This window comes from Bacillus sp. SYZHCR11, assembly GCF_057196865.1.
In genome coordinates this window covers 973,037-1,083,754 of sequence record NZ_JBXUND010000001.1, presented here as the reverse complement: position 1 = coordinate 1,083,754, position 110,718 = coordinate 973,037, and the positions used below count along the sequence as shown (strand labels likewise).

The 110,718-nt window shown below is 47.0% G+C and carries 124 protein-coding genes, 1 pseudogene, 6 riboswitches and 1 other annotated feature (2 of these 132 only partly in view); of the genes and pseudogenes, 92 read left to right on the top strand and 33 right to left on the bottom strand.

Features of this window, described 5'->3' with window-relative positions:
• The 3 genes from AC2CGA_RS04800 to AC2CGA_RS04790 form a co-directional block, all read left to right on the top strand.
• Positions 1 to 858, top strand: the 3' portion of a protein-coding gene (locus AC2CGA_RS04800; protein WP_087920760.1) for a Rap family tetratricopeptide repeat protein. Its footprint begins 279 nt before the window's first position; the window shows 858 of its 1,137 coding nt (coding positions 280-1,137); the start codon falls outside the window, past its left edge; its stop codon occupies positions 856 to 858.
• Positions 848 to 982, top strand: a complete 135-nt coding sequence (locus AC2CGA_RS04795; protein ID WP_003154881.1) for a PhrA family phosphatase inhibitor — start codon at positions 848 to 850, stop codon at positions 980 to 982. The genes AC2CGA_RS04800 and AC2CGA_RS04795 overlap by 11 nt, the downstream gene beginning before the upstream one ends.
• A 142-nt stretch (positions 983 to 1,124) precedes the next feature.
• Positions 1,125 to 2,078, top strand: coding sequence for an N-acetylmuramoyl-L-alanine amidase (locus AC2CGA_RS04790; protein ID WP_003154880.1), 954 nt, complete (start codon positions 1,125 to 1,127; stop codon positions 2,076 to 2,078).
• A 37-nt stretch (positions 2,079 to 2,115) separates the two neighbouring features.
• On the opposite strand, the gene AC2CGA_RS04785 is transcribed toward AC2CGA_RS04790, so the two are convergent.
• On the bottom strand, positions 2,116 to 2,493 hold the full coding sequence (locus tag AC2CGA_RS04785) for a PH domain-containing protein (protein ID WP_003154878.1): 378 nt from the start codon (positions 2,491 to 2,493) through the stop codon (positions 2,116 to 2,118).
• 109 nt (positions 2,494 to 2,602) lie between these two features.
• Here AC2CGA_RS04785 and AC2CGA_RS04780 point away from each other — a divergent pair, with 109 nt between their 5' ends.
• Positions 2,603 to 3,208 (top strand): poly-gamma-glutamate hydrolase family protein, encoded by a 606-nt coding sequence (locus tag AC2CGA_RS04780; protein ID WP_003154876.1) that lies wholly within the window; start codon positions 2,603 to 2,605, stop codon positions 3,206 to 3,208.
• Complete coding sequence (locus AC2CGA_RS04775; RefSeq protein WP_200958686.1) at positions 3,198 to 3,347, top strand: hypothetical protein; 150 nt, start codon at positions 3,198 to 3,200, stop codon at positions 3,345 to 3,347. The genes AC2CGA_RS04780 and AC2CGA_RS04775 overlap by 11 nt, the downstream gene beginning before the upstream one ends.
• 15 nt (positions 3,348 to 3,362) lie before the next feature.
• Here AC2CGA_RS04775 and AC2CGA_RS04770 read toward each other — a convergent pair whose 3' ends face one another.
• Both AC2CGA_RS04770 and xre read right to left on the bottom strand, forming a co-directional pair.
• A complete protein-coding gene (locus AC2CGA_RS04770; RefSeq protein WP_003154873.1) occupies positions 3,363 to 3,953 on the bottom strand; it encodes an ImmA/IrrE family metallo-endopeptidase in 591 nt (196 codons plus the stop codon).
• A gap of 148 nt (positions 3,954 to 4,101) precedes the next feature.
• On the bottom strand, positions 4,102 to 4,440 hold the full coding sequence (gene xre / locus AC2CGA_RS04765) for an HTH-type transcriptional regulator Xre (RefSeq protein ID WP_003154871.1): 339 nt from the start codon (positions 4,438 to 4,440) through the stop codon (positions 4,102 to 4,104).
• Between the two features lie 191 nt (positions 4,441 to 4,631).
• On the opposite strand from xre, the gene AC2CGA_RS04760 reads away from it, so the two are divergent.
• The 36 genes from AC2CGA_RS04760 (at position 4,632) to AC2CGA_RS04585 (ending at position 31,461) form a co-directional block, all read left to right on the top strand.
• On the top strand, positions 4,632 to 4,811 hold the full coding sequence (locus AC2CGA_RS04760; RefSeq protein ID WP_003154869.1) for a hypothetical protein: 180 nt from the start codon (positions 4,632 to 4,634) through the stop codon (positions 4,809 to 4,811).
• On the top strand, positions 4,801 to 5,628 hold the full coding sequence (locus AC2CGA_RS04755) for a FaeA/PapI family transcriptional regulator (protein ID WP_003154867.1): 828 nt from the start codon (positions 4,801 to 4,803) through the stop codon (positions 5,626 to 5,628). The genes AC2CGA_RS04760 and AC2CGA_RS04755 overlap by 11 nt, the downstream gene beginning before the upstream one ends.
• Positions 5,528 to 6,328 (top strand): ATP-binding protein, encoded by an 801-nt coding sequence (locus tag AC2CGA_RS04750; RefSeq protein WP_201488878.1) that lies wholly within the window; start codon positions 5,528 to 5,530, stop codon positions 6,326 to 6,328. The genes AC2CGA_RS04755 and AC2CGA_RS04750 overlap by 101 nt, the downstream gene beginning before the upstream one ends.
• Entirely contained in the window at positions 6,328 to 6,495 is a 168-nt protein-coding gene (locus tag AC2CGA_RS04745; RefSeq protein WP_003154863.1) for a hypothetical protein, read from the top strand. The genes AC2CGA_RS04750 and AC2CGA_RS04745 overlap by 1 nt, the downstream gene beginning before the upstream one ends.
• 97 nt (positions 6,496 to 6,592) lie before the next feature.
• Entirely contained in the window at positions 6,593 to 6,934 is a 342-nt protein-coding gene (locus tag AC2CGA_RS04740; protein ID WP_046559510.1) for a hypothetical protein, read from the top strand.
• Positions 6,924 to 7,127, top strand: coding sequence for an XtrA/YqaO family protein (locus AC2CGA_RS04735; RefSeq protein ID WP_003154859.1), 204 nt, complete (start codon positions 6,924 to 6,926; stop codon positions 7,125 to 7,127). Before AC2CGA_RS04740 ends, AC2CGA_RS04735 begins: the two co-directional genes overlap by 11 nt.
• Before the next feature lie 112 nt (positions 7,128 to 7,239).
• The gene (locus AC2CGA_RS04730) at positions 7,240 to 7,752 is read left to right on the top strand and encodes a sigma-70 family RNA polymerase sigma factor (RefSeq protein ID WP_044053122.1); all 513 of its coding nucleotides are present in this window, start codon (positions 7,240 to 7,242) and stop codon (positions 7,750 to 7,752) included.
• 112 nt (positions 7,753 to 7,864) lie between these two features.
• Positions 7,865 to 8,662 (top strand): terminase small subunit, encoded by a 798-nt coding sequence (locus tag AC2CGA_RS04725; RefSeq protein WP_003154855.1) that lies wholly within the window; start codon positions 7,865 to 7,867, stop codon positions 8,660 to 8,662.
• Complete coding sequence (locus AC2CGA_RS04720; protein ID WP_046559511.1) at positions 8,659 to 9,957, top strand: PBSX family phage terminase large subunit; 1,299 nt, start codon at positions 8,659 to 8,661, stop codon at positions 9,955 to 9,957. Before AC2CGA_RS04725 ends, AC2CGA_RS04720 begins: the two co-directional genes overlap by 4 nt.
• Before the next feature lie 48 nt (positions 9,958 to 10,005).
• Positions 10,006 to 11,385 (top strand): phage portal protein, encoded by a 1,380-nt coding sequence (locus AC2CGA_RS04715; protein WP_182275224.1) that lies wholly within the window; start codon positions 10,006 to 10,008, stop codon positions 11,383 to 11,385.
• A 31-nt stretch (positions 11,386 to 11,416) separates the two neighbouring features.
• Positions 11,417 to 12,265, top strand: a complete 849-nt coding sequence (locus tag AC2CGA_RS04710; RefSeq protein ID WP_014304846.1) for an XkdF-like putative serine protease domain-containing protein — start codon at positions 11,417 to 11,419, stop codon at positions 12,263 to 12,265.
• A gap of 26 nt (positions 12,266 to 12,291) precedes the next feature.
• Complete coding sequence (locus tag AC2CGA_RS04705) at positions 12,292 to 13,227, top strand: phage major capsid protein (protein ID WP_007407274.1); 936 nt, start codon at positions 12,292 to 12,294, stop codon at positions 13,225 to 13,227.
• Positions 13,228 to 13,243: 16 nt separating this feature from the next.
• On the top strand, positions 13,244 to 13,627 hold the full coding sequence (gene yqbG, locus AC2CGA_RS04700; protein WP_182274942.1) for a protein YqbG: 384 nt from the start codon (positions 13,244 to 13,246) through the stop codon (positions 13,625 to 13,627).
• Positions 13,624 to 13,980: a DUF3599 family protein gene (locus tag AC2CGA_RS04695; RefSeq protein WP_003154844.1), complete on the top strand. Its 357-nt coding sequence runs from the start codon at positions 13,624 to 13,626 to the stop codon at positions 13,978 to 13,980. The genes yqbG and AC2CGA_RS04695 overlap by 4 nt, the downstream gene beginning before the upstream one ends.
• A complete protein-coding gene (locus AC2CGA_RS04690) occupies positions 13,977 to 14,480 on the top strand; it encodes an HK97 gp10 family phage protein (RefSeq protein ID WP_043867016.1) in 504 nt (167 codons plus the stop codon). The genes AC2CGA_RS04695 and AC2CGA_RS04690 overlap by 4 nt, the downstream gene beginning before the upstream one ends.
• A complete protein-coding gene (locus AC2CGA_RS04685; RefSeq protein WP_014304848.1) occupies positions 14,477 to 14,923 on the top strand; it encodes a hypothetical protein in 447 nt (148 codons plus the stop codon). Before AC2CGA_RS04690 ends, AC2CGA_RS04685 begins: the two co-directional genes overlap by 4 nt.
• Entirely contained in the window at positions 14,920 to 15,129 is a 210-nt protein-coding gene (locus AC2CGA_RS04680) for a YqzN/YkzM domain-containing protein (protein ID WP_107994435.1), read from the top strand. The genes AC2CGA_RS04685 and AC2CGA_RS04680 overlap by 4 nt, the downstream gene beginning before the upstream one ends.
• Positions 15,129 to 16,526 carry a phage tail sheath family protein gene (locus AC2CGA_RS04675; protein ID WP_003154838.1) on the top strand — a complete coding sequence of 466 codons (1,398 nt, stop codon included), beginning with the start codon at positions 15,129 to 15,131 and terminating at the stop codon, positions 16,524 to 16,526. Before AC2CGA_RS04680 ends, AC2CGA_RS04675 begins: the two co-directional genes overlap by 1 nt.
• Position 16,527: 1 nt before the next feature.
• Positions 16,528 to 16,971 carry a phage tail tube protein gene (locus tag AC2CGA_RS04670; protein WP_003154837.1) on the top strand — a complete coding sequence of 148 codons (444 nt, stop codon included), beginning with the start codon at positions 16,528 to 16,530 and terminating at the stop codon, positions 16,969 to 16,971.
• A 75-nt stretch (positions 16,972 to 17,046) separates the two neighbouring features.
• Positions 17,047 to 17,493 (top strand): phage tail assembly chaperone, encoded by a 447-nt coding sequence (locus AC2CGA_RS04665; RefSeq protein WP_003154836.1) that lies wholly within the window; start codon positions 17,047 to 17,049, stop codon positions 17,491 to 17,493.
• Between the two features lie 41 nt (positions 17,494 to 17,534).
• A complete protein-coding gene (locus tag AC2CGA_RS04660; protein WP_015239684.1) occupies positions 17,535 to 17,687 on the top strand; it encodes a hypothetical protein in 153 nt (50 codons plus the stop codon).
• Entirely contained in the window at positions 17,675 to 22,639 is a 4,965-nt protein-coding gene (locus AC2CGA_RS04655) for a transglycosylase SLT domain-containing protein (protein WP_484480139.1), read from the top strand. Before AC2CGA_RS04660 ends, AC2CGA_RS04655 begins: the two co-directional genes overlap by 13 nt.
• Positions 22,632 to 23,291: a LysM peptidoglycan-binding domain-containing protein gene (locus AC2CGA_RS04650; RefSeq protein WP_230639815.1), complete on the top strand. Its 660-nt coding sequence runs from the start codon at positions 22,632 to 22,634 to the stop codon at positions 23,289 to 23,291. The genes AC2CGA_RS04655 and AC2CGA_RS04650 overlap by 8 nt, the downstream gene beginning before the upstream one ends.
• Positions 23,292 to 23,304: 13 nt before the next feature.
• Positions 23,305 to 24,282, top strand: coding sequence for an XkdQ/YqbQ family protein (locus AC2CGA_RS04645; protein ID WP_349686148.1), 978 nt, complete (start codon positions 23,305 to 23,307; stop codon positions 24,280 to 24,282).
• Positions 24,282 to 24,548: a DUF2577 family protein gene (locus tag AC2CGA_RS04640; protein ID WP_007610818.1), complete on the top strand. Its 267-nt coding sequence runs from the start codon at positions 24,282 to 24,284 to the stop codon at positions 24,546 to 24,548. Before AC2CGA_RS04645 ends, AC2CGA_RS04640 begins: the two co-directional genes overlap by 1 nt.
• 103 nt (positions 24,549 to 24,651) lie before the next feature.
• Complete coding sequence (locus AC2CGA_RS04635) at positions 24,652 to 25,077, top strand: DUF2634 domain-containing protein (protein ID WP_003154825.1); 426 nt, start codon at positions 24,652 to 24,654, stop codon at positions 25,075 to 25,077.
• Complete coding sequence (locus AC2CGA_RS04630) at positions 25,070 to 26,116, top strand: baseplate J/gp47 family protein (protein ID WP_003154824.1); 1,047 nt, start codon at positions 25,070 to 25,072, stop codon at positions 26,114 to 26,116. Before AC2CGA_RS04635 ends, AC2CGA_RS04630 begins: the two co-directional genes overlap by 8 nt.
• A complete protein-coding gene (locus AC2CGA_RS04625; protein WP_349686149.1) occupies positions 26,100 to 26,678 on the top strand; it encodes a YmfQ family protein in 579 nt (192 codons plus the stop codon). The genes AC2CGA_RS04630 and AC2CGA_RS04625 overlap by 17 nt, the downstream gene beginning before the upstream one ends.
• Positions 26,675 to 26,947 (top strand): hypothetical protein, encoded by a 273-nt coding sequence (locus AC2CGA_RS04620; RefSeq protein ID WP_003154822.1) that lies wholly within the window; start codon positions 26,675 to 26,677, stop codon positions 26,945 to 26,947. Before AC2CGA_RS04625 ends, AC2CGA_RS04620 begins: the two co-directional genes overlap by 4 nt.
• Before the next feature lie 2 nt (positions 26,948 to 26,949).
• The gene (locus AC2CGA_RS04615) at positions 26,950 to 28,572 is read left to right on the top strand and encodes a pyocin knob domain-containing protein (RefSeq protein ID WP_003154821.1); all 1,623 of its coding nucleotides are present in this window, start codon (positions 26,950 to 26,952) and stop codon (positions 28,570 to 28,572) included.
• Between the two features lie 12 nt (positions 28,573 to 28,584).
• Entirely contained in the window at positions 28,585 to 28,956 is a 372-nt protein-coding gene (locus AC2CGA_RS04610; protein ID WP_003154820.1) for an XkdW family protein, read from the top strand.
• 5 nt (positions 28,957 to 28,961) lie between these two features.
• Positions 28,962 to 29,159, top strand: coding sequence for an XkdX family protein (locus AC2CGA_RS04605; protein ID WP_003154819.1), 198 nt, complete (start codon positions 28,962 to 28,964; stop codon positions 29,157 to 29,159).
• A gap of 56 nt (positions 29,160 to 29,215) precedes the next feature.
• Complete coding sequence (locus AC2CGA_RS04600; protein WP_484480138.1) at positions 29,216 to 29,977, top strand: phage portal protein; 762 nt, start codon at positions 29,216 to 29,218, stop codon at positions 29,975 to 29,977.
• 51 nt (positions 29,978 to 30,028) lie between these two features.
• Entirely contained in the window at positions 30,029 to 30,292 is a 264-nt protein-coding gene (locus tag AC2CGA_RS04595; protein ID WP_003154815.1) for a hemolysin XhlA family protein, read from the top strand.
• Between the two features lie 13 nt (positions 30,293 to 30,305).
• Positions 30,306 to 30,569: a phage holin gene (locus AC2CGA_RS04590; protein ID WP_003154813.1), complete on the top strand. Its 264-nt coding sequence runs from the start codon at positions 30,306 to 30,308 to the stop codon at positions 30,567 to 30,569.
• Between the two features lie 13 nt (positions 30,570 to 30,582).
• Complete coding sequence (locus tag AC2CGA_RS04585) at positions 30,583 to 31,461, top strand: N-acetylmuramoyl-L-alanine amidase (RefSeq protein ID WP_014304858.1); 879 nt, start codon at positions 30,583 to 30,585, stop codon at positions 31,459 to 31,461.
• A 35-nt stretch (positions 31,462 to 31,496) separates the two neighbouring features.
• Here the strand turns inward: AC2CGA_RS04585 and AC2CGA_RS04580 are convergent, their stop codons facing one another.
• The 6 genes from AC2CGA_RS04580 to AC2CGA_RS04555 all read right to left on the bottom strand — a co-directional run bounded on the left by AC2CGA_RS04580 (position 31,497) and on the right by AC2CGA_RS04555 (position 35,970).
• The gene (locus tag AC2CGA_RS04580; protein ID WP_003154809.1) at positions 31,497 to 31,622 is read right to left on the bottom strand and encodes a hypothetical protein; all 126 of its coding nucleotides are present in this window, start codon (positions 31,620 to 31,622) and stop codon (positions 31,497 to 31,499) included.
• Between the two features lie 96 nt (positions 31,623 to 31,718).
• Positions 31,719 to 31,889, bottom strand: a complete 171-nt coding sequence (locus AC2CGA_RS04575; protein ID WP_003154807.1) for a type II toxin-antitoxin system SpoIISB family antitoxin — start codon at positions 31,887 to 31,889, stop codon at positions 31,719 to 31,721.
• Positions 31,890 to 32,636, bottom strand: coding sequence for a type II toxin-antitoxin system SpoIISA family toxin (locus AC2CGA_RS04570; RefSeq protein WP_025851786.1), 747 nt, complete (start codon positions 32,634 to 32,636; stop codon positions 31,890 to 31,892).
• Positions 32,637 to 32,739: 103 nt separating this feature from the next.
• A complete protein-coding gene (locus AC2CGA_RS04565) occupies positions 32,740 to 33,738 on the bottom strand; it encodes an inorganic phosphate transporter (RefSeq protein ID WP_003154805.1) in 999 nt (332 codons plus the stop codon).
• Between the two features lie 12 nt (positions 33,739 to 33,750).
• Positions 33,751 to 34,368, bottom strand: coding sequence for a DUF47 domain-containing protein (locus AC2CGA_RS04560; RefSeq protein ID WP_003154804.1), 618 nt, complete (start codon positions 34,366 to 34,368; stop codon positions 33,751 to 33,753).
• A gap of 285 nt (positions 34,369 to 34,653) precedes the next feature.
• Complete coding sequence (locus AC2CGA_RS04555; protein ID WP_003154801.1) at positions 34,654 to 35,970, bottom strand: APC family permease; 1,317 nt, start codon at positions 35,968 to 35,970, stop codon at positions 34,654 to 34,656.
• Between the two features lie 323 nt (positions 35,971 to 36,293).
• Here AC2CGA_RS04555 and AC2CGA_RS04550 point away from each other — a divergent pair, with 323 nt between their 5' ends.
• The 3 genes from AC2CGA_RS04550 to AC2CGA_RS04540 all read left to right on the top strand — a co-directional run bounded on the left by AC2CGA_RS04550 (position 36,294) and on the right by AC2CGA_RS04540 (position 40,551).
• Positions 36,294 to 37,244 carry a ring-cleaving dioxygenase gene (locus AC2CGA_RS04550; protein ID WP_069013314.1) on the top strand — a complete coding sequence of 317 codons (951 nt, stop codon included), beginning with the start codon at positions 36,294 to 36,296 and terminating at the stop codon, positions 37,242 to 37,244.
• Positions 37,245 to 37,426: 182 nt separating this feature from the next.
• The gene (locus AC2CGA_RS04545; protein ID WP_484480137.1) at positions 37,427 to 39,568 is read left to right on the top strand and encodes a glycosyltransferase family 39 protein; all 2,142 of its coding nucleotides are present in this window, start codon (positions 37,427 to 37,429) and stop codon (positions 39,566 to 39,568) included.
• A gap of 11 nt (positions 39,569 to 39,579) precedes the next feature.
• Entirely contained in the window at positions 39,580 to 40,551 is a 972-nt protein-coding gene (locus AC2CGA_RS04540; RefSeq protein ID WP_003154790.1) for a glycosyltransferase family 2 protein, read from the top strand.
• 86 nt (positions 40,552 to 40,637) lie between these two features.
• On the opposite strand, the gene AC2CGA_RS04535 is transcribed toward AC2CGA_RS04540, so the two are convergent.
• Entirely contained in the window at positions 40,638 to 40,814 is a 177-nt protein-coding gene (locus AC2CGA_RS04535; RefSeq protein ID WP_003154788.1) for a hypothetical protein, read from the bottom strand.
• Between the two features lie 99 nt (positions 40,815 to 40,913).
• Positions 40,914 to 42,263: a serine protease HtrA gene (gene htrA / locus AC2CGA_RS04530; protein ID WP_003154786.1), complete on the bottom strand. Its 1,350-nt coding sequence runs from the start codon at positions 42,261 to 42,263 to the stop codon at positions 40,914 to 40,916.
• A gap of 286 nt (positions 42,264 to 42,549) precedes the next feature.
• On the opposite strand from htrA, the gene AC2CGA_RS04525 reads away from it, so the two are divergent.
• From AC2CGA_RS04525 to AC2CGA_RS04480, 10 genes are all read left to right on the top strand, one after another.
• Positions 42,550 to 44,109 (top strand): MFS transporter, encoded by a 1,560-nt coding sequence (locus AC2CGA_RS04525; RefSeq protein ID WP_484480136.1) that lies wholly within the window; start codon positions 42,550 to 42,552, stop codon positions 44,107 to 44,109.
• Positions 44,110 to 44,264: 155 nt separating this feature from the next.
• Positions 44,265 to 45,089, top strand: a complete 825-nt coding sequence (locus tag AC2CGA_RS04520) for a M55 family metallopeptidase (RefSeq protein ID WP_003154784.1) — start codon at positions 44,265 to 44,267, stop codon at positions 45,087 to 45,089.
• A 14-nt stretch (positions 45,090 to 45,103) separates the two neighbouring features.
• On the top strand, positions 45,104 to 46,030 hold the full coding sequence (locus AC2CGA_RS04515; protein WP_014304864.1) for an ABC transporter permease: 927 nt from the start codon (positions 45,104 to 45,106) through the stop codon (positions 46,028 to 46,030).
• Positions 46,031 to 46,035: 5 nt separating this feature from the next.
• The gene (locus tag AC2CGA_RS04510) at positions 46,036 to 46,983 is read left to right on the top strand and encodes an ABC transporter permease (RefSeq protein ID WP_069448688.1); all 948 of its coding nucleotides are present in this window, start codon (positions 46,036 to 46,038) and stop codon (positions 46,981 to 46,983) included.
• A 5-nt stretch (positions 46,984 to 46,988) separates the two neighbouring features.
• Positions 46,989 to 48,017, top strand: a complete 1,029-nt coding sequence (locus AC2CGA_RS04505; RefSeq protein WP_025851774.1) for an ABC transporter ATP-binding protein — start codon at positions 46,989 to 46,991, stop codon at positions 48,015 to 48,017.
• Positions 48,014 to 49,633, top strand: coding sequence for a peptide ABC transporter substrate-binding protein (locus AC2CGA_RS04500; protein ID WP_003154780.1), 1,620 nt, complete (start codon positions 48,014 to 48,016; stop codon positions 49,631 to 49,633). Before AC2CGA_RS04505 ends, AC2CGA_RS04500 begins: the two co-directional genes overlap by 4 nt.
• An 87-nt stretch (positions 49,634 to 49,720) precedes the next feature.
• Complete coding sequence (locus AC2CGA_RS04495) at positions 49,721 to 50,656, top strand: S66 peptidase family protein (RefSeq protein WP_032856674.1); 936 nt, start codon at positions 49,721 to 49,723, stop codon at positions 50,654 to 50,656.
• 36 nt (positions 50,657 to 50,692) lie between these two features.
• On the top strand, positions 50,693 to 51,760 hold the full coding sequence (locus AC2CGA_RS04490; RefSeq protein WP_178091949.1) for a dipeptide epimerase: 1,068 nt from the start codon (positions 50,693 to 50,695) through the stop codon (positions 51,758 to 51,760).
• Positions 51,757 to 52,656 carry a C40 family peptidase gene (locus AC2CGA_RS04485; RefSeq protein ID WP_069473364.1) on the top strand — a complete coding sequence of 300 codons (900 nt, stop codon included), beginning with the start codon at positions 51,757 to 51,759 and terminating at the stop codon, positions 52,654 to 52,656. Before AC2CGA_RS04490 ends, AC2CGA_RS04485 begins: the two co-directional genes overlap by 4 nt.
• A gap of 3 nt (positions 52,657 to 52,659) precedes the next feature.
• Positions 52,660 to 53,631 carry an ABC transporter ATP-binding protein gene (locus AC2CGA_RS04480; protein ID WP_003154776.1) on the top strand — a complete coding sequence of 324 codons (972 nt, stop codon included), beginning with the start codon at positions 52,660 to 52,662 and terminating at the stop codon, positions 53,629 to 53,631.
• 26 nt (positions 53,632 to 53,657) lie between these two features.
• Here the strand turns inward: AC2CGA_RS04480 and AC2CGA_RS04475 are convergent, their stop codons facing one another.
• Complete coding sequence (locus AC2CGA_RS04475; RefSeq protein WP_484480135.1) at positions 53,658 to 54,707, bottom strand: lactonase family protein; 1,050 nt, start codon at positions 54,705 to 54,707, stop codon at positions 53,658 to 53,660.
• Positions 54,708 to 54,777: 70 nt separating this feature from the next.
• On the bottom strand, positions 54,778 to 55,638 hold the full coding sequence (locus AC2CGA_RS04470; protein WP_003154774.1) for a dimethylarginine dimethylaminohydrolase family protein: 861 nt from the start codon (positions 55,636 to 55,638) through the stop codon (positions 54,778 to 54,780).
• A gap of 188 nt (positions 55,639 to 55,826) precedes the next feature.
• Here AC2CGA_RS04470 and AC2CGA_RS04465 point away from each other — a divergent pair, with 188 nt between their 5' ends.
• From AC2CGA_RS04465 to AC2CGA_RS04430, 8 genes and pseudogenes are all read left to right on the top strand, one after another.
• Positions 55,827 to 56,345, top strand: coding sequence for an acyl-CoA thioesterase (locus tag AC2CGA_RS04465; RefSeq protein ID WP_003154772.1), 519 nt, complete (start codon positions 55,827 to 55,829; stop codon positions 56,343 to 56,345).
• A 99-nt stretch (positions 56,346 to 56,444) separates the two neighbouring features.
• Entirely contained in the window at positions 56,445 to 56,990 is a 546-nt protein-coding gene (locus tag AC2CGA_RS04460; RefSeq protein ID WP_015388342.1) for a GNAT family N-acetyltransferase, read from the top strand.
• Between the two features lie 12 nt (positions 56,991 to 57,002).
• Positions 57,003 to 57,111, top strand: a riboswitch (guanidine-I (ykkC/yxkD leader).
• Between the two features lie 66 nt (positions 57,112 to 57,177).
• Positions 57,178 to 57,516: a DMT family transporter gene (locus AC2CGA_RS04455; RefSeq protein ID WP_003154767.1), complete on the top strand. Its 339-nt coding sequence runs from the start codon at positions 57,178 to 57,180 to the stop codon at positions 57,514 to 57,516.
• Positions 57,516 to 57,830 carry a DMT family transporter gene (locus AC2CGA_RS04450; RefSeq protein ID WP_003154765.1) on the top strand — a complete coding sequence of 105 codons (315 nt, stop codon included), beginning with the start codon at positions 57,516 to 57,518 and terminating at the stop codon, positions 57,828 to 57,830. The genes AC2CGA_RS04455 and AC2CGA_RS04450 overlap by 1 nt, the downstream gene beginning before the upstream one ends.
• A gap of 73 nt (positions 57,831 to 57,903) precedes the next feature.
• Positions 57,904 to 58,806 (top strand): formyltetrahydrofolate deformylase, encoded by a 903-nt coding sequence (purU, locus tag AC2CGA_RS04445; protein ID WP_003154764.1) that lies wholly within the window; start codon positions 57,904 to 57,906, stop codon positions 58,804 to 58,806.
• Between the two features lie 86 nt (positions 58,807 to 58,892).
• Positions 58,893 to 59,105 (top strand) — a binding site (T-box leader).
• Positions 59,106 to 59,174: 69 nt separating this feature from the next.
• Entirely contained in the window at positions 59,175 to 60,287 is a 1,113-nt protein-coding gene (gene proB / locus AC2CGA_RS04440; RefSeq protein ID WP_044053138.1) for a glutamate 5-kinase, read from the top strand.
• Complete coding sequence (gene proA, locus AC2CGA_RS04435) at positions 60,284 to 61,531, top strand: glutamate-5-semialdehyde dehydrogenase (protein WP_048367174.1); 1,248 nt, start codon at positions 60,284 to 60,286, stop codon at positions 61,529 to 61,531. Before proB ends, proA begins: the two co-directional genes overlap by 4 nt.
• 113 nt (positions 61,532 to 61,644) lie before the next feature.
• A pseudogene (locus AC2CGA_RS04430) lies at positions 61,645 to 62,070 on the top strand (organic hydroperoxide resistance protein).
• A 27-nt stretch (positions 62,071 to 62,097) separates the two neighbouring features.
• Here AC2CGA_RS04430 and AC2CGA_RS04425 read toward each other — a convergent pair.
• Positions 62,098 to 62,544 carry a MarR family winged helix-turn-helix transcriptional regulator gene (locus tag AC2CGA_RS04425; RefSeq protein WP_014304877.1) on the bottom strand — a complete coding sequence of 149 codons (447 nt, stop codon included), beginning with the start codon at positions 62,542 to 62,544 and terminating at the stop codon, positions 62,098 to 62,100.
• A 137-nt stretch (positions 62,545 to 62,681) separates the two neighbouring features.
• On the opposite strand from AC2CGA_RS04425, the gene ohrB reads away from it, so the two are divergent.
• The 4 genes from ohrB (at position 62,682) to AC2CGA_RS04405 (ending at position 65,435) form a co-directional block, all read left to right on the top strand.
• The gene (ohrB, locus tag AC2CGA_RS04420; RefSeq protein WP_003154758.1) at positions 62,682 to 63,092 is read left to right on the top strand and encodes an organic hydroperoxide resistance protein OhrB; all 411 of its coding nucleotides are present in this window, start codon (positions 62,682 to 62,684) and stop codon (positions 63,090 to 63,092) included.
• Positions 63,093 to 63,232: 140 nt separating this feature from the next.
• Positions 63,233 to 63,817, top strand: coding sequence for an alpha-helical endospore appendage domain-containing protein (locus tag AC2CGA_RS04415; protein ID WP_025851750.1), 585 nt, complete (start codon positions 63,233 to 63,235; stop codon positions 63,815 to 63,817).
• 21 nt (positions 63,818 to 63,838) lie between these two features.
• Positions 63,839 to 64,303, top strand: a complete 465-nt coding sequence (locus AC2CGA_RS04410) for a hypothetical protein (RefSeq protein ID WP_003154756.1) — start codon at positions 63,839 to 63,841, stop codon at positions 64,301 to 64,303.
• 4 nt (positions 64,304 to 64,307) lie between these two features.
• Positions 64,308 to 65,435 carry a glycosyltransferase gene (locus tag AC2CGA_RS04405; RefSeq protein WP_024085212.1) on the top strand — a complete coding sequence of 376 codons (1,128 nt, stop codon included), beginning with the start codon at positions 64,308 to 64,310 and terminating at the stop codon, positions 65,433 to 65,435.
• Between the two features lie 20 nt (positions 65,436 to 65,455).
• On the opposite strand, the gene AC2CGA_RS04400 is transcribed toward AC2CGA_RS04405, so the two are convergent.
• Positions 65,456 to 66,517, bottom strand: coding sequence for a BclA C-terminal domain-containing protein (locus AC2CGA_RS04400; protein WP_484480134.1), 1,062 nt, complete (start codon positions 66,515 to 66,517; stop codon positions 65,456 to 65,458).
• 241 nt (positions 66,518 to 66,758) lie between these two features.
• A complete protein-coding gene (locus tag AC2CGA_RS04395; RefSeq protein WP_024085214.1) occupies positions 66,759 to 67,943 on the bottom strand; it encodes an MFS transporter in 1,185 nt (394 codons plus the stop codon).
• Positions 67,944 to 68,024: 81 nt separating this feature from the next.
• Between AC2CGA_RS04395 and yeiL the strand changes: the two genes are divergently transcribed.
• Positions 68,025 to 68,696, top strand: coding sequence for a transcriptional regulator YeiL (gene yeiL, locus AC2CGA_RS04390; protein WP_003154752.1), 672 nt, complete (start codon positions 68,025 to 68,027; stop codon positions 68,694 to 68,696).
• A gap of 48 nt (positions 68,697 to 68,744) precedes the next feature.
• On the opposite strand, the gene metE is transcribed toward yeiL, so the two are convergent.
• On the bottom strand, positions 68,745 to 71,033 hold the full coding sequence (gene metE / locus AC2CGA_RS04385) for a 5-methyltetrahydropteroyltriglutamate--homocysteine S-methyltransferase (RefSeq protein ID WP_404218925.1): 2,289 nt from the start codon (positions 71,031 to 71,033) through the stop codon (positions 68,745 to 68,747).
• Between the two features lie 83 nt (positions 71,034 to 71,116).
• Positions 71,117 to 71,271: riboswitch (SAM riboswitch) on the bottom strand.
• Positions 71,272 to 71,410: 139 nt separating this feature from the next.
• Positions 71,411 to 72,370 (bottom strand): S8 family peptidase, encoded by a 960-nt coding sequence (locus AC2CGA_RS04380; protein WP_014304883.1) that lies wholly within the window; start codon positions 72,368 to 72,370, stop codon positions 71,411 to 71,413.
• A gap of 219 nt (positions 72,371 to 72,589) precedes the next feature.
• Between AC2CGA_RS04380 and AC2CGA_RS04375 the strand changes: the two genes are divergently transcribed.
• Complete coding sequence (locus AC2CGA_RS04375; RefSeq protein ID WP_003154749.1) at positions 72,590 to 73,423, top strand: STAS domain-containing protein; 834 nt, start codon at positions 72,590 to 72,592, stop codon at positions 73,421 to 73,423.
• A 45-nt stretch (positions 73,424 to 73,468) separates the two neighbouring features.
• Here the strand turns inward: AC2CGA_RS04375 and AC2CGA_RS04370 are convergent, their stop codons facing one another.
• From AC2CGA_RS04370 to AC2CGA_RS04360, 3 genes are read right to left on the bottom strand one after another with little or no spacing between them, the layout of a single operon-like run.
• Positions 73,469 to 74,230 (bottom strand): energy-coupling factor transporter transmembrane component T family protein, encoded by a 762-nt coding sequence (locus AC2CGA_RS04370; RefSeq protein WP_003154747.1) that lies wholly within the window; start codon positions 74,228 to 74,230, stop codon positions 73,469 to 73,471.
• The gene (locus AC2CGA_RS04365) at positions 74,205 to 75,842 is read right to left on the bottom strand and encodes an ABC transporter ATP-binding protein (protein WP_139885237.1); all 1,638 of its coding nucleotides are present in this window, start codon (positions 75,840 to 75,842) and stop codon (positions 74,205 to 74,207) included. Before AC2CGA_RS04365 ends, AC2CGA_RS04370 begins: the two co-directional genes overlap by 26 nt.
• Positions 75,829 to 76,428, bottom strand: a complete 600-nt coding sequence (locus tag AC2CGA_RS04360) for an ECF transporter S component (RefSeq protein ID WP_003154744.1) — start codon at positions 76,426 to 76,428, stop codon at positions 75,829 to 75,831. Before AC2CGA_RS04360 ends, AC2CGA_RS04365 begins: the two co-directional genes overlap by 14 nt.
• A 181-nt stretch (positions 76,429 to 76,609) precedes the next feature.
• A riboswitch (TPP riboswitch) is annotated at positions 76,610 to 76,723 on the bottom strand.
• Positions 76,724 to 76,871: 148 nt separating this feature from the next.
• On the opposite strand from AC2CGA_RS04360, the gene AC2CGA_RS04355 reads away from it, so the two are divergent.
• From AC2CGA_RS04355 to mgtE, 3 genes are all read left to right on the top strand, one after another.
• Positions 76,872 to 78,134, top strand: a complete 1,263-nt coding sequence (locus AC2CGA_RS04355) for a glycoside hydrolase family 18 protein (RefSeq protein WP_043867029.1) — start codon at positions 76,872 to 76,874, stop codon at positions 78,132 to 78,134.
• 90 nt (positions 78,135 to 78,224) lie between these two features.
• Entirely contained in the window at positions 78,225 to 78,362 is a 138-nt protein-coding gene (locus tag AC2CGA_RS04350) for a transcriptional regulator SplA domain-containing protein (protein ID WP_003154740.1), read from the top strand.
• A 106-nt stretch (positions 78,363 to 78,468) separates the two neighbouring features.
• A riboswitch (M-box (ykoK) riboswitch) is annotated at positions 78,469 to 78,634 on the top strand.
• A gap of 234 nt (positions 78,635 to 78,868) precedes the next feature.
• The gene (mgtE, locus tag AC2CGA_RS04345; RefSeq protein ID WP_003154736.1) at positions 78,869 to 80,224 is read left to right on the top strand and encodes a magnesium transporter; all 1,356 of its coding nucleotides are present in this window, start codon (positions 78,869 to 78,871) and stop codon (positions 80,222 to 80,224) included.
• A gap of 35 nt (positions 80,225 to 80,259) precedes the next feature.
• Here mgtE and AC2CGA_RS04340 read toward each other — a convergent pair whose 3' ends face one another.
• Entirely contained in the window at positions 80,260 to 80,592 is a 333-nt protein-coding gene (locus AC2CGA_RS04340; protein WP_003154734.1) for a MerR family transcriptional regulator, read from the bottom strand.
• Positions 80,593 to 80,786: 194 nt separating this feature from the next.
• Between AC2CGA_RS04340 and AC2CGA_RS04335 the strand changes: the two genes are divergently transcribed.
• The 4 genes from AC2CGA_RS04335 (at position 80,787) to AC2CGA_RS04320 (ending at position 82,553) form a co-directional block, all read left to right on the top strand.
• Positions 80,787 to 80,942 (top strand): hypothetical protein, encoded by a 156-nt coding sequence (locus AC2CGA_RS04335; protein ID WP_003154733.1) that lies wholly within the window; start codon positions 80,787 to 80,789, stop codon positions 80,940 to 80,942.
• A gap of 88 nt (positions 80,943 to 81,030) precedes the next feature.
• Complete coding sequence (fbpA, locus tag AC2CGA_RS04330) at positions 81,031 to 81,213, top strand: Fur-regulated basic protein FbpA (RefSeq protein WP_003154731.1); 183 nt, start codon at positions 81,031 to 81,033, stop codon at positions 81,211 to 81,213.
• Between the two features lie 142 nt (positions 81,214 to 81,355).
• Positions 81,356 to 81,820 carry a MarR family winged helix-turn-helix transcriptional regulator gene (locus AC2CGA_RS04325; RefSeq protein ID WP_007610911.1) on the top strand — a complete coding sequence of 155 codons (465 nt, stop codon included), beginning with the start codon at positions 81,356 to 81,358 and terminating at the stop codon, positions 81,818 to 81,820.
• A gap of 178 nt (positions 81,821 to 81,998) precedes the next feature.
• Positions 81,999 to 82,553: a YkoP family protein gene (locus AC2CGA_RS04320; RefSeq protein ID WP_003154727.1), complete on the top strand. Its 555-nt coding sequence runs from the start codon at positions 81,999 to 82,001 to the stop codon at positions 82,551 to 82,553.
• Positions 82,554 to 82,562: 9 nt separating this feature from the next.
• Here the strand turns inward: AC2CGA_RS04320 and AC2CGA_RS04315 are convergent, their stop codons facing one another.
• The gene (locus AC2CGA_RS04315) at positions 82,563 to 84,398 is read right to left on the bottom strand and encodes a DNA ligase D (protein ID WP_484480133.1); all 1,836 of its coding nucleotides are present in this window, start codon (positions 84,396 to 84,398) and stop codon (positions 82,563 to 82,565) included.
• A 2-nt stretch (positions 84,399 to 84,400) separates the two neighbouring features.
• Positions 84,401 to 85,282 carry a non-homologous end joining protein Ku gene (ku, locus tag AC2CGA_RS04310; RefSeq protein WP_003154722.1) on the bottom strand — a complete coding sequence of 294 codons (882 nt, stop codon included), beginning with the start codon at positions 85,280 to 85,282 and terminating at the stop codon, positions 84,401 to 84,403.
• Positions 85,283 to 85,826: 544 nt separating this feature from the next.
• Here ku and AC2CGA_RS04305 point away from each other — a divergent pair.
• The 4 genes from AC2CGA_RS04305 (at position 85,827) to AC2CGA_RS04290 (ending at position 89,698) form a co-directional block, all read left to right on the top strand.
• Positions 85,827 to 86,462, top strand: a complete 636-nt coding sequence (locus AC2CGA_RS04305) for a DedA family protein (RefSeq protein ID WP_371745798.1) — start codon at positions 85,827 to 85,829, stop codon at positions 86,460 to 86,462.
• A 246-nt stretch (positions 86,463 to 86,708) separates the two neighbouring features.
• On the top strand, positions 86,709 to 87,491 hold the full coding sequence (locus AC2CGA_RS04300) for a TerC family protein (protein WP_044053143.1): 783 nt from the start codon (positions 86,709 to 86,711) through the stop codon (positions 87,489 to 87,491).
• A 276-nt stretch (positions 87,492 to 87,767) separates the two neighbouring features.
• Positions 87,768 to 88,523, top strand: a complete 756-nt coding sequence (gene sigI, locus AC2CGA_RS04295; protein WP_003154719.1) for an RNA polymerase sigma factor SigI — start codon at positions 87,768 to 87,770, stop codon at positions 88,521 to 88,523.
• The gene (locus AC2CGA_RS04290; protein WP_014304893.1) at positions 88,520 to 89,698 is read left to right on the top strand and encodes an anti-sigma-I factor RsgI family protein; all 1,179 of its coding nucleotides are present in this window, start codon (positions 88,520 to 88,522) and stop codon (positions 89,696 to 89,698) included. Before sigI ends, AC2CGA_RS04290 begins: the two co-directional genes overlap by 4 nt.
• A 6-nt stretch (positions 89,699 to 89,704) precedes the next feature.
• Here AC2CGA_RS04290 and AC2CGA_RS04285 read toward each other — a convergent pair whose 3' ends face one another.
• Positions 89,705 to 89,899, bottom strand: a complete 195-nt coding sequence (locus AC2CGA_RS04285) for an alpha/beta-type small acid-soluble spore protein (protein ID WP_003154717.1) — start codon at positions 89,897 to 89,899, stop codon at positions 89,705 to 89,707.
• A 134-nt stretch (positions 89,900 to 90,033) separates the two neighbouring features.
• Positions 90,034 to 90,735 carry a DUF1836 domain-containing protein gene (locus tag AC2CGA_RS04280; protein WP_032856705.1) on the bottom strand — a complete coding sequence of 234 codons (702 nt, stop codon included), beginning with the start codon at positions 90,733 to 90,735 and terminating at the stop codon, positions 90,034 to 90,036.
• Between the two features lie 148 nt (positions 90,736 to 90,883).
• On the opposite strand from AC2CGA_RS04280, the gene htpX reads away from it, so the two are divergent.
• From htpX to AC2CGA_RS04260, 4 genes are all read left to right on the top strand, one after another.
• Complete coding sequence (gene htpX / locus AC2CGA_RS04275) at positions 90,884 to 91,777, top strand: protease HtpX (RefSeq protein ID WP_003154715.1); 894 nt, start codon at positions 90,884 to 90,886, stop codon at positions 91,775 to 91,777.
• Positions 91,778 to 91,935: 158 nt separating this feature from the next.
• Positions 91,936 to 93,288, top strand: a complete 1,353-nt coding sequence (locus AC2CGA_RS04270) for a TrkH family potassium uptake protein (RefSeq protein ID WP_014304894.1) — start codon at positions 91,936 to 91,938, stop codon at positions 93,286 to 93,288.
• A 95-nt stretch (positions 93,289 to 93,383) separates the two neighbouring features.
• Entirely contained in the window at positions 93,384 to 94,058 is a 675-nt protein-coding gene (locus tag AC2CGA_RS04265; protein WP_014304895.1) for a DUF421 domain-containing protein, read from the top strand.
• Between the two features lies 1 nt (position 94,059).
• Complete coding sequence (locus AC2CGA_RS04260; protein ID WP_003154711.1) at positions 94,060 to 94,230, top strand: hypothetical protein; 171 nt, start codon at positions 94,060 to 94,062, stop codon at positions 94,228 to 94,230.
• A 41-nt stretch (positions 94,231 to 94,271) separates the two neighbouring features.
• On the opposite strand, the gene AC2CGA_RS04255 is transcribed toward AC2CGA_RS04260, so the two are convergent.
• On the bottom strand, positions 94,272 to 95,294 hold the full coding sequence (locus tag AC2CGA_RS04255) for an acyltransferase family protein (protein ID WP_003154708.1): 1,023 nt from the start codon (positions 95,292 to 95,294) through the stop codon (positions 94,272 to 94,274).
• Between the two features lie 255 nt (positions 95,295 to 95,549).
• Between AC2CGA_RS04255 and AC2CGA_RS04250 the strand changes: the two genes are divergently transcribed.
• Complete coding sequence (locus tag AC2CGA_RS04250) at positions 95,550 to 97,769, top strand: PAS domain-containing sensor histidine kinase (protein WP_003154707.1); 2,220 nt, start codon at positions 95,550 to 95,552, stop codon at positions 97,767 to 97,769.
• A complete protein-coding gene (locus AC2CGA_RS04245; protein ID WP_107994419.1) occupies positions 97,766 to 98,263 on the top strand; it encodes a methylated-DNA--[protein]-cysteine S-methyltransferase in 498 nt (165 codons plus the stop codon). The genes AC2CGA_RS04250 and AC2CGA_RS04245 overlap by 4 nt, the downstream gene beginning before the upstream one ends.
• Before the next feature lie 241 nt (positions 98,264 to 98,504).
• Here AC2CGA_RS04245 and mtnA read toward each other — a convergent pair whose 3' ends face one another.
• The 3 genes from mtnA to AC2CGA_RS04230 all read right to left on the bottom strand — a co-directional run bounded on the left by mtnA (position 98,505) and on the right by AC2CGA_RS04230 (position 101,893).
• Positions 98,505 to 99,566: an S-methyl-5-thioribose-1-phosphate isomerase gene (mtnA, locus tag AC2CGA_RS04240; RefSeq protein WP_003154704.1), complete on the bottom strand. Its 1,062-nt coding sequence runs from the start codon at positions 99,564 to 99,566 to the stop codon at positions 98,505 to 98,507.
• A gap of 6 nt (positions 99,567 to 99,572) precedes the next feature.
• Positions 99,573 to 100,757, bottom strand: a complete 1,185-nt coding sequence (mtnK, locus tag AC2CGA_RS04235) for an S-methyl-5-thioribose kinase (protein ID WP_003154703.1) — start codon at positions 100,755 to 100,757, stop codon at positions 99,573 to 99,575.
• A gap of 109 nt (positions 100,758 to 100,866) precedes the next feature.
• Positions 100,867 to 101,022: riboswitch (SAM riboswitch) on the bottom strand.
• Between the two features lie 91 nt (positions 101,023 to 101,113).
• Positions 101,114 to 101,893 carry a carbon-nitrogen family hydrolase gene (locus AC2CGA_RS04230; protein WP_165625622.1) on the bottom strand — a complete coding sequence of 260 codons (780 nt, stop codon included), beginning with the start codon at positions 101,891 to 101,893 and terminating at the stop codon, positions 101,114 to 101,116.
• A 92-nt stretch (positions 101,894 to 101,985) separates the two neighbouring features.
• Between AC2CGA_RS04230 and AC2CGA_RS04225 the strand changes: the two genes are divergently transcribed.
• The 6 genes from AC2CGA_RS04225 (at position 101,986) to spo0E (ending at position 106,995) form a co-directional block, all read left to right on the top strand.
• The gene (locus tag AC2CGA_RS04225) at positions 101,986 to 103,182 is read left to right on the top strand and encodes a pyridoxal phosphate-dependent aminotransferase (protein ID WP_003154701.1); all 1,197 of its coding nucleotides are present in this window, start codon (positions 101,986 to 101,988) and stop codon (positions 103,180 to 103,182) included.
• A 36-nt stretch (positions 103,183 to 103,218) separates the two neighbouring features.
• A riboswitch (SAM riboswitch) is annotated at positions 103,219 to 103,318 on the top strand.
• Between the two features lie 81 nt (positions 103,319 to 103,399).
• Positions 103,400 to 104,614: a 2,3-diketo-5-methylthiopentyl-1-phosphate enolase gene (gene mtnW, locus AC2CGA_RS04220; RefSeq protein WP_015388316.1), complete on the top strand. Its 1,215-nt coding sequence runs from the start codon at positions 103,400 to 103,402 to the stop codon at positions 104,612 to 104,614.
• A complete protein-coding gene (mtnX, locus tag AC2CGA_RS04215; RefSeq protein WP_015388315.1) occupies positions 104,611 to 105,282 on the top strand; it encodes a 2-hydroxy-3-keto-5-methylthiopentenyl-1-phosphate phosphatase in 672 nt (223 codons plus the stop codon). The genes mtnW and mtnX overlap by 4 nt, the downstream gene beginning before the upstream one ends.
• Positions 105,273 to 105,902, top strand: a complete 630-nt coding sequence (locus AC2CGA_RS04210) for a methylthioribulose 1-phosphate dehydratase (protein WP_043867037.1) — start codon at positions 105,273 to 105,275, stop codon at positions 105,900 to 105,902. Before mtnX ends, AC2CGA_RS04210 begins: the two co-directional genes overlap by 10 nt.
• 15 nt (positions 105,903 to 105,917) lie before the next feature.
• Positions 105,918 to 106,454 carry a 1,2-dihydroxy-3-keto-5-methylthiopentene dioxygenase gene (locus tag AC2CGA_RS04205; RefSeq protein ID WP_003154692.1) on the top strand — a complete coding sequence of 179 codons (537 nt, stop codon included), beginning with the start codon at positions 105,918 to 105,920 and terminating at the stop codon, positions 106,452 to 106,454.
• A 280-nt stretch (positions 106,455 to 106,734) separates the two neighbouring features.
• Positions 106,735 to 106,995 (top strand): aspartyl-phosphate phosphatase Spo0E, encoded by a 261-nt coding sequence (gene spo0E, locus AC2CGA_RS04200; RefSeq protein ID WP_003154690.1) that lies wholly within the window; start codon positions 106,735 to 106,737, stop codon positions 106,993 to 106,995.
• Positions 106,996 to 107,205: 210 nt separating this feature from the next.
• On the opposite strand, the gene kinD is transcribed toward spo0E, so the two are convergent.
• The gene (gene kinD / locus AC2CGA_RS04195) at positions 107,206 to 108,723 is read right to left on the bottom strand and encodes a sporulation kinase KinD (RefSeq protein ID WP_046559543.1); all 1,518 of its coding nucleotides are present in this window, start codon (positions 108,721 to 108,723) and stop codon (positions 107,206 to 107,208) included.
• A gap of 198 nt (positions 108,724 to 108,921) precedes the next feature.
• Between kinD and mhqR the strand changes: the two genes are divergently transcribed.
• Positions 108,922 to 109,368 (top strand): MarR family transcriptional regulator MhqR, encoded by a 447-nt coding sequence (mhqR, locus tag AC2CGA_RS04190; protein ID WP_003154686.1) that lies wholly within the window; start codon positions 108,922 to 108,924, stop codon positions 109,366 to 109,368.
• A gap of 35 nt (positions 109,369 to 109,403) precedes the next feature.
• Here mhqR and motB read toward each other — a convergent pair whose 3' ends face one another.
• On the bottom strand, positions 109,404 to 110,189 hold the full coding sequence (gene motB, locus AC2CGA_RS04185) for a flagellar motor protein MotB (protein ID WP_003154685.1): 786 nt from the start codon (positions 110,187 to 110,189) through the stop codon (positions 109,404 to 109,406).
• Positions 110,161 to 110,718 carry the 3' portion of a flagellar motor stator protein MotA gene (motA, locus tag AC2CGA_RS04180; RefSeq protein WP_003154684.1) on the bottom strand. 258 nt of this gene lie beyond the right edge of the window, so only the last 558 of its 816 coding nucleotides appear in the window; its start codon lies beyond the right edge, outside the window; the stop codon is at positions 110,161 to 110,163. The genes motB and motA overlap by 29 nt, the downstream gene beginning before the upstream one ends.

Below are 110,718 nucleotides of genomic sequence, written 5' to 3'. Positions count from 1 at the left end.
AAACTGACAGGACTGCTTGATTACTACTTTAATTTTTTTCGAGGAATGTACGAATTTAAACAGAAAATGTTCCTAAACGCCATGATGTATTACAAACGGGCTGAAAAAAACCTTGCACTCGTTTCTGATGACATCGAGAAAGCTGAGTTTGCTTTTAAAATGGCTGAGATTTTTTACAACCTGAAACAAACCTACGTCTCCATGAGTTATGCCGTTCAAGCCCTTGAAACGTACCAATCGTATGAGACGTACAACGTCCGCAGAATCCAATGTGAATTCGTTATTGCAGGGAATTATGATGACATGCAGTATCCAGAAAGAGCATTGCCCCACTTAGAACTTGCTTTAGATCTTGCAAAACAAGAAGGCAATCCCCGTCTTATCAGTTCAGCCTTATATAATCTCGGAAACTGTTACGAAAAAATGGGAGACCTCTCTAAAGCAGCCGAATATTTTGAGACATCCGTTTCCATTTGCAGGTCAGAAAAGTTCGATAATCTTCCGCATTCTATTTACTCATTAACACAGGTTCTTTATAAACAGAACACTACAGCCGAAGCAGAGAAGCAATATCGCCTCGGGCTCAGTATCGCCCGCGAATACAATGATGAATTGTTTGTCAATCTGTTCCAATTTTTGCATGCGTTATACGGCAAGGAAATGGATAACGCATCCGTCAGGCACACGTTTGATTTTCTGGAAGAACACATGCTGTATCCGTATGTGGAAGAATTGGCGCATGACGCTGCCAAATTTTACATGAAACACGGACAGCCTGAAAAAGCGCTCACGTTTTATGAAAAAATGGTGCACGCCCAAAAACAAATCCAGAGAGGAGATTGTCTATATGAAATCTAAACTGTTGTCAGGATTGCTGCTAGTTGCTGTCGGGTTCAGCTTTACACAGGTGATCGGCCATGAAAGCCATTTGGAAAACCAAGCGGACGGCACGTTCCATATTGCCGCACGCAACCAAACATAACATAAAGACCCTTCTTTGGAAGGGTCTTATTTTTTGCATGCGTATCCATTCCAATTTTATCCGAATGCAGGGTCGATATGCTCAAGTTATCTGTCCTACGAATGCCACCTATTGATGAAAAAGGCATAAGGAGAGATGAAGAGTGGGGATTGAAGTGAAAAAACGGCTCGTATCGGCTGATAAATATGCGTTAAAATGTCCGAATCCGATGACGCCGGAGTATATTACCATTCATAACACGGCAAACGACGCATCCGCCGCAAATGAAATCAGCTATATGACGGGAAACAGCGAATCAACGAGCTATCATTTTGCGGTTGATGACAAAGAAGTGATCCAGGGAATTCCGTTGGACCGGAATGCCTGGCATTCGGGAGACGGCACGAACGGCACCGGAAACCGAAAGTCGATTGCTATAGAAATCTGTTACAGCAAGTCAGGCGGCGAACGGTACAGAGCCGCAGAAGAACTGGCGATTGCGTTTGCGGCGCAGCTTTTGAAAGAACGGGGCTGGGGGATTGACAGAATCAGAAAGCATCAGGACTGGAACGGAAAGTACTGCCCGCACCGTATTTTGTCTGAAGGCCGCTGGGATGAAGTGAAGGCGAAGATTGAAAAGAAATTAAGCGGAAGTATGCCGGCGAAAAAAGCCTCTATTTCTTCTTCCGCCTCTGAATACCATGTGAAAAAAGGCGACACCTTATCGGAAATCGCCGCATCGCACGGTGTCAGCGTAAAATCGCTGCAAAGCATCAACCATATCACCGATCCGAATCACATTACAGTCGGACAAGTGATCAAGCTCGCTCAGACGGGTTCTTCTTCAAAAAGTCAGGCTGTGTCTTCATATCCGCTTCCATCCGGTGTGATCAAAGTGACGAAACCGCTGACGAAAGGGACAAACGTAAAACAAGTGCAAAACGCTTTATCCGCACTTTATTTTTATCCCGATAAAGGAGCAAAAAATCATGGGGCGGACGGCGTTTACGGCCCGAAAACGGCAAATGCCGTAAAACGTTTTCAATCCGTCAGCGGATTAACGGCAGACGGAATTTACGGCCCGAAAACGAAGGCGAAAATTGAAGAAAAACTGTAATCAAGAAAACGGAAGCTCCCCGGGCTTCCGTTTCTTCTTACATACAAACTGCGGCAAGAGCCTTTTGAATATCATAAATGCTTTCATCTTTTTTAAACTGCTTTGAGACAGCGGGAAGTTCCGCGCCTGAAATCCAAATTTTCAGCTCTGAATCAAGGTCAAAGCGGCCGGCGGTTTCTACGCTGAATCTGGAAATGCTCTTGTACGGAATGGATTGAATCTCCGTTTTCTTCCCCGTGAGTCCCTGTTTATCAACAAGAATAAGACGCTTATCCGTAAAGACAATGATATCTCGGACAAGCTTAAATGCGGCATTGACATTCTCGCCTTCCAGCAAAATACGGGCCAGTTCTGATTTTGCTTCAGCCGTCGATATTGTCGACGCATTGCCCAGCAATCCATTGATGAACCCCATGATATCTCCCCCCTGATACGTATTCTATCAAATCATACTATAAAAAGGTTTCCATTCCCAGATGAGTAGAGTAAACTGGTGCTGACTGGAAAAGGAGAGCATGTTACACATGAAAGATAGATATGACAGCTTCGCAGCTCTTTCCGCTGCTGAATCGGAATACAGAATTATTTATGAAGAAAAAGAGGGAAGTAAATGTATCGTTCTCGCACCCCACGGCGGCAGGATTGAGCCGGGTGTCAGTGAGCTGGTGCAGGCATTTTCTGACCAAAGCTCAATTTATTTATTTGAAGGGACGAAGCGGTGCGATAACCGTTCTCTCCACTTGACAAGCACACGCTTTGACGAGCCCCTGGCTTTAGAAAAAGTGACCGCCCATCATTACGCATTGGCTTTTCACGGGTATCATGATCTGAAAAAGGCAAATACACTCGTCGGGGGCGCGGATCTGGAAAAAGCAAGACTGATTTGTGATCTGCTGCGTGAAGCGGGATTTGATGCCGAGCTGACAGAGAAGAATGATCGGCTGGCAGGTGTAAATCCCGGCAACATTGTCAATCGGACAAAAAGGAAAATGGGGCTGCAATTGGAAGTGAGCACGGCGCAGAGACACGCGCTGTTCAGCAATTTTGGCTGCCGGGGAGAAAAATACACGCCAACCGATCTGTTTTTTCGGTATGTAGAAACCGTGAAGGCCGGTTTTTATGATAAATGAACAGGGGGCCCGTTCTTACATTCACTGGAGCTATGCGGCGCATGAAGTGCTTGGCGGGCAGCACGGTGATTACAGCGTCATGATGCAAAAACCTTTTCTCCGATCTCAAAATGATGACATTCTGCCGGCTGTGTTCTAAGCCGGCGGAGAATCGCTAATTTTCAATAAAATACGGCGTTTTTTCTTCAGCGGCATGCAAGTGTGTCTGTCCGCTTCCATAATACACATTCGGCCGCTTGTCGGATAACAGACAAGCGAGCCGCTTCTGAAATTGAATACCTGCTTTACGCCGTTCAAACAGCTCGAGCCTTTTTTCCGCAAATGATGCCGTCACCCGGAAAGCGGCTGCGATTAAAATAACGGCGTGGCTCCTCCGCTGGGGCAGCTCCATGTTTAACAGCATAAAGGTCGGCACACAGAAGTGGTACATAAAATGGTTGGCCTGAAATTCCTGCAGTTCCCTGAACAGCTTGTTCATATGAAAATGGTTCCCGGTATGCTTCAGCACATGGCACAGTTCGTGCGCAAAATCCTGCCATTGCTCTTCGGGTGACTTTTTTTGATTCAGGACGATGCTGTACATGCCGTCCCGCTTCAGCATCATACTGTGCGTATCTTCAAAATGAATCCAAATGTCAAGCTCCTTGGCAATCATCTGCATATCAATATGGAGAGGGGCGGTCATTCCCATGCGGCAATATAAGTTTTTGACGTATTCCTCAAGATGTGTTAAAAAATCGCCCAATTGAATACACCCTTTCGAACATATGTTCTTTTTTAAGCGAGAAAGAAAAGCCCTGATCGGACTTTGAATCAATTCCCTTTTCTTTTAAAAATAAACATTCAGCTTTTATATCGGCTGAACGTTAAGCAGTTTAAAGGAAAAGAGCGGATTATTTATGTTTCGGCCTGCGGTTTTTCTCTTTTTCTTTTAAATAATTAATGAATTCAATGGCCTGCTGCTTGCTTTCCGGGGAAAAGTCCTGCATGTCCCGATATGCGATCTGCAGGTCGGGATCGGCAAACATGTCTTCATCTGAAGGTTCTTTTCCAGTTAACAAATAATCAGTCGACACTTTGAAATAATCCGCAAGCTTTTGCAGCGTGTCGTAATCGGGTTCAGATCGGCCGTTTTCATAATGAGAATATCTGGCGCGCGAGACACCGATATGATTTGCGACTTCTTCCTGCGTTTTCTTACCTCTGAGACTCTTTAATCTTCCGCCTATCATCCGAAATGACCTCTCTTTTTTCAACACCCTAAGTTACTTATGATTATAGATACAAAATGTATCAAAAGAAAGGGATGATAAAAAAAGTATCAAAAAGGTCTTGATGATACGAAATGTATCGTATATAATCAACATCATAGAGATACAAAACGTATCAAAATACGATAAGAAATTGATCAGGAGGGTGAGAGATGCAGCCGATAATCATCCGTTTCAGCAGCAATCCGGCTGACCAGAGATGTTTAGGAAAAGCAGGCGGTTCGATATCTTTTACCGCTTGCGGACTACCGGTATTCCGATTTGATAACCGATTGCAGTATGAGCGCTATATACGTCTGAAGAAAAATGGAGACGTCCCTTATGAATCGTAAAAGCTACCCGTTTTTCATCTATTCCGGATTATTGAATTCTGAACATTATGACAAAATAGGGTCCGCCATTTGGCTGTTTTTATGGTTCATCAGCTCAACGACAAAGGAACATGTAAAAGACGGCATAAAGTGGGGGATCGTCCTCGGACATAAGCCCGTAAAAGCAAGAGAAATGGCCGATGTATTCGCGGTCAGCGAAAAAACCGTCAGGCGGTGGCTCGAGAGCTTGGAACAGCATGAGTATATCAAAACCGTCCGCGCCCCTTACGGACTCATCGTCTCCGTAAAGCACTCGAAAAGATTCACTCCGAAAAAGACATTAACCCGCCCGGAAGCAACTGACCGGACAATATCGGCGGATCACCGGGACAAAAATGTCCGGAGAGAAATAGATATAACAAAAAATCATACTGCTGAAGAAGCGATTAACGAAATTGCCGCCCATTTTATCAGATTAAGGTCTGCGCAGGAGGGGCGGAGCGTATACCCGTCGCCCCGGGATTATCAGGCCATCGCCCGGATTGTTTCCCTCGGTGCGTCAGCACAAGAAGCAATCAAATGGCTCGGCGAATGCTTTACCGCTTTTGAACAGCGGCGCACCTTTTCAGCTGAAACGATCAAGGCTTTCAGCTATTGCGCCAAGTTTATGGAAGACCGCTTGAATGCACGAATTGCGGGAAGGACAATCACAACAAAAAAAGAGAGGAATACGATACATGACAAAACGAACGATCGAGCAGATACTGGCCGACCTGAAAAACGGAAAACGTCCATTACTGGCGGACAGACCGGAAGAATCAGACGAAAGCCGCTTTGACTGCCCGCTCTGTAAAGATCAGGGCGGTTATCTCAAAAACCAGCTGGGAATGGAAGTGTGGGTGAAGTGCCGCTGCGCCGCCGAACGGAAAGTAGAACGCATTCTCGGCGCAAGTGAAATTACAGATGCCTTTCGGAAGCTGGATTTCAAAGGATTTATCACGCGGGGCAAGCCTCAGGCAGTCGTCGACGCATATGAGTGCGCCCTTGAATATGTTGAGAACTTCGACAAGATGAAAAACTGCCGGAAAAACAGCATTGCCCTTTTAGGGCGTCCGGGGTCGGGAAAAACCCATCTTTTGACCGCTCTCAGCAATTATGTCATGAGACAGAAGCAGACACCGGTGCTGTATTTTCCTTTTGTGGAGGGCTTTACGGATTTAAAAAATGATTTTGATCTGCTTGATGCAAAGCTTGGCCGTATGAAACAGGCGGATGTGCTTTTTATTGACGATCTGTTCAAGCCGCTGAACGGAAAACCCCGGGCGACCGATTGGCAGATTGAACAAATGTATGCCGTCGTGAATTACCGCTATTTAAATCATAAGCCGGTTCTTATCTCGAGCGAGCTGGCCTGTGACGGATTGGTGCAGGTTGATGAAGCCTTGGGCACAAGAATTTATGAGATGTGCAGCGATTATTTAGTCATCATTAACGGCAATTCATTTGACGTAAACCACAGATTAGAGGGGGCGAGATAATGTGTAAACTGTGCGGACCGAAGAAGGTCATTGTGACGGAAACGGGTTTCGGCGCTGTCTTTCACCCTTGCCCGAACTGCAAAACAGGCACTGATTTAACGCCGGTCATTAAACGGCTTGAACGAATGGTTCAAGACGCAAAAGCGAGGCTTGATGCACGTGTGTAAATATATCAAATGGCTTTTTTGCCTGCTGTTCAGGGCAAAACGGATAGAAAAGCAAATTGAAGCATGGCATGAGGCTGATGGAAAGTGAGGATCACCATTGCAAGAAAAAAACAGCCCCGCTCCATGGCGGGCCGTACACAGCGGAGAAGAAAAACCCATTTACATTTATTCCGCTTACAGCGAAGCGGATAAAGAGAAGTTCCCTTATTCAAACGGAAGGCTCATCGCGGCCGTTTTCAACTTAAGTTCATACTCACAGCAGATCAACGCGGCATTGATGGCGAAAGCCCCGGAACTCTTTGAGGCGGCCGAAACGGCTCTCCGCCTGCTCCGGGGAGAAAGTTCTGAAGAAAAAGAAGCGTTCATAAATGAGCTCGGAAGCCTCATACATGAAGTGAACATTTTGAAAAAGACGGAGGACGTAAAACATGAATCCTAAAAAACTGACTGACATTGAACATACAACATTAAAAAGCCAGCTGGAAGAAGGCAAGGTTCGGGTGATTATAGTAGACGGACTGAAGAAGGAAGCATGGCTCGCCGAAGCGCCGGAGCACGGCAAAACGCTTGTCGAAACGCGAAAAGGGGATCTGGCCCGGGTCGAATATGAAATCGGCTTTAAATTGAATTAATCGAAAAAAACAGAATACGTCCAAGACGGAAAGCCTGCGGACACTGATCAATCGCGCACATGCTGCGCATTGATTGGTGTCCTTTTTTGTTCCGAAAAAGAGGAGGATCTACATGGAAGACTTACTATTTGACTATAAACGCACGCTGAAAGAGACGAAAAAGTGGTACAAGCAGCTGGAGGAAGCCGATGAAACGGTGCTTACTTCAGAAGAACTGAAAGATAAAAAAATCATCAGAACGATTATTACAGATTTGGAATATGTCATCGAATGGCTTGAAAAAGGCCGGCAGCCCGGCATAAGAAGAGCGATAGACCGCAGAGACGCTTATCAGAGAATGCTCATTAAAGATCCGAGAATCATAGAAACCTATTCGCAGGCGCTGATGTTTGAACCGTCCGCAAATGTGACTGAAGAAGACAGAATCAGACTGCGGGACGCATTAGCCGTTTTAACGGATAGAGAAAAAGAAATGCTGCTGCTCCACAAAGCGGAATGCTTTTCGTATGAACGGATCGCCGCCTTGCTGAATGTAAAGAAATCAACCGTACAAACGACGGTCAAACGGGCGCTTCTGAAAATTCAAAAACAGCAGGAACAAAGAAATCAATCGCCTGCTTCATAAGTTGTCATACGTTTGCCACCTAGAAGTGAACAGACGATCACAAAAAGCGGCCCGATTAGAAGCCGCTTTTTATTATAGACAATCATGTCGGAGGTGGCGGTGATGCCGTAGCATGAAAAACGCAAAAAGAGAACAGGCATTTACAATCTATCAGTCTCATAAAGGCCGCATCACAAATCGCGCCCTTGCCGGCAAATCAGGCGTATCCGCAAGAACAATCGGCAGATGGAAAAAAGAAGGGCGCTGGGACGAGGCGCTTAATAAGAACGCGGAAAGCGGCGGAAAAAACAACCCGGGCGAAGGTGATGAGTTAAACGAACGCCAGCGGCTGTTTTGTCTTTATTATGTGAAAAGCTTTAACGCCACCCAATCTGCGATAAAAGCCGGGTATTCACCGGAAAGCGCGCATGTGACGGGAAGCAGGCTGTTAAAAAACGAAAAAGTCGCTAAAGAAATCAGCCGCATGAAAAAGGAAATGGTTAATAAAGTGTTTGTCGAAGCGATGGACGTTCTTCAAGTCTATGTGAAAATCGCTTTCGCCGACATTACCGATTATGTAACCTTCGGAAAAAAAGAGGTTCAGGCCTTCGGAAAATCAGGGCCGCTCTTTGACGAAAATGATAATCCGATTATGCAGGAGATCAGCTACGTTGACGTTAAAGATTCGCACCTTCTGGACGGAACCATCGTCACGGAAGCAAAACTAGGGAAAGAAGGCATTGCAATAAAGCTTGCCGACAAGATGAAGGCTCTTGAAAAGCTGTCCTTGTACTTTGACCTTTTCCCTGACCAATTTAAACAAAAAATCGAAAATGAAAAATTAAAGCTGGCACAGCAGAAGATGGAAAAAACAGAAGACAGCCAAAAGCCGATTGACATTGTCATTACGCGGAAAGAGGAACGGACATGATTGAAAAAGCGGTCAACCCGCGCTTTGAAGATTATTTGTTCAATTGGAATGAAACGTACCAATTTCTCGTCGGAGGCTACGGCTCGTCAAAAAGCTATCATACCGCGCTGAAAATCATCTTGAAGCTGCTTCGTGAAAAGCGGACGGCGCTTGTCGTGCGGGAAGTTTTCGATACGCACAGAGATTCTACTTTTGCCTTGTTTGAGGACATTATCGAAGAGCTTGAGCTGGGACATGCCGTAAAGGCCGTGTCATCACCGATGCAGCTGAGATTTTCAAACGGAAGCCGGATTATGTTTAAAGGGATGGACAACCCGGCCAAATTGAAATCCATTCATCATATTTCACTGATTTGGATTGAAGAATGCTCTGAAGTGAAATATGAAGGCTTTAAGGAGCTGATCGGGCGTCTGCGCCATCCCGAGCTTTCGCTTCATATGATATGCACCACAAATCCCGTCGGCACCTCCAATTGGACGTACCGGCATTTTTTTCGTGATGAGCAAAACAAACGGTTCGTATTGGATGATCAGACACTGTATGAAAAAGGCACCGTCGTTAAGGGAGATACGTATTATCACCATTCCACAGCGTGCGATAATCTGTTTTTGCCGAAAAGCTATATTAAGCAGCTGGACAGCTTACGGCATTACGATCCTGATTTGTACCGGATCGCCCGCAAAGGACGGTTCGGCGTCAACGGCATCCGCGTGTTTCCGCAGTTTCAGGTCATGGAGCACAACGAAGTAACGGAGCGGATTGCTTCCATCAGGCGCCCCCTGTTTCGGACCGGCATGGATTTCGGTTTTGAAGAGTCATACAATGCGGTCATCCGGCTAGCCGTCGATCCGGATCATAAAGATCTTTATATTTTCTGGGAGTATTACAAAAACAAAATGACCGATGATCAGACAGCTGAGGAGCTTCAAGAATTGGCGGATCAAAAAGAGCTGATCAAAGCGGATTCGGCTGAGCCGAAAAGCATCCAATATTTCCGCAGGCAGGGATTTTGCATGGTCGCGGCCAAAAAGTTTCCGGGCTCAAGACTTCAGTATACAAAAAAGCTGAAACGGTTCAAACATATCTATTGCTCAGACAGCTGTGAAAATACGATCCGCGAATTGCAGAACTTAACGTACGCAAAAAACAAAAACGGCGTTCTGTCGGAAGATGAGTTTTCAATTGATCCCCACACACTTTCAGCCATTTGGTATGCGCTGGATGACTATGACGCGGCGGATCTGAAAGATGCATCACAAAAACGGAGACGTCCGAATCGGGAAAGGAGGAGATAGGCGTTGCCTAACTATCAAAACGTTAGAGCCACCGTCTTTAAATCAAAAATGGCCGCGCCGCAGGCAAGGCAGATGAACGAAGATCAATTTGCCGATCTGTACGGCGAAGACATCATTTCACCGCCCTATAATCTCATTGAACTGAAAACAATCGCCGAATACTCGACGATTCTTCAGCAGTGCATTGACGCGTATCGGGTCAATATTACGGGTTTTGGGTTCGATGTGGAATATACCTTTGATGTAAATAGCCCAGATTGCTCACCGTCTAAAAAGGCCCGGGCCGAAAAAAACTGGATGAAGCTGGAGAGCTTTTACAAATGTCTTCATTTTGATGAATCGGCCGAGACGGTCCTCGGATATGCGATAGAAGACCGCGAAAAAACGGGCAACGGTTTTCTCGAAGTGCTTCGGGACGGCGCGGGAAAACCGGCGGGGATTGAATATCTGGATGTGAAACATATGCGCGTCTGCGGTGTGACTGATCCCGTTGAAGTTACATTTTCATATGAAGAAAACGGCGCATCCAAAACGATTAAAAGGCAAAAACGGTTCCGTAAATATGTTCAGATGCTGAACCGACGGAAAGTGTTTTTTAAGGAATACGGCGATCCCCGCATGATGGACATGAGAACCGGTGAATACGTAAAGACCCTGTCTGAAGAATACCGGGCAAATGAAGCCATTCACTTAAAAATCGGCAGCGGCACTTACGGCATTCCGCGCTGGGTCGGCAATATCGTCAATCTGTACGGCGCCCGGAAAGCGGAAGAACTGAATTTTATGTATTTCAAGCAGGGCCGTCACGTGCCGGCCGCCATTACGGTTGAAAACGGCATGCTGTCAGAAACCTCGTACAAAGAGCTTCAGGATTATATGAATGACCTGGAAGGGGTGGAAAACGCCCACAAATTTCTGCTGATTGAGGCGGAAGGCATTGCGAAGGAAAAAGACCTTCACGGAGGCGAAGACATTACGCCCGTGTCTGTGGAAATTAAATCACTTGCGGAAATTCTGCAGGATGATGCGCTGTTTCTTGAATATGACGACAGAAGCAGAAATAAACTCCGTTCCGCTTTCCGTCTCCCGCCGCTTTATACGGGAGAGGCGCAGGAATACAACAAAGCCACAGCCGATACGGCACGGAAAATAACGGAGGAGCAGGTGTTTCAGCCGGAGCGGAAAACGCTGATTAATAAGCTCAACACGTTATTTTTGCCTGAACTGGGTCTCCACGATGTACAGCTCACATTAAAAGGGCCTGATTTTCGCGATCCGCTTGAAATTGCGAAGGTGCTTACGCCATTTATTTCCGCCGGCGCGGTCTCTCCTAATGACCTCCGTGATCTGGCGGGAAGAGTGCTCGGCAAGACGCTTGAGGAATGGCCTGAAGAGTACTACAGCCGGCCGGTGCTGAAAGGGAAATAGGAGCAATCCTGAAAGGGGGTGAAAACATCTCGTGCCGAGAGAATTGAGAAATGCCGTCATCAGTTTTGTGAGCTATGTCGATAAGGCGGCGAACCAAACGGAATTCTTTTTTACAAAATCAGCCGGAGGCCTTCCGTCATTTGAAAAAAAGGTGCAGGTGTTTACAAAAAACGAATCGGATGAGCAGAAGCTTGTTTACGGCATCGTTTACGAGCCTGATGTCCCCGATGCACATGGCGATTATATGACGGCTGAAGAGATTGAAAAGGCCGCTCACGGTTTTTTGGCGGACGCCCGCAACATCGATACAAATCATAATTTTGAAGGCGGGACCGGCGAGGTGGTGGAGTCGTACGTCGCCCCGGATGACTTTGAAATCGGGAATGCTGTGATCCGGAAAGGATCTTGGGTGCTTGTCACCAAAGCTTCCGATGAAGTATGGGATCAGATTAAAGCCGGTATCATTACGGGCTACAGCATGGCGGGAACCGCTGACGTTTACGAAGAGCCGGCAGAAAAGCAAGCCGGCTTATTCGGCGCGGTCAAGCAATTTCTCGACCGTGACCGCAAATCAAGAAACCGCAAGGGAGAGGACTTGAACAAGATGAGAAAAGAAGACGTAAGAGAATCGATTGAACACGCGCTGCACCCGCTTTTAAAGCGGCTTGACAGTTTAGACCAGAACAACACGGAAGACAAGGACGGGGCGGCTGCGCCGTCTGATGAAGAAAAGCTGAAAACACTTGTTGAGGACATGCTGGCGCCGATTATTAAACGCATTGAAGCGCTTGAAAAAGTAAGAGGCGCATCAAAGCAGCCGGAAGAAGAGACGGGCGGCCAAGAGCCTGTTAAAAAATCCATTTGGAGCGGACTGCTTTAAGCCCAGTCAGAAGGAGGAACTGTAGAGTGAGAAATCAAGATATCATCAGAAAGGCGGAAATGTCACTTTCCGCTTTAAAAAGCGGCGGTTTAATGAACCCCGCACAAGCTTCAGCATTTATCCGCATGGTGCAGAACACGCCGACCATTTTCAGCGAATCGCGTGTGATTCAAATGGAAAATGACTCGCAGAAATTTGAAAAAATCGGTTTCGGCCAGCGGATTCTGCGTGCCGCTGAGGAAGGAAAAGCCTTAACTGACGATCAGCTGACCGTCCCGGCAACAAGTACGGTGCAGCTGAATACGAAAGAAGTCATTGCGGAAATTAATATCACCTATGACACGCTTGAAAACAATATTGAAAAAGACGGCCTGCAGCAGACGATCATGCAGATTTTGGCGGAGCGGGCGGCAGTCGATATTGAGGAGCTTGTCGTAAACGGCGATACATCTTCTTCTGATCCGTACTTGGCACAGCTTGACGGAATCCGTAAGCAGACTGTATCTCACGTCATTGACGGAAACGGGGAAGAGCTGTCCAGAGCCACATTTAAAAAAGGCTTAAAAGCCATTCCGGCAAAATATTTGCGACTGCCTCAGGAATTCAGATTTTACACATCTCAAGGCATGGAGATTGAATGGAAAGACCGTGTGGCTGACCGTCAGACCAATCTGGGAGATCTTGCGGTGCAGGGCGGTTTGTCTTCAGCATTCGGCGTTCCGGTCAAAGGAGTGTCCAATCTGCAGCCGTACTCAGTCGGAGAAGGTGATTCCCAGTACGATGCGTCTGACATCATTTTGACTCACCCGAAAAATATCATTCTCGGTTTTTCAAGAAATATCCGAATCGAAGTAGATAAAGATATTCGCAGCCGCAAATTTATTATCGTACTGACGGCTAAACTTGACAGCAAATTTGAAGAAGAAGATGCAAGCGCCAAAATCGTAAACGTTAAAGAATAAGACGGGGGTGGCAGTTATGTTAATTCAGCCGTCTGACGTTGTTTCATATTCAGTTTATGATCAAGTCAAAAACAGGCCGGAGCCGCTTCTTATACAGGACATTCTGGAGGCGGAGGCGGAGGCGGCCAGAATGGCGGGGCATTCGTTCACTGACCCTGTTTACTCACCGCTTCCCGAAAAGATTAAGCTTGCGTTATTAAAGCTTTCTCAATATTTTGCGCTGATCAACCAGAATGAAGCAGCCGCTTCCGCCTATCAATCTGAAAAGATAGGCGACTACTCGTATACGGTGGCAGGTGAAGGCGGAATCAGAAAACCGGCGGTGCACCATCTGCTCTGTGAATATATCACGCCGGGTTATTCTCCGGTTTCTGCACACGCAAAGGTGAGACCTTTATGAGCTACGAACGGCTGCTCACTGACAGATGCGATATTTATCATGAGACGGTGTCAGTTCCGAAGGCCGGACGCTTCGGGATTCCCGCCGAAAAGCTCCAGCCTGTCTTTTCTTATCCGGAAGTGCCCGATTATGAAGACGTGCCGTGTCTGTTTGTTGAAAAACAGCAGCAGCTTATTCAGCTTGAGCCTGATCATAAGGTATATCAGCGGTTTCTCGTTCATTTTCCGAAAGAGGCCGTTGTGCGTGTCAATGACAAAATCATTTGGGAAGGACAGGCGTATATTCTGGAAATGCCGAAGAAAGCAAGACAGCACCATTGGGAGGTTATCGCTGTGAGAGATGACAGACTATGAACATAAAAAACCTTGAACAATGGAATCGGTCGCTGCAAAAGGCATCATCCGGAGAATTTGCCCGTCAGGCAGGCGAATGGCTGGAACAGTCAGGAGAGGATTTTCTCGACTTGGTACGGGAGGAGCTTATTCATTCGGGCGGGATTGATACAGAAAGCCTGCTGTCTTCTTTCCGGAAAGGAGCGCAGGATCACGTATGGATCATTGAAAACGGGGGACTGACCCTTGAAATCGGCACCAATGTAGAGTATGCCTCATTCATAAATGACGGACATTGGACCGTCTCAGATGAAAATGTCAGATGGGTGCCCGGGTATTTTCAAGGCTCCCGGTTCATCTATGATCCGTCAGCTTCAACGGGAATGGCGCTCAAAAAACAGTGGATCAGCGGAAATGGGTTTTGGGACAAAGCCCTTCTTTTGTATGAAACACTCTTCGCCGAATCGCTGGACAAGCGTTTCAATCAGTGGCTTAACACGTTGGGGGGAGATATCGGATGAATCGCGAGACCGGTTCAATCGCCGCTTTTTTGTATCAGCAGTGCGGCGTGCCCGTATATGAAAATGAACTGCCTGAACAATTTCAGGTGCCGTCACTTTACATCCCGCCCCCGTATGCTTTTGACGAGAATGACACAGTCTCCACCTTTAAGAAGACATACAGTCTGAATGTGAAGCTGTTCCATGCCGACTCGGTGCAGGCCCTCTATGCAGCCGACGGGATCGCCGATGCGGTGAGAGAATCAAGACAGCTGATTCCGCTGCTTACGGAATCAGGGGAGGATACCGGTGATTTCGTCCGCATCAGCCGTATCGAAACAAGAGTCGGAGACAAAGGCGAGGCAGTGATCACCATCCGCTGGACGAGCCGCTACTACTATCAAAAACAAACATCTCCCGCACTGCGGGATGTGGACATTAACAGCGGGGTGAAACAAAAGTGAAACAATATAAAAAGAAAAACGCCGCAACGGCGGAACGAGCGGTTCTTTATGACACGGCGGATTTAACAAAGCACGCGAAGGGGCTTTTCGGCGTAAAACCCGAGATTCTCCAGGGGGCTTTATTCGGCGTGAAGCAAAAACAAATGACAAAAGCGCAAGCCAAGTCTTACATTGAAGCATTTTTAACCAAGGAGGTCATGCAATAATGAACGGCGGAACATTTACGCAAGGAAAAGAAAAAGAACGTGCCGGAATCTATTTTAACTTTAAAACAACCGCCCAGGAGCGGGTATCGATCGGTGAACGCGGGATTGTCGCCCTTCCCGTCGCATCCGGCTGGGGGGAAGCGAAAACATTCGTTTCCATTTCAAGCGTTGAGGATTTGAATAAAAAAGTGGGGCTCAGTATTGAAGATCCGTCACTGATTCTGCTTCGTGAGGCGAAAAAGAAAGCAAAAACCGTTTTGATGTACCGTCTGACAGAGGGAATCAGAGCGAGTGCAGATCTTTCGCAAGGTGTTAAAGCAACCGCTTTGTACGGGGGTTCAAAAGGAAATGACATCATCATCCGCATCAGTGAAAACGTCCTTGATCAGACCGCTTTCGATGTGACCACTTACATGGATGAAGCGGAAGTTGACAAACAAACGGTGAAAAAAGCCGAAGAATTAAAAGCAAACGGCTATGTCACATTTACGGGAACGGGCGAACTGTCGGCTTCCATCCCGCTGACAGGCACTGAGGAAGAATCCGGGGAAACGTTAAACCCGCAGGCAGGCATCCGTCTCGCGGGAGGAACTGATAAAGCACCGGTCAACTCAGACTATACGGATTTTTTAGCTGCGGCTGAAACGGAGAATTTCGATGTCATCGCTCTTCCTGTCGCGGAAAACGATCAGCTGAAAGCGACATTTGCCGCATTCATTAAACGCCTTCGCGATGGGCAGGGACAGAAAGTGCAAGGGGTGACCGCCCATTACAGCGGGGATTATGAAGGCATTATCAATGTGACTGAAGGTGTGCTGCTGGAAGACGGAACTGAGATTAAAGCTGAAGATGCGACCGCCTGGGTGGCAGGCGCAAGTGCCAGCGCCGCATTTAATCAATCCTTAACATTCGTTGAATACGAAGGCGCCGTCGATGTGCTGCACCGCCTGACTCATGATGAAGTGATCGAACGTCTTTCCAAAGGTGAATTCCTTTTCTCTTATGATGCCCGTGATAAGTCAGTCAGCGTTGAAAAAGATATCAACTCATTGGTGACATTTACGGCAGAGAAAAACAAAAAGTTCGCGAAAAACAAAATCGTCCGTGTGCTTGATGCGGTGAATAACGATTTGACACGTGAACTGAAAGCCTTAATTAAATCGAAAAAAGGCACCGGAAGCGATCTTCCTGCGACAAATGACGGCCTTCAATTCGTTAAAACGATGATTATTCAATATTTGACAACGCTCCAGGATGCGGGCGGCATCGCTAACTTTGATTCAGACAAAGACATTACAATCGGGCTGAATGAAGACCGCGACGGCTTTTTAATCGATCTCGCCGTACAGCCTGTGGATGCGGCAGAAAAATTCTACTTTAATGTGGAGGTAAACTAAGATGGCATTAAAAGCGCAAAACACGATTTCAGGAAAAGAAGGCCGTTTATTTCTCGACGGAGAAGAGATGGCGCATATTAAAACCTTTGAAGCAAACGTGGAAAAAAACAAATCAGAAGTAAACATCATGGGCCGCCGCATGACGGGACATAAAACAACAGGCGCCAACGGAACAGGCACGGCAACATTCTATAAGGTCACATCCAAATTCGCCGTCCTTATGATGGATTACGTCAAAAAAGGCAGCGACCCGTATTTTACGCTGCAAGCCGTTCTTGACGACAAATCATCAGGCCGCGGAACAGAACGCGTCACCCTGTATGACGTCAACTTTGATTCTGCAAAAATCGCCGGACTGGACGTAGACTCAGAAGCCCTCGAAGAAGAAGTGCCGTTTACCTTTGAAGATTTCGATGTGCCGGAAAAGCTTTCTGAAACGTTTTAATCAGAATCATTGTGAGTGAAACAGGCCTTTTACAGGCCTGTTTTTTTATAAAAAAAGAGTAAGGGAGTTTTCATCATGAGCGAAAAAAACGAACAAGTATATGATCTGTCATTCTTTATGCCGGGTAAAACAGTCGAGGCTGAGGAGATCCGGGTTCCGCTTTCAAAGCGTTTTGTCGATAAAAAAGGGAACATCGTGCCTTTTATTTTTAAAGCCATTACGACTGAGCGCATTGACGAACTGGAGAAGGAAAGCACGACATATAAAAATGTGAAGGGCAGAGGCCGCGTAAAAGACTTAGACAGCCAGCGCTTCTATGCGCGGATCGCGGTTGAATCTACGATTTACCCTGATTTCCGGTCTAAGGAGCTCCGCGACGCTTACAAAACGGCAGATCCGGTCGAGGTGGCAAAACGCGTTCTTTCAGTCGGCGGTGAGTATGCAAATTGGCTGAATAAAGCGATTGAGATCAATGGTTTTGAAGATGAATTAGAAGATCTGGAGCAAGAAGCAAAAAACTGATAAAAGATGGGAATAAGGAAGCCGTGTATCTCTATTACGCGATGCATGAGCTTCATTATTCTCCATCAGAACTGAAAGAGTTATATGAAGCACCGAGACATTTTAAGGCGCTGTTGTACGGTTTAATCGGTTACAAGCTGGACATTCTTGAAAAACAAGCGAAGAAAGGGGGAGCGACATCATGGCAAAGCTGACCGCCCGTTTTGAATTGGAAGATCGGGTTTCAAAGAAAATAAGGAAAATCCAAAATGGCTTCAGAGCGCTTGAGAAATACAGGAAAATGACAAAACGCCAAAGTGAAATTGATATACGCAAAGAGAGTAAATCTGTTTTAAGAACAATTGACCGCATCCAGCGCTCTATGAAAAGAAAGCTGGGCGCACAAATGATCTCTATTTCAGCTGAAGACGGAGCCAGTGCCGTCATTCAAAAGGTGCAAGCCCAATTAGCGGGTCTGCCTGCGTCTTTAACCGTTAAAATAGGAGCAAAAGACAGCGCGACAGCGGCATTTGAGAGATTGCGGGATCTGGCTGCCGGTTTTAAAGGATTTACCGTTTCACTGTATGCGTCAGACGAAGTGACTCCTGCCATGGAACGTATCAAACGCTACATGCAATCTGCGTTAAAGAACGGGTACTCTGTCACTATACGCGTCATAGATCACGTCATGAAAACAGTCGGCCGAATTTCAGCGGGGATTGATTCGCTGACGGGGAAAAACAATGTCATTCAATTATCGTTAAACGAAAAGGTGACAGCACAGCTGGCTGCAATGCAAAAGAATATGCCGGACGTCGGAAAAGCTTCTGCATCTGCTGCTCCTGCTTCGCCGCAAAATGATTTTTCAATGCTTGACTCCATTGCAGACACCTTCATGAAAAAAGTCAATGATATCGCATCCAAATTTTATCCGGAAACAATCATAGCGGAACTGGATAAATTCGCTGCAAGCTTTATGAAGAAAGCGGACGAAATCGCGAGCAAATTCAGCCCGGAGACAATATTAGCAGAGCTGGATAAGTTCACGACCTCATTCATGGGGAAAGTGGATGAAATCGCGAGCAAATTCAGCCCGGCAACGATATTAGCCGAGCTGGACAAGTTCACAACCTCATTCATGGGGAAAGCGGACGAGATTGCGAGCAAATTCAGCCCGGCAACAATATTAGCAGAGCTGGATAAGTTCACGACCTCATTCATGGGGAAAGCGGATGAAATCGCAAGCAAATTCAGCCCGGCAACGATATTAGCCGAGCTGGACAAGTTCACGACGTCATTCATGGGAAAAGTGGACGAGATTGCAAGCAAATTCAGCCCGGCAACGATATTAGCCGAACTGGACAAGTTCACGACGTCATTCATGGGAAAAGCGGACGAGATTGCAAGCAAATTCAGCCCGGAGACGATATTAGCAGAGCTGGATAAGTTCACGACCTCATTCATGGGAAAAGCGGACGAGATTGCGAGCAAATTCAGCCCGGAGACGATATTAGCAGAGCTGGACAAGTTCACGACGTCATTCATGGGAAAAGCGGACGAAATCGCGAGCAAATTCAGCCCGGCAACGATATTAGCAGAGCTGGACAAATTCGCTGATTCGTTTACGAAAAAGGTAGACGGGGTCGTGAGTAAATTCAGTCCGGAAGCCATATTGAAAGAACTGGATAAATTCACTGATTCATTTATGAAAAAGGTTGATGACGTTGTCAGCAAATTCAGTCCGGAGACCATATTGAAAGAGCTGGATCATTTTACTGATTCGTTTATGAAGAAAGTCGACGACGTTGTCGGTAAATTCAGTCCTGATAAGCTAATCGACCGCGCCGAACAATTTGTAAATGACACGATTGACCGAATTTCTGAGAAATTCGATTTTCTCAATCCGGATAAGATTCTGGAAAAAGTGGAGCAGTTTACTTCCTCACTGTTCGGAGGCATTGATAAAAAGTTCGGCAAGTTCAGCCCTGATGCGATCATCGAAAAAGCCGAGGCATTTGTTGATAAAATTGTCAGCAAGATTGCCAAGAAATTTGAGAAATTCAGCCCGGACAAAATCATCGAAAAAGCCGGGGAATTAATAGAAAAAATATTTTCAGGAATTGCTGAAAAATTAGGCAAACTCAATATCGGCGGATTATTAGGAGGCGGCACGAAAAAAGAAAAGAGTAAGGGGAGCCTTTCTGCCGGCGGCACCAACAGCCCGAAGCGTCCTGAGCTGACAAAGGGTCCGCAGCGCACGGGACCATCACCGAAATCTTCAGGAAGGTCAGCCAAAAAAACCGGCGGGGCTTTGGGGGGCTGCTGCTGCTGTACCGGAGTGACGAGGGGCAAAAGCAGTAAAGTCGAAGGGCGGAATAAATCTTCGAAAAGAGGTTCCTCCGTAAAGGAAAGCAAACAGGCATCCGTAAACACGCCGAAAACAAAAGGGGCAGGTAAAGGCATCGGCGGGCTTTTGAAAGGCTTAGGAGATTCAAAGGCGCTGAAAGGCGGTATGAAAGGGTTAAAAGGTGCCGCTAAAGGAATTCCCGGCATAGGTGAATTGTTATCACTTACTGATTTAGCCGGCATCAATAAAGATAATGCAGGAGAGAAGGTCGGCTCAGCAGGCGGCGGTCTTGCAGGAGCCGCGGCCGGAGCGGCAATCGGCAGCGTTGTTCCCGGAGTGGGCACATTAATCGGCGGCGCGGTAGGCGGCATCGCCGGCAGTTTAGGCGGTTCCGGCTTGGGAGAGGCCTTTGATTCAGGGGCTTTGAAAGACACATGGAATGATATTTCCGAAGCGGCGCAAAGTGCTTGGACAACAATACAAGATACTTGGGGAAGCGTTTCATCCTGGTTCATGGAAAATGTATGGACGCCGGTTTCATCAGCTGTCGCCGGAGTGGCGACAAGCATCTGGTCAAATATCGTGAATGCGTGGACGACGATTCAAGAGATTTTCAGCACGGTGTCATCCTGGTTCATGGAGAATGTATGGACGCCGGTTTCAACGGCTGTCGTCGGAGTGGCGACAAGCATCTGGTCAAATATCGTGAATGCATGGACGACGATTCAAGGTGTCTTCAGCACAGTATCCGGCTGGTTTATGAGCACTGTCTGGGAGCCCGTAAAATCGGCTGTCGTCGGAGTAGCGACGTCCATTTGGAGTAAAATCACAGGAGCTTGGGATAAAATTAAATCTGTTTTCAGTACGGTATCCGGCTGGTTCATGGATATTGTCTGGAACCCGGTGAAAAACATGGTGGAAAAAGTCGGAAAAGGAATATCAGACGCTTTCACGACTGCTTTAGATACGGTAAAGGATATATGGAAAGGGTTAAGCGGCTGGTTTGAGAAACATATAAAAGAACCTCTTGTAAAAGTGGGAACAGCCATATCAGATGCTTTTTCTGCAGCATTCGACTGGGTGAAAAAGATTTGGGATAAAACCGGCGGCAAATTGATTTCAGGCGTAATGGACTTTGTCACAGGAGGCGGCGGAGATAAAAAGAAAAAAACGGACAAAAACGCCACGGGCGGCTACATTACAAAGCCGACCATTTCCTGGATCGGTGAAGCCGGTAAAGAATTTGTCATCCCCGTCGACAACAATCGCGGCCGGGGGAAGATGCTGCTTTCACAAGCTGCGTCTAAGCTCGGCATGCGTGTTGTCGATGATATGGGTGCGGCTTCAACTCAATCTTCTGCTGTGCCGGCGGGAGCGGGCGGTGTTTCTTCTTCGGCGTCTGTATCGGCCGCTGCGTCTGTGGATGCTTCCGGATTTGCGGGGACGGCTTCATCACTCGGCAAACAGTTTACTGAAGGCTTTGACAGCGGAATCAGCAATAAAGCGGTGGACATGGACGGCTGGAAGGAGAAAAACATCGGAACGCCGTTTAACGCCCTTATTTCGTCTTCGCCCGATTACGGAAAGCAAGTCGCTGCGGGCTATGCCAAAGGTCAGAATACATCGCCGACGGGCACCGATTCGTTTTTAAAAACAAAGGTGAAAACACCTTATCAATCGGCGGTTAATCAATCGTCATCATGGGGCGCCGCCACAGTGAAAGGTTATTCGGCCGGACAGAATGCAAAAGATACGGGAACGTCGCAATACGTAAGCACACATATCAATAAACCGTTTGTTCAATCAAGAGATTCCGCGAACGGCTGGGGGTCAGGCCTGATCGGACACTTCGTATCAGGGATGACTGCAAAAGGAAGCGAAGTCAAACAGGCGGCCAAAGATATGGCCAAAAAAGTCGAGGACGCATTCAGGGAAGAGCTTGATATTCACTCTCCTTCCCGTGTCATGATGAGTCTCGGACGCTTTGCTTCAGTCGGCGTCGTCAAAGGTCTCAGCTCAGTTGACGTGAAAAAATATGCGGAAAAACAGGCAGGCTCGCTTGCAGCAGCCTTTTCCGGCATGGGTGCAGCGGGAGGAAGCGTCAAAGAATGGCTTTTGGCCGCAATGAAAGCAACCAATACGCCGATCAGCTGGCTACCGGGATTAATGACGATCGCACAGCATGAGTCAGGCGGCAACCCTAATTCCATTAATCTATGGGACAGCAACGCCAAAGCCGGACACCCGTCACAGGGGCTTATGCAGACGATTCCGAGCACCTTTGAAGATCACAAAGCGCCGGGCATGAATGATATCAGAAATCCAATCCACAACGCCGCTGCCGCTATCGGCTATATTAAAAGCCGATACGGCTCGATCAGCAATGTCCCCGGGATTAAAAGTATGGCTCATGGCGGCCCTTACGTCGGTTATGCCAATGGGGGTCTGATTACCAAGGAGCAGATCGCCCGTGTCGGCGAAGGGAACAAACGGGAGTGGATCATCCCTGAAGAGCGGGGCATCCGCGGCCGTTATCTGCTGCAAAAAGCGGCTCAGGCGCTCGGCATGGAAGTGTCCGATCCGTCCCGGACGGAACCGGCGGCGCTTTCAGCCGGCACGGTTTCCGCAGCCGTTAAAGGCGGCGGCCAAACCGTTCAAAAAACGGGAACAAAAGAAATTAAAATCGAATTCAGCGGCGATCAGCATTTCCATAACGGGCAGGACGCCGAGAGCCTAGCCGCCAAAATCAAACAGGCGCTGATTGATGAACTGCAAAAAGACATTTATACCGGAGCAAAGGGGGCCGTTGCTTTTGACTAAATCTGTTTACGAATTTTGGCTGTCTCAAGGGAAGGACAAGCTCCGGCTTCCCGTTCTCCCTGAAGCGATTGATATCGCAAACAGCGTGCAGAATGATTCCGTGAAAGTCACCGGACTTGGAGAGGTGACGTTTATCGAAGAACCGGGAGCGAAAGAAATTTCGTTCTCTTCTTTTTTTCCGAAACGGTACAGCCCGATTGCCGAATATCAAAGCATCCCTTCACCGGAAAAAGCCATTTCAGCCATTGAAGCATGGATGAAAGCGAAAAAACCCGTTCAGTTTTTGATTACAGGGACAAAAATCAATGTCACATGCAGCATTGAAAGCTTTAATTACAGCGAAGGTGACAATGAAATCGGCGCCCGGAATTTTGATATCGTACTGAAAGAATATAAAACCGCTTCGCCAAGAAAAATCAAACAAAAGAAAAAAACGAAAGCGAAGCGCCCGTCCAAAGCTTCACCCAAAACATATACCGTCAAAAAAGGGGATACGCTTTGGGACATCGCCGGCAAGTTTTACGGAAAACACACGGAGTGGCGGAAAATCTGGAACGCGAATAAAACCGCCATGATTAAGCGCAGCAAACGGAATATCCGGCAGCCGGGGCATTGGATCTTCCCGGGGCAGAAGCTGAAGATACCGCAATGAAACGGGTGAAAAGATGATTGAACTATTTGTCATAAAAGAAACGGAGTGGCTCGAGCTTGTCACAGAAAGCGTAACGCTGGAAGGACACAGATATCAGGCGCCCCGCTCCATCGAAGCGACGATTGTCGTAAAGCAGGGCAGCCAGACGTATTACGGCGTATCAGAAGGGGATACGGTTTTGTTCAAATGGAACGGAAAAGAGCTGTTCCGCGGCATTGTTTTTGCAAGAACGCCCGATGAGCATACCGTCGCCTTCACCGCATACGATATGCTCCAATACCTTGTGAAAAACCAGGACGTTTACGTGTTTTCCAACAAGCGCGCTGATCAAATATTAAAAAGGATCGCCAGCGATTTTCAAATTCCCGTCACATCCATTGCCAACACAGGCCATACCATTAAATCACTCGTTTTTAAAAATGATACAAGCCTTTACGATATGATGCTAAAAGCGTTAAAGCAGACAAAAAGCCAGACGGGGCGCAATTATCAGCTCTATTCAGAAAAAGGCAGGCTCGGCTTGCGTGAATGGCCGGAGCCGTCTGACATATGGGTGCTGGAAACAGGAGTTAATATTACAGGGTATCAATACAGCACCTCAATTGATGACACCGCAACCCGTGTCGTCATGCGGCTGCAAAAAGACAATAAAACGATAAAGGCTTCCGCCTCAGACAGCGCCGGCATGAAAACATTCGGCGTTTTGCAGTATACCGAAACGGTTTCTGACGACATTAACGAAGCCCAGCTGAAACAGCGCGCAAAAGTGAAGCAGGCTGAGAAAAAAGGCATTATGAAAGAGCTGAAAAATATACAGGCGATCGGTATTCCTGGGTTGGAAAGCGGATTGCCCGTCTATATTTCAATTCCGGAAATCGGGCTGAAGAAAACCTATTATGTAGATACGGACCGCCATGAATTCCAAGGAACAAAACATACCATGACGATTGACGTCACGGAGAAAAATTCACTTCCGGAGGGGACAGCCTGATGAGATTAAGTGATGCCATTAAACATTTAGCTGTCGGAGCGGTTGACGCTGAAGCGCCGGTGGAGCTGATGCCGGCCGAAGTGACCTCCGTTTCGCCGCTCGAGCTGAAACTGAAAGATCACGACAAACTTTTGATTCCGTCTGATGCACTCATTGTGCCGAAGCGGCTGAGATCCGGAGAAGATGATCAGCTCCAGGCGGGAGATCGGGTGATGACCGCCGCTTTAACAGGAGGACAGTCTTTCTTTGTACTGGACAAAATTTAACCGGCATCCGGACGGAGATATACGGGAATATCAGCCTATTAAAGCCGCTTCATCTGCCGAAGAGGGCTTTTTTACATGAACAAATCTAAAAGGAGCGGGTGCAATGGCCCTGACACCGGAAATCGAATTTGAAGATTTGGAGGATGCGAGTGAGGCCGTTGAGACTTCACAAACCTACCGAATTGACTTTGAAAACAACCGGATTACCAATGAACTGATAAACGGACTGGACGCAATCAGACAATTCGTCTATATCGCTCTTCACACAGAACGGTATTCATATTCGGTTTTCAGCCATGATATCGGAAACGAACTTCAGGAAGTGCTTTCAGATCAGAACACGACGGATGCTTATAAAAAAATGGAGATTCCAAGACTGATAGAAGAAGCCTTGCTGTATGATGACCGTATTTTGGCCGTTACCAATTTTGAGATTGAGAAAAAAGATGATGCCTTCATCGTCTCTTTTACCGTTGAAACTGATGAGGGCATGCTTGAGATAGAGGAGGTGCTGGGTGAGGATGTTTGAAGCTCAGACGTTTGACGACATTATGGACAGAATGCTGGCGCGCGTTACGGCGGATATTGATACGAGAGAAGGCAGCGTCATTTACAATGCGCTCGCGCCTGCGGCCGCTGAGCTCGCAAAGTCTTATATTTGGCTGGATACCGTGCTGGAGCTCGTGTTTTCCGATACGGCTCAGGGTGAATTTCTGGACAGGCGTGCTGCTGAGGCGGGAATTGAACGAACACCTGCCACTAAAGCGGTCAGAGCCGGAGAATTCACAGCGGGCATCACCATTCCGCCAGGCTCCCGTTTCTTCGTTGATAACCTGTATTTTCAATATACGGGGGATGGAACGCTTGAATGTGAAACAGCCGGTGAAGCGGGCAATGCCGGCATTTCGGGGCAGAACCTGCTGCCGCTTGATACGATACCCGGGCTTGAGAAAGCAGTCATGCGCGATATATTAATTCCCGGCCGTGAGGAAGAAGATGACAACAGCTTAAGGGCGCGCTATTTTACCCGTGTCCGCCGGGAGGCAGTCAGCGCAAATAAACAGCATTATAAACAATGGGCCGAAGAGGTTGACGGCGTCGGCAGGGCAAAAATCTTCCCGCTTTGGAACGGAGACGGAACGGTGAAAGTTGTCATCACAAATGCGAATTTGGAACCGGCATCAGATATTCTGATCAAAAAAGTAAAGGATTATATTGATCCGGACGAAGGGCAGGGAGAAGGACAGGCGCCGATCGGAGCGGCAGTAACGGTGGAAAGCGCCGTATGGAAAGAAATCGAAATCTCCGCTTCCGTGCTGCCTGAGCTGAACAGCTCGATCGATGACGTAAAAGCGGAGATTGAAAAAGGCGTACTGAATTTATTCAAGAAAATGGCCTTTGAAGAAAACACCGTCCGTTTATCACAAATTAACAACATCGTTTATAACTCGGCATCCGTCAGTGACTACGCCGATATTAAAATGAACGGTGCGGCAGAAAACCTCGTGCTCAGTGACGTGGAAATTCCTAAACTCAAAGAGGTGAAAATCCTTGAACAGACTCGATGAGATGACGGCGTACCTCCCGCCGTTTTTAACCCGATTAAAAGAGATGGCACAACTGCTTATGGCGGAAGCTCCTGAGTTTGAGCGGCAGAATAACGATATTTTCGATTTGACGGATCAGCTCTTTATCACGACGGCGACATGGGGGCTTGACCGCTGGGAAAAAATATTAAAAATACCGCGGGAATCAGGTGACACGGAGGATATGAGACGGCTCAGGCTGATCTCGAAGATGTCGAATATTCCGCCCATCACACATCAAGCGATTGAGCAGGCGCTAAACCGTTTTTTAAAACATCCGTCAGCTTATGTTCGGATGTTTCCGGGGCAGTATCGTTTTTATGCCGATATCGGGCTTGATGACCTGCAGCACATGAACGAGCTGATTGAAACGCTTGAAAAAATCAAACCCGCTCATTTGGCGTATACACTGAGAGCCGCATTAAACGAAACACTGGAAATCAAAGACCGGGTCATTCTCAACAATCGGAGATACCGAAAAGTCAGTGAACTGAAGGTCGGTTATTCCGTCACACTCAACAATAACGAGGTGGTCTTACCATGATATCAGCCGCTTACAGACAGCGTGCCGCAGCCGATCTGAAAAACAGGATCACAAAAGTGCTGTTAAACGGCAAAGAAACTCCGATTGCGGACATTTCCGTAAAAGATGCCGCAGTCACCGTTCTCACACGCAGGGAAGAAGACGTCAAACACATTGAAACCGTGCAGATGCTTGACGAAACAGGAAGCGTCATTACAGAACGAAAAACAAATTTAGATCTCAGCAATAACAGAACGCTTGATTTAAGATTTACCTTTGAGGTGGTGTAACGATGGCTTACGAAGAAAAAACAGACTGGCTTCCGGACGATCCGATTAATGAAGATGACGTCAACCGCTGGGAAAAAGGCATAAAAGACGCCCACACGGATCTGGCGGCCCATAAAAACGACATGAACAACCCGCACAAAACGACAAAGGCGCAAATCGGCCTCGGAAACGTGGACAATGTCCAGCAGGCAGCAAAGAAAGATTTTGACCGGCACAATCAAGATCTGGACCGGCATGTGACGAAAGAAGAGCGCCAGAAGTGGAATAACGGGCAATTGTCTAAAATCACAAAAGATGATGGCTCCGCTTTTATTAATATCTCTGACGGACAGGATTTTCATCAGACCGCTGCCAGCCAGAATAAGACCTTTACTTTCTCAGCAGCTGCAACCGGAATAAATACCCCGCCTAAACCGTCAGAGGGTATATACCTTTATTCTTCAAAGAATAACGGAGAGGCGGCCGCTTTCTCAGATGACGGGGGATTTTGGAGAAAAACGCTGAAAAACGGCATCTGGACGGAATGGATGCCATTTGAAACAGCTGCCGGAGCACAAGCAAAAGTAAATGAGCATGCCGACAAAACAGATCTTCATGTAACCAAGTCTGACAAAGACAAATGGAATGCAGGGCAGTTATTCAATCTGACTGACAATGACGGGAATGCTAAAACGGTAACAGAAACAAACTTAGACAATATAAAAACGTCCGGCATCTACTATATATCAGTTCAGCATACAGAAAATAAGCCTGCGGAATACGGACAATTAATTGTCATGCAAAGAACCCGCGGAGCATCACCGACTTTTGTCCAAATGTTTATAGACACAGTGACCGCCGGAAATCCCATATACGTCCGAAGTTTCAGCACTAAAGGCGTATGGTCGGAATGGAGCCAACAAGAAACAGATTCAGGCTCTCAAGCAAAAGTAGAGGCTCACGCCAATAAAAAAGACATTCATGTCACACAGGCGGATAAAGATATGTGGAACGGCGCACAGCTTTCGAAAATAACAAACGATAACGGCGGCTATCTTCTGACAATTGGTGATGATGATAACTTTCTTGAAAAAATCGTTAAAAACGGCAGGGCGTTCGGCACCTTTTATTCAACCGGCAAAGCGGCAAACAGTCCGAGCAACGCTTCAACCCGCGGCATGTTTCATTTTACCTCTCTTGACAGTGAGGGGAAAGGAACGTTTGGGTATGTCATTGCCGTCGATTATAAAAATAATATGTTCACGAACTATTTGGATTTGAACTTGGGCTGGCAGGGCTGGCGTCGCCTCGTTACTGAACTTGATACTGAGAATGTACCTTGGATAAATGTTCCTTATAAAAATGGCGCTAAATCAGGAGACAGGCCGCTTCAATACCGTAAAGTGGGAAACACCCTTCACCTGAACGGACACGTTCTTACGGACAGAGAAGTGGTATTCGGGAGTGTGCCGTCCTCTTGTGCGCCGGCCAAAGGCGTTGTGACAATGGTTGCAGCCAGCGGCACCACCGGTTACAGCAAATTTATAATCTATTCTAATGGAGATATGAAGCTGACGGGAATTATGGCCAATATAGAAAATAACGTGAACGGCTATTATATTGACCTTGTTTTGGCACTCACGTAAAGGAGCGAGAATATGAAATTAATATTTCCGTATGACAATGACAACATTTATACAGGCACTCCGGTTGAGCTTTATCCGGATTCTGAGACAGGAGATTATGTGATGCCGCCTAACGCTGCGGACTTACCGCCGGAAATAAACGGCGAAGGGATGTGGCGCCCATTTTTTGATGAAGAGAAACAAGAATGGGTGGAAACCGCTGACGAAGCATATAAAGAGAGCTTAAAAAAAGATACGGCTCCCGATTCAAACCAGCTTGCAGGCCTCGGCGGACAGCTGGCGAATGAGAAATTGGCCAGAAAAGCAGCCGAACAAGCGCAGCAGTCACTCGGCAGGCAATTAGCGTCTTTAAAACTGGAACTCTTAAACGTAAAAGGAGAATGAAAAAAATGAAAAAACTTAACTTTTGGGTTTACGCCTTGTTTTATGAGTGGGCCTCAACAGAAATGGTAAAACAGGCTATGGGCTATGATGACTGCTCTGCCGAAGATCTGGCTGAAGGGGTGGCTGCGAAGTATATCACGCCTGAGGAATTTCAAGAAATAACGGGTGAAACATACGAAAACTATAAAAATGCTGTGTCATAAGCCAAACGGCTTTTTTTATTTGTCATTTTTAATAAATGAGAACAGGAGGACGGCCGATGAAAAAGCATTCATTTGAATTTCCCGCCGATCAACTTGGCAGGCCCGGCGCCGTAAAAGCTTATCGCGGTAACAAAAACGATTATGTCACACCGGTTGCTGATTTGTCCGGAATGGCAGAGCTTCTTACCAATACGCCGCTAGAAGCGATTGAAGTCTACAGCCAATTCGGACAAGACCGTTTAGGAGCCGTCTTAATAAACAGAGCACAGGGGTGGGCTTATTCGGACCGCAGCGGAACTCTTTTTATCGAAGAGAGCGAGGATAACAATTCGTGGACAGCTTCACATTTTGTCGCAGTAAAAGGCGGAGTGCAGACCGCTTCGGGGTGGGTCAGCCTGACAAAAAGATATTACCGGTTCCGTTTTGAAAATGGAAATCAAAAGCAGTCCGAATTTGTTTTATACCAATCTGTCGGTACGGGCGGTGATATGGCATTTTCATATACAGACGTGATTTTTCATGAAAATGCAGCAGAGGCGGGCGAGGGAAGCATCTTCTCAGCAGGCGCTTGGAAAAAACTTCTCGTCGAAATCACCGGCACGGCTGAGTCGGGCCATGTCGCGTTTTGGGGGAGATCCATCTCGGGAAAAAATGTGCCGATCAGAGGAATCAGGTCTGATGACGGGACATCAGCCGCCGGTACGTCAGGCACAGAAGAAGTGTGGGCATTTGATATTGCCGGCTTTAAGGAAATCGTCATGGAAATCAAGAGCATTTCCGGCGGGAGCCTTTCTGTCAAAGGCACGGCATTTTCTTAAGAATGAAGCTTCCGAAGGGAGGTGAGAACAATGTAAGAGGAGGGAGCGGAAGTGCTTCTGGATGAACAAGCGGTGCAAAAAGAATTCGCAGGCATCAAAGGTGAACAAAAGGTGCTTGAACAGCGGGTAGCCGCATTAGAGCGGGTATCAGACCGGCAGGATCAGCAAATCATGACGCTGAATGAAAAACTGAACAAAATTGACGAAAACACAACATGGATTAAGCGGACCATTACAGGAGCGATCGTGACAGCAATCTGCACGGGCGTCATTGGCGGAGCCATCGCCATCATGTACAATCTGCTGCAAAAGTAAGGGGGAAACCGATATGAAATTCGCGGACAAAGGCACGGTCGTCAGGACGGTGCTTCTTTTGCTTGCTTTATTGAATCAAACTTTGCTGATGTTCGGCAAATCGCCGCTGAATATTCAGGAGGACCAGGTCAGCCAGCTTGCAGATACGCTGTATGCCGCCGGGTCGGCCGTTTTTACAATCATAACGACTGCCGCCGCCTGGTTTAAAAACAATTATGTTACAGCAAAAGGGAAAAAACAGCAGGCTTTATTAAAAATAAACAATTTATCGAAATAGGAGAGATGAGAATATGGTGAAAATCACACAGGATTTTATCCCGGCAGGAAACAATAACCGCCCAGGCTATGCAATGACACCGATTTACATTACGGTGCACAATACAGCCAATACCGCAGTCGGAGCTAACGCCAAAAGTCACGCAAGCTATGTGAAAAATCCCGATACACCGACAAGCTGGCATTTCACAGTCGATGATACGGAAATTTATCAGCATCTTCCGCTGAACGAAAACGGCTGGCATGCCGGTGACGGAAACGGGGACGGCAACCGTAAATCCATCGGTATTGAAATTTGTGAAAACGCAGACGGCAACTTTTCGCAGGCCGTGGCAAACGCCCAATGGCTCATCCGCACATTAATGACGTCGCACGGCATCCCGCTTGCGAATGTCGTTGCGCACAAGCATTGGTCAGGAAAGCTTTGTCCGAGAAGACTGCTGGATACATGGGATGAGTTTAAAGCGGGAATCGGTTCTGGGGAAAGACAGACGTATACCGTCCAAAAAGGAGATACGCTGTCGGCGATCGCGCGGAAATTCGGCGTCAGCGTGGCCGATCTGCAGAAATGGAATAACATCGCTGACCCGAACTTGATTAAAGTCGGACAAGTGCTGATCGTCAGCCCGCCGGTTGAAGCACTGTATTCTCTTCCGGATGAGGTGATCAAGCTGACAGAGCCGTACACGTCCGGTGAAAAGGTATACCAGGTGCAAAACGCGCTCGCCGCGCTTTATTTCTATCCTGAAAAAGGAGCTGTCAATAACGGCATTGACGGTATCTACGGTCCGGAAACGGCAGATGCCGTGGCCCGCTTCCAATCTGTAAACGGACTGACGTCTGACGGCGTCTACGGTCCCGCTGTAAAAGCGAAAATTCTGATGCAGCTTTAACAAAAAAAAGCTGAGTCCCGTTCACATTGCGGGATTCAGCCTTTTTTCTTTTTTAACCGGTTCAATAACCCGAGATTCCTCGCCCGCATCCTCAGCGAATAAGCGGAAAGCCCGAAGCGTCCGTAATCCACAAACTTTACGCGTCTGACAATTTTCTTCACATCATCACCTGTCGCATCTCTTTGTTGGTTTTATTATATGAAAGATATGGAAAAAAGGAATAAGGACAAGAGCCGTGTCTCCTGTCCTTAGTGTAATCAAGCTTTTTTTTGTTTATACTTGTCAATCAGCCGCTCGTTTTCTTTGAAAATTCTGGCGGTATGAGGGCTGACCTGGTAACTTGCGATACTTGTCATTGAACGTTTTTTAAACATTTTGAACGGTTTCGCTCTTTGTTCCGGCTGCCCGTTTTGAAATGCCTGCTCCATTTAACCGTCACCTTCCTCTTCTATTGGCAGCATTAAATCATAAATGCTCGTTAGCGATGTGAAAAGCAAATAATCGAATTCCGTCAACAGGTTTTCCGACGTGAGTTTGATCACGTAATGGCGGTCCTGGACTGTAAACGGAATAAGCACAAGCCTGCCTTTTTGATCATAGTAGACGTCTTTACGGTTAAGACGGGACTGAACGTCCGCCGCATCAGGCATATGCTCCGTCAAGCGGTCCTTATCCGATTGTGCGGAATACTCGCACAAGGAAGCCGTGACATTCATTTTTTCTCCATAAGCGGCCAGCAGTCTGCTGATGCCTTCCGCATAAGCTTCTGTACTTCCATAATATACATGGATCGGTTCATTTTTCAACAGATATTGATAGGTTTTCAGTTTTTCAAGATAGGAGTGAAGCATTTCGTTATTTTCTTCTAAAATTTCCCGCGTATCCGTCTCTAATTCATTGCCGGCGAGCTTTTTGATATACGCGCTCAAAAAGATAAACGCATCAATAAGGGCAAAGCAGACGGCAACAATCAAATATTGTCTCCATGCGGCAAAGAGCGATTCGGGATCATATGTCCAATAGACCATGGCGCCTACTACAAATAGTAAATACCACGTTTTACGGATGGCAAACATTTTTTCTTTTACCTTTGCTTCATACCGCCAGGATGCGTACACATATAAAATGAGTGCGGCCGCCATCGTCCACACCATGATCTGAAAAAACAAAAGCATGAGCATCCCTCACAATTCGAAAAATGGTCTGCTATGTTCATTCTATGTCATGACATCATTTTCCTGTCACAAAAAAACCGCTTCTGTAAAGAAGCGGATGTCATCAGAAAAAGAGATCTAAGATGAAAAAGGCGATGGCGCCGAGTGTACCTGCAATCGGCAGGGTGATGACCCATGTAATAAGCATCCGTTTAGCCGTTCCCCAGTTTACGCCTTTTACGCGGTGGGAAGCGCCCACACCGAGAATGGAAGACGAAATGACGTGCGTCGTGCTGACAGGGAGATGAATAAACGTGGCCCCGAAAATAATGGCTGCGCCGGTTAAGTCGGCAGATACGCCGTTTACCGGACGGATTTTCATAATTTTTCCGCCGACGGTTTTAATGATTTTCCAGCCGCCGATGGATGTGCCGAGACCCATTGCCAGGGCGCAAGAGAGCTGCACCCAAAAAGGAATGGCATCACTTTTATGTAAATTGGCCGTCATAAGCGCCATCGTAATGATACCCATCGCTTTTTGCGCGTCGTTTGTTCCGTGTGTATAGGATTGAATGGCAGCCGTCAAAATCTGCACTCTGCGGAAGCGTTTATTTGTTTTCGCCAGATTGCTGTCTTTAAAAATCAGCTTCACGATCGAATATACGATAAAGCCGAGAACAAAGGCGATAATCGGCGATAAAATAAGTGCTTCGATAATCTTAATGAACCCTTTATAATTAAGCGTCGCAAAACCTGACGCTGCAATGGCCGCTCCGGCGATCGCTCCGATAATCGCATGTGAAGAGCTGCTCGGAATGCCGAAATACCATGTGATCAAGTTCCAGGCGATTGCGGCGAGTAGAGCCGCCAGAATGACAACTGACCCGTTGTCTAATGTATAAGGATTCACAATGTCCTTCGTAATGGTTTTCGCCACACCGGTAAATGTCATCGCTCCGAGAAAGTTCATGATGGCGGCCATGACGATTGCGTGCCGCGGCTTCAGCGCTTTTGTCGAAACTGAGGTGGCGATTGCGTTTGCGGTATCGTGAAATCCGTTAATGAAGTCAAATACCAAAGCGCATATGACAATTAATATCGTTAAAAGTAATAGAGTATCCATTATAACCCCTCGTTACGCGTTTTTCATAATAATGGTTTCAAGGTTATTGGCAACGCTTTGGCAAGAGTCGGCAATTTCCTCAAGCGTTTCGTAAATCTCGCGGTACTGAATCACTTTAATCGGATCGGTTTCTGTGCCGAACAGATTTTTTAATGATTTACGGTGCAGGTTATCACAGCTGTGCTCGTATTCCTTAATTTTAATGGCGTGAGGGTGAATGTCCTTCAATCGGTTTTCTGCAAGCAGCTCAATCGTGATTAAAATTTCCTTCGCGCACTCTCTGATGTATCCGCTGAACTTATCGATATGCTCATCTGAAGAAGTGATCGAGAAAATCTCCATCATTGCTGAAAAATGTTCGATTCCGTCAAGCACGTCATCGAGGCTGTTTGTCAGCTCAAGGATGTCTTCACGTTCAATGGGAGTGATAAAAGCTTTGTTCAGCTCTTTAATCATGACATGAACATGATTATCTCCTTTTGTTTCAAACTCTTTTAACGTATCGGCAAATTCCTTTAAAGTCGTCTGGTTCGTCACTTTAAAGTTGACAAAGTATTCTGCGGTTTCGTCTATGTTTTTTGCGATTTCTGTTAAAAGGAGTGAGAACTTATCTTTTTTTCTTTTTATCATTAAAAACCCTCCATTGTTTGAATGAGACAATGCACACATCAAATTATTATATAGCCTTTTGTCGAAAAAAAACAGATAAAGTCGAAAAAAACGCCTCTTGATTTTTTCGTAAAAACGTGTCTCATCCTGTTTTTCTTATGTTACCCACTTCGCCAAAAAAACGTAACATACTTCGAATTCAGACATCTTGCTTAAAAAGTATAACAAAAGATGTGAATTTGCTGTCAACTTTTGCACGTGATTTTGCCAGAAAAAAAACGGCTCCCGTAAAAGGAACCGTTTTTGTCAGTTTTTTCTGCCGTTTTTCAGCCAAAAATAAAGCGGCAGCCCGGCGAGGCCGATCAAGAGGGACAGCGCGCAGCTCAGTGTATCTGTAATGATCGTGCTGATCAGCACAAACAGTGAACCCGCGATGGCCAAAACAGGAATGATCGGATACAAAGGCACGCTGTAGGCGCGCGGTTTTCCGCCGCTTTTTTTTCTGAGGATAAACACGGCGAAAAAAGCCATGACGTAAAAAATATAAATCATGAAAATAGAGATCTCAGACAGCTTATCGGGATTGCTGGCGATCATGAAAATAATGGCCAGCGCGATCTGAAATGACACGGCAATCCACGGGGTGCGGAATGTCGGATGCACCCGCGAAATCTGTCCGGCAAACGGCAGCTGTTTCCGTTCCGCCATCGCAAACGAGACACGCGGAAAAGCGAGAATCTTTCCGTTTAAACAGCCGAAGATGCTGACGATGATTCCGACGCTGATCAATTTTCCCCCGATGTCGCCAAACAGCATTCCGGCAGCGGTGCCGGTCGCATTTTCACCGAGTTTGACGATGTCGGTCGCAGGAAGAATGTGCAGCAGCGCAAAGTTAATGAAAAGATAAATGGCGGTGACGACCAAGAGTCCGCCCGTCATCGCTCTTGGGAGCAGCTTTTCCGGATTTTTCATTTCGCCGCCGAGTGCCGCAAGCAGAATCCATCCGTCATAAGCAAACAAGGTGGCCAGTATGGCGGCGCCGAAATTCATTTCCGACATGCTGCTTGTGACGGCTGTGAAAATATGCTGATCGCCTTTCCAAAGGCCGAACACGATCATGCAGATAATCGGAATCAATTTGCCGACAGTCGTAATTCCCTGTACGATGCCGCCATATTTCGTTCCGATAATGTTAATGATGCTTAAAAATAAAACGGCTGAAATCCCGATTAATTTAGACCAGCCGGAATCCCAATTGAACAAGTGCGCCATCAAAGAGCCGAAATACAAGCCGATTGCTCCGATAATGGCGGGGCCGTAAATGATAATTTGAACCCATCCGCACAAAAAGCCCCAAAATTCGCCGTACACTTCTTCCAGATATGTATAAAGTCCGCCCGTTTTCGGAATCTGAGTGCCGATTTCCGCAACGGTCAAGCCGCCGGCAAGCGTCAAAATGCCTCCTAACAGCCACGCGATAAGCGCGGTTTTCGCATCACCGGAGTAGGCAAGCACGGCGCCTGGTTTCATAAATACGCCGGAACCGATGATGGTGCCGATAACAAGTGAGAGGGCGATGGTAAGGCCGATCTCTTTTTTAAGTCCATTCTCTTCAATCTGCATATCCTTTCCCTCCAGATGTAAAATCGTTATGCTGAAAAAACTATTTTCCATATTGTAAACCCTAATTGCTGAAACACGAATAAAATAAATTTTCTGATTTTGGTGTTTTGCCTAAAAGATAAAGGTTTATGCTTTTGAGAAGGAAAAAATACTGTTTTAAAAGCGAACATTAATGGTTTTTTTAATATCAAAAGTTCGTTATTTTGAGAGCGGCAGTCTGCAGACCGTCTATGAAGCAGATGGGTTGACTTTACGATCCGGATAACATAAATTGTATATATAAAATATCTCGAAATCGAGATAATTGACTGGAGGATAACATAATGAAAGTTAATGGAATACACCATGTATCAGCATTGACGGCTGATGCGCAGAAAAATTTAGATTTTTATCGAAATATCCTGGGGCTGAAGCTTGTGAAAAAATCGGTAAACCAGGATGAACCGACGATGTATCACTTATTTTACGGTGATGAATCAGCCAATCCGGGATCGGAATTGACGTTTTTCGAGATTCCGCGGATCGCGCCGTTCCATGCGGGGACAAACAGTATTTCTTCAATCGGCCTGCGTGTTCCGGATGCACAAGCGCTTCAATATTGGAAAAAACGATTTGAAGAGCATCAGGTCTCTCACGGTGAGATCGTGAAAATAGCGGGCAGGGACACACTCGCTTTTCAGGATCATGAAGGACAGCGGCTTGTGCTGACAGCTGACGAAAAAGGAAAAGACATCGGTGAAGCGGTGAAGCAAAGCGGCGTACCGGAAGAATATTCTTTCCGCGGTCTTGGTCCCGTTGAATTGACCGTCCCGTATGCAGAATTGACGCTGCGTGTGTTAACCGATGTGCTGGGCTTCACTGAAATCGGGAAAGAAACACATGAAGACCGGGGCGCGGTTACGGTGCTCGAATCCGGAAACGGTGGCGCGCGTACAGAAGTCCATCTCATTGAAAGAAACGATCTTCCGCGCGAGCGTCCTGGAAAAGGCAGCGTGCACCATGTGGCCTTCCGTGTTCAGAATGAGGAGGAGCTTGCTTTATGGCACCGCATCATTACGAAAGAAGGTTTCAGCAACTCAGGCATTGTAGAGCGTTATTATTTCAAAGCGCTGTACTTCCGGGAACCGAACGGAATTCTGTTTGAATTGTCAACGGACGGTCCGGGATTTATGGTTGATGAAAAACCTGAAGAGCTAGGCAAAACGGTTGCGCTCCCTCCTTATCTCGAACACCGCCGTTCTGAAATAGAAGCGCGGCTGAAACCGATTCAGTAAATCAGAAATAATGAAAGATGCCTTCCGGCTTGACGGGGGCATTTTTTTTTGCTTTTTTACCCGTTTTGTCATTCTTTTTACCTATTTGTAAACGGCAAAATAATTGTCTTTGTTTATTAATAAATTTTTCACATTTGGTTGTTACACTTGTTCAAAGTTAAACAAAAGGAGTGAAAACACAGGTGAATATGAAAAAACGCGAGATAGACGCAGTCTTAATCCTCATTTTACTCGCTTCCGCATTCTTGAATATGTACAACATCTGGAATGACGATACGGTGAATCCTTATTACACCGCAGCGGTAACGAGTATGCTTCAAAGCTTTCATAATTTCTTTTACGCTTCATTTGACGCAGCCGGATTTATCACGGTAGATAAACCGCCTGTTACATACCAGATTCAAACGATCAGCGCGCTGATATTCGGTATGCACGGGTGGAGTGTCATCCTGCCTCAGGCATTGGCGGGGGTAGGTTCAGTTCTATTCATGTACTTATTAATAAAGCCGACGTTCGGAAAAACGGCGGCGCGCATCGCTTCGTTTGTCATGGCGTGTACACCGATTGCTGTAGCCGTAGCGCGCACAAACAATGTCGATGCTTTACTGGTCTTTTTCCTCTTGTTCGCCACATGGCTTCTCTTTAAAGCGATTCGAAAAGGAAAACTGATCTGGCTTTTGGCGGCATTTTTTGTCGTCGGAGTAGGCTTTAACACAAAAATGCTTCAGGCTTATATGATCTTACCGGCCTTCTTGCTGTTCTATATGATGGCGGCAAATACCGCGATTAAGAAAAAAATCATTTCACTGGTAAGCGCGCTGGCCGTATTAGCAGCCGTTTCATTGTCATGGCCGCTCATTGTTGACAATATTCCTGCCGGCAAAAGGCCATATGTCGGAAGCAGCCAGACAAACTCCGTATTGGAATTGGCTTTCGGATATAACGGGATTCAGCGGCTGACGGGGCAAAGTTCCGGCGGCGGCCAGGGCGGGCCCGACGGAAACGCATCGAGAGAGATGTCTTCTTCCGGCGGTTCTTCACAAATGCAAAAACCGCCCGGCCAGTCAGCAAGCGGAGACAAATCACAAACCGGCAGTATGACGGCACCTCCATCTAACGGACAAATGCCAAGCGGCGGTCAAGGAGGCCCTCCAAGCGGCGGAGACGGCGGCAAAGGCGGTCCTGGCGGAGGGAAAAGCGGTACAGGCACCGGCTCGAAAATGCAGTCAGGGTCAGGAATGTTCGGTACGGGAACACCCGGTCCGCTGAGACTCTTCCAACAAGAATTATCTGATCAGATCAGCTGGCTCCTGCCGTTTGCGATTTTTGGACTGGCCGGTTTATTGATCGCCGGAGCGAGAGAAAGAAGAAGATTATCAGCAGAACAGAAGGAAACGATCTTTTGGGCAGCGTGGCTTGTGCCGATTGCCGGATTCTTCAGTGTGGCGGAATTTTTCCACCATTATTATCTCATTATGCTGGCGCCTCCGATTGCTGCTCTTACCGGTGCGGGATGGGTCGCCCTCGTTCATCTGTACCGCAAGCAGGCGGGATGGAAAACTTGGCTATTGCCGGCCGCTATTCTTGTGACAACCGGATTTGAGCTGTTTATCCTTAGAAACTACAATGATCAAATCGGCGCAGGCTGGAGCATCGGAGCAGGCGTTCTCGGCGCAGTGGCGGCAATCGCCCTGTTCGTATTCAAACAGCGCCAAAAACCGCTCAGTTACTATGTTTCACTTGCAGCCCTTCTCGTCTTGATGGTGATGCCGATTTATTGGGCGAGCACACCGCTTCTGTACGGAGGCAACAGCTCATTGCCTGAAACAGGCCCTCAGCTTGCGTCAGCAGGCGGAAAAGGCATGGGAATGGATAACGCATCTGTCAATACAAAACTGATCAACTATTTAGAGAAACATAACGCCGGAGCGGATTATCTATTTGCTGCAACCGATTCCAACACAGCTGCGCCTTACATTATAAAAACGAAAAAAGCGGTCATGGCGATCGGCGGATTCAGCGGGTCTGACCCGGCCATTACGCTGACTCAATTTAAAAAGCTCGTAAAAGAAGGGAAAGTAAAATACTTCTTAACATCCGGAATGGGAAAAGGCGGAAACAACGATATTGTTGAATGGGTTGAGAAAAACGGAAAGAAAGTATCTTCATACAAATGGCAATCAAGCACAGATCAGAAAACGAAAAATCATGATGCAGCTGATACAAAAAGCAGCAAGGCCGCGGGTAAAAACAGCCGAATGAGCGGCGGGCCGGGCGGAATGAATCAGTCAGCTTCACTATACGAACTTCAATCTGATGAATAGGAGGAAAAAACATGAGCAGACATATTCAATATTCAATAGTCGTCCCGGTTTATAACGAGGAACTCGTCATTCAGACAACCTATCAGCGCCTGAAAGAAGTCATGGATCAAACAAAAGAGCATTATGAATTGATCTTTGTCAATGATGGGAGCAAAGACCGCAGTATTGAGATTTTAAGAGAGCAAAGTCTGATTGATCCGAGAGTGAAAATTATTGATTTTTCCAGAAACTTCGGACATCAGATCGCGATTACAGCGGGTATGGATTATGCAGAGGGGAATGCAATCGCCGTCATTGACGCCGATTTGCAGGACCCTCCTGAATTAATCCTTGATATGATTGAGCAGTGGAAAGAAGGCTACGATGTGGTGTACGCCGTCAGAACGAAACGAAAGGGAGAAACCTTTTTCAAGAAACAGACGGCCTCTCTGTTTTACCGGCTGCTGCGGAGCGTGACTGATATTGATATTCCGCTCGACACCGGGGATTTCCGCCTGCTGGACAGAAAAGTCTGTGATGAGATGAAAAGATTAAAAGAAAAAAATCCTTTTGTCAGAGGACTCGTCAGCTGGGTCGGCTTTAAGCAGACTGCTGTAGAATATGAACGAGATGAGCGGCTTGCGGGGGAAACGAAATACCCGCTTAAAAAAATGCTGAAGCTTTCCATGGACGGGATCACAACGTTCTCTCATAAACCGCTCAAGGCGGCAAGCTATGCGGGAATGCTCATGTCCGGAGCGGGTTTTCTCTATATGTTTATCGTTTTATACATGAAGCTTTTTACAGACAGCACCATTACGGGCTGGTCCTCTCTGATTGTGATACAGCTGTTATTCAGCGGCATCGTTTTATTAATGCTCGGAATGATCGGCGAATATATCGGAAGAATTTATGACGAAGCAAAAGACCGTCCGCTCTATATCGTGCAAAAAGCGTACGGCATGAAAAACGAAAAGATTTATCGGGACCAGCATATGTCTTAACAAACACCCTGTCCGGCCAGCGGACAGGGTGTTTTTATGTAAAATAAAAACCGCGGGATGACAGAATGTCCCGCGGCTTTTTTCATTCATCTGCGGCCGGTCTGCGTGTGCAGAGCGCGCATGATCAGTCCGGTTCCCGAAAGGTTCAGTAAAATGCTTGCACCAAGCGTCATTCCCCAAGCAGCGTTTTGCTGAGGAAGCTGAATGCTCAGCTGGAGCAAGATCAGGCCGGTAACGACCAGCAAAAGTCCGGTTTGTTTCATGTGTATGTATCCTCCTTTGTACACTGAGTCATACGGCTGATCCAGGCCTAAAGTTTCATCTGTATATAAAAAATCCAAGGCGGCTGCCTTGGATTTTTGTTAAGAAGATGTTTCTTCTTTTTGAGTCAGTTTCATTTTTTTCGTCATTTCCTTGCCGTTTCTGATAATCTTCACGTCAACGGTGCTGCCGACTTTCGTATTCTTGTAGAGAATATTGCGAAGTTCGCTGCCCGTGTCAGTTTCTTTCCCTTTTAAGCTGATAATGATGTCTTCTGCTTTTAATCCGGCTTTGGCTGCAGGTGATCCCTGCGCCACTTCGCGAATATAAACGCCTTTATTCAGCTGTTTGCCGAAGAGGCCGAGTGTGCCTTCCTGATAGTTTTGCGGCACTTGTTCCAAGTCGATCATGCTCACGCCGATATAAGGGCGCTCCACCTGTCCTTTCGTGAGAAGCTCTTCGGCAATCGGTTTTACATCGTTGCTCGGAATCGCAAAGCCGATGCCTTCTACATCATTTTCACTGATTTTCATGCTGTTGATGCCGATGATTTTGCCGTCTGTATTCAAGAGCGGTCCGCCGCTGTTTCCGGGATTGATGGCGGCATCGGTTTGGATGACGTTGATGCTTGACTCACCGGCTGACGTAGAGATCGAGACGGTTCTGTTTAAGCCGCTCACGATGCCCTGTGTGACGGTGCGGGAAAGGTCTTTTCCGAGCGGATCACCGATGGCGATGACGGATTCACCCGTTCTGAGAGCGGATGAGCTGCCGAAGCTTGCCGTTTTTGTTACGTGTTTATCACTGATTTCTAATACGGCCAAGTCCGTCAGCGAATCACGGCCGACGAGTTTAGCTGTTACATCGGTGCCGTCATATAATGACACTTTAAGGGAAGAGGCGCCTTCGACCACGTGGTTATTCGTAATGATATACGCTTTGCCGTTTGCTTTCTTAAAAATAACGCCTGAACCCGATCCCGTTTCCGCATCATCACCCGATGCATTAGAGTTTGAATCCGAGCTTGATCCGAATCCGAATAAATCGGAACTGCTTTGCTGCTTCTGCAGATTGGTGATTCCGACGATCGCCGGTGAAATGTCTTCCACCATATTCGAAATGCTGCTTGAATTTGCCGATGAGCTGTTTGCCGATTTGCCGCTGTCTGATTCAGAAGATGTCTGCTTGGCGGTTACCGATGACGTTTCCTGAGCGGGAGCCGGATTGGAAGTATCTTGAGTCTGATGGTCTCCAAGCGGCGTAAATGTATAGATGCCGAGGGCGAGCCCTCCGCCGATCACTCCGCCGAGAAGCGGTCTGAACCAGCCGAAGCTTCGTTTTTTCTTGTCCTCGTCCGGCGCGGAATATCCGGCCGGCTGCGGGTTTTCTTTTACTAAAAGGACTTCCTGTTCTTTTTGGTCTGTCCGATTTTCATCACGATAGTTATCCATCATGTTCACTCCGTTTCTCTATTTCATCATAGCATGATTTGCCTATTATTACTGACTCCATCTTAAACAAAAAGTGTGGGATAATAATGAAAAGATTGTGGGAAATTGTGAAAAAGACGAAATCGGACGGCGGCGCTTTATATTGACAATTTCCATCGGATTTGAAATAATAATGAGATATTATGTTCAATCCTTCACATGAAAAGATATAAAAAATTCTGTCAAGCTAATGGGGGAAATCTGTTAGCTTTTTCACTTTGTCAAATAGTAAGAAAGGAGCTGTCAAATGAAAGAAAAACATCACTGGATCATTTCTCTGCTTGCTGTGCTGGCTGTCGGGCCGGGGCTGATGTCGAATACCGCTCTTTCGGCTGTCCAAAGCCTTGTCCGGCAGACGGTCGGCGGGGAAAACTTTGACTCTTTTCATCCGATTATTATCGGTAATATGGCATTTGCCTTATTCGTGCCGGCGGGGCCGTATTTAAGAAAAAGATTCGGCTCCCGGCCTGTCTATATGATTTCGATGGCCGCGGGTGTCATCGGAGCGCTGCTTGCTGCTGTGACAAATGATATTTATCCGCTCGCCGCGGGCCGTTTTTTACAGGGAGCTGCGGCGGGCACTATGCTGATGATTATGATTCCGATGCTGGTGCTTTCGTTTCCGATTGAACGCCGGAATTACGCCTTATTTGTGTTAATCGGCGGATTTTACGGGTCTGTCATTATGGGGACCGTTTTAGGCACGGCGGCGGCAAGCGCCGGCCATTGGCATTGGCTGTTCGGCATTTTTGGCCTGCTGTCTTTTTTCGGCCTCATTTTCAGTTATATGTGGCTGCGGGATGACGCTCATAAAAATACTGAAAAATCTCCATTTGACGGCATCGGTTTTCTGTTAGCGGGTGGATCAGCCGTGCTGACCGCCTATACTTTTATTCATCTGCCGAAATGGGGCTTTTCATCATGGCAGACATTGGCGGGATTTGGAGGAAGCATCGTCATTCTGCTGATCCTGCTGATTATGCAGTACAGAAACGAACATGCGCTGATTTCGATTAAACTTATGCTGATTCCAAAGCCGATTTTGGGTGTTTTCATGATCGCTGCGGGCAGTATTTCCATAGCGGTCAGTCTTTCTGCATTTCACGGGGAGCTTCAGACCGCATATCACATGTCACAAACTCAACTGATATTCTTATATGCGAGCCTTTTGGGAGGCGTGGCCATCGCCGCTGTTATCAGTGCATTAGCATATGATAAAGTCGGCCCGGGCATGCTAGGCATAACAGGCTCTGTTATACTGGTGTTCGTGAATTTCCAATGGATGACGGCGGATCATCGTATACCCCTTATTTTATTTGCGGCGCTTTTCGTGATGCTGGCGGCCGGGACAGGGCTTATCGTAGCAGCCGGACTGATGGGCGCCGCGTTGGGCGGACCGCTTCCGGAACTGGTGAAACGCATGACGGCCGTTCAGTTTTTAAGGCTGTTCATTTATATGGGCGCACCTGTTTTAATAGGGTATTTTACGAAAAGAGATGCTTCCGGCATGCTTCGGGGCGCGCGCGGCACACAATCGCCGCATGACCTGCTGATGGGGACATACAGCGATTTGTTTCTTATTGCTTTCATCTTAAGCTTGCTTTTAGTGTGTTTATCATTTGTCATGAATGCGACCGGCATGGGACATAAGCTGGCGCATAAACCGCATGCCGTCCGTAAGCAGGCGGCTGAAGAGCCTTCGCTGCAGGCTCCTGGACCGATCAGGCATCAGGTCATTCCCGATCGCGAATACAGAAGTGCGGTCAGACAGTTTCGGGGTCACCCTATAAACAAAAACGGTATGTAACTTTTTCTATCAGCAAACCCTTTTCCCGGTGAAAAGGGTTTGTTTTTTCCCATAATGGCAGAATGGTATATTGCATGTTTCATCCTTTTTTAATATAATTTGTTAGAATATTCATAATTTAATATCGAAATTTTAAGTAAAAAAGGAGGCATTACATGAAACTGTATCTATCTGTGGATATGGAAGGGATTTCCGGACTGCCTGATGAAACATTTGTCAATTCCAGCATGCACAATTATGAGCGCGGCAGGGTTCTGATGACCGAAGAAGCAAACTGGTGCATCGCAGAAGCGTTTAATAACGGATGCACGGAAGTGACCGTGAATGACAGCCACTCAAAGATGAATAATCTGCTCGCGGAAAAACTTCACCCTGAGGCAGAGCTGATTACGGGGGATGTCAAGCCGTTTTCCATGATGCAGGGGCTTGATGAATCGTATTCAGGTGTGATGTTTATCGGCTATCATGCGAGAGCGTCGATGCCGGGCGTCATGTCGCACAGCATGATATTCGGCGTCCGCCACTTTTACATAAATGATAAGCCTGTCGGTGAACTGGGGTTAAATGCCTATCTCGCCGGATTTTACGATGTCCCGGTCATCATGGCTGCCGGAGATGATTGCGCCGCAAAAGAGGCGGAGGAGCTGATCCCGAATGTGACGACTGCCGCCGTCAAACAAACCATTTCAAGAACTGCGGTCAAATGCTTGTCCCCTCAAAAAGCCGGACGGCTCCTGACGGAAAAAACAGCCTATGCGCTCAAAAATAAAGATAAGGTCAAACCGCTGACTCCGCCTGAAAGACCTGTATTAGGCATTGAATTTGCCAATTACGGACAGGCTGAATGGGCCCATTTAATGCCGGGCACAGAAATCATCCCGGGAACGACAATCGTTCAATTTCAGGCAAAAGACATGCCGGAAGCCTATCAGGCCATGCTCGTCATGACAGAACTCGCCATGAGAACAACATTCTGTTAAAGGGGTGAACGGCATTGCTGCGGTATTTTATCAAACGTTTTATCGCCATGATGATGACCGTCCTCGTCATCACCACTCTGACATTTGTCATGATGAAAGTGATACCCGGCTCGCCTTTTAACGAAGAGCGGGGCACAAACGAAGCGGTCCAGCGAAATCTTGAATCCTACTACCATCTGAACGAACCTCTTATCACTCAATACGCCATCTATCTAAAATCCATTCTTACCTTTGATTTCGGTCCTTCAATCAAAAAACCGTCAGACAGTGTAAACGCCATGCTTGAACGCGGTTTTCCGGTCTCCTTCGAGCTTGGGATAACGGCGATCATCATCGCTGTGATTTCCGGACTCGCGCTCGGCATAACGGCCGCTCTCAGGCGCGGCGGCTTTCTCGATTATGCGGCCATGAGCCTTGCGGTGCTCGGGATTTCCATTCCGAATTTTATAATGGCTACGCTGCTGATTCAGCAATTTGCGGTTCATCTGAAATGGTTTCCGGCAGCTACCTGGACGAGTCCCGTTCACATGGTTCTGCCGACTGTTGCGCTTGCCGTCGGTCCCATGGCCATTATCGCGCGGCTGACAAGATCAAGCATGGCCGAAGTGCTGACTCAGGATTACATCCGCACGGCAAAAGCAAAGGGGCTTTCTCCCGTCAAAATTGTGATCAAACACGCATTGAAAAACGCTCTTATGCCTGTTGTGACAGTGCTCGGGACGCTTGCCGCAAGTATTTTAACGGGCAGTTTCGTCATCGAGAAAATTTTTGCCATACCGGGAATGGGCAAATATTTCGTAGAAAGCATCAATCAGCGCGATTACCCGGTCATCATGGGAACGACCGTATTTTACAGTGTGATTCTGATCGTCCTGCTGTTTCTGGTTGATTTGGCATACGGCCTGTTAGACCCGCGCATAAAACTTCATAAGAAAGGGTGATCCTGATGAATCTCCCGCAAGAAACGGTAAAACACACAGAAGTGCCTGATGACTGGTTTCAGCCGGGCGCGGAAGGAAAGGGTGAAACCGAGTCGGTCAAGCGTCCGAGCCTGTCTTACAGTCAGGATGCGTGGCGGCGGCTTAAAAAGAACAAATTGGCGATGGCCGGACTTGTGATATTATGCTGCCTGTTTCTAGCGGCTGTGTTCGGCCCGCTGATATCACCGCACAGCGTGACAAGGCAGACGCTCGCCGAGCAGAATCTTCCGCCGTCTTTTTCACACTGGTTCGGAACCGATGAACTTGGCCGGGACGTGTTTACAAGAACGTGGTACGGAGCGAGGATCTCTTTATTTGTCGGTGTGATGGCGGCGCTGATCGACTTTTTGATCGGCGTTATCTACGGAGGCGTCGCCGGCTACAAAGGGGGCCGGACAGACAGCGCCATGATGAGAATCATCGAGGTTCTCTACGGTTTGCCTTATCTGCTCGTTGTCATTTTGTTAATGGTGCTGATGGGGCCGGGGCTCAGTTCCATTATAGTCGCTCTGACAGTGACGGGATGGGTCGGCATGGCGCGGATTGTGAGAGGGCAGGTGCTGAGGATGAAGCATGATGAACACGTATTGGCATCGAAAACATTTGGAGCGAAAACATTTCGGATCATTAAGAAAAATCTGCTGCCGAATACGATGGGAGCCATTATTGTCCAAATGACGCTGACGGTGCCGGCGGCGATTTTTGCGGAATCATTTTTAAGTTTTCTCGGACTCGGCATTCAGGCGCCGTTTGCAAGCTGGGGAGTCATGGCAAATGACGGGCTGCCGGCGATTTTATCAGGCCATTGGTGGCGGCTGTTTTTTCCCGCTTTTTTCATTTCCTTAACGATGTACGCGTTTAACGTGCTTGGAGACGGCTTGCAGGACGCGTTAGACCCGAAACTGAGGAGGTAGGAAAAATGGCGCAGCAAGTTCTTTCCGTTCAAAATCTGCATGTTACTTTTTCAACATACGGAGGCACTGTAAAAGCCGTCAGAGGCGTCAGCTTCGATTTATATAAAGGTGAAACGTTTGCGATCGTCGGTGAATCGGGATGCGGAAAAAGCGTGACGTCACAAGCCGTGATGGGTCTTCTTCCGAAACATTCGGCAAAGATTGAATCCGGAAGCATACAATTTAAACAGAAAGACCTTTGCCGAATGTCGGATCGGGAAATGCGGGGAATCCGGGGGCGCGATATTTCTATGATCTTTCAGGACCCGATGACGGCGCTCAATCCGACTTTGACCATAGGGGATCAGCTCTCAGAAGCGCTGTTGGAACACCGCGCCATGACAAGAAAACAAGCTGAATCCGAGGTTCTCGCCATGCTGGATCTGGTCGGTATCCCGGACTCGAAATCCCGCCTGAAGCAGTACCCCCACCAATTAAGCGGGGGCATGCGGCAGCGGATCGTGATCGCGATGGCTCTGATCTGCGAGCCGGAAATTATGATCGCCGATGAACCGACAACGGCTCTTGATGTGACAATTCAAGCACAAATCCTTGAATTATTTAAGAAGATTCAAAGAAAAACAGGCGTGTCTATTATTCTGATCACCCATGATCTCGGCGTCGTCGCTCAGACCGCCGACAGAGTCGCCGTCATGTATGCGGGGAAAATCGCCGAAATCGGCACGAGGCATGATATTTTTTACCATCCGGCTCATCCATACACAAAGGGGCTGCTTCGTTCAGTGCCGCGGCTGGATATGGAAGATAGTGAGCTTTCGCCGATTGACGGGACGCCGCCTGATTTATTCGATCCGCCGCCGGGCTGCCCGTTTGCCGCCCGCTGTCCGGACAGGATGATCGTCTGTGAAAAGGTATACCCGGCAACAACCGTGAAATCCAAAAGCCATATCGTCAACTGCTGGCTTCAGGATCACCGTGCAGAGCGGCTGAAGCAGCAGCTGACTGCAGCAGAGGAAAAAGGGGGATTGAAATGAAAAAGAGATGGGCGATTGGTGTGATTGCTGTTGTTTCGTTTGCTCTGATGGGCTGTACAGCCAATGAACAGGCGGGGACAGAACCCGGCAAAGCAAAAGAACAGGGGGGTGAGACGGTGCTGCGGCTCAATAACGAAAATGAGCCGACCTCACTTGATCCGCCGATCGGATTTAATAATGTTTCCTGGCAGCCGTTGAATAACATCATGGAAGGATTGACGAGGCTCGGAAAAGATAATAAGCCCGAACCGGCCATGGCGGAAAGCTGGAAGGTGTCCGCTGATAAGCTGACATATACCTTCAATATCCGAGATAACGCCGAATGGACAAATGGCGATCCCGTCACGGCGGAAGACTTCGTGTACGCCTGGAAGCGGATGCTCGATCCGAAAACGGGCGCATCTTCCGCTTTTCTCGGCTATATGATCAAAGGCGGAGAAGAATTTAACAGCGGAAAAGGCAAACAAGAAGACGTGAAAGTCACGGCAAAGGATAAAAAAACGCTTGTCGTCACATTGGCGGCCCCGCAGGATTATTTTTTGAGCGTCGTGTCCAATCCGGCGTATTTCCCGATTAATGAGAAGGTCGCCAAGGCTGATCCGAAATGGTTCACTGAAGCAAAAACTTTTGTCGGCAACGGGCCGTTCAAACTGACGGAATGGAAGCATGACGACAGCATGACGATGGTCAAAAACGAGACGTATTGGGATAAAAAGACGGTAAAACTGGATAAAGTGACATGGGCGATGGTCAGTGACCGGAATACCGACTATCAGATGTTCCAGTCGGGGGATTTGGATACCGCCTTTGTGCCGGCAGAGCTGAGCGAACAGCTGATGGGAGGAAAAAATGTCCGCACGTGGGATCAGGCCGGACTCTATTTCTATCGTTTTAACGTTAAAATGGAACCGTTTCAAAATGAAAAGATCAGAAAAGCGTTCGCGGCAGCGATTGATCAGAAAGAAATCACGGATTATGTGACCAAAAACAGTGAAAAGCCGGCACATGCCTTTGTATCCCCGGGATTTACTCAGCCTGACGGGAAAGATTTCCGCGAAGCGGGCGGCAGTTTACTAACTCCGGATGAATCAGAAGCCAAAAAACTGCTGGAAAAAGGCATGGCAGAAGAGCATTATGACAAGCTGCCCGCCGTTACATTGACATACAGCACAAAACCGGAGCATAAGAAAATAGCGGAAGCGATTCAGCAGAAGCTCAAAAGTGTGCTCGGTATAGACGTTAAGCTCGCCAATATGGAATGGAACGTCTTTTTAGAAGAGCAGAAAGGACTGAAGTTCCAGTTCTCTCAAAGCTCATTTTTACCGGATTACGCAGATCCGATCAGTTTTCTTGAGGCTTTCCAAACGGATAATTCCATGAACCGCACCGGCTGGGGCAGCGCGGCATACGACGGCTGCATCAAGCAGGCAAAACAGGAAGCCGATGCCAAAAAACGTTTTGCGCTCATGCATAAAGCGGAAAAGCTGCTCATGAACGAGGCTCCGATCATTCCGATTTACTTTTACAATCAGGTGCATCTGCAGAACAGCGGCGTGAAGGGCATTGTCCGGCACCCCGTCGGTTACATTGATCTGAAATGGGCGGAAAAGTCCTGATCTTACAGCGGAAACATATGCCGCTCTTTTGCCGTTAAAGGAGCGGCGTGTTTCACTTTTCAATCCGGAAAGGAGATTGAAAAAGTCATGAACCATAAACCGAAAGCACTGCAAAAAGGCGACACGGTCGGTGTGATTGCACCCGCAAGCCCGCCTGAGAGCGGGACGCTGCAAACCGCGCTGCTGTTTTTAGAGAATGAGCTTGGCCTTCAAGTGAAACTCGGCCGGGCGCTGAAGACCCGTCACGGCTATTTGGCGGGAGAAGACCGGGCGCGCCTCAATGATCTCCATGACATGTTTAGTGATCAGAATGTCAAAGCGGTGATATGCGCGTGCGGAGGATTCGGCACGGGCCGCATTGCCGCCGACATCGATTTCGGCTTAATCCGCCGCAATCCGAAAATTTTCTGGGGATACAGCGATATTACGTTTTTACATACCGCCATTCATCAAAATACGGGGCTCGTCACATTTCACGGCCCGATGCTGAGCACGGATGTCGGGCTTGAAGATGCTGAACCCCTGACAAAAGCGTCGTATCATCAGCTTTTTACTGAAACGGAATTCACCTATACGGAGGACATTTCTCCGCTGGAGGTGCTGACAGGCGGAAGGGCCGAGGGAGAGCTTGCGGGCGGCAATCTGTCGCTCATTACGTCCACACTCGGCACGCCGTTTGAAATTGATACGAAAGACAAATTGCTGTTTATCGAGGATATTGATGAGGAGCCGTATCAAATCGACAGGATGCTGAATCAATTAAAGATGGCCGGAAAACTGTCAGACGCAGCCGGAATACTGGTCTGTGATTTTCACCAATGCGAACCGAAGCATAAAGAAAAGTCGCTTACTTTAGAGCAAGTGCTGAACGATTACATTGTCAAATCAGGGAAGCCTGCGCTCAAAGGCTTTAAAATCGGCCATTGTTCACCGAGCTTCGCCGTTCCGATCGGAGCCCGCGCGGTTATGGATACGGCAGCCAAAGCGGTAACGATTGAATCAGGGGTTTCCGGAAGGGAGTGATCAGGCGTGAGGATTACAGATATTCAAACGGGACGGATGTCCGTGCCGCTGAAAAAGCCGTTTAAGACCGCTTTGCGCACGGTTTACAATGCTGAATCGGTCATTGTGAAGCTCACATTTGACAACGGTCTGACCGGCTGGGGCGAGGCGCCGCCGACGGTTGTCATTACAGGCGACAGCACGGACGGTATTGAAAGCGCCGTCCGCGATGTGCTGAAGCCCGCTCTCTTGGGGCGGAGCCTTTCCGGCATAGAAGCTGTTTTGTATGATATCAGCCGGCTGTTGGAAAGAAATCAAAGCGCAAAAGCCGCGGTGGATATGGCTGTATATGACGGATGGGCGCAAATGCACGGACAGCCGCTTTACCGGCTTCTCGGAGGCTATCGGAATACACTGGAAACAGATTTTACCGTCAGCGTCAATTCTCCTGAGGAGATGGCGGGGGATGCAGACCGCTATGTGAACAAAGGATTTCATATTTTAAAGATAAAAGTCGGCATAGGTGACATATCGGACGATGTTGCCCGGATTCAGGCGATCAGATCACGTGTCGGCGGAAACGTCAAACTGAGATTGGACGCCAACCAAGGCTGGACGCCGAAAGAAGCCGTGACTGCGATCCGAAAGATGGAAGACGCCGGCCTCGGCATTGAGCTGGTCGAGCAGCCTGTTCATAAAGACGATATCGCCGGGCTGAAGCAGGTCACCGATGCCGTAGACACGCCGATTATGGCGGATGAGAGCGTCTTTACTCCCCGTCAGGCCTTTTGCGTGCTGCAGACGAGAAGCGCCGATTTAATCAATATTAAGCTGATGAAAGCGGGCGGCATAAAGCAGGCGGAAACAATCAATGCGATGGCCGAAACGTGCGGCGTGGAATGCATGGTCGGCAGCATGATTGAGACCAAGCTCGGCATCACCGCCGCGGCTCATTTTGCCGCGGGCAAACGGAATGTGACAAGGTTTGATTTTGATGCGCCGCTTATGCTGAAAGATGATTTGATTAAAGGCGGCATCACATACAGCGGCAGTCAGATTACAATTCCCGATGAACCGGGTCTCGGCATTACCGGGGTGTCGAAACAAGAGGAGGCGAAAAGATGAGAGCAGCCGTTACAGCGGCGGCAGCCAACGTATGGACGATGCCGTCATCTCCCCGTTCGTATGATGCGCCGGTGCTTGAAAACCCGCCGCAGATCAGAAAATGGTTAGCGTCTATGGGATATGAAGAGCGGCTGCAATTATGCACAGACAACCTTGTCCAAACGCAAGCGCTTTTCGGGGAAGAGGTGATCATTCTCAAAGAGGAAGGGGAATGGGCTTTTGTCGCCGTTCCCGGCCAGCCCTCAAACAAGGATGCGCGCGGATATCCGGGCTGGATAAAAAAAAGCCAGCTTTCAAAAGACGGCTTTTTTTCATCTTCGCCCGCCGTATGGATTACCAAACCGACAGCTTTTTTATATCACACTAACGGCGAACCGGACTTGGAAGTAAGTTTCTTAACGCGTCTTCCGGCATCAGGACGTGAGAAAGGCTTTTTTCGGGTTGTGACGCCTCTCGGAGAACGGTTCGTAAATGAAGCTGACGCAGACGAGTGCCGGCATACGGAAGGACGGGCGGCCGATGTCATCGAAACGGGCATGATGTTTCTCGGGCTTCCGTATTTATGGGGAGGACTGAGCGGTTTCGGGTTTGACTGTTCCGGGTTTATGTATTCGATATTTAAAGCAAACGGCTATACCCTTCCCCGTGATGCAAAGGACCAAGCAAAAGCCGGGTGCGGCGCGGCGGTAAACGATATCCGGCCGGCTGACCTTTTGTTTTTCGCCTATGAAGAAGGAAAAGGCGCGATTCACCATGTCGGTTTGGCGCTGGGAGACGGCCGAATGCTGCACTCCCCGAAAACGGGAAAAACAATCGAAGTGCTGTCCTTGGAAGGAACGATCTATGAAAAAGAATTATGCACCGTACGCCGCTGTATAAGCGAAAAGGGGGAATAGAAAATGACGGCATCTCCGCTCCTTGAAGTCAGCGGGCTGAAAATGCATTTTGACGCAGGAAGAAAGAAAGCCGTAAAAGCAGTCGACGGTGTCAGCTTTCACATTAAAAGAGGGGAAACATTCGGACTTGTCGGAGAATCGGGATGCGGTAAATCGACGCTCGGAAGAGTTATTCTCCGTCTGTATGACCCGACGGCCGGTTCGGTATCATATGAAGGGACGGATATACACCGTGCCGCGGCCGAACAGCGGTCGGTCTTCTTCCGCAAGCTGCAGATGATTTTCCAAGACCCTTACGCCTCGTTAAATCCGCGTCTGACTGTAAGGGAAATTATTATGGAGCCGATGGAAATCCACAATCTTTACAATACAAGAAAAGCCCGTATGATGATGGCGGATGAACTGCTTGAAGCTGTCGGGCTCCATCCGGATTTCGGCAGCCGGTATCCCCACGAATTCAGCGGCGGACAGAGGCAAAGAATCGGGATTGCCAGAGCGCTCTCTCTGCATCCCGAATTTATCGTGGCGGATGAGCCGATTTCCGCGCTGGATGTGTCGGTACAGGCTCAGGTCGTCAACCTTTTAAAAAGGCTTCAGAAAGAGAAAGGGCTGACATTTTTATTTATCGCCCACGATTTATCAATGGTCAAGCATATCAGCGACCGGATCGGCGTGATGTATTTGGGCCGCATGATGGAAATAACAGAAAGCGCTGCGCTTTACCGGGAACCGCTTCACCCTTATACGAAGGCGCTTTTATCCTCAATCCCGATTCCTGATCCGCTTCTTGAGGACAAGCGTGAACGGATTATTCTGAAAGGGGAGCTGCCGAGCCCCCTTAACCCGCCGAGCGGCTGTGTATTCAGGACGCGGTGCCCTGAAGCGATGGAGCTCTGCGGTAAGATAACGCCTGAGCTTGAAGAAGTGAAGGCGGGGCGTTTTGTCGCCTGCCATTTATACAAAAAAGAAAGCTGACAATATAAAGTCAGCTTTCTTTTTGATTAAATCTGATGCAGAAATGACACGCAGACCGGATACGGAACCGGAATGTCGGATTGAAGCAGAGTCAATTTGCCTGTTTCCGGATCACGTTCAAACAAAACCAGATTTCCCGTTTCTTCGTTTGACGCGACAAGGAATGTCTCGGAAGGGTCAAACGCGAAATCACGCGGCCAGTTGCCTTCTGTCGGCACCCATTCAATAAGAGACAATTCACCGGAATATTGGTTGATCTTAAAGATGGCGATGCTGTCATGTCCGCGGTTGGCGGCATAAAGAAATCTGCCGTCTTTAGATATGCGGATTGCGCTGCCTTGCGATTTGTCCGTAAAGCCCTCAGGCAAAGCGGAAATGACCTGCAGCTCTCTGAATTCACCTAAGGTCGGGTTGTATTCAAGCGCGATGACTTCATTGCTGATTTCCGTCATGACATAGGCGTATTTTTCCGCCGGATGGAAAACGATGTGGCGCGGCCCTGAACCCGGTGCGAAAGAGTGAGTTTTCACCTCTGTGAGCGAACCGTTTTTCATTTGGTACGTATACAGCGTATCCGTCCCTAAATCGACGGCTGCAATGTAGTTATGCTCTGGTGTATAGCCAGCGAAATGGGTATGCGGTTTCTCTTGTCTTTCATGAGGACCTGTTCCCGTATGAGCGGCTTCGGCATCCGGCTCCTGCAGACTTCCGTCCTCATTGACGGGAAAGGCGTGCACTTTTCCGCTGTGGTAATTAGCGGTTAACACATATTCATGTTTATCATCAATGCTGACGTGGCATGGAGACGGGCCTTCAATCAGCTGGTGGTTTACAAACGTTAATTCCCCGCTGTTCTGATGAATCTGATAGGCTGCCACGCCGCCTTTTCCGTCTGCTTTTTCAATGGAATACAGCATGCTGTTATCAGAATTCGGAGTGACGTATGTCGGGTTGCCGAGCTTTGCTGCCAGCTTCGGCCGGCTGAGCCTTTTCGCTTCTGTATCAAGTTCAAAACAATAAATGCCTTCGCTTCCGCCTTTTGTATATGTTCCCGCGTATCCTATGTACTTAGCCATTCGGTTTCCCCCTTTAGAGTCTTGTCTTCTCTATATTAACGTATCTTGAAGGAAACTGCCTTGTAAATGTTTAAGATGTTCTGACAAGCGGCAAGGTGCAGCAGCGGAAGGAACCGCCTGATTTGATAATTTCGGAAAACTCGGTTTCAATGACCGTATAACCCCTTTTTCTGAGCTCGCGGTTCGTATGACGGTGCTGTGGCAGGCTGATAATTGTCTGATTGCCGATTGACAGGATATTCGGGCCGAGCGTGAATTGCTCTTCTTCAGGCACTTCTATCATCTCAAAACGTTCGGCGAGAAGATCAATTTCTTTCTGCCGCAAGCCATTTTTACAGTATAGCGCTTCCGTTTCCGAGATCATATTAAATACACAGTCCAAATGTAAGAAATCCTCCTTGAGAGGGATCGGCACAACAGTCATCTCCGGCAGCGCCTCCCGCAGCTCCCGGACAGCCGCTTTATCCGTACGCTTGCTCAGCCCGGCGTAAACGGTGCCGTCTGCGATCAAGATGTCGCCGCCTTCAATGTTCGCTTTTTTCAGTCGCGTATAAGGGATTTTCTTATCGTCAAGCAGGTCTTGAAACACTTTTTCTTCTCCCTGCCGGACTGAAGCCGCCATGTTTGAAATAAACGCTGTCTCGCCTAAGACAAATCCGATATCCCGGGTGAATACCTGCTCAGGCAAAGCGGGATCGGCAGGCAGCAGGACGACTTCAATCTGATGAGATCTTAAAATGTCAATAAACTCACTATGCTGTTTGAGGGCAACGGGTATGTTAATATTTTCTTGTTTGAAATGTTTCTGCGTTCCGTTAATAATATCCTTGATGGTCATGTGTTCCGGCCGGCATAAGATGACTGTCTGCAAAGCATCAAACTCACTGCGGCAAGCCGGTTTCCGCGTGGATTTGGGAATGGATACGTCCATGTGATATCCTCCTATCGGTATTCAATGTGCGTTTATTATTCCCGGATGTGATGAATAATGAAACATACCTGATAGAATATCTAACCAACTTAATATTTAAAATTTTAGACAAAACGATCAAAGTATTGTTTAATAGGGTACAGATGAAATGTCAAAACGACCAGACACCAAAGGGGAGTTTAAATAATATGAAGTTGCCAGAATCAAGATTTTGCAAAGAAACAAGGGTTGTCAAGACAAGCAGGGTTTTTCCGCTTGATACGAATAATCACAATACGCTGTTTGGCGGAAAGCTGATGAGCTATATTGATGATATCGCTTCAATTTCCGCGGCCCGCCACTGCCGATGTGAAACAGTCACGGCCTCAATGGATTCTGTGGATTTTTTGCGCCCGATCGGCCAACAGGATTCCGTATGCCTTGAATCCTACGTCACATGGGTCGGCACATCGTCTATGGAGGTGTTTGTCAAAGTCATTAAAGAACATCTGATGACGGGTGAACGCGAGCTTGCGGCAACGTCGTTTCTGACATTCGTCGCGCTCGATTCAAACGGGAAATCGGTGCCCGTTCCGCGGATCGTGCCGGAAACCGAGGAAGAAATCATGCTTCACAATACGGCCGTTCAGCGCGCCGGAGAACGAAAAAACCGCTTAAAACACAGCAAGGCCCTGGCCGAGGCGCTCGGAACAGATAAACCTTGGTAATCGTCAAACCGCTTTTTTAAAAAGCGGTTTTTTTATGCTGAAAAAGGACTTTTCCTGCCGGATCCATAATCTATTACAGGGAAAGGAGACGTGGCGTGCATGATGAAACATAAGTCTTCCGGCACCATCCTGACAACCGGGCGTATCCGTCTGCGGACTATGCGGGATGACGATGAAGACAATTTGTACGGGCTGTTTACCGACAGAGAGGTCATGAAATATTATCCTTCTCTTAAAAGCAGACGGGAAACGAAGGAATGGATTGCCTGGAACAAACGATTGGCCGCAGGATACGGCGTCAGTCTTTGGATCGCAGAGGATAAAGTGTCGGGTGCATTTCTCGGTCAATGCGGAATCGTTCCGCAGACGATAAGCGGAAACACTTTGATGGAAATCGGCTATATGTTTGCCCGCTGCCGCTGGGGCTGCGGCTATGCGACAGAGGCGGCGAACGCCTGTCTGGACTACGGTTTTCATACGCAGCAATACGGACGCATAGCGGCGCTGATTGATCCGGAAAATGCTGCCTCCGTCCGCGTCGCGGAAAAAATCGGCATGGTGCCCGGTGAGACCGTTACCAAATGGGAGAGGCGGCTGACGGTATTTGACATCACGTCTGACGTTGAACGTTTCGGCGAAATGTAGTATGATACGAACAGACATGTTTTCTAGGGTTCCGCATGTTCATACATGGCCTGGTCCGAGAGAAAACACATATGCGGACATATCCCGCATATGCACACGGAGGGAAAAAAGCCCGGGAGAGTCAATCTCATGTGAGACGACTATTCCGGGCTTTTTGTATTGCCCGGGAACAGAAAGGATGAAGAACATGAAATGGGGTTTAGTGGTCATAGCGGCCGTATTTGAAGTGGTATGGGTCACCGGCCTGAAACATGCTGATTCGGCACTGACGTGGGGCGGCACGATTACGGGAATCATCATCAGTTTTTATCTATTAATCAAGGCGACGGACAGCCTGCCCGTAGGAACGGTATATGCGGTCTTTACCGGACTCGGGACAGCGGGCACCGTGCTCAGTGAAATCCTGCTTTTCAAAGAACAGGCCGATCCGGTAAAAATCGTGCTGATCGGCGTTTTGCTGATCGGTGTCATCGGATTAAAGCTGGTCACACAGGATAAGCCTGAGACGAAGGAGGAGAAGGCGTAATGCATTGGATCAGTCTGATAGCCGCGGGTCTTTGTGAAATGCTCGGGGTCATTTTAATGAATCAATTTCAAAAAGAAAAGAAAGTCAAGTGGATTCTCTTCATAATCGTCGGCTTTGCGGCTTCTTTTTCCCTGCTTTCTTATGCGATGGAGACGATTGCGATGGGCACGGCCTATGCGATCTGGACCGGTATCGGCACGGCGGGCGGCGCTTTAGCCGGCATTCTTTTCTACGGCGAGCAGAAGGATGCGAAGCGCATCTTTTTCATTGCGCTTATTTTGTGCGCAGCCGTAGGGCTGAAAATTCTTTCGTAAATTGATTTTTATCAAATTTTCAGTATAATCTATAATAAGTTACGAATTATGAAGATACGAGGGATTAAAACAGATGAATTCATATATGACACAGCGGCTGAAAGAATACCGCCGCGGTAATGAGGAAAAAGGGCGCCTGCTTGTCAGCTGCCCCGATCAGCCGGGAATTGTATCGGCTGTGTCCGCGTTTTTGTTTGAACACGGCGCGAATATTATTGAATCAAATCAATATACGACTGACCCTGAAGGCGGACGTTTTTTTCTCAGGATCGAATTCGACTGCAAGGGCATTCGTGAGAAAAAAGAGGATTTACAGCAGGCGTTCGCCTCAATCGCGCAGACATTCGGCATGACATGGAGCCTCTCTCTGGCAAGTGAGCTGAAGCGAGTGGCGATTTTTGTATCCAAAGAGCTGCACTGCCTTCATGAACTGATTTGGGAATGGCAAAGCGGCAATATGATGGCCGAAATTGCGGTCGTCATCAGCAACCATGAAGAGGCGAAAGAAGTGGTCGAGCCGCTGAATATTCCATTCCATTACATGAAAGCTAACAAAGATATCCGCGCCGAAGTTGAGCGGCGCCAGCTTGAGCTGCTGGAGCAGTATAAGATTGATGTGATCGTTCTTGCCCGCTACATGCAGATTTTGACGTCTGATTTTGTATCTGCCCATCCGAATCGGATTATTAACATCCACCATTCATTTCTGCCGGCCTTTATCGGCGCTAATCCGTATAAACGGGCTTATGAGCGCGGAGTGAAATTAATCGGCGCGACCTCTCACTATGTGACGGACGATCTTGACGAAGGGCCGATTATTGAACAGGATATTGAACGCGTCGATCACAGAGATCACGCAGAGGATCTGAAGAATATCGGCAGAACGATTGAGCGGAGCGTGTTGGCAAGAGCCGTAAAATGGCATCTGGAAGACCGTGTCATCGTTCACGGAAACAAAACGATCGTATTTAATTAATGACGGTCCGCCGGGGAGGCGGGCTGTTTTTTATGGATGAAAATGTCTTGACAAGAACCTGTTTTCTTTGCATAATATAAAAAAATCATTGAGCGTTGAAGAGGATCAGTACGCAGAACTTTCTGTGACAGAGAGCAAAATGGCCCGCTGAAACATTTTGCCGCATGAAACCTGCCGAACCTGCCTTGGAGTCCTGAGGGGAAAACTCAGGCGCGATACCTGGCGTTACAGGAAAGCGGGACGCGTGAAAAACGCGTTCAAACAAGGTGGTACCACGGAAAGCCCATTTCGTCCTTATTTTTCAGGACGGAATGGGCTTTTTTTATTGACGAGAGCCGGTTTGGATTGATTGCCACGGAGGAGAAACGATGAAAAAACAAAGAATTGTTGTGAAAATCGGGAGCAGCTCGCTCACCAACAGTAACGGAAGTATTGATGAAGCAAAAATCAAGGAACATACGGAAGCCATTTCTTTATTAAAAGAAAACGGGCATGAAGTGATCCTCATTACCTCAGGCGCGGTGGCAGCGGGTTTTTCCGCTCTCGGCTATCCGTCGCGACCCGTTACGATAAAAGGAAAACAGGCAGCTGCCGCAGTCGGCCAGACGCTTTTAATGCAGCAATATATGGACCATTTAAAAAGATACGGTCTGACGCCGGCACAAATTTTATTAACAAGAAATGATTTCTCAAAAAGAGAGCGGTACAGAAATGCCTATGCCACTGTAATGGAACTGTTGGAGCGCGGCGTCGTGCCGATTATTAATGAGAATGATTCCACATCAGTCGAAGAGCTGACGTTCGGTGATAACGACATGCTGTCGGCGCTTGTAAGCGGTTTGATTCATGCAGACCAATTAATGATTCTCACAGACATTAACGGGCTGTACGATGCCAATCCGAATGAAAACCCGGACGCAAAGCGGTTTGACTATCTGAATGACATCACACCTGAATTGCTCGGATATGCCGGGTCAGCAGGCTCAAAGGTCGGCACCGGAGGCATGAAGTCAAAACTTCTCGCCGCTCAGACCGCATTGTCGCTCGGGGTGAAGGTGTTTATCGGAACCGGCTCCGGACGTGAAAAACTGATGGTGATTTTAGACGGAAAAGGCGACGGCACTTATATCGGCGATAAAGACCTGTCCTCAGTGAATAATACACGGCAATGGATCATGTTTCATTCTCCGATATCAGGGGAAATCATCATTGATGGGGGAGCGGAGCAGGCGATGATCCATAACGGGTCAAGTCTCCTCCCGGCCGGCGTCGCCGATGTCTGCGGCAGTTTTCCGAAAGGAGCCGTAGTGGAAGTCAGAGGGCCCGGCGGCATTATCGGCAAAGGGCAGACACAGTACTCATCCGATGAAATTTTAGAAGCCAAAGGGAAGCGGAGCGACCAGCTTTCAGGAACGAAGCAGGTGGAAGTGATTCACAGAGATGATTGGGTGAATTTATTTGACGAGGGGGAACACAAATGAGTGAAGTATTGCAAAAAGCGGCTTTGGCAAAAGAAGCGGCTGCCGAAATGGTCATGAAAACGACGGCTGAAAAAAACGAAGCGCTCCAATGTATTGCAGACGGACTCAGAAATGAACGGCAGCTGATTTTAACAGAGAATCAGAAAGATATTGAAGCGGGACGGAACAGAGGATTGACACCTGACATTATTGACAGGCTGACGCTTGATGAAAAACGCCTGCTCGATATCGCGGACGCCGTGGAGCTGTTAATCGATCTTGAAGATCCCGTCGGTGAATCATTGGAGACCATTCAAAAAGAGAATGGATTATTCATTGAAAAAATCCGCGTGCCCCTCGGAGTAGTGGGCATGATCTATGAGGCCAGACCGAACGTTACCGTAGACGCGGCCACACTCTGTCTGAAAACCGGAAACGCGGTTGTGCTCAGAGGAAGTTCTTCCGCCATCCACAGCAACATAGCGCTTGTCAGTGTGATGAAACGCGCACTTGGGCTGTCAAAGCTTCCGATTGATGCCGTTCAGCTCATCGAAGATACAAGCAAAGAAACCGCCAAACAGCTCTTTACATTAAATGATGGGCTGGATGTATTGATCCCGCGCGGCGGTAAAAATTTAATTGATCTTGTGGTCAGGGAATCAACCGTACCCGTTTTAGAAACCGGAGCGGGTAATTGCCACGTGTACATAGATGAGTCAGCAGATCCCTTTATGGCAAGCGAGGTCGTCATCAACGCCAAAACACAGCGTCCTTCGGTCTGCAACGCGATTGAATCTCTTCTGATTCATGAAAAATGGGCCGAAGAACACGGACGAAAGCTGCTGAATCAGCTGACAGAAAAAGGGGTGGAGCTCCGAGGAGACCAGATGATTTGCGGACTGGAGCCTCAAGCGAAACAAGCAGAAGAAGCCGATTGGGGAGCGGAGTACCTGGCGCCGATTCTCAGTGTAAAAACGGTGCAGGACGTACAGGAGGCGGTCCGCCACATTCAGCAGTACGGCACAAACCATTCAGAAGCCATTCTGACGGAGAACGCCGAGCATGCGGCTTACTTCCAGACCGCCGTTGACGCCGCCGCCGTGTATCATAATGCTTCAACCCGGTTTACGGACGGTTTTGAATTCGGATACGGAGCCGAGATCGGCATCAGCACGCAAAAGCTTCACGCGAGAGGGCCGATGGGACTTCCGGCGTTAACATCTACAAAAATCATCATCAAAGGAAACGGACAAATCCGGGTATAATCTTTTAAGCTTATCCTTCAAAAAGGGTAAGCTTTTTTTATGCGGAAAGATTGACGGTTTCCGTTATATTTCGTAAAATTAAACTGTGCACAATATAACAGAGGCGAATTTACATGACAAAACCATTATTTACTGCAACCGTATCAGCCGCAGGCGGACGTGAAGGGAAAGTCACGTCTTCTGACGGAGTGCTGAATCTTGATGTTGCCATGCCGGGAACGCCAAGAGCAAAAAAGCTCGAACAAGCCACAAACCCTGAACAGCTGTTTGCCGCAGGATATTCAGCCTGCTTTGACAGCGCTCTTCAACTCGTAGCAAGAAAAGAGCGTCTGAGTATTGAAACAGAGGTCACTGCGCATGTCAGTCTGCTGAAAGATGAAAGAGACCAATGATATAAACTCGGCGTCACCCTTGAGGTCAAAGCATCCGGCATTGAGAAACAGGAGCTTGAAGCCCTTATCCAAAAAGCGCACGGTGTCTGCCCGTATTCAAAAGCGACAGCGGGAAATATTGAAGTGAAGCTTCTGGCAGCAGAATAAAAATAAGGATGCCCATTCGGGGCATCCTTATTTTTTGCCGTGCAGCGTTTTCAAAACCTCATAAAGCGACTGTTTTACCTGCTTTAATTCCTCTTTTGACAGTCCCGTCTGTTCCAGCATGGCAATGGGGATATCCGCCGCTGTATTCTGCAAGGCCCGTCCTTCATCTGTGAGCCTGATCGTCACGGATCGCTCGTCTTCAGCCGACCGCTTTCTCATGATGATTCCGTGCTGCTCCATCCGTTTCAGCATCGGTGTCAGCGTTCCGGAATCCAGGTGCAAAAGCTCACCCATCCGTTTCACATTCAGTTCTTCGTGCTCCCATAATAAAAGCAGCGCCAAATACTGGGGATAAGTTACGTTGAGCTTATCAAGCAGCGGTTTGTACCGTTTCGTCATTTCCCTTGAGCTTGCGTACAGCAAAAAACAAAGCTGATTCTCCAGTTTCATATGTTCAAAATCTTTTTCTGCCATTACTTCTTTCACCAACTCTTTTTTGTTAACGTTACCCCTATTGTAGCCGAAAAACGGCCCATTTCCTATTGCAATCATGTTTAAAAATATGAGCAGGGGCAATATATACAGTAAGTACAATGAGGAGGCTGATAATAATGGCATTATTTACTTCAAAAGCGACCGCAGTCGGCGGACGAGCAGGACATATTAAATCCGAAGACGGGGTGCTGGATTTTGACATCATCATGCCGAATGCAAAAAAAGACGGAGAAACCGGCACAAACCCTGAACAGCTCTTTGCGGCAGGATATGCCGCCTGCTTCGGGGGAGCGCTTGAGCTCGCCGCCCAAAAACAAAAAATCGACATGACCTCTGAAATTGAAGGACAGGTCAGCCTTTTAAAAGATGAGAGTGACGGAGGTTACAAAATCGGCGTAACGCTCGTCATTGATACAAAAGATCTTGATAAAGAAACGGCGGAGAAGCTGGTGCACGCCGCTCATGAGTTCTGTCCGTATTCAAAAGCAACAAGAGGAAATGTAGACGTCAAACTTGAATTGAAATAAAGAAACGAACGAATATCCCGGATTTCATATCCGGGATATTTTATTAACGAAAACATCAGTAATGATCTCTTCTCTCCCGGAATAAGAATACGATATAGCACTTTTGCATAATGACACCAAGAGAAAAGAGGGAGAAATCGATGACTCTTCCAAACATACCGAACATCACCCCCGACATTACACTCTCCAGATGTGAGACCCTGAACCTCCTTCTTTCATCCGTGGCTATGGAAGAAATCGGACTATCCCATATTCTGCAGGCGGAAGCGGAAAGGATTCAAATGTTTCTCAGCGCTTCCGGCGATCCCTCCTTAGGGGAATTATCATCAATCAATAGAAGCACTGAACGGCTCCTGCGCACCGTCATGAAATCACAACTCCTTTTGCAGACGAAGCTTGAGGACATTATCTACTTACAGGATGCTGAAGCCTGTATAGACCCGGACGATCCAAGTAATCCGAGTGATCCAGGCGATCCTGATGACCCGTGGAATCCGGATGACCCAAGTAATCCGAGTGATCCGGGTGATCCTGATGACCCGTGGAATCCGGACGATCCAAGTAATCCGAGTGATCCAGGCGATCCTGATGACCCGTGGAATCCGGACGATCCCAGTGATCCGGAAGATCCGTGTGACGACCTGTTTTACGGCCGCATTGGCTGCTGTGAGTGCGGGGATTGTGAGGACTGCGATTGGAAGAAAAAAGGCGGGGAGCGTTCATAAAAAAAGAGACGGGTGAAGCATATGCCGTATCCAAGCATCTCAAAAGCGAAACAGACATCTTTTGAAGCCTTGCATTGTCTCACGATGGCGCTGTTAAATATATTATCTGTGACCGTGGATAAAAGAAGGGGTTCAAATTACAAAGAAGAAATCAGGCTGTTCTCCGCATTGTGCCGCTGGCAGATGGAAACAGGCGGCCGGCTGTTTTTAATGATCAGCTTGGAAGAAGAACAGAAGCAGATGTATGCGCGGCACTTTCATGAAATGAAGACAGTGACGGAACGAACGAAAAAATTCATTTGTGAAAGCCCGCGCGAATTCCGGGCGCATCCCATTACGAAGCGGGCTGTCAGGCAGCTTCAGGAATGGGATGCAGAATCAACTGCCGAACCTGCCGTCAGATGGGTGCGGCCTGTCATCATAACGATGAACGGCACTCCTGGACGGCCTTGGTTCAATCAACAACTCCAAAATCGGGAAAGGTGAGAAAATGAGCGGAAATGCTGAATGTAAACTGACTCTTTGCATGATTGTGAAAAACGAGGAGAGATATATCTCCCGTTGTTTATCAAGTGTACAAGACATCGCTGATGAGATCGTCATCGCAGACACCGGATCACAAGATAATACAAAAGATATATGCAAAAGCTTTCAGGCAAGAGTGTTTGATTTCGAATGGGAGAATGATTTCGCAAAGGCCAGAAATTACGCCCTGCAGCATGCCGAAGGGGATTGGATATTAGTGCTTGACGCGGATGAAGAGCTCGATCAGGAGACGGGCCGTTTTTTAACTTCGCTGCTTCATGACGGATTACCGAGCCGGGGACTTTTGAAAATCATCAATTATACGGGGAAGCAGCTCGATGAAAACGAAGCGTTTGAAAGCATGCAGCCGAGGCTGTTCCGCAATCATAAAGGCCTTCTGTATCAAGGCAGAATTCACGAGAATATCTCGGCTCCCAATGAGGAAGAAAACAATGCTTTTTTCACGCTCCCATGTGTGATTCATCACTACGGCTACTTGGAGCAGGAAGAAAAAATCAAACAAAAACATAAACGGAATATCAGCATATTAAATGAAGAACTTTCAGAGGAAAATCCTGATCCGTGGCTAGTCTATCATCTGGCAAGTGAATGTTACAGAATAAAAGACTATGAAAAAGCATTACATCTTGTCAACGGCTCAATATTTCAATTTTTAAGTGAGAAACGAATGCCTCCGTCTCTTCTGTATTTTCTAAAATATACAATATTGCTTGAGCTCAAGCGATATGAAGAAGCCGAACAAGGGATTGAAAAAGTGCTCAAGCTTTATCCTGATTACAGCAATCTTCATTATTATAAAGGCCTTGTATTATATCATTTGGAAAAGTACAGAGCGGCAATCAAAGCATTTGAAGCCGGAACGCAGGTTGAAGGAGAAAACGCTGATCACTTCATTTTAAAAGGTGCCGCCGATTTCAGAGCTTTTTATTATATGGCGAAATGCCATGCTGCATTAAACCATGATATGACGGCCATCGCTTACGCCAAAAAATCCGTGAAATTCAATCCGCAATTTAAACCCGCGCAAGAACTTCTGTCTCAATTAAAAAAGGATCAGCGGACAAACGCCTGATCCTTTTTTTGCATGTTCCATTAAGATAATCGAATAATGTTTAAAGCTGCGCCGGCACTTCCTCTAAGCAATGTGGCCGCACCCAATAATCCGAACAGCTGGAGCTGAATGGTGCTGCCTGCTGTCAAAGTCACAATAAAGGAGTTATTGAAGCTTGCCAAAGACGCGACCGGGGCAATAATCGAACTTGCAGCCGGAGTGCCGTTGATTAAGATGCGCGAACTTACTAGCAGGCCGGCCGTTAAATTAATATGGTAGGAAATATAGTACCGTCCTGCCGGAGCAACGGTGAATACAGTATTTGCGGCATTAGCGGTAATATCCGCTGAGAGGTTTTGTTCATTCGGTAAGGAAATGTCCGTGCCGCCGACAATAACTGCGACAACACCGCCGCCCGTATTGCTCGCATAGCCGGAAGTGGCTGTCAGACTTGTTCCGGTGCTTCCCGGAGGCCCTGTAATGCCGGTAGCCCCGGTAACTCCGGTCGGTCCTGTAACGCCAGTAATTCCAGTTGATCCAGTGCCGCCAGTAGCCCCGGTAATTCCGGTCGGTCCGGTTGAACCAGTAGCGCCGGTGCTTCCCGCCGCAGCTAAAAGTGTATAGTCAGCTGAGGTTTCAGGGGTTCCCGACGGGCTGTTTACGTTTGCGACATAAGAGCTGCCGTTATACAAGACAATCTGTCCGGTCGTGTAAGTAGGGGCGATCAGCGGATTAAAAGCAACAATCCCTTGAAGACCCGCACCCGTGACCCCCGTCGGCCCCGTGGCACCAGTCGGTCCCGCCAATGTAGGGATATTTGAGATACTGTCCAATTTTGAACCGAGAAGGAGCTCCTGTTTCATTAAGCTGTCAAGCGTATCCCGGACGCTCTCATTCAGGTTAAGAATATCCGCAAGACTTGACGGGGGTCCTGTTAATCCGGGAATCGTTCCGAGCGCGTATTGGATTTTTTCCCCTTCCGCATTCAGAATATGTGCCATTCCCAGCTCTTCCATAGCAATTGACGAAAGAAGAAGGTTAATGGTATCGTCTCTGGAAAGTGTAACGACAGGGGTGATATTGGGCATATTAGGCTGTGACACAATGTCCCTCCTTATGAGTTGGCTGAAAATCATTTTATTGCGAACAAAGTTCCCCCAAATGAGCGTAAGCAGTACTGTATCATTATATTCACTGATTCTGTCCAAGTTTCTGAACGAATTCCCTTCATTAATTTCATCATATATGAAGGAAATACTTTAAATATAGAGAAAATACATCGCACAGCATTCACAAAATCGGTCAAAATGACAGCGGGACATGTGATCGTCTATAAAGCGATGGCTATATATCTTGTGCGTTTCCTGCAAAAACGCTCTTTTTCATTTCAAGTTTTCTGTATAAAAGAGCGAGAAGCATGGACGGTATCGTACAAACAATCATTCCGATAAAGGCATACCGGGGTTCAATTTCATATAAAAAACCTCCGAAAATAGTAAATACCGCAGTGCTCCAGCTGAGAGCAAGCGCTGAATATATACCTTGGGCTTTCGGGATTTGCGCGGGTGAAATATTTTTAATTAAGTATTTCATAAATGCATAGTGTCCCATCGCGAATGAACAGGCATGCAGCGTCTGCGCAAGACAGAAAATGATGACATGCGGAAAGGCAAATACGAGTATCCAGCGTACGGTAGCACCAAGCGCCGCCAGGGCGAGCAAAGAGCCTGCCGTAAATTGATGAAAGTATCGGTCAGCGATTGCAAAGAAGATAATCTCCGCGATAACGGCGATGTTGATGATGATTCCGATGGCATATGCGGGCGCATCGATTTCCTGCAAAAAGAGATAACCGTAATTGTAGTAAGATGCATGTGCCGCCTGCAGTAAGATAACGATTGCGAGCACCAGACCGAAATATTTGATGCGGAATAAGGCAAACATGCCCTCTTTTCTTGCGCGGTCTGTTTCCGGCCGTTTTGAAAGAACAGCTGGCGCATGCATAAAGCTTAGGGATGCGAATATCAGGGCGCCCAAAAGCAGTGCCCATAAAATCGCTTGATCTCCGAATATACCTGTAAAGACGGACAGGATGACGCCGGCTGAAACAAAACCCGCAGATCCCCACTGTCGGCTAGTCCCATAAGCCTTTAATTCGTTATGCTGTACAAGGACGCCGCAAGCGCTGTCTAAAGCAGGCATTAAAGCCGGGTAAAACACATGCAGCACTAATGTGACAAGAAGCAGGCTTTGAAAAGAATCAGCGGGAATATAACATAAAAGTGCGAGAAGCGTCCCGATTCTGGCACCGTTTAATAAGGCTTTGCTGCTGAATTTTCCTGATAAATAAGGGAAGAAAAATAATGTGGAAATCCCTCTTGCCGCCAGGCCCAGACTCATAATGAAACTGGCTTCGGATACGGAAACCCCTTTTATATGCACCATCCATCCCGTCCAATAGGGCAGAAAAACACCCCATGTCATAAAAAAACTAAAAAAATGAAGACTCATCCAGCGATATGCTTTCATTCCCGTTCCTCCTTTAATTGGCATGTTATCATGTAAGGACATAAAGACAATATGAGATATCTCATATTTTTGGGGTGGACGATGGAAATTTATAAAGGCGAGAAAAAGCGGCATCAGTTAAAAAAACACTCAATCGCGCATTTATTCTCTTTCCCCGCTGAAGAGTTTATGGAAGTGCGCGAATATGAGCGGGACGAATGGATTATTCAAGAGGGCAGGAGGCCTGACTTCCTGTTTTACGTGATTGAAGGAAAAGCGAAAATATATGTAACCCACCAAAACGGGAAAGTTTCTTTAATTAATTTTATCAACAAAAATGATTACATCGGAGAGATGGAACTATTACATGAAGTGTATTACACAAAAGGAATTCAAGCCTCAGCGAAGACTGTTTGTTTTGTTCTGCCTATTTACCGCTGCCGCGCGCAATTGCTGCAGGATGCGAAATTCCTGCGTGAGCTGGCTAAGTTTTTAAGTGCTAAGGCAACGCTTATGGCTTCGAAATATTCACAAAGTCTGGCGTTCCCGCTTGAAAACCGGCTTGCTGATTTTATTTTGCAGACGGCTTATAAAGGGGTTTATAAAGAGAAGCACGTAACGGTCTGTGATTATTTGGGTGTATCTTACCGTCATCTCTTGCATGTGCTGACGCAATTCTGCCAAAAAGGGTATTTGCAAAAAGAGGGGCGGGGCTATCAAATTAAGCAGTATGATTCATTGTATGAACTGGCAGAAGCGCTGCAGAATAAGTAGCACGCCCAGAAAAAACAGCCACCCGCAATTTACGGATGGCTGTTTTCATTATACAAGCTGAGCTTGTTTTTTTCGTGCCTGTTTCGCGGCGTCGACCATATTTTTTAATGCCGCAACGGTTTCTTCCTGCTGTCTTGTTTTCAGTCCGCAGTCCGGGTTTACCCAGAAGCGGTCAGTCGGACACACCTCAAGCGCGTCATCAATAATTTGATAGATTTCTTCAGTTGCCGGCACACGCGGGCTGTGAATGTCGTATACACCGAGTCCGAGGCCTTTCACGTAAGGATGTTCTTTCAGGTACTCTAAAAATCCTCCGTGGCTTCTGCTGTGTTCGATTGTAATGACATCCGCGTCAAGATCATTGATCGTATCTACGATATCTTCAAAGTTGCTGTAACACATATGCGTATGAATCTGCGTCTCATTTTGCACAGAAGACGTCGTTAACCGGAATGCTTCTGCGGCCCAAGTTAAATATTCATCCCAATCCTGCGTTTTTAACGGCAGTCCTTCGCGGAGCGCGGGTTCATCCACTTGGATAATCTGAATACCGGCATCTTCAAGCGCTTTTACTTCTTTTCTGAGGGCAAGCCCGATCTGGAAGGCGATTTCTTTTCTTGAAATATCCACACGCGGGAATGACCAGTTTAAGATGGTGACAGGTCCCGTCAGCATGCCTTTCATGTGTTTTTCCGTCAGCGATTGGGCGTAGACCGTATCTTTTACCGTCATCGGTTCGATAAATTCGACATCTCCGAAAATGACAGGCGGACGTACGCAGCGTGAACCGTAAGACTGGACCCATGCATATTTCGTAAAGGCGAATCCGGCCAGCTTTTCACCGAAGTATTCCACCATGTCCGTCCGCTCAAATTCTCCGTGAACGAGCACGTCTAAGCCGATTTCTTCCTGAATGTCAACCCAGCGCTTCGTTTCCGCATTAATAAAGGCTTGGTACTGTTCATCCGTCCAATCTTTTTTCCGCCATTTTTGCCGTGCGCTCCGCACCTCGGCAGATTGAGGGAAGCTTCCGATTGTCGTCGTCGGCAGAAGGGGAAGACCGAGTGATTCATTCTGCAGCGCCAATCGTTCTTCAAAGCTTGCCGGACGGGAGAAATCTTTTTCCGTCAGCTGATTCAGCTCTTCTTTTTGAGCGGAGTTCGCTCCGGTTGCGAATGCTTTTAAAGCCTTAAGTGCCGCTTTTGATTCTTCGATCTGCTCACTGACGGCCGCTTTGCCGGACAGAAGCCCTTCTTTTAAGACGCCGAGTTCCGCCAGTTTTTCTTTAGCGTATGACAGGCCGTTCAGCAAATCCTTTTCAAGATGCTCGTCAGGGTGTTTCGCCACCGGCACGTGCAGAAGGCTGCTTGAAGGCTGAATCCATAACTCCTCAACATCAGCGTGGCTGAGGATATCCAAAGCCGCATCAAGGCGTTCTTCAACATCGATTTTCCAAATGTTCCGGCCGTCGACCACACCGGCTGCCAGCACTTTATCTTTCGGGAAGCCGTGCTTTTTCAATTGCTCAAGGTTTCTGCCTTTATCATGCACGAAATCAAGTCCGATTCCCTGTACGGGATAAGAAACGAGTTCTTCATATGCATCAACTGAATCAAAGTATGTCTGCAGGAGGACATTCAGTCCTGAAAGCTCTTTTGTAATAGATTCATAGAGGTCTTTTGCGGCGCGGACATCTTCAGAAGAAGCTGTCACAAGGGCAGGCTCATCAATCTGAACCCATTTGACGCCTTCTGCTTCAAGCTCTTTCAGCAGCTGCATATAAAGAGGAACAAGGCGTTTTTGAATCGCTTTCGCTTCTGATTCTTCGTATCCTTTCGCAAGCGTGACGAATGTATACGGACCGACGATGACAGGTTTCGTTTCCGCTCCGAATTCTTCTTTGATCCGGCGGTAGTCGTCAAGCTGTTTGTTTCTCGTCAGACGGAATTCAATGCTTTCATCATATTCAGGAACGATGTAATGATAGTTGGTATTAAACCATTTTGTCATTTCACTGGAAACGGCGTCTTTTACACCGCGGGCAATCGCAAAGTATGTATCAACGGGATCCGTGATGCTGCGGAATCTTTCCGGAATCCAGTTAAAGCTGACGGCGGTATCAAGCACATGATCATAATGAGTGAAATCAGAGACCGGCACGATATCGATATGTTGGTCAAGCTGTGTTTTGACAGCTGATAAGAATAAGCCGTCAAGCTCTTTAAGAAACGTTTCTTTATCAGTGTTTCCTTTCCAATAAGCCTCAAGTGCTTTTTTCCATTCTCTGTTCAAGCCGATTCTCGGAAAACCGAGGTTCGAAGTTTTGATTGTTGTCATTAAGTCTCCTCCTTTAAGTGAGATGTAACAAAAAAGCCTCTTTCTCATGAGAGAAAGAGGCTTTAACTTCAAAATGCAAGCCTCTCTTATCTCTCAGATCACGTCTGATGGAATTAGCACCGTGCCTTATGAGACAATCGTCTCGGCGCAAAAATCACGCGCCCCATTTCACAATGGAATTACGGTCGGTTGCTGTTGGGGTCAAAAGGCCAATCCCTCGCCCAACTCTCGATAAGAGAAAGTATTTCAATTTTTTTGAAAAGTTACATCATTTGTTGGTTATCTTATCAGCTTATTCAGATCACTGTCAATAGAAAATCTCACAATTTAAAAATTGGTGATGTGACAAACTGATCAATCATTATACGAGAAAAATATCAGAAAGACAGCAGCTGTGCCTGTTCGGCTCTTTCCATCAGCACTTCAGGCGCGTCTAAATATAGAAATCCGTTCCCGGCCAATGTTTTGGCGATGTCCAAAGGAAGGGTCCGCCGCACGAGCTGGGCGTAGACTTCAGCCTCAGAAAGCGTCCGCTGAAACGCGTCCTGTTCAAGCCCTTTTATTAAGGCAAGCGCTCCGCTCACATGCGGGGCGGCCATTGAAGTGCCCGTCAGCTTCCCGTATTTATGGTTGGGAAGGGTGGAGAGAATATTTTCTCCCGGAGCCACCAGGTCAATCTCTTTATTGGCGTTTGAAAATTCAGACGATTTACGGGCGATTGAGACTGATCCGACTGCGATCACTTCGTTGTAAGCGGCCGGATACGACAGTTCCTCTGTACGCTCGTCTCCGTCGCCTTCGTTTCCTGCCGCGCAAACGACCAGAACACCGCTTTTTACCGCATTTGTGACCGCTTCTTTCAGTTCAGGCACATCGCTTGGCCCGCCGAGTGACATGGAAATAATGTCCGCCTTTTGTTCAACGGCGTAGTTGATGCCGTTAATAATCCATTCGTATTTGCCGCTGCCGTTTTTCCCGCCGAGAACTTTAACGATTAAAAGGCTTGCTTCCGGCGCGACACCCGAAATTCCGCCGTTTGAATCATTGGCTGCAATCGTTCCGGAAACGTGTGTCCCGTGTCCGTTGTAATCGGAAATCACGTCTTCTTTGCCTCCGTCATCATCGGTGAAGTTTTTCCCGCCGACAATCCGGTCTTTCAAATCAGGATGATTGATGTCGCAGCCTGTGTCAAGCACCGCGATTTTAATATCCTTGCCTTTAAACCCTTTTGCCCACAACTCTGGCGCCTTAATCACTTTAATCCCCTCAGGAAGCTCGTTCACATCCATGATCTGTTCATCCGTGACATAAGGAATCAAATGCATTTCACCATTCATAAAAAAGCCCTCCTTTTTTATGCTTGCGAGTGGATACAAGGGTGTTGCTACTATTTTATGGCAGAGCATGCCGGCCGGAAAGAGTCATTTGAAGCATTTTCATAAAAAAGGCGTAATCTATCGGACTAAAAAATTTCAAATAAATGGATAGTTTGACAGCTTTCATTTTCATTCATGACCCGCTGACGCTATAATTGGAAATGGGAAAGGAGAAGAGAGATGAAGATAAATGAAGCGTTATACAGCTATTTTTCAGAACAAGTGGATCAAATTGCGAAAGAGTGGATCGAAACGATGGAAGATTCGGATCCGAATTCGATTTATTCTTTGACAAATCCCGTCATCACAGAAGAACTGACGGAGCAGGATAAAGAATTTTACCGGCATATTAATAAAATGTATATCATGCCGGAAAAAGAATTTTTAGAAGAATTCGAGCGGTGGGTGATTGAGCTTGCGAAAGACCAGAAGCATCTGGATACTCCCGTCCAGTATGTGGTCCGTGAATTCATGAGAAACCGGAGACTATACATCAGTTATTATGATGCGTTTGCCGATAAACATGAATCTTCATTTGCCGAGGGAGAAAGGAAGAAATGGGAGAATTTAATTGCACAAGTATTTGATTTTACGATTTACACGTTTGTCGATCATGCTGAGCATAACTCAAAAATGCAGCTGAATGCGCAAAGAGAAATGATTTTGGAGTTAAGCTCGCCGGTTATCACGCTGAGCAAACGGACGGCGCTGCTGCCGCTTGTCGGCGATATTGACACGGAGCGCGCCAAATTCATTCTTGAAAATACGCTGAGCACATGTGCAAAACGGCTGATTGAACATCTGTTAATTGACCTGTCGGGTGTAGTGGTTGTCGATACGATGGTGGCGCATCAGATTTTTAAATTAATTGAGGCGCTGAAATTGATCGGCGTCACGTCCACTTTATCCGGAATCAGGCCGGAAATTGCTCAAACCGCCGTACAGCTCGGCATTAATTTCTCAGAGATTACGGTCAAGTCCAATCTCGCTCAGGCTCTCAATTATCATCAATAACATACATAACAAAACAGGCTGCCGAATCACTCCGGCGGCCTGTTTTTATACAAACAACAATGAAATGAGCCAGCTTGTGCCGAATAACAGAAGCACGAGCAGGAAAAAGCACCAGTCGGCGCGGCGCACAGTAACAGTTCTGTAAAACGTGCGGTTTCGGCTCCCAGTAAAGCCTTTAGATTCCATCGCGATGGCCGTGCGTTCCGCCTTTCTGATTGCGCCTGCCAATAGCGGAATGGTGAAGCGCCTGAAGGCGGAGAGCTTTCCTTTCAGCCCGGAATCAGACGCCGCACCCCTGATTCTGTGCGCCTGCCGGATGATCAGGATTTCATCTTTCAGAAGAGGGAGAAACCGGAATCCCGCGATAACGCCGTATGCAAGCTTGGGCGGCAGCTTACACTGCTGAATCAGACTGAGCATGAACAGAATCGGATCGGTTGTGAAAAGAAACATCATCGACAAAGCGGAAAAACATAAAATACGAAACGCGATAGAAATCCCGAGCGCCGCGTTATCACTGTTGACGGCAATCGGCCCGAGCTTAAACAGCAGATTGCTCCCGGTTGTCGGGACGTTTCCGAATACGGCGGCTGTCCATAAAGAACCGAAGGCCAGAATGACAAACGGAATCGTGAACAGCAGCCATTTTTTCAGCGGCACACGCCCCGCCGAGAGGACGCCTCCCGCAATGATGATATAAAACAAAGCAGGGGTGTACGGATTATAAATAAATGACAGCATAATGACGCATAACAATACAGCCGCCGCCTTTATTGACGGGTTAACAGCCTCCAGCCGCAAGTTCATTTCTCCGCCTCCTGTCGTGTTTCATCCATTCATACCGCAGGGGCAAAGCTAAATGCGCCCGCTCCGCGATTCCGATATGATCAGAAAACAATGAGTCGGGCGTTCCGCGGTACACCAGCTTCGTGCCGCAGAGCACAAGGATCGTGTCGGCATAATCCGAGACGAGTTCCATATCGTGTGTCACCATCAAAACAGCCGTTCCTTCCTTTTGAATCTCACGGAGCATTTGCATACACTCCCGCGCCGTTTTGGCATCCTGTCCGAAAGTCGGTTCATCAAGCATCAAAACGTTCACATTGTGCATAAGCATCGTCGCGACGCTGAGCCTGCGTTTTTGTCCTTGGCTTAAAGAAAACGGATGCTGTGAGGCATGGCGTCTCATGCCGAATCGGGTTAACAGCTGAAGAGCTTTCTCCTTTGCGGCTCTGTTGCTTTCAAAACCGAACATCAGCTCTTGAATGACGGAATCTGTGACAAACTGGTGTTCAGGATTCTGGAAAACATATCCGATCTGTCGCCGCAGCTCTTTTTCAGAATAGGAATCAATCGGTCTGCCGTCTATTTTGATGTCTCCGCCCAGCGGACGGATGAGCTTGGCCGCGGCAGAAAGGAGCGTGGATTTTCCTGTTCCGTTAGGGCCGGCAATCGCGGTGATTGATCCTTTTTTTACGGAAAAGCTCACATCCTGAAAAATGACGTCTGCTCCTCTTGAGAATGACAGCTCGTGAACGCTCAGCGCGTCTTCTGCCGAAAGCGCGGCGGGCCGGGGTTCGGGCAGAGATGGCACAGGTTCGTGAAACAGATTTTCTTTACACAATGTAAAAGGAATGCTGACGTGCTCCTGCAATGAGATCACACGCGGAATCGGAATGCCGAGCTGCATCAGCTCTTCAATCTTTGTTTCAAAGATAACATCCGTCTCTCCGTCCATCACCTTCTGACCTGTTTCGTCAAGGACAATCGTCCTGTCCATCCACGGCGCCCAGTGATCAAGCTGATGTTCGATAACGAGAAGGCCGAAGCCTTTTTTTGCTTGAAGATCTTTGATCAGCCGCACTAATTCACGTGCCGAATATGGATCAAGCTGTGCCGTCGGTTCGTCCAAAATAATGAGTTCCGGTTCCATCGCAATGATACAGGCAAGCGCCACTTTTTGTTTTGAACCGCCTGACAGCGAAGCGATCGTTCGCGTTTTCAGATGAGTGATCTCTAATTTTTCTAAAACGTCATCGATGATTGCGTCCATATCTTCTTTTGTATATTGCAAATTTTCCAGGCCGAAGGCGATTTCATCTTCAACCGTCAGCATGCAAAACTGCTGGTCCGGATCTTGAAACACGACGCCGATGGATCTGGCGGCGGGTTCTGTCAGGTGTGAAAGAGGTGTTCCGTATAAAGAAACGGTTCCCGATTGAACCCCATCGCATGCTTCCGGGTACAGACCGTTTAAACAGAGAGCGAGCGAGCTTTTGCCGCATCCGCTCGGCCCGAGCAATAAAGCCCGCTCTCCTTTGCGGAGCTGAAAGGACACGTTTTGAAAAATCGGCTTTTCATCCTGATCATAAGAAAAGGTAAGACGGCCGGCGGATAGAAGGGGTTCAGATGCCTGCATCTTGGTTCACCTGTTTCTTTTTCTTCTTGAATTGTTTTCCGAGCGCCATGCCGTTCAGCACTCCTGTGTAAGCCAGCGCATCACTGATTGCTTTGCCGAGAAGGCCGGCAAGAAGCGCACCTGAGACCAGACGGATGAGAAGCATGACGGCTAATAAACCCGGATTCAAAACAGAGTATCCGGAAACGAACAAGTCATAAATGAAGCTTGTCACAGAAGACCCCATACCGGATAAAAGAAGCACGGGCAGGGTATACACCCGCCAGCGTGTCGCTAAAAAGACCGCTTCCGCACCGATTCCCTGTGCGATCCCGATCAGAATCACCATCGGTCCTGACGGATTTCCGAGTAAGCACTCCACAAACGCGGCGATGATTTCAGAAACGAGAGCCGCTCCCGGTTTTTGAATAATGTACGCGGCAATCACCGAGACGATAAACCAGATACCGTAAATCGGTTCGTAGCTCATCCGGCCGAAAAATCCTGCCGCTATATTACTTGCATGAGTTGATACTAAATAAATGACAGCAAATACAACACTGATGACGGACATGACGACAATTTCTCTCATTTTCCAATTTTTCATTGTGATCTCCTGCTTTCTTATCGATAGTCGTATGTATGAAAGAGTTGATTTTACGAAAGACGATTGATCGTAAGTTTCATATTGCGGTGTCCTCCCCCGTTTTTTAATGAAAAATAAAAAACTGCATATCCGAGGGAATATGCAGCAGCAGAACGAAAACGCATGGGGAAAAAACCTGCGCTCCGGTCAATCTGCACTTCCCCACGCTGGTATTATCCAGATCGGGTTATAAGGGATCAAAACACGCCTGCCGCATGTTTTATCTCAGCCGATAACAGCACCCCTAGTGCGTTTCCTATACAGTTTTTTATGATGACATCATCATAGTTGATCATGTCTGATTTGTAAACAGCCTTTCTCCGAACAGAGTTTGGAATCGGACCGGAAGATCATTCATAAAGATAAGAAGAGCCCTTTTGATCAAAAGGAAACGGAGGACATCTATGTTTGTTCATACAGTGCAGTCTGGCGACTCGTTATTTTCCATCAGCAGAAAGTACGGATACCCTGTTGACAGCATCAGAAGCGTCAACGGGCTTGAGGAAACGAATATCGTTCCGGGGCAGGCGCTTTTAATCCCTCTTAATGAATATACGGTTCAGCCGAATGATACGTATGCCGTTATCGCAGGTAAGGCTTATGTGCCGCAGATGCAGCTGATGCAGGCAAACCCGGATATTCCGCCGAACCGGCTGCGGACGGGTATGAAAGTGAAGATCCCTGATATCTCTAACTATCTTGCGGGAACCCTGCAATTTTATGTCATTCGGACGCCTGAAGCGGATAGAGAGCTGATTAATGATTTTGCGCCGTATTCTTCGGCGATTTCTTTGTTTGAATATCATTTCGGCCCGAATGGAGATATCATAAACGATTTAAACGACAGAACCGCAATAGAAACCACATGGCAGAACAGAGTGCGCCCGCTTGCCGTCATTACGAATCTGACAGAAGGGGGATTCAGTCCGGAATTAGCCCATCAAGTGCTGCAGAATCCGGCGGCAAGAACGAATCTCGTCAACAATATCGTCTCCTTAACGGTAAGAAAGGGATACGGCGGTGTAAATATCGATTTTGAACGGGTCAGAGAAGCTGACAGGGATCTCTTCACAGGATTTCTCCGGCAGTTAAAAACCCGGCTTTCAGAGCATCAGCTCGCGTTAACGATATCGGTTCCGGCGAAAACAAGTGATGCAGTGCCGTGGCTGAGGGGATATGATTACGGCGGAATCGGAGCCGTCGTCGATTATATGTTCATTATGGCGTACGACTGGCACCACGCCGGCAGTGAGCCGGGACCCGTGGCGCCTTTAACAGAGGTCAGGCAAACGATCAATTTTGCCATCAGCAGGGTGCCGAGAAGAAAAGTGATTCTCGGTGTTCCGCTGTACGGGTATGATTGGGTGATTCCGTACCGTCCCGGAACGATCGGATCTGCCATCTCCAATCAGCGCGCCATGGAAACGGCGATGAAGCATCAATCAATGATCCGTTATTCCCAGCAGGAGCGTTCCCCGTACTTCCGGTATACTGATGAAAATGGAAGAACGCATGAAGTGTGGTTTGAGGATGTGCGGAGCATGAGTGAAAAAATGGTTCTCGTTCGGGAGTTCGGACTGCAGGCGATCGGCGCGTGGCAATTAACGCTCGGTTTCAAACCGGGCCCGTGGCTGCTTAGGAACTTTTTTACGATCCGAAAAATATAGCTGCATGTCCCTCTCCGTAAGTGATTTTTTCTTTCCTATGATAACGGAGCTTCTTTTGGACAATCTAAAATTGAGAAGGAGGTCTGTCATATGAAGAAAAGGGAAGAGCAGTATATCAACGAGGCTGAGTATGTACCGCACCCGACAAAAGAAGGGGAATACGCGCTCATGCTGCATGAATCCTATCATTTCCTTTCAGAAGAGGATGAAAGCGATTTGCCGGAATAAAGGCTTTATGCCTTTATTCCGTTTATTTTATAGGCATGTGCTGAAATCACAAATTTAAGGTTGACACATTCCTTTTTTTTCTGTAATCTCAGTGTGTCAATTCAAATAAGAACTTCGTTAGGTGAGGCTCCTGTATGGAGATACGCTGCTGCCCAAAAATGTCCAAAGACGCCAATGGGTCAACAGGAATCATCGACATAAGGTGATTCTTAACGCAGCTGGATGGCTGTCCTATGCCATACAGTGCTAAAGCTCTACGATTGGAGGCCCCGCACGTTTATTTGCCGTGCTTGTTTTCGCCTTCATATCGGAAGGTTTTTTTTATGCCTCAAAACGTACACGACTGAGCATGATAAGGAGGTGCGGAGTATGGATTCTCCCCATTCGAGTATGTCAGAAGAAGTACCCATATACAGCCAGATAACCAGTGACGACATGATGAGGAGACAAACCGCCGCACTTCCCTTGACGGACGGCGCGTCTCCGTAAAGGAGGTACGAGTCCCGATGGTCCAAAACATGACCTATGACGAACTCATATTACGCATTATCATTTTATTGCGGGACGGAAAAATAAAAGAATTCCGAAACATGATAGATGAGCTTCAGCCCTATGACATGGCATTTTTATTTAAAGAAATGCCGGAAAAGCACAGGGCCCGCTATCTGTCATATATGACGGTTGATGACATCACCGACATGATCGGAGAGCTGGAGCGGGAATTTCAGCTTGCCGTTTTGCATAAAGTCGGTAAAACGAAAGCCACTCTCGCAATGAATAAAATGGATAACGACGATCTCGCCGCATTGCTGGAAGAGATGGATGAAGAACTGAAAGAACAGCTTTTATCCAGCATGGAGGCCGAGGAATCAAAGGCCGTACAGCTTTTGATGAACTATCCGCTAGAATCGGCGGGCCGGATGATGACGAACCGCTTCGTCTGGATTCCGCAGCATTATACAGTAAAAGATGCGGTCGTGAAGCTGAAAAGCTTTGCAGAAATCGCAGAATCAATAAATTATTTGTACGTGATTAATGACAGCAAGCAGCTTGTCGGAGTGCTCTCTTACAGAGATTTAATTCTCGGCGAGCCTGACGATAAAGTGCAGGATCTCATGTTTACGCGTGTCATCTCGGCCGGGGTGCTCCAAGACCAGGAAGAAGTCGCCCGGCTGATCCAGCGGTATGACTTTTTAGCCATTCCCATCGTGGAAGAAAATAATGTGCTTGTCGGTATTGTCACTGTCGATGATATTATTGACGTCGTGATTAAAGAAGCCGATGAAGATTACGAAAAATTCGCAGCCTCCGGTAAGGCGATTACATTTGATACGAAAGCATACGTGGCGGCGTACCGCCGTTTGCCGTGGCTCATTCTGCTTTTGTTTATCGGATTGATTTCCGGAAGCATTCTGAATTATTTTGAAGATACATTGCAAAAAGTAGTCGCCCTCGCGTTTTTCATGCCGATGATCGCGGGAACGACGGGTAATACAGGCACACAGTCACTCGCCGTCGTCATCAGAGGACTGGCTAAAGAAGAAATGAATAAAAAAACCATCTTTAAACTGATTTTCCGTGAATTAAGAACCGGTATCTACATCGGCATCGTCTGTGCGATCGCGATTACGATCGTCGCAACCGTCTGGCAGAAAGACTTAACGCTCGGTTTTGTCGTCGGTTCATCGCTGCTTGCAACGTTGATTATCGGTACGATGGCCGGAACGATCGTCCCTATTATTCTTCATAAACTGAACATTGACCCGGCGATTGCGTCAGGACCGCTGATTACGACGCTGAACGATATTTTGTCCTTATTAATTTATTTCGGCATTGCAACTGCATTTCTTCATGCTTTATAAAAAAAGTCCGTCTCACAGGAGGCGGACTTTTTTGATCAGCGGTTTTTATACTTAAAATGAGCATTAAGCTGTCCTTCCAGCATTTTTTTGCGGAGCTGCGGGTCGTTTTTGAGAGCCTGTTCTTTTTTTCGCATGTCTTTTAAAATCTCAGCCGTCTGCACGCCGTCTTCCCGCTTGTTGGCAATATCCATCAGCCGCTCAACGTCCGCGAAGGAATACTTTCTCGTTCCCCGTGATGATCGCTGCGGGTAGATTAATTTCCGTTCTTCATAGTATCTGATCTGTCTGACTGACAATCCGGTTAATTCGCTTACAATGCCGATCGAGATTACTTTTTTATCTTTGTAAGATTGTTCGTCTGTCGTCATTTTTCCACCCCTGGATGTCTTTTACTCATATTATATAAGAAAAAAAGAGAAAAAACCTGATGCTTGTCAGGTTTTCTGACGCGGAATAGAAAATTTTAGAAAAAAAGCGGCAGAAAAATTGACAAGGTTAATGCATGGTTCTGTGCCCCCGTTTTATGCTTATTGTACAGATACAATGAGGAGGAAGGATAGGAATGGAGAAAGAAAAAGCGGTTTCGCTGGCAAAAGAAATCATTGAATTAGATATGAAACGCGATGAAATGCTGGAGGCGTTCATGCAGCTTGCCGGGGAACACGCTTTTCCGCTGCTCAGAGCCGTCCAGAACGGTCTTTACCGAAAAACATCATAATCTACAGAAGTTTTACAATGGCTTTATACGTCTTTGATATAAAAGCGTTATTCTGATCATAGAATAACGGAAAACAAAGGAGGCCGTCATGAGTCGTTTGCTTCAAAATGCATTGGATAAAGAGAGAAACCATTATTCCAAAAAGCTTCTGCAGATCGGAGTCTATACGAAAGAAATACTCAATTCCATGACAATTACGGAGCTGAGAAAGGAATACGCGTATTTTTTTCGGAACATTCCCTATAAAGAACGGAACCCTTATACAAATTAAATGATGTATAAGGGTATTTTTTTATATAAAAAAGAAGGAATTCTGAAAAACGGCACGAATAGAATATAAAACAAAGAACGACTCTTATGAATTGTAAGGGTTTACATTATTTTTTTATAAAAATCTTAAATACGGGGTAGATATGATGAGATTATCATTTAACGAAGAAGAAGTGATGCGTTCGATGAATTTGTACAAAGTTTTTGCAAGGGCTTTCAAGAGTGTGTCTGAACACAGCATCCGCGACAGTAAAGAACACGGTTTTAATCCGACTGAATTTGCCGTTTTGGAGCTGCTCTATACGAGAGGACCGCAAAAGCTTCAGCAAATCGGGTCGCGTCTTTTGCTTGTCAGCGGGAATGTCACCTATGTCATCGACAAGCTTGAAAGAAACGGGTTTTTGGTCAGAGAACAAGACCCGAAGGACAAACGGTCTGTTTACGCCCATTTAACTGATAAAGGAAACGAGTATTTGGATAAAATTTATCCGATTCATTCATTGAGAATTGCGAGAGCGTTTTCAGGACTTATGCCTGAGGAACAGGAACAGCTGATAGCCTTACTGAAAAAAGCAGGAATTCACAGCCAGCATTTGCTTTTCCGTTAAAAGAAAGCGGATACAGACACTCTTCTTCATGAAGAGTGTTTTTTTCTGTTTCGGACAGTAGAGCCTGAAGCGGTTTTTGCATAAGCTGATACAGGGCTGCATCATTATTTACCAATCATAATGTGTCATGCCTCATGCCAAAATATGAGGGTGCTTTGAATATAAAGAAGGTGAACATGTGAGAAGCTGTCTGCTGTCTATATGGTACTTACTTGATCCGCTTTATTTCTTCTTTACCCGGCTGACGCTGATTGATAAACGGCAATCGAATGTATTCCGCGTCCGTTTGACTAGATATAAAGGAAAAGAAGTCATCCTGAGCGACGGAACCAGAATTAAAAAAAACGACGTGTTAGTTAAGATTCATCTTCATAATGTCAAACTCCTGAAAGAGCTGCAGCCTATTGAAAGCGCGGTCAGAAGGGGGATTATGCTATATCAGAAGGTATATCAATCCATGCCTCATTTAGCGGATTATATTAACCAGCATAAACGGAAAGACGAGATTAAGGGAGTCGTCGGCATTACAATGCTTCATAAAGGAGCGGCGAGACTCGGTTTTGATGTGATAAAACCGTCCAGCGGCTGCTACAGGCTGTTTAAGAAAGCGGCCCATCTTCCGATTTTATACTTTACTGCAAAACAGCTCACCCTCAAAAACATTCCTTACTCCTGCTATTTATTTATTTCCAAAGAAAAATTGATGTGCACGTATCAGACTGAAAAGAGCTGACCAAAAGCGTCAGCTCTTTCTCTTGATTTGCTCAAGCACGATTGAAAGCGGGCCGTCCTGCGCATTCCGGTAAAAATCATAAAACGGATCTCCCTCTGTCCTGACGCGGTTCACTACTGTATCGATCGTATAATCATCAGGTGTTAAAGAGGAGTTGACTTCGCTCCAATAAAGGGGAGCCGCAACCGTTCCCAATTCGTTGCCCCGGGTCGAATAGGGGGCGATAATGGTTTTCCCTTCGGCATGCTGCAAATAATCTAGGTAGAGCCTGCCGTTTCGGTTTTTGATAAACCGCTCTGTCGTAAAAAGATCCGGGCGCGTCCTGACGCAATAATCGGCGATGAGCATTGTGAACGCACGGGTTTCTTCATAGGTGAATGCTTCCGGTGAAAGCGGGATGTAAAGCTGAATGCCTTTATTTCCGGAGAGCTTCGGGAATGACGTCATGCTGAATGAGTCAAACAGCTGTTTCAGCACATGCGCAGCCTCCACTGCCATAGGAAAATCATTCCTTGACGGAGGATCAAGATCAATGACGATTTCTGCGGGCCTTTCAGAATGCACTGTCTGAAACGGAACGTGAAATTCAAGCGCCAGCTGATTAGCCAGCCATAGAAGTGACGGTACGCTGCTGCATACGATGTGCTCGTGGCTCCCGTCAAACACGCTTGTGACAAAGTCCGGCGTGTAGTCCGGTTTGTTTTTTTGAAAGAAAGATTCGCCAGGCGCGCCGTGCGGATAACGGATCACCGTGACGGCCCGATCTTTAAGAAAGGGCATCAGAAAATCGCTCATTTTCACCATATAACTAAGGAAATCTGCTTTCGTTTTTTCACGTTTTTTAAAAACGATCTTATCCAGGCTTGTGAACTGCAGCTTCGGCGGCAGCGTTTTAGAGCGGAGGATAAGCTGCTGATACGTGCATTCCGTCCAATCCATTTCAAACTGAAAGGACACAAAAGATACTTCACGCAGCGTGTCCTGCAATATGGTTAAATACTGCACGGTCATGCAGATAGAAGGCTCAAGTGTATACTCGCCGCTTTTTTGTTTTTTTCCGTGGGTCTCCATAATGGTTCTGACGGCGTTTTTTTCTTCCGCCTGCATGCCGTGGGAAACGGAAGCGATCGGGACGACGATGCCGTCTTTCAAAACAGAGGCCGTCACATACCCGTTCTTCGGATTGAATCCGGTTAATAGCACGTGAGCCGTTTTCATATGTTTATACTTCTGCCAGTCGGGAGAGCGTTTATTTTCCGCCCATCCGCTGGAAGCCCTTTTGGCTACGATACCTTCTCCGTCATGGCGGACGACCTTGTCCCAAAGCGCGTCAAAGTCAGTGTGCTCCGGAATGTATTGAATCGCTTCTTCCGCTAAGTGATGAGGGCAGGCGGGAAGATTTGCTTCTTTAAGCAGATTGGAAAGGGCGCGCTTCCGTTTCACATACGGTAATGAGACGGTGCCCGCGCCTTCCAGAACGAGGAGATCAAATGCCAGAAAGCGGCACGGCCGTCTATCAGCGGTGCTTTTAATTGCTTCGGTTCGTTTTAAACGTCCGCGGATTTGAAGATGCTCAAAGTCCGCTCTGTACGGATTGATTAAATAGACAAGCTCTCCGTCAAGCGTAATGGGGAACCTGTCTTTCATGTGCTGAAAACACCGGGCCGCAAAAGCCGTGATTTCCGGAAATTGATTCGTCAGCGTCTGTCCGTTTCTGCTGGTTAATGTAACGCCGTTTTCGTCTATGCGGAGAAGACAGCGGAATCCGTCATATTTTACCTCATAGCGCCACTCACTGCCTTCAGGCGGTACAGAGGTCAAAATCGGCTGCATCGTCAGCACCATGATTAAGACGTTCCGGCTTTTTGTCTGGTCGTCTTCTGCTTTTTGCCTCCGCCGCCAGCTGACGCTGTGTCTTTTGTCCGTGCCGGTGCAGCCTGTTCGCGATTCGGCCGCTTCGTCCGGTCAATGCTTGCCTGAAGCGCGCTGACAAGATCAATGACATCTTCTCGCGGGCCGGCAGGAGCAGGTGTCACGCCCGCTTCTTCATGTTCGAGCTTATCGTTAATTTTGGCGAGAAGGGCTTTCCGGTATGTGTCTTCGTATTGTTCCGGGTCAAACTCGGTTGTCAGCTCATTAATTAACGTGATCGCCGTCTGCAGCTCTTTTTCATTAACGGCTGTCTGCTCAGGAACGCCCGGCACATGTCCGGCATTTCTGACCTCATCCGGATAATGAATGGATTCCATCACGATGCAGTTGTCATACACGCGAAGAATCGCAAGCTGCTGTTTAGAGCGGATCGTAATGGAGGCAATCCCGATTTTACCCGTCGTCCTCAGCGCTTCCCGCAGAAGTGTATAGGCTTTTGTGCCGTTGTCTCCCGGCCCGACATAATATGACCGGTTAAAATAAATCGGATCGATTTCCTGCAGCTGGACAAAGTCAACAATCTCAACCGCTTTTTCTTCATGTTCCTGTTTTACGTCTTTCAAGTCTTCGTCTGTCATAATGACGTATTTCCCTTTTACATACTCATAGCCTTTCACGATTTCATCAGGCTCCAGACTCTTTTCACATCCGGTGCAGATTTTTTCGTATTTAATCGGCGCATGGTCTTCTTTATGAAGACTGCGGAATTTTATATCTTTATCTTCAGTGGCCGCAAAGAGCTTGACCGGGATATTGACGAGGCCGAAACTGATCGAACCCTTCCACATCGTGTGCATGAATAAAAACTCCTTTTTGTCTTTATTGTGGATAAACGGGTCCGTTCCATGTGTAGCAACTTATGGGTGATGCGGCGTTCATGGAGCGGCTGTTCTATTTCCTCATGCGGTAATGGCCGGCTGAAAAGGAAATCGCATGTGAATCGGTAAGTTCTTTAAATCGCTGAAGTCCCCGAAAATCATCAATGGTTGATCAAAAAAATTATACAGAATCATTCCCCGGGAAATGCCCACGCATTTCCATGTAGTGACCGAGAGAATTTCCCGCTCCCATAAAAACAGATTCGGCGATGGCAAAGATCCCGGCAAAACGCACTGCCCATATGAACTGAATTCCGGTCAGCCGCCGCTTACCGCGAAGGGTAACTTTTCCGGAGATCTTAAGTGATGTAACCGCCGCCAGAAGAGCAATCAGGAGAAAGGCGGGCCGATCTGAAACGACTCATATTTATAACGGGCATGTCTAAAAGATATTTCAGCCTCAAGGTTTTGTGTTAAAATCATTCTTAAGTTTCAGAATATAGACGTAAGCCGGGAGTGATAGATCATCGAAGATTTCATCATATCAATAATTGAAGCGTTTAAAAGCTTATCTTACGCCGGAATTTTTTTGGCGCTCAGTATAGAATTCATCCCGGCGGAAATTGTTCTTCCGCTTGCGGGCTATTGGGTCTCAAAAGGGGATATGACGCTTGCCGGAGCCGTGTTTGCCGGTTCGCTCGGCGGTGTTTCAGGTCCGCTTGTCTTATATGGGATCGGCAGGCTGGGCGGTCGGCCGTTTTTGCTGAAATATGGAAAGTACATATGGATAAAACCCGAATCCCTGCAGAAATCAGATGATTTCTTTCAGAAGCACGGAGGTTTGGTAGCGTTCAGCGGCCGTTTTATACCGGGGGTCAGGACGCTGATTTCTTTGCCGTGCGGCATTGCGAAGATGAATATCTGGGTGTTCTCTCTCTATACATATGCAGCGATGCTGCCGATTACATTTGCTTACGTATACCTCGGAATGAAACTCGGGGAAAATTGGAAAAGCGTCGGTTCCATTCTCGATCAATATATGCTGCCGCTCGGTATATTCATTGTGTTGCTTCTCGTTCTTTGGATGTTTTTGAAGAGAAGAAAACAGCGGGTCAAAACAGAAAAAATTTCTCAATTTGTTAAAAAAGTTAAGCGTTGACAAATGATGAAACAGGCTTTATCATGAGCGTATAAACAAATATTTCTTGAAATCCCAAAGGGGAGTAGCGTCCGGATATTCCGGAAACAAAGTCGTCAATTCATGGATCATATCCATCGGCTTTGTTGGCATGCCAATCATTCATGTCTAGCAAGACCTTTGCCTTATATCGGCAAAGGTCTTTTTTGCGTAAAAAAACCGCCGGTATAAGCTCGGATGATAGAAAAAAGAAACGGAGGGAATGGATTGGACTTTGCATTATTATTGGAGTATGGATGGGTTCTTCTCGTTTTAATCGGGCTGGAAGGGATTTTGGCGGCGGATAACGCGCTGGTGATGGCTGTGATGGTGAAGCATCTTCCTGAAAAACAAAGGAAGAAGGCTTTATTTTACGGATTGGCGGGCGCATTTATTTTGCGTTTCGGGTCGCTCTTCGCCATTTCATTTCTGGTGAATGTTTGGCAGGTCCAGGCCGTCGGCGCTTTATACCTGTTTTACATTGCGGTCAGCCATTTGCTGAAGCGGTATGTATTCAAAGATAACGCCGGGCAGAAAACGCAGAAAGAAAGCGGGTTTTGGCAGACTGTCTTGAAAGTGGAGCTCGCGGACATCGCTTTTGCCGTTGACTCCATTTTAGCGGCGGTCGCACTTGCCGTAACGCTTCCGGGAACACGGCTTCCTGCCATCGGCGGCCTGGACGGCGGTCAGTTTCTCGTTATTTTAGCCGGCGGCGTAATCGGTTTAATCATTATGCGTTTTGCGGCATCAATGTTCGTATCCTTACTGAAAACCAGGCCGGGCCTTGAAACGGCGGCATTTGTGATTGTCGGATGGGTAGGCGTGAAGCTCGCTCTTTATACGTTGGCCCATGAGGAACTCGGTATAATTCCGGCAGATGTCATCCATTCGGCGGCCTGGAAAATCATTTTCTGGGCGGTTCTGGCTGCCATTGCGGTTTGCGGATGGTTTATGTCAGGAGCAAAACAAACAGAGTCCGGCGCGGCATCGGAAAAAAGAGAACACGCGTAAAATGATCAAAAAGGGAGTCTGGCTTTTTAGAAAGCAGGTTCCCTTTTTTGTTTGAAGCGCTTACATTTAAGACATATGATAACAATTTTATAACAGCATTGTTACAAAAAACACAGAGAAAACCCCCTTAATTCTGCATGGGGGCACGAAATCATGTATAGTACGTCTTATTGGCTTGTCATAATTGAGACAAATGAAATCGATTTCTCTTTTTCTTCCTTTGCGAATCCCTACTAAATTAGCTATGATTATGAGTAGTTATAGGGAGGAACTGAGGTGAAACCAGTGCTTAGCCTTTTGTTTAAATTGGGAAAAAAGAAGCAAACGCTTGAAACATCTGTTGAAAAAATACAAAAAGGCGACAAAGATCTGCAGAACGATTTAATACAGCAATATAAGCCTTTTATCGCGAAGACGGTTTCATCCGTTTGTAAACGATATATAGATGAAAAAGACGACGAATTCAGCATCGGGCTGATCGCGTTTAACGAAGCCATTGAAAAGTATTCGGCTGAAAAAGGTAATTCGCTGCTTGCATTTGCAGAGCTGATTATAAAAAGAAAAGTGATAGACTATATCAGAAAAGAAGCAAGAACCGCTCAGCATATCAATATGGATGTGCAGGAGGGCGACGACCAGGAATCTTCGCAGAGCCTTATCGAAGCGGAGCTTTCCATTGATGAATACCGCAAACAGATAGAACAGGAACAGCGCCGGGAAGAAATTCTTTTTTTTCAGAAGCAGCTGAAAGAATACGGCCTGTCTTTTAAAGAGCTGCTGGAACAATCGCCGAAGCATACAGATGCGAGGCAGAATGCGATTAAGGTAGCCTACACGCTTGTTGAAAATGAAGAGCTGGCGTCCATTTTGCACCAGAAAAAACAGCTTCCTGTCAAACAGCTTGAGCAGCTCGTGTCGGTCAGCAGAAAAACGATCGAACGGAACCGAAAATATATCATCGCCATGAGTATTATTATTACCGGTGATTATATTTATTTAAAAGATTATCTTAAAGGGGTGTTGCACTCATGAGAAGAGGGATCATAGTAGAGAAAAATAAAAAATTCGTCACGTTGCTAACCCCTGACGGACAATTTTTAAAAACAAAAAATGATCACCGCACTTGTGAAATCGGAGAGGAAATTACGTTCGAAGGCGAAACGCGTATGGGAAGAAGGGCCAGCTTTTTTGATTTTCTGAAACTGCGCCCTTTTAAATTGGGAGTGTTTACGATGACTGCTATTATTTTGTTTATTTTAATTTTGCTCCCGGTTTTTTCTGATAACAAAGCTTACGCGTATATGACGCTTGACATTAATCCCAGCATTGAAATGGCTTTAAACAGCAAATATGAAGTCATTGAACTGACACCGCTGAACCATGACGCCAAACAGGTCATCAGTGACATCGGAGATTGGAAAAGCAGCGATTTTAAGGAAGTCATCAATAATATTATTACCGATTGCAGCAAGCATGGATATGTAAAGGAATCAAAAGAGATTTTAATTTCCACGGTTTATGAAAATACAGATGACAATACATATAAAAAAGGCGTTAAAAAACAGCTGGCTGACATGACTGAAAAATATAAGGGCACCTACCAGGTCCAATCTCTTGAATCTGATATGGAAACAAGAGAAAAAGCAAAACAGGAAGGGATGTCAACAGGCAGCTACATAAGAAGAAACGAAAAGAAAACAGAAGAAAAACAGTCTGAAAAGCAAACCGACGGCAATGAAACAGATCAAAAAGATACCGAAACAGACGCTGATCAAAGCAAGCAGCCGGACACAGAAAAGCCGGCGGCTGATGAAAAGACAGCTCCTGATGAAGAAAAGGCAGCAGAGAAGCCGGAAAACAATGAAACAACGCCCGGCACGGAAGAAGCGAAGCCGGACAGTCAGGACGGCAGTCAGCAAACCGACAAAAATGCAGCTTCCGGATCAGAAGAAAACACACAGAAGGAACAAGATGGGGAAACAGAGCAGCCCCCAACACAAAATCCTCAGGAAAACGGAAATGACAAAGAGCCTAAGCAAAAGTATTACAATCATTACTGGAATCAGCGGAATCATGATCGCAATGAACATTGGGACTCCTATCGGCATCATGAAGATTCATCAGACCGCAGGAATCCGAACGGCTACCGGCACGGAAAGGAGAATGCCGATAAATATCAAAATTCGCCGAGAAGTCCCGGCGAATAAGCTGCATTATTGATTTTTCCCGTTTAATTGTGATTGAGCCTGCTGTACAAGACGTTTTGTCATTTCCCCGCCTACAGAGCCGTTTGCGCGTGCTGCTGTATCAGAGCTAAGGTTCACGCCGAATTCTTGAGCCACTTCGTATTTAAATTGGTCAAGTGCCTGCTCAGCCCCTGGAACTAAGAGTTTATTTCTGCTCGCCATCTTTTTCATCTCCTTTTCTCTGGCAAGATGTGTTTACGCATTTTAGTTTCAAACGGAACGGTATTGATTATGCTGGCAATTGTTGTACAGCAAAAAACCCCGGCGCAGACACCGGGGCGAAGAAGCGTTATGAATTATAATAAATGGCTGGTCATTTTGTAGGCTGAGGCTTGAATATGGAAAGTCAAAACGGAGAGCACCGTGACGGCGATGATGGATCTGATATTGTTCCATTGTCCGCTTCCGAGTTCTTTAAAGCAGCCTTTGAGCTTGTCCGTCTGCTCTTCAACGAGCTCCTGCAGGCTCGTTTCCTTCATCGGCGGGTTTGCTTTATGATGAAGATAATCAATCACTTGGGCGCAGCTTTCATAGTAGCTGATCGGGCTGATGACGTCGTCTGATCTGTCTGTGATCGTGTTAAAAGCGATTTTTAATATGCCGCGTATATGTTCGAAGTCATAAATTGATTTTAAATCACGTACAATGAGAAGGATGACAGCTTGTTCAATTGTATATTTTTTGCCGAGTAAGGGGTGGCCGATTAAATCTTTAATATCGCGCTTCACCCAGTTTTGGACGGCGGTTGATTTTAAAGACGTCAGCTCGCACAGATTTCCCAGCTCGACAATCTCGTTAGTTGAAAGCCCGTATTCCTTTTTCTCTTTTTTTCGTTCGAATCTCGTCAGAAATTCAGGGATATGCAGACGGCTTTCCGCTTCATCCAATGTCATTTCCGCTGATTGCAATAAGATTTGGAGAGGAGTTGCGTCTCCTTGGCCTTTTAACGCGTAAAGAAGCCGGACCATATCAGTTCGGGTCAGTTTAAACGTGTTCATGGTTCACCTCTGATTGATTACGTGTTCACTTTCTGATATCACTGAGAATTACATTTACATCATACGTCGAAATTGTTGCATTTTCAAACAGATCATTTATAATTTAATTAAATAAGTTCTTTTGATCTTAAAAAAGACGGAGGTAATTATGGCGAAAAGAATATTTCTGTTTATTTTAACGAACCTTTTGGTCATTACGACAATCGGAATTGTGCTTACGATTATTACAAGCGTTACCGGTGTCGGCTCGTATATACAAAATGGCCGCATTGATCTGATGGCATTGCTCGTGTTCAGTCTTGTCGTCGGTTTTGTCGGTTCTTTTATTTCTCTCGGAATGTCCAGATGGATGGCCAAAACGATGATGGGCGTCCGGGTGTTAAATCCGAAGAAACAGTCACTCAGCTATGAAGAACAGCAATTGGTTGACCGTGTGCACAGATTGTCCCGTGCCGCAGGGATGACGAAAATGCCTGAAGTCGGCATTTATCAGTCCCCGGAGGTCAATGCTTTTGCGACCGGACCTTCTAAGCGCCGTTCGCTTGTCGCGGTTTCTTCAGGTTTATTGCAGCAGATGGATGATGCTGCGGTGGAAGGGGTTCTTGCCCATGAAGTCGCACACATCACAAACGGTGATATGGTCACGATGACGCTGCTGCAGGGAATCGTCAATACGTTCGTCGTATTCCTTTCCCGAATCGCGGCATGGGTTGCAAGCCGCTTTGTCAAAGAAGACCTCGCACCGGTCGTGCATTTTATCGCGATGATCGTGTTTCAGATTATCTTTTCCATTCTCGGCAGTCTTGTCGTCTTCGCCTACTCGCGCCACAGAGAGTTTCACGCTGACCGTGGCGGTGCAGACCTTGCCGGCAAGGATAAAATGATTCACGCCCTGCGTACGCTGAAGTCTTATACAGGACATGTGAATGAAGAAGACCAGACGGCGGTGCAGACGTTAAAAATTAACGGCAAAAAGCATTCGTCACTGTTCTCCACACACCCTGATCTCGATGAGCGCATCCGCAGGCTGGAAGCAAAATAATAAACAAAACCTCTGACAATCGTTTCAGAGGTTTTTTGTTTAAAGATCGGCAAATTACATAAGGTAATGAAAAATCTTTCTAAAAAGGCCTTTAAAAATTCTCCCAATATCATTAGAATAATTACGTACTACATTTGAGAGGCAGAAGGAACTATCTTATGAAATTAAAACTGAAGAAATTCATACAGATCTTGTCGCCTGCACAGCTGATTGCATTATATTATTTTCTTGCTGTGACGGTGGCATTTATTTTGCTAAGCCTGCCGGCCGCCCACAAACAAGGGGCCAGCTGGTCGTTTATAGACGCGCTGTTTACGGCTGTCAGCTCAGTCAGTGTCACCGGTTTAACGGTCGTCAACACGGCTGATACATTCAGCACGGCCGGGATTGTCATTTTGGCTTTCGTGCTTCAATTCGGCGGAATCGGCATTATGACGCTCGGAACATTCGTCTGGCTCATTATGGGCAAACGGATCGGTCTGCGGGAACGGAAGCTCATTATGGTGGATCAGAATCAATCGCAGTTTTCCGGTATCGTCAACCTGATGAAGCAAGTGCTGTTTTTGATTTTATTAATCGAGTTTTTAGGCGGCATCATCTTAGGAACATATTTTTTAACGTACTATGATTCGTTTGAACAGGCGTACTTGCACGGATTCTTTGCGAGCGTCAGCGCCACGACAAACGGCGGCTTTGATATTACGGGAAATTCACTCGTCCCGTTCAGACATGACTATTTCGTGCAGTTTATTACGATGCTTCTGATTATTTTCGGGGCGATCGGTTTTCCGGTGCTCGTAGAAGTAAAAGACTTTTTGTTTTCAAAACAGCGCAGATACTCATTCACGCTGTTTACGAAAATTACGACCGTTACGTTCGGAATGCTTGTTTTGTTCGGAGCCGTGGGCATTTACGCGCTTGAAGCAAGCCATGTTATGAAGGGGAAAAGCTGGCATGATGTTTTATTTTTATGTCTCTTTCAATCAACTGCTACGCGAAGCGGCGGGCTTGCGACAATTGATATCAGCCAGCTGTCGGCGCCGACATTATTTTTCATCTGCGCCCTCATGTTTATCGGCGCATCACCGAGCTCGGTCGGCGGCGGAATCCGTACGACGACGTTTGCGCTTAACCTTCTTGCTCTGTTTCATTTTGCCAGAGGGAATAAAGCGGTCAAGGTCTTTAAACGCGAGCTTCATCAGGCTGATGTCATGAAGTCGCTGGTCGTTACGATGATGGCGATTCTGCTCGTGTTCGGGTCGACGCTGATTCTTTCCGTGACGGAGACAAATCAGACGCTCCTCGGACTGCTTTTTGAAGTGTGTTCCGCTTTCGGAACGACCGGCCTGTCGCTCGGGATTACTCCGCATTTAAGCGATATCGGAAAATGTGTGATCATGATTGTGATGTTTATCGGCCGGATCGGCATTTTGACTTTCCTTTATTTGATCGGCCGAAAAGAAATCGAAGCAAATTATCATTATCCGAAGGAAAGGATGATTATCGGCTGACACCGCTTTTCAGAAAGCGGTGTTTTTTTATTGCCGTAAAATGGATGAGTGGAAACAGTTTCTTTGGAGATTCTACTTGTAAAGAGGTGACGTCATTGTTTGCCGTATTTTGGAAGTCGGTAGTTATGATCGCGGTCGGTACCTTTTTATTGCGGATTGCCGGACGGAAATCCATCAGCCAGCTGTCGGTGACCCAGACAGTCATCATGATTTCGATCGGCTCGATTATTATTCAGCCGTTTATTGAACATAATTTATGGGAAACCATTTTCGCGGCGGCGATTTTTATTGCGGTACTGATTCTGATGGAATATTTAGAAATCAAATCAAGCTTTTTTGAGTTTCTATTTTCAGGAAAAACCGTCGCCGTTGTCAGAAACGGAAAAATCATCCCGGAAAACTTAAAAAAAATGCGTTTTACCGAAGACCAGCTGTCAATGAGGATCAGGCAGGAAGGCCTCGGAGACATTCAAGATTTTAAATATGTGCTGCTTGAGCCGAACGGACAGATCGGCTATGAACTCATTGATGAGGCCAAAAACGTGACAGTGCGCGACTTAAAAAAAATGCTTAATGAATTCAAAACAGATTTGCTGACAGAAGGAGGAAATCAAATGAAACGCAAAGCAGCAAAGAATGAAGCTTTGACCAACAACAATACACCGACTGAGAGCATGGACAAAGATGCATACAAAACACAATATGACGGTGATCCCGGACTGAGAGGCGCAAACCGCAAATCAAAACACGGCAAACAAGGAGGCGAGTAATATGACGAAAAAAAACCGCCACAGCAAAGACATGCAAAACCATAAAAAGCCGATGGACCCTAAATTGCTTGAAGAAGAGTTTTCAAGCGAGCTCGGTGATTATAACGCCGGAAAATGGATTGAAACGCTTGAACAGACGAAGCCGAAGAAAAAAGAAGACGGCAAAAAATAAAAAATACCTCTTAAGCGGCAACGCTTAAGAGGTATTTTGCATTATTTCGAATAAGCACCGTTTCTTGTTCCTTTCACCGCTTGAAGCAAGCCGGTTATCCGCAGCTCAATAAACGGCTGTGCGGCCGTTTTCACCGCATTGCTGGAGAGAATGGACGTAAGAGCGGCTGTTAACATTAAGAGCATGACTAAATTCTGATAATCAGACAAGTGATCTTCAAGCCCGATCTGCCGCAGCGTTTTTATAATGAATCCATGCAGCAGATACACGTAAAACGTTCTCGTACCCCATTTCGTAAAGAAATAACGCTTTTGCGGAACGAGCGCCAAAAAGCTGAAAGTGGCGGCAAAGGCCAAAACATACCAGCCGATGCGCGACAGACCGCTCAGCAGCGACACTGTGCCGAATGTAGAATAAGGCTCTGATCCGAACAGCCACGAGTAATCAAAATCAATGCACCAGCATAAGAGGAAAACAATCCCCAGTACGCCCGCGGCAATCTGCCTGCCTCTTTTAGCCCGAAGCAAATCAAAGTGCCGTTTCTTTAAATAAAACCCGACGAGAAACATCGGTAGAAAAACAAACGTCCGTGAAAGACTCAGCGTGCTGCTGATGAAATCGAGATACCCGATCATGACGGCAAGCCCGCAGCTCGCCCCAAGCGCCCACATTTTCGGCAGCTTCGTAAAGGGATAAAGCAGCAGATTCCAAAAGAATAAGCTGACTAAAAACCAGAGAGACCACTGCGGATCAATCGGATTGACGCTTGCCATGCTTTCATCCTGAATCAAATAGTAAAAAACCGAGTAAATGCCCTGAAAAATCAGGTACGGAATAATCAGCTTCACAGCCAGCTTCTTCACATAACCTTTCCGCTTAAAGTTTTTTGCGAAATAGCCGGAAACCAGGATAAAGGCCGGCATATGAAAAGTATAAATGAATTTGTAGAGATGGAGCATAAACTCATTTCCGTTAATAAATGACCGGAGGATATGGCCGAACACCACCAGAAAAATCAAGATAAACTTGGCGTTGTCAAAGTAACTGTCTCGCGATTTTGTCATAGCATCACCTTCTCTTCAAAAATCATCCACTGCATGATTATTTCCTGTTGGTGTTCATTTTAAAATAAAAAACAAAAAATTGAAGGAGGACAAAAGGGATTGTTAGGATGATGTAACGGGGAGGTAAGGATCGTAGAAAAAGACTTTAACTTGTCATATCATTGAAATTTTCTGAAATGTATAGGGCGAATGAAGGAAGATGAGGTATTTTGTAGAAATATTGAAGGATAGGTTTTTGAAGAAGGAGTGTACTGAATGGCTGAAACTCTGGATTTGCAAACAAACGAGTCGCTGAAAGAGCAGCTGAAGCGGATGAAAGAGGAAAATGACCGCCTGAAGAGTGATTTGAACCGGTATCATGTGATTATGAATAACACGCTTGATGCCATTTTTATATGCCGTAAGGAAATGAAAATCGTCCAGGCGAACGAGGCTGCGGCCCGGATGATGCAGATTGAGGCAGAGAGCCTTATTAACCGCTCCGTCCTGGACTTTTTATATTCCGTGCCTCAGGAAGAACTGAATAAGGCCGTGAAAAAGTTTTTAAAAAAAGGCCATCTGTGGAAAGAGGTGCCGATTAAGCTTGACAGCGGCGCGACGAAATACATTGAATTCCTCGCCAGAGACGGAATTGGGGAGGATTATTTTTTTGTGGTGATGAGGGACATCTCCTCTAAAAAAATATTAGAGCGCGAATTCTCCATGAACGAGCAGCTGTTTAAAGATTTGTTTGACAGGGCTGTTGACGGCATCGTGCTGTTTGATAAGGACGGCGGGTTTATTGATGCGAACCTCTCTTTTTGCAAAAGCTTTGAGATCGGCCAGAATGAATTGTCGCATCTGTCGCTCCGCCATTTTACCGACGGCGAAAACAAAAAGCATCTGAAAGAAATCTGGGAAACCCTCCGCAGAAAAGGAAATGCCAAAGGAGAACTGCCCGTCAAGCTTCGGTCCGGCGAAGAGAAGCTGTTTGAATTTACGATTACGTCCAACTTAATCAGCGGGTTCTACATGTCCATTATGAGAGATATAACAGAGAAACGGTTGATGGAATTGAAACTCTTTAAAAGCGAAGAGCGATTCCGCGAAATTTTTGAAAACGCGATGGACGCGATTGTCATTTGGTCTGATGACGGAAAGATTGCCAAAGCAAACGAATCGGCGTGCCGCATTTTCGAACTGCCGATGGATAAGCTGCTGGAGACGAATTTATGTACGTTTATCGTTGATCCGCAGAAAAAATACAAGCAGATTAAGAAGAAATATGAAAAATACGGGGAAATCCGTGAAGAAATGCTGTTTCAGATGGCAAACGGCCAATACAAAGAGCTTGAGTTCACATCAAAACGAACCATACTTGAAGGTCAGCATTTAACCATTTTAAGAAATGTCAGCGATCGTAAGCGGATGGAAAAAGAATTGCGGGAAAGCGAGCTGAAATTCAGAAAAGTATTCAACGGCTCAATGGACGGCAAGGTCTTATTTGACAACCAATTCCGCATTATTGACGCGAATCCTCTCGCAAGCCGTATACTGGGCATGCCGGATGAGGAGCTGAGAGCGTACACCGTTCCGGATATTCTTTCTTTATTTGATATTGAAAACGCGGGTGTTCCCGCCAGAAAGATTGATTTAGAAGGAATGGATAATGAAATCCCCTTCCTGTTAAGCAGCAGTGACAGCCGCAAACTGGAATTCTCCTTCAAAAGAAATATCATTCAAAATATGAATCTGGCCATCTTTAAAGATGTCACAGAGGCCAAAGAGCTTGAAGAGAGGCTGCGGAAATCCGACACTCTTCATGTTGTAGGGGAGCTGGCGGCGGGCATCGCCCACGAAATCAGAAACCCGATGACAGCGCTGAAAGGGTTCATTCAGCTTCTTCAAGGAAGCATTGAAGGCGAATATTCCCTGTACTTTAACGTCATTACCTCAGAATTAAAACGCATCGAGTCTATCATCACTGAATTTTTAATTTTAGCGAAACCTCAGGCGATATTATATGAAGAAAAAGATGTGACGCAGATTATGAAAGACACGGCTGATCTTTTGAATGCCCAGGCCAATCTTGTCAATGTGCAGATTCATCTGAACCTGACCGGAAACATCCCGCCGATTTACTGTGAACCGAATCAATTAAAACAGGTGTTTATCAATATTTTAAAAAACGCCATTGAAGTCATGCCGGGCGGCGGCAATATCTACGTGACCATCCAGCCTTCTGATCAAGACCACATTTTGATTTCTTTTCAAGATGAAGGAACAGGCATTTCCGAAGACAAACTAAAACGTCTGGGCGAGCCATTTTACACGACAAAAGACAGGGGAACGGGCCTCGGTCTGATGGTCAGCTATAAAATCATCGAAGAACATCAGGGACGCATTCATGTGGAAAGTGAAGAAGGGAAGGGCACGGTTTTTCATTTGACGCTTCCGATCCGGCAGAATACCGAAGAAAGAAGGAGCGGGGAATGATCTGTTTTACAAGTGTAAAAGCGCCGTTTGGAACCGTTATCGTAACAGAGGAAGAGGGCTTTATTACCGGCCTGTTTCTCACCGGGGAAGATTTTGAGGAATGGCGGAAAGACGCGCCCGGCGTAAAGCCGTGCGAAACCGCTTTGCTGTCGGAGGCGAAACAGCAGCTGGCATCCTATTTTTCAGGAGAAAGAAAGCAATTCTCTCTGCCTTTGAGACAAAAAGGCACACCCTTTCAGGAAAAGGTGTGGAACGCGCTGACGATGATTCCTTACGGGGAATCCCGAAGCTACGGTGATATGGCCGAAGCGATCGGAAAACCGAAAGCGGTGCGCGCCATCGGACAAGCCAATAAACGAAACCGGCTGCCGATTTTGATCCCGTGCCATCGGGTAATCGGCAAAAACAGCGCCTTAACGGGATACGCGGGCACGAAGACGGATGTAAAAGCGGTGCTGCTGAACATCGAACAAATATCCTATAAAGAAAAATAAAACATATGGCACGTTCCGTTTTTTCGCGTCCGACATATCATTTTATTAAGTGAAAAAAGTTGGTCTGGTGAAAAAGGAGGACGAAGCCTGATGAAAATGAGCCGTCCGCAAAAGATAGCCGGTTATGCAGAGCTGTTTTTTAAAATGCATCTCATTACAGCCGCCCAAAAAGATGAAGTGATTACATTGTGCAGACAAAAAAACCGCTGACATTGCCCGAGGCAACATCATCAGCGGTTTTTCAGCTCAGCTGACAGTCGGCGAATAATTGTTCAATTTCTTCCGTGTAAGAACCGGTCACAATTCCTTTCTCGGTGATAATGCCTGAAATCAGGCTGCCCGGTGTGATGTCAAAGGCCGGATTGAAGACCGGCACATCTTCGGGAGCGGTGCGTATGCCTGAGATCTGTCTGACTTCATCCGGATCTCTTTCTTCAATCGGAATCTGATCGCCGTTTTCAATCTGCAAGTCAAAGGTCGAAAGCGGTGCGGCCACAAAAAACGGAATCTGAAAGGCGTTTGCCAAAATAGCGAGGCCGTAAGTTCCGATTTTGTTGGCCGTATCTCCGTTTTTAGCAATTCTGTCAGCGCCGACAATGACTGCTGAAATATGTTTTTCCTTCATTGTATGGGCGGCCATGCTGTCCGTAATGAGTGTGACATCAATTCCGCCCTGCATCAGCTCCCACGCCGTCAGCCGGGATCCTTGGAGAACGGGTCTTGTTTCACATGCGTAGATATGAAGGCCGAGGTCTTTTTGTTTCGCTAAGTAAAAGGGAGCAAGCGCCGTACCGTACCGGCTTGTAGCAATCGAGCCCGCATTGCAGATGGTCATGATCTGGTCGCCTTTTTTAAAAAGGTGCAGCGCATTTTGGCCGATCATTCGGCAGGTTTCTTCATCCTCAATCTGAATTTGAATGGCTTCATGAACGAGCGTTGTCTTCGCTTCATTGATTGAGATTGCATCCCTGATGGAATCCGTCAGTCTGTCAAGCGCCCACGCGAGGTTGACGGCAGTGGGCCTCGAACTGTTTAAATACGCTTTGACATCCGCGAACTGACGTCGGAAATCTGAAAGATCGCGGGCTTCAAATGACTTGGCGGAGAGCGCGAGTCCGAATGCCGCGGTTATACCGATGGCCGGGGCGCCCCTTACTTTCAGCGTGACAATCGCGTCGAATACATCTTCCTTTGTTTCAAGTTCCACATACTCAGTGACGTCGGGAAGTTTTTGCTGATTTAAAATGCGGATGTAGGTTTCTTTCCATTCCACAGAACGGGGGATGGCAAATTCATTGGTCATGCTGCATCATTCCTTTACACGGAGCTTAAATTGGTCCAGAACCTCGGTGATATGCTTCAGTTCTTTTCTGTTTTCGATATAATAGGCGCCGATCTCAAGCGCCAGCTTCTTCCGTTCGATTCGTTTGTCAAACGGAGTGATTTCATCTAAGTCAGCCACATGGGCGAGTCCGATCGTGCGCCGGATCAATTCGCATCCCGCAAAACCGACCGCTTCTTCAAACGCGTTTTTCAGTGTGTCTTCCAGCAGGTGTCTGCGGGAAGGCAGGCAGTCTTTCTCCCATGCTTCACTGAATGTTTTCACAAATGTATCCCATACGGCGGCAGTATGGTCATATAACGGCTGTCTGTCGTCACCGTCGCGGCTGAGGGCGTTTAACAGCAGATTGGCGATAAATTGGCCGATGTCAAACCCGATCGGTCCGAAGAAAGCAAACTCGGGATCAATCACCTTTGTTTCATGTTCATCGGCGAAGATGCTTCCCGTGTGCAGATCGCCGTGAACCAATGTTTCCGCGGAATTCAGAAAGATGGCTTTCAATTCGTCAGCGCCTTCTTTCAGCCGGGAATTGTTCCAAACTTTTTCTGCGTACGGGCGCAGCTCCTCCTCAAAATCGTTTGTCTCATGGTCGAGAAACGGTTCTGTAAACACAAGCCTTTCTGTAATATTGCAAAGCTCAGGATTTGTAAACTGCTTTGCGAGCTGCTGCTTTACTTTCGCATCAAGCGCATAATCGGATGAGTAAAAAAGCGTTTTCCCTAAAAATTCACCGATATGAACCGATAAGTTCGGATAATGCTGCCCTTCCAGCAGCCCTTTTCTTGAAATCTGCAAATGTGAGAGGTCTTCCATTACCGTGACGGCCATTTCAGTATCGGAATAGTAAACGGCCGGAACGAGGTGCGGCACGTGTTCGCCCTGGCGGATGAGGGCGCTGCTTTCGATTCTCGCCCGATCAATTGTAAGCGGCCAGCTTTCACCGACGACTTTCGCGTAAGGAATCGCCTGTTTGATAATCAGTCCTTTTTGGTTTTCTTTATCGTAAACATGAAAGACGTAATTTAAATTGCCGTCGCCGATTTCACGGCATGTCAGAGTGCTTTTGCTTTGGAATAAGCCGAGCTTGACGGCTAACGCGGCGGCGGAGCTTTCTGTTAATTGTTCATAAAGACTTGTTTTAGTTGCTGACATGGATTTACCCTCCAATTATGTAGTGGCAGTAAGAGATCGTGACGGAGAATACGCCCGAAAAAAAGCCTCCTTCTCTGAAAGAGAAGGAGGCTGAAACAGTGCAGTCCGCCTCTTATCTCTCAGATAACATCTGATGGAATTAGCACCGTGCCTTATGAGACAATCGTCTCGGCGCAAAATGTACGCGCCCCATTTCACAATGGAATTACGGTCGGTTGCTGTTGGGGTCAAAAGGCCAATTCCCTCGCCCAACTCTCGATAAGAGAAAATATATTGATTTGTATCACAATTCGGATTAATCAGTTGATGAAAATATTAGCAGGTGCCGGATATTCTTGTCAACATTTTTTTGAAAATTAATATAAATCACGCCGCAAGTCTTGGAAAACCGGAATGGTTCCGCGGACGGCCGCGCTTTCTGACACATCGATTTCCGCCCGGACTGCGCCTTCCGTCCGGTCTCCTTCGGCTAAAATCCGGCCCCACGGGTCAATAATCAGGCTGTGGCCGGCAAATTCATTATCGGGATTGGACCCCGTGCAGTTAGAGGCTGCGACAAAACATTGGTTTTCAATTGCTCTGGCGATAAGCAGGCTTCGCCAATGATCAAGGCGGGGCAGAGGCCATTCCGCAGAGATAAACAGGACATTCGCGCCCTGGGACGTATGCTTTCTGATCCATTCGGGGAAACGGATATCATAGCAGATCAGCCCGGCGCACTTGACACCGTCGAGCTCAAAGGAACCGTCACTGTTTCCCGCTGACAAGTAAAGGTGTTCATCCATCAGCTGAAACAGATGGGTTTTCTGATACCGCTTCACGATCTGTCCGCTGTTATCGGCGATGTACATGGTGTTATAGACATTTTCGCCTTCTTTGACCGCAAAAGATCCGGCAACGAGGTGTACGTTGTATGTTTTTGCCGTTTCTTTAAGCCATTGTTCCGAAACTTTGCCGTTTTCATCCGCCAGCTGGTCTAGCCGTGTGAGATCATAGCCGGTTGTCCACAACTCAGGAAGCACGATTACATCCGCATGGCGGCTTTCTTGCTCAATCAAAGATTCCGCTTTTTTAAAATTTTCTGAAGGATTTCCGTATGAAATATCAAATTGCAAACAGGAAACGGTCCATTTCATTTTTTAACACCTCAAGTTTCTCTTTACTTTTTTTATTTAACCATATATGATGATGGACTATCATTTCAAGACATTTTTAGAAGGTGAAAAATATGAACTTTGAAATCTCAGATGTACTCAAACAGCTGCCGGAACAATTTTTCGCATCATTGGTGCAAAAAGTGAATCAAAAGCTGAAAGAAGGCAGAGACGTCATCAATTTAGGGCAGGGAAACCCTGATCAGCCGACGCCTCAGCATATCGTTGAAGAAATGAAGCGCGCCGTCGAAAGGCCGGAAAATCATAAATACTCATCATTCCGGGGCGCTTACAGCTTCAAAAAAGCAGCCGCTGCATTTTATGAAAGGGAGTACGGGGTCACGCTTGATCCGGACACGGAAGTCGCCGTGCTGTTCGGAGGCAAGGCGGGACTTGTTGAGCTTCCGCAATGTCTTTTAAACCCGGGAGATACCATTCTGGTGCCTGATCCCGGATATCCTGATTACTGGTCGGGCGTCGCCCTTGCGAAATCGAAAATGGAAATGATGCCGCTGACGGAAGAAAGAGGGTTTCTCCCTGATTACAGCGTAATTCCTGAAAAGGTGCGGAGCGAGGCGAAGCTGCTTTATCTCAATTATCCGAATAATCCGACCGGCGCTGTGGCGACAGAGGCGTTTTTTGAGGAGACAGTCGGTTTTGCGGAACAAAACGGTATTTGTGTCGTTCACGATTTCGCGTACGGAGCCGTCGGCTTTGACGGGCATAAACCGCTGAGCTTTTTGCAGACGGAAGGCGCAAAGGAGACGGGAATCGAAATCTATACCTTGTCCAAAACGTATAATATGGCGGGCTGGCGGGTCGGCTTTGCCGTCGGAAACGCTTCTGTCATCGAAGCGATCAATCTTTATCAGGATCATATGTTTGTCAGCCTGTTTCCCGCGGCGCAGCAGGCGGCGGCAGCCGCTCTTTTAGAGGATCAGGCATGCGTCGCAGCGCAAAATGACAGATATGAATCGAGGCGCAATGCATGGATTGAAGCCTGCCGCGGTATCGGCTGGGATGTGACGGCTCCGGCTGGCTCCTTTTTTGCATGGCTCCCTGTGCCCGACGGTTATACGTCACAGTCGTTTTCAGATCTGCTGCTCGAGAAAGCGGATGTCGCCGTCGCTGCCGGAAACGGGTTCGGAAAATGGGGGGAAGGCTATATCAGAGTCGGTCTTCTGACAAGTGAAGAAAGACTTAAAGAAGCTGCGGAACGGATCGGGAAACTGAATCTTTTCACCCGAAAAAGCATTGACATATCTGGATAACAATGCGATAATTCAAAATACTTTATAAAATCATTATTCTTATCAAGAGCAGGCAGAGGGACGAGCCCGATGAAGCCCGGCAACCGACTGATAAAGCACGGTGCTAATTCTTGCAGCAGGAGCTGAGAGATAAGATTCGGACATAACACGAAGCCTCTTTCTGCTCATAGGGAAGAGGTTTTTTTATGTTTTGTGAAAGAAAGAGAGGCGTTCACGCATGAGCGAAGTATTGGCAACATATCTTCTGACAGACACAACGGACAGTGAAAAGCGGGCGGAACAGATTGCGGCGGGGCTGACGGTAGGCTCCTGGACTGACCTGCCCCTGGTGAAGCAGGAACAGCTCAGAAAACATAAAGGCCGGGTCGTAAAAGTTGAGGAGAAAGAAGGAACCTCAGAAAACGAAACACAATCCGTCATCACTATCGCCTATCCCGAGGCGAACTTTTCAAGAGATATTCCGGCCGTCCTGACGACGGTATTCGGAAAGCTGTCACTGGACGGAAAAATAAAATTGACTGATCTTGAATTTTCCGAAGGGTTTAAACGCTCCCTTCCCGGGCCGAAATTCGGTATATACGGCATCCGCAAACTGCTGGGCGAATTTGAAAGACCGCTTCTGATGAGCATATTTAAAGGCGTGATCGGACGGGATCTCGCCGACATTAAAGAACAGCTCAGACAGCAGGCGCTCGGAGGCGTGGATCTGATTAAAGATGACGAAATTTTCTTTGAAAATGAACTGGCTCCGTTTGAAACCCGCATTATCGAAGGAAAACAAGTCCTGAAGGAAACCCGGGAGGAGACGGGGCATAAAACGCTGTATGCCGTAAACCTTACGGGAAGGACCGCTGAACTGCGGGATAAAGCGAGGCGCGCGGCAGAACTCGGGGCGGACGCGCTTTTATTGAATGTGTTCGCTTACGGTTTAGATGTGATGCAGAGCCTTGCCGAAGACAGGGAAATCCCGCTTCCGATCATGGCGCATCCGGCAGTCAGCGGCGCGTTCACTTCATCTCCCGTTTACGGCTTGTCGCATGCGCTTTTGCTCGGCAAGCTGAACCGCTATTGCGGCGCTGATTTCAGTTTATTTCCGTCACCTTACGGATCCGTTGCTCTTCCGAAGGAGTCCGCGCTTGCAATTCATGATGAATGTGTAAAAGACGATGTCTTTCATCCGTCGTTTGCTGTCCCGTCGGCAGGCATTCATCCCGGTATGGTGCCATTGTTGATGCGCGATTTCGGCATCGATCACATCATCAATGCCGGCGGAGGCATTCACGGCCATCCGAAAGGAGCCGAGGGCGGCGGAAGAGCGTTCCGCGCCATCATTGATGCGGTGCTTGAAGCGCAGCCGATTGAAGAAAAAGCCGCGTCGTGCAAAGATCTTCAGCTCGCATTAGACAAATGGGGAAGGGTGGAAGCCGTATGACCCGCACACCGCTGATTATTTGTGATTTCGACGGAACGGTCACCATGAACGACAACATTGTCAGCATGATGAAAGAATTCGCGCCTCCTGAGTGGCTTGAATTAAAAGACGGTGTTCTGTCTAAAAGCCTATCAATCCAAGAAGGAGTCGGCCGGATGTTCGGACTGCTGCCGAGCAGCTTAAAAGAAGAACTGACCGGCTTTATTCTGAAGGATGCGAAAATACGGGACGGCTTTTTGGATTTTGTCTCGTTTGTCCGGTCAAACGGCCTCCCGTTTTATATCGTAAGCGGAGGAATGGACTTTTTTGTGCATCCGCTTTTGGAAGGGATCGTAGAAAAGGAGCGGATTTTCTGCAATCATGCATCCTTTGACAATGAATATATTCATATAGACTGGCCGCACGCCTGTGACGGAGGCTGCACCAATCAATGCGGCTGCTGCAAACCGTCAGTCATCCGGAAGCTGTCCGATCAGCAGAAATTTCTCATTATGATCGGTGATTCGGTCACGGATGTTGAGGCTGCAAAGTTATCCGATATGTGTTTTGCTAGAGATTATCTTTTGACTGAATGCAAAGAACTCGGCCTCCGGCATCTGCCTTTTCAAGATTTTCATGAGGTGAAAACAGGCATTGAAAACATCGGGGAGGTGCAGGCATGGCTGTAAAAGAAGAACGCTGGCGCGAACTTGCCGAGGTAAAGCGCGAGCTGGCCGAAAGAGACTGGTTCCCGGCAACGAGCGGGAATCTTTCCATCAAAGTATCCGACGCGCCGCTGACTTTCCTCGTTACGGCGAGCGGAAAAGACAAACGAAAAGAAACAGACGAAGATTTTCTCTTAATCGATGAGAACGGGAAGCCCGCTGAGACCGGCCATTCTTTAAAACCTTCAGCGGAAACGCTTCTCCATACTTACTTATACCAAAAGACAGAAGCCGGCTGCTGTCTGCATGTCCATACCGTTAATAATAATGTCATCTCAGAGCTTTACGGGGATGAAAAACAAATCACGTTTCAGGGGCAGGAGATGATTAAGGCGCTCGGATTATGGGAGGAAAACGCGTCCGTGACCGTTCCGATCATTGACAACCCGGCGCACATCCCGGCATTGGCCGAAAACTTCGCGCACCATGCGGACGCCGGCTCAGGCGCGGTGTTAATCCGTAATCACGGCATTACGGCATGGGGGCGGACCGCATTTGAAGCGAAAAGGGTGCTGGAAGCCTATGAATTTTTATTCAGCTGCCACCTCAAGCTTCTGTCACTGCGGCCGCAGCTTGTAAAATAAAAGGAGGAACGGAAAATGGCGACCATCAGAATTCATGACGAAAAGAATACGCTCATTGAAAATCAGGAAGAAGTAGCGCGCTTTTTAGACGAACAAGAGGTGATCTATGAGCAGTGGAACATTGAAAAACTTCCGTCTGAGCTTTCGGAGAAATACAATCTGACAGAAGATGAAAAAGAACGGATTCTCGCGGCGTTTGACACGGAGATTCAGGACATTTCAGCCCGGCGCGGATATCAGTCTCAGGATGTCATTTCTTTATCAGATACCACGCCGAATCTTGATGAATTATTAAAAAATTTCCAAAGAGAACATCACCACACGGATGATGAAGTCCGCTTTATCGTCAGCGGACACGGCATCTTCGTCATTCAAGGCAAAGACGGCACATTTTTCGACGTCCGTTTAAATCCGGGAGATTTGATTTCAGTTCCGGAGAACATCCGCCACTACTTTACGCTTCAGGAAGACCGCCGGGTCGTCGCAATCCGAATTTTCGTGACGACTGAGGGCTGGGTGCCGATTTACGAAAATGAAAGTGTGCAAAACTGATAGACGCCCGAACCTCTCATGCCCCCGCCGGCATGAGAGGTTTTTTATTGTAATATAAAGTCAGCTGTGGCTGTTTTTTAAATCTTGAATATGCCGCATTCTGTTTATATCATTACCTGAATGGGTATTATTCTCGTATTCATGCTAAAGATTCCAATATGAAATGAAAAAATAAGTTATTTAGTAAAAAAATGTTTACAAATAAAGTATAATCTGTAATAATGCTCAATAACCCAATCAAACTTGTTTCCTATTCTTTTAGCGGTGAGGGGTGAAGTGAATGGGCAGTTATTCTGAACAAGAAAAATTGCTTGTATCTATTGATAAAAAAAGAAAAATGATGATAGATGCGGCTAACAGACAAGGGTTTACCGGATATGACACGATCAGGCACAGCCAGGAACTGGACTGTCTGATGAACGCGTATCAGCAGCTGGTAAACCGTGATCGCACACATCACCAAGGAATACAGGGCCTTGTGAAGAAAATAGGCTTGTTCTCCCGCGGTGACGTCATGCCTGCATATGAAGCAAACAAATGATTGATGATAAAACAGATAACGAAGACTGAATGCGCTTCCTGATCAAGCGCCGCATCCGAAAGATGACCGCGTACAGTCAGCAGATTTTTCCGCTGGCACGGCTCACGAAGCGCCTCGTACTATCTGCCGGCTATGATGCCGTTCCTCTGGTATATCCTCTTACACATATTCTTCTTTAAATAAAAAACACCCCGACCCAGGGTGTTTTTTTCATCGTGAAGCGGCAGGGAGGGTAATGGTGACCTCTGTGCCCTTATCGACTTCGCTTTGAATGTCAATCGAACCGCCGTACATCAGCATGATTCGTTTACATACGACAAGGCCGAGGCCGGTGCCTTTTTCCTTTGACGTTACAAACGGAAGAAAAATGTGTTCAAGCATATCTTCAGAAATGCCCATTCCGTTGTCGGCCACCTTAATGACTGCTTTATGGTCGCGGGCTTCTAAATAGATGGACAGCCGGCCGCCTTCCTGCATGGATTCCAGCGCGTTTTTTGCGACATTTAAAATCACCTGTTTAATATGGTCTTTCGTGCAGTTGACCTTGAGCGGCCGATTGACGAGAATCTCCACATTCACTTCCACATTATACAGATTCCCTTCAGAATAAATAATCGGCATAATCTCATCAAGAATATCCTGCAGCGAATTCACTTCCAACCGTTCAGCAGTGGGTTTACCGAGCACTAAAAACTCACTGACAATCTGATTGATCCGTTTAATCTCCTGCTCAATAATTGAGAAATACAGCTGATCTTCCTCCGATTTGTATTTTTTCTGCAAAAGCTGAATGAAGCCGCTGATCCCTGTAAGCGGGTTGCGGATTTCATGGGCGGTGCTGGCGGCAAGCGTTCCGATCAGCTCCAATTTCTGCGCTTCATTTTGAGCGCGCTCCAGCTGGGTCTTGCGCTTAAGCAGATAATATTGGACGAGGATGAACAGAATATTCAGCAGCACGGCAATACTGGACATCGGCAGCAGCACGCTTTTGGTCAGCTCGTTCAGCTCAACCGGTTTCGGATAAACATTGATATTCCAATTAATATCATCCAGATAGCCGCTGACCGGTTTCACCCCTTCTGATTGATCAGCCCGTCCGCTGGCAAATATCACTTTATTCTGATTGGTTGCCTTGACATAAACGTCAGGGCTCAGCATATTGATCATATTTCTCAAATAATCGACTTGGATAGCGGCTACTAAATAATCCGTGACTTCCCGTTTTGCGTCTAACACCGGCACGCAGATCGTGAAGATGCGCTGGCCTGTAATTCTGCTGGAGTAGTCATTTGTGATAACCGTTTTTTTCGTCTTTTTCGCCTTCGTAAAATACGGTCGGTCGGCCAAATTCACCTTTGATTTCAGATCAGTCGTGCTTGCGATGACATCACCTTTGGAATTCAGCATATACAGACCGCTGAATCTGGGTTCATCCTCAAAAGCCTGATCGAGAATATCAATGATCTTTTCTTCATTGACAGGCTTATCGACAGCGATCGCAAGTGTTGTCATCCGGGCTTTTGTTTCACCGATTAAATAATTGAGCTTATTGCGGTGAAGGTTGAGCATCATACTGGCTTCCTGTATGTGTTTATCGGCTATTTTCTGCTTTTCTTTTTCATAAATGAAAAAGCTGATAATAAGTGCCGGGATGATCACCAATATGAGATAAAGTTTGATCTTTCCCCGGGCACCTTTAAATGTATTCACTCTGCATCGCTCCAACATTACACTTGAATAGAGGTATTATATCATTTTTATACTTCTTTAATAAGAAAAAATAACCAAAATGATAGAAAAACAAATTATTTTATTAAGGCCAGACAAAAAGAAGAGAAATTTTGGAAACATTTTTGTTGACATTTTTCATTTTGTTTATTAATGTTTCTCTGTAACGGTTTCTTTTGTAAAAGGATGATTGAATGTATGACGGATAAAACAGAAAACTCATTGAAATTATTTATTGTACTGTCACGTGCGTACCGATCTATTAACGACCATATGAATAAACATATTCATAAGCACGGTCTGAACCCGACGGAATTTGCGGTGCTTGAGCTGCTGTACCACAAAGGCAACCAGCCGCTTCAGCAGATCGGCGACAAAATTTTATTAGCGAGCGGAAGTATTACATACGTTGTTGACAAATTAGAGAAAAAAGAACTTCTCATCAGAAAAGCCTCGCCGACTGACAGAAGAGTGACTTTCGCACAAATTTCCGAAAAGGGAATCCGTCTTTTGGACGATATTTTCCCTGATCATGCTGAAGAAATTAAAGAAATGATCAGTGTGCTGAGTGATGAAGAGATAGAAATGTGTACGGAAATGCTGAAAAGAGTGGGGTTAAACGCTAAACATTTTCATCAGAAATAAAAAAGGAAGCCGTTTGAAAGGCTTCCTTTTTTATATTACTGATTTTGGTCAGTCGCGGCGTTTCTAGGTTGTATCAATACCTCGACGCGCCTGTTTTTGCTGCGCCCTTCAGCGGTTTTGTTCGACACGGCCGGTTTATACTCTCCGAAACCTTTGGCGCTGAATACTTTTGCGTCAAGTTTCGGGTTTTCCGTGAGAATAGCCATGAAGTTGACGGCCCGCATGACGCTTAAATGCCAGTTAGATTGATATTGTGAGTTTTTAATCGGCACATTGTCCGTATGTCCGCTGATGATAATATTCCTCGGCGGATTCAGCACAAGGAGATTCGAGATTTCCTTGGCAAGCGGAATATCTTCCTGACGGATGTCCGCCCGTCCGGAATCAAAAAAGATACTGTCTTTAATGGTAATTAAGAGTCCTTCTTTAGTCAGCTTTGTTTCCAGCTGAGTTTCAAGCTTTTTGTTTTTTATAAATTGATTGACTTGCTTTTGCACGCCTTCAAGTTCTTCGCGGTCGGCTGCTTCTCTTTCTTTCTTTTTCTGTTCTTTATCTTTTTCCTTGTCTTTTTTTAACTGATCAACGCCGTCTTTTTCGTTTTCAGGAGGGGTGACGCTTGAATATTCAAGAACACCCGTGCCTCCGGTAAACACGGCGTTAAATGATTTAGACAGCATTTGGAATTTCGCCGCATCGACCGAGCTCATGGCGAACAATACAATGAACAGAGCCAAAAGAAGGGTGAGCAAATCCGCGTACGGGATCAGCCAAGACTCATCCACATGCTCGTCATCATGCTTCTTCTTCTTTTTTCTCGCCATTGTTTGCCTCTCCTTCTTGTTCAGCGACTTTTGCGCGTTCATTCGCAGGAAGATACATGAGAAGTTTTTGTTCGATCACTTTCGGGGCCTGTCCTTCAAGCACTGACAGAACGCCTTCGATCATGATTTCACGCAGTTTGACTTCCTGCTTTGATTTGCGTTTCAGTTTGTTGGCGAAGGGATGCCAAAGTACATACCCTGTGAAAATCCCGAGAAGGGTGGCGACAAACGCCGCACTGATGGCATGTCCGAGCGCCTCGGTATTGTTCATGTTGGAAAGAGCGGCGATAAGGCCGATGACCGCACCCAAAACGCCGAGTGTCGGCGCATATGTGCCGGCTTGTGTAAAGATCGCTGCGCCGGCCTGGTGCCTGTCTTCCATCGCTTCAACTTCTTCAGTCATAATATCTCTGATAAATTCTGCGCTTTGTCCGTCAACCGCCATGCTCAGGCCGTTTTTTAAAAATGCGTCATCCACGTCTTCAATGCTTGCTTCCAATGCGAGCAGACCTTCACGTCTGGCGATTTG

What these genes read in the sequence shown, in the direction of transcription:
- AC2CGA_RS04795 (WP_003154881.1), top strand. Translation starts at nt 848, where the DNA reads ATGAAATCTAAACTGTTGTCAGGATTGCTGCTAGTTGCTGTCGGGTTC.
- AC2CGA_RS04785 (WP_003154878.1), bottom strand. Translation starts at nt 2,493, where the DNA reads ATGGGGTTCATCAATGGATTGCTGGGCAATGCGTCGACAATATCGACG.
- AC2CGA_RS04780 (WP_003154876.1), top strand. Translation starts at nt 2,603, where the DNA reads ATGAAAGATAGATATGACAGCTTCGCAGCTCTTTCCGCTGCTGAATCG.
- AC2CGA_RS04775 (WP_200958686.1), top strand. Translation starts at nt 3,198, where the DNA reads ATGATAAATGAACAGGGGGCCCGTTCTTACATTCACTGGAGCTATGCG.
- xre (WP_003154871.1), bottom strand. Translation starts at nt 4,440, where the DNA reads ATGATAGGCGGAAGATTAAAGAGTCTCAGAGGTAAGAAAACGCAGGAA.
- AC2CGA_RS04760 (WP_003154869.1), top strand. Translation starts at nt 4,632, where the DNA reads ATGCAGCCGATAATCATCCGTTTCAGCAGCAATCCGGCTGACCAGAGA.
- AC2CGA_RS04755 (WP_003154867.1), top strand. Translation starts at nt 4,801, where the DNA reads ATGAATCGTAAAAGCTACCCGTTTTTCATCTATTCCGGATTATTGAAT.
- AC2CGA_RS04750 (WP_201488878.1), top strand. Translation starts at nt 5,528, where the DNA reads ATGACAAAACGAACGATCGAGCAGATACTGGCCGACCTGAAAAACGGA.
- AC2CGA_RS04745 (WP_003154863.1), top strand. Translation starts at nt 6,328, where the DNA reads ATGTGTAAACTGTGCGGACCGAAGAAGGTCATTGTGACGGAAACGGGT.
- AC2CGA_RS04735 (WP_003154859.1), top strand. Translation starts at nt 6,924, where the DNA reads ATGAATCCTAAAAAACTGACTGACATTGAACATACAACATTAAAAAGC.
- AC2CGA_RS04730 (WP_044053122.1), top strand. Translation starts at nt 7,240, where the DNA reads ATGGAAGACTTACTATTTGACTATAAACGCACGCTGAAAGAGACGAAA.
- AC2CGA_RS04725 (WP_003154855.1), top strand. Translation starts at nt 7,865, where the DNA reads ATGAAAAACGCAAAAAGAGAACAGGCATTTACAATCTATCAGTCTCAT.
- AC2CGA_RS04720 (WP_046559511.1), top strand. Translation starts at nt 8,659, where the DNA reads ATGATTGAAAAAGCGGTCAACCCGCGCTTTGAAGATTATTTGTTCAAT.
- AC2CGA_RS04715 (WP_182275224.1), top strand. Translation starts at nt 10,006, where the DNA reads ATGGCCGCGCCGCAGGCAAGGCAGATGAACGAAGATCAATTTGCCGAT.
- yqbG (WP_182274942.1), top strand. Translation starts at nt 13,244, where the DNA reads ATGTTAATTCAGCCGTCTGACGTTGTTTCATATTCAGTTTATGATCAA.
- AC2CGA_RS04695 (WP_003154844.1), top strand. Translation starts at nt 13,624, where the DNA reads ATGAGCTACGAACGGCTGCTCACTGACAGATGCGATATTTATCATGAG.
- AC2CGA_RS04690 (WP_043867016.1), top strand. Translation starts at nt 13,977, where the DNA reads ATGAACATAAAAAACCTTGAACAATGGAATCGGTCGCTGCAAAAGGCA.
- AC2CGA_RS04685 (WP_014304848.1), top strand. Translation starts at nt 14,477, where the DNA reads ATGAATCGCGAGACCGGTTCAATCGCCGCTTTTTTGTATCAGCAGTGC.
- AC2CGA_RS04675 (WP_003154838.1), top strand. Translation starts at nt 15,129, where the DNA reads ATGAACGGCGGAACATTTACGCAAGGAAAAGAAAAAGAACGTGCCGGA.
- AC2CGA_RS04670 (WP_003154837.1), top strand. Translation starts at nt 16,528, where the DNA reads ATGGCATTAAAAGCGCAAAACACGATTTCAGGAAAAGAAGGCCGTTTA.
- AC2CGA_RS04665 (WP_003154836.1), top strand. Translation starts at nt 17,047, where the DNA reads ATGAGCGAAAAAAACGAACAAGTATATGATCTGTCATTCTTTATGCCG.
- AC2CGA_RS04660 (WP_015239684.1), top strand. Translation starts at nt 17,535, where the DNA reads ATGCATGAGCTTCATTATTCTCCATCAGAACTGAAAGAGTTATATGAA.
- AC2CGA_RS04655 (WP_484480139.1), top strand. Translation starts at nt 17,675, where the DNA reads ATGGCAAAGCTGACCGCCCGTTTTGAATTGGAAGATCGGGTTTCAAAG.
- AC2CGA_RS04645 (WP_349686148.1), top strand. Translation starts at nt 23,305, where the DNA reads ATGATTGAACTATTTGTCATAAAAGAAACGGAGTGGCTCGAGCTTGTC.
- AC2CGA_RS04640 (WP_007610818.1), top strand. Translation starts at nt 24,282, where the DNA reads ATGAGATTAAGTGATGCCATTAAACATTTAGCTGTCGGAGCGGTTGAC.
- AC2CGA_RS04635 (WP_003154825.1), top strand. Translation starts at nt 24,652, where the DNA reads ATGGCCCTGACACCGGAAATCGAATTTGAAGATTTGGAGGATGCGAGT.
- AC2CGA_RS04630 (WP_003154824.1), top strand. Translation starts at nt 25,070, where the DNA reads ATGTTTGAAGCTCAGACGTTTGACGACATTATGGACAGAATGCTGGCG.
- AC2CGA_RS04620 (WP_003154822.1), top strand. Translation starts at nt 26,675, where the DNA reads ATGATATCAGCCGCTTACAGACAGCGTGCCGCAGCCGATCTGAAAAAC.
- AC2CGA_RS04615 (WP_003154821.1), top strand. Translation starts at nt 26,950, where the DNA reads ATGGCTTACGAAGAAAAAACAGACTGGCTTCCGGACGATCCGATTAAT.
- AC2CGA_RS04610 (WP_003154820.1), top strand. Translation starts at nt 28,585, where the DNA reads ATGAAATTAATATTTCCGTATGACAATGACAACATTTATACAGGCACT.
- AC2CGA_RS04605 (WP_003154819.1), top strand. Translation starts at nt 28,962, where the DNA reads ATGAAAAAACTTAACTTTTGGGTTTACGCCTTGTTTTATGAGTGGGCC.
- AC2CGA_RS04600 (WP_484480138.1), top strand. Translation starts at nt 29,216, where the DNA reads ATGAAAAAGCATTCATTTGAATTTCCCGCCGATCAACTTGGCAGGCCC.
- AC2CGA_RS04590 (WP_003154813.1), top strand. Translation starts at nt 30,306, where the DNA reads ATGAAATTCGCGGACAAAGGCACGGTCGTCAGGACGGTGCTTCTTTTG.
- AC2CGA_RS04585 (WP_014304858.1), top strand. Translation starts at nt 30,583, where the DNA reads ATGGTGAAAATCACACAGGATTTTATCCCGGCAGGAAACAATAACCGC.
- AC2CGA_RS04575 (WP_003154807.1), bottom strand. Translation starts at nt 31,889, where the DNA reads ATGGAGCAGGCATTTCAAAACGGGCAGCCGGAACAAAGAGCGAAACCG.
- AC2CGA_RS04570 (WP_025851786.1), bottom strand. Translation starts at nt 32,636, where the DNA reads ATGCTTTTGTTTTTTCAGATCATGGTGTGGACGATGGCGGCCGCACTC.
- AC2CGA_RS04565 (WP_003154805.1), bottom strand. Translation starts at nt 33,738, where the DNA reads ATGGATACTCTATTACTTTTAACGATATTAATTGTCATATGCGCTTTG.
- AC2CGA_RS04560 (WP_003154804.1), bottom strand. Translation starts at nt 34,368, where the DNA reads ATGATAAAAAGAAAAAAAGATAAGTTCTCACTCCTTTTAACAGAAATC.
- AC2CGA_RS04555 (WP_003154801.1), bottom strand. Translation starts at nt 35,970, where the DNA reads ATGCAGATTGAAGAGAATGGACTTAAAAAAGAGATCGGCCTTACCATC.
- AC2CGA_RS04550 (WP_069013314.1), top strand. Translation starts at nt 36,294, where the DNA reads ATGAAAGTTAATGGAATACACCATGTATCAGCATTGACGGCTGATGCG.
- AC2CGA_RS04540 (WP_003154790.1), top strand. Translation starts at nt 39,580, where the DNA reads ATGAGCAGACATATTCAATATTCAATAGTCGTCCCGGTTTATAACGAG.
- AC2CGA_RS04535 (WP_003154788.1), bottom strand. Translation starts at nt 40,814, where the DNA reads ATGAAACAAACCGGACTTTTGCTGGTCGTTACCGGCCTGATCTTGCTC.
- htrA (WP_003154786.1), bottom strand. Translation starts at nt 42,263, where the DNA reads ATGGATAACTATCGTGATGAAAATCGGACAGACCAAAAAGAACAGGAA.
- AC2CGA_RS04525 (WP_484480136.1), top strand. Translation starts at nt 42,550, where the DNA reads ATGAAAGAAAAACATCACTGGATCATTTCTCTGCTTGCTGTGCTGGCT.
- AC2CGA_RS04520 (WP_003154784.1), top strand. Translation starts at nt 44,265, where the DNA reads ATGAAACTGTATCTATCTGTGGATATGGAAGGGATTTCCGGACTGCCT.
- AC2CGA_RS04510 (WP_069448688.1), top strand. Translation starts at nt 46,036, where the DNA reads ATGAATCTCCCGCAAGAAACGGTAAAACACACAGAAGTGCCTGATGAC.
- AC2CGA_RS04505 (WP_025851774.1), top strand. Translation starts at nt 46,989, where the DNA reads ATGGCGCAGCAAGTTCTTTCCGTTCAAAATCTGCATGTTACTTTTTCA.
- AC2CGA_RS04500 (WP_003154780.1), top strand. Translation starts at nt 48,014, where the DNA reads ATGAAAAAGAGATGGGCGATTGGTGTGATTGCTGTTGTTTCGTTTGCT.
- AC2CGA_RS04495 (WP_032856674.1), top strand. Translation starts at nt 49,721, where the DNA reads ATGAACCATAAACCGAAAGCACTGCAAAAAGGCGACACGGTCGGTGTG.
- AC2CGA_RS04490 (WP_178091949.1), top strand. Translation starts at nt 50,693, where the DNA reads ATGTCCGTGCCGCTGAAAAAGCCGTTTAAGACCGCTTTGCGCACGGTT.
- AC2CGA_RS04485 (WP_069473364.1), top strand. Translation starts at nt 51,757, where the DNA reads ATGAGAGCAGCCGTTACAGCGGCGGCAGCCAACGTATGGACGATGCCG.
- AC2CGA_RS04480 (WP_003154776.1), top strand. Translation starts at nt 52,660, where the DNA reads ATGACGGCATCTCCGCTCCTTGAAGTCAGCGGGCTGAAAATGCATTTT.
- AC2CGA_RS04475 (WP_484480135.1), bottom strand. Translation starts at nt 54,707, where the DNA reads ATGGCTAAGTACATAGGATACGCGGGAACATATACAAAAGGCGGAAGC.
- AC2CGA_RS04470 (WP_003154774.1), bottom strand. Translation starts at nt 55,638, where the DNA reads ATGGACGTATCCATTCCCAAATCCACGCGGAAACCGGCTTGCCGCAGT.
- AC2CGA_RS04465 (WP_003154772.1), top strand. Translation starts at nt 55,827, where the DNA reads ATGAAGTTGCCAGAATCAAGATTTTGCAAAGAAACAAGGGTTGTCAAG.
- AC2CGA_RS04460 (WP_015388342.1), top strand. Translation starts at nt 56,445, where the DNA reads ATGATGAAACATAAGTCTTCCGGCACCATCCTGACAACCGGGCGTATC.
- AC2CGA_RS04455 (WP_003154767.1), top strand. Translation starts at nt 57,178, where the DNA reads ATGAAATGGGGTTTAGTGGTCATAGCGGCCGTATTTGAAGTGGTATGG.
- AC2CGA_RS04450 (WP_003154765.1), top strand. Translation starts at nt 57,516, where the DNA reads ATGCATTGGATCAGTCTGATAGCCGCGGGTCTTTGTGAAATGCTCGGG.
- purU (WP_003154764.1), top strand. Translation starts at nt 57,904, where the DNA reads ATGAATTCATATATGACACAGCGGCTGAAAGAATACCGCCGCGGTAAT.
- proB (WP_044053138.1), top strand. Translation starts at nt 59,175, where the DNA reads ATGAAAAAACAAAGAATTGTTGTGAAAATCGGGAGCAGCTCGCTCACC.
- proA (WP_048367174.1), top strand. Translation starts at nt 60,284, where the DNA reads ATGAGTGAAGTATTGCAAAAAGCGGCTTTGGCAAAAGAAGCGGCTGCC.
- AC2CGA_RS04425 (WP_014304877.1), bottom strand. Translation starts at nt 62,544, where the DNA reads ATGGCAGAAAAAGATTTTGAACATATGAAACTGGAGAATCAGCTTTGT.
- ohrB (WP_003154758.1), top strand. Translation starts at nt 62,682, where the DNA reads ATGGCATTATTTACTTCAAAAGCGACCGCAGTCGGCGGACGAGCAGGA.
- AC2CGA_RS04415 (WP_025851750.1), top strand. Translation starts at nt 63,233, where the DNA reads ATGACTCTTCCAAACATACCGAACATCACCCCCGACATTACACTCTCC.
- AC2CGA_RS04410 (WP_003154756.1), top strand. Translation starts at nt 63,839, where the DNA reads ATGCCGTATCCAAGCATCTCAAAAGCGAAACAGACATCTTTTGAAGCC.
- AC2CGA_RS04405 (WP_024085212.1), top strand. Translation starts at nt 64,308, where the DNA reads ATGAGCGGAAATGCTGAATGTAAACTGACTCTTTGCATGATTGTGAAA.
- AC2CGA_RS04395 (WP_024085214.1), bottom strand. Translation starts at nt 67,943, where the DNA reads ATGAAAGCATATCGCTGGATGAGTCTTCATTTTTTTAGTTTTTTTATG.
- yeiL (WP_003154752.1), top strand. Translation starts at nt 68,025, where the DNA reads ATGGAAATTTATAAAGGCGAGAAAAAGCGGCATCAGTTAAAAAAACAC.
- metE (WP_404218925.1), bottom strand. Translation starts at nt 71,033, where the DNA reads ATGACAACAATCAAAACTTCGAACCTCGGTTTTCCGAGAATCGGCTTG.
- AC2CGA_RS04380 (WP_014304883.1), bottom strand. Translation starts at nt 72,370, where the DNA reads ATGAATGGTGAAATGCATTTGATTCCTTATGTCACGGATGAACAGATC.
- AC2CGA_RS04375 (WP_003154749.1), top strand. Translation starts at nt 72,590, where the DNA reads ATGAAGATAAATGAAGCGTTATACAGCTATTTTTCAGAACAAGTGGAT.
- AC2CGA_RS04370 (WP_003154747.1), bottom strand. Translation starts at nt 74,230, where the DNA reads ATGAACTTGCGGCTGGAGGCTGTTAACCCGTCAATAAAGGCGGCGGCT.
- AC2CGA_RS04365 (WP_139885237.1), bottom strand. Translation starts at nt 75,842, where the DNA reads ATGCAGGCATCTGAACCCCTTCTATCCGCCGGCCGTCTTACCTTTTCT.
- AC2CGA_RS04360 (WP_003154744.1), bottom strand. Translation starts at nt 76,428, where the DNA reads ATGAAAAATTGGAAAATGAGAGAAATTGTCGTCATGTCCGTCATCAGT.
- AC2CGA_RS04355 (WP_043867029.1), top strand. Translation starts at nt 76,872, where the DNA reads ATGTTTGTTCATACAGTGCAGTCTGGCGACTCGTTATTTTCCATCAGC.
- AC2CGA_RS04350 (WP_003154740.1), top strand. Translation starts at nt 78,225, where the DNA reads ATGAAGAAAAGGGAAGAGCAGTATATCAACGAGGCTGAGTATGTACCG.
- mgtE (WP_003154736.1), top strand. Translation starts at nt 78,869, where the DNA reads ATGGTCCAAAACATGACCTATGACGAACTCATATTACGCATTATCATT.
- AC2CGA_RS04340 (WP_003154734.1), bottom strand. Translation starts at nt 80,592, where the DNA reads ATGACGACAGACGAACAATCTTACAAAGATAAAAAAGTAATCTCGATC.
- AC2CGA_RS04335 (WP_003154733.1), top strand. Translation starts at nt 80,787, where the DNA reads ATGGAGAAAGAAAAAGCGGTTTCGCTGGCAAAAGAAATCATTGAATTA.
- fbpA (WP_003154731.1), top strand. Translation starts at nt 81,031, where the DNA reads ATGAGTCGTTTGCTTCAAAATGCATTGGATAAAGAGAGAAACCATTAT.
- AC2CGA_RS04325 (WP_007610911.1), top strand. Translation starts at nt 81,356, where the DNA reads ATGATGAGATTATCATTTAACGAAGAAGAAGTGATGCGTTCGATGAAT.
- AC2CGA_RS04315 (WP_484480133.1), bottom strand. Translation starts at nt 84,398, where the DNA reads ATGGTGCTGACGATGCAGCCGATTTTGACCTCTGTACCGCCTGAAGGC.
- ku (WP_003154722.1), bottom strand. Translation starts at nt 85,282, where the DNA reads ATGCACACGATGTGGAAGGGTTCGATCAGTTTCGGCCTCGTCAATATC.
- AC2CGA_RS04290 (WP_014304893.1), top strand. Translation starts at nt 88,520, where the DNA reads ATGAGAAGAGGGATCATAGTAGAGAAAAATAAAAAATTCGTCACGTTG.
- AC2CGA_RS04285 (WP_003154717.1), bottom strand. Translation starts at nt 89,899, where the DNA reads ATGGCGAGCAGAAATAAACTCTTAGTTCCAGGGGCTGAGCAGGCACTT.
- AC2CGA_RS04280 (WP_032856705.1), bottom strand. Translation starts at nt 90,735, where the DNA reads ATGAACACGTTTAAACTGACCCGAACTGATATGGTCCGGCTTCTTTAC.
- htpX (WP_003154715.1), top strand. Translation starts at nt 90,884, where the DNA reads ATGGCGAAAAGAATATTTCTGTTTATTTTAACGAACCTTTTGGTCATT.
- AC2CGA_RS04270 (WP_014304894.1), top strand. Translation starts at nt 91,936, where the DNA reads ATGAAATTAAAACTGAAGAAATTCATACAGATCTTGTCGCCTGCACAG.
- AC2CGA_RS04260 (WP_003154711.1), top strand. Translation starts at nt 94,060, where the DNA reads ATGACGAAAAAAAACCGCCACAGCAAAGACATGCAAAACCATAAAAAG.
- AC2CGA_RS04255 (WP_003154708.1), bottom strand. Translation starts at nt 95,294, where the DNA reads ATGACAAAATCGCGAGACAGTTACTTTGACAACGCCAAGTTTATCTTG.
- AC2CGA_RS04250 (WP_003154707.1), top strand. Translation starts at nt 95,550, where the DNA reads ATGGCTGAAACTCTGGATTTGCAAACAAACGAGTCGCTGAAAGAGCAG.
- AC2CGA_RS04245 (WP_107994419.1), top strand. Translation starts at nt 97,766, where the DNA reads ATGATCTGTTTTACAAGTGTAAAAGCGCCGTTTGGAACCGTTATCGTA.
- mtnA (WP_003154704.1), bottom strand. Translation starts at nt 99,566, where the DNA reads ATGACCAATGAATTTGCCATCCCCCGTTCTGTGGAATGGAAAGAAACC.
- mtnK (WP_003154703.1), bottom strand. Translation starts at nt 100,757, where the DNA reads ATGTCAGCAACTAAAACAAGTCTTTATGAACAATTAACAGAAAGCTCC.
- AC2CGA_RS04230 (WP_165625622.1), bottom strand. Translation starts at nt 101,893, where the DNA reads ATGAAATGGACCGTTTCCTGTTTGCAATTTGATATTTCATACGGAAAT.
- AC2CGA_RS04225 (WP_003154701.1), top strand. Translation starts at nt 101,986, where the DNA reads ATGAACTTTGAAATCTCAGATGTACTCAAACAGCTGCCGGAACAATTT.
- mtnW (WP_015388316.1), top strand. Translation starts at nt 103,400, where the DNA reads ATGAGCGAAGTATTGGCAACATATCTTCTGACAGACACAACGGACAGT.
- mtnX (WP_015388315.1), top strand. Translation starts at nt 104,611, where the DNA reads ATGACCCGCACACCGCTGATTATTTGTGATTTCGACGGAACGGTCACC.
- AC2CGA_RS04210 (WP_043867037.1), top strand. Translation starts at nt 105,273, where the DNA reads ATGGCTGTAAAAGAAGAACGCTGGCGCGAACTTGCCGAGGTAAAGCGC.
- AC2CGA_RS04205 (WP_003154692.1), top strand. Translation starts at nt 105,918, where the DNA reads ATGGCGACCATCAGAATTCATGACGAAAAGAATACGCTCATTGAAAAT.
- spo0E (WP_003154690.1), top strand. Translation starts at nt 106,735, where the DNA reads ATGGGCAGTTATTCTGAACAAGAAAAATTGCTTGTATCTATTGATAAA.
- kinD (WP_046559543.1), bottom strand. Translation starts at nt 108,723, where the DNA reads ATGTTGGAGCGATGCAGAGTGAATACATTTAAAGGTGCCCGGGGAAAG.
- mhqR (WP_003154686.1), top strand. Translation starts at nt 108,922, where the DNA reads ATGACGGATAAAACAGAAAACTCATTGAAATTATTTATTGTACTGTCA.
- motB (WP_003154685.1), bottom strand. Translation starts at nt 110,189, where the DNA reads ATGGCGAGAAAAAAGAAGAAGAAGCATGATGACGAGCATGTGGATGAG.